Origin of the sequence: Bacillus cereus group sp. N31, from assembly GCF_016483245.1 — a bacterium.
Taxonomy (GTDB): domain Bacteria; phylum Bacillota; class Bacilli; order Bacillales; family Bacillaceae_G; genus Bacillus_A; species Bacillus_A toyonensis.
In genome coordinates this window covers 1-115,343 of record NZ_JAEHCH010000011.1, presented here as the reverse complement: position 1 = coordinate 115,343, position 115,343 = coordinate 1, and the positions used below count along the sequence as shown (strand labels likewise).

Sequence of the window (115,343 nt, the reverse complement as noted above, 5' to 3'; positions counted from 1 at the left end):
TAGTAATTGGATTTGTAGCAGCACAAATGGTGAAGGAAAATAAACGTAATTGGAATGATATACTTCATCACATTAAATTTCATCCACATGAAGATAGTGCACAGTTATATCCGCATCTACAAGGAAGAAGTACTTTAACACTTAGTAAAGCAGTAGAAGTGATGATAGCTTGTCACGACAGTTATATTGCTCACTCGGTTGTAAAGCACTGCGGTGGATGGGATGCTGTGAAAATAAATGTCCAAACGTATTTTTCAAAAATTTATATACAAGAGAATGCTAGAGATGAGAAAAATGTTGGAGAATTAAATCAAGTTCTTTCGCTTTTAGTACATATTTTTCAAGGCTATAAAGTAGAACCAGCAGTATGGGAACCAATTATCAATGGAATGGTAAGACAACAAGGGGACTATGAAAGTATACCGTATTTTCATTTAGCTCATATGACAGGTGGATTGCCCACAGCTACAATAAATATTGGTATAATGGGAATGTTTAACGAATTCCCGTTTCTTTATGTAATTGGGGGAAAAGATTTACCCGAGCGAGTTCATAATATAGAGGTTGATGAAACTATTGCAACAGCTTTGAAATACATTTACAAAGCATATAGTGAAAGCATGCTAGGAGTGAGCGATTGAAACGAAACTTAAAGACTTCAACAATTATTATTTTAATTGTAACGATTATTGCTCTTGAAGTTGGAATCGCACTATATGATCACAATTTGTCATTAGATACCATTTACTTTGCAGCGATTCTTATTTGTATTGTATTGCTATTTGGTACACGTGTTTCTGAAGAGAAAGAACGTACATCGAAACAGAGACGAAGAAAAACGGCTCTAATATTTTGGCCATCTATTTTAATGTTAATTACTAGCTTTGCAGCTATAAGTTATGTACGAACAGGCTATGTCTCTGTACCTGGGATAATTGGTTTTTCATGTTTTGTTACACATGGTGGATTTGTATTCATTAGTATTTTAAAAAGGCGAAATAAAAATTAGATGCAATTTACTAAGTTGAAAGGAAGAAATATATATGAAACACATAGAGAATGGTACTCGTAATGAAGGAGAATACATCAGAAATAAAGTCATTCAATATAATATGTCCATCTTAACAGATGAAGTAAAGCAGCCGATGGAACAAGTAAGCCTTGTAGTGAAAGATGAGGAAGGGAAAATCTTTGGCGGCGTAACAGGAACGATGTATTTTTATCATCTTCATATCGATTTTTTATGGGTTGATGAATCCGTTCGTCATGATGGTTATGGAAGTCAACTGATACATAAAATCGAAGACATTGCGAAGGAAAAAGGATGTAGACTCATATTACTAGATTCATTTAGTTTCCAAGCACCGGAATTTTATAAAAAGCACGGCTACCGAGAATATGGTGTCGTTGAAGATCATCCGAAAGGGTATAGTCAACACTTTTTAGAAAAGAGATTATAATAATATTATGTATACTAGTTGATGGGAGAAAGAATATGTACACGTATAAATTACAACATGAACGACCAATCTGTGCAGAGAAAATAAAGAAGCTTTACGACTCTGTCGGTTGGTGGCCAGAAAGAAAAGAAATCGATATTGAAAAAATGTTAAAGAATAGCATAGCAATTGGGGTATGGAAAGAAAATGAGTTAATTGGGTTTGCTAGAGTCGTTTCAGATGGTGTTTTTCGAGCGTACATAGAAGATGTTGTCGTACATGAAAGTGTAAGAAATAAAGGCATTGGAGAGAATATGCTTACAATGTTACTGGAAGAGATATCTCATATTGATATTGTTAGTCTATTTTGCGGAGAGAAACTCATAAATTTTTATGGGGAACAGCAATTTAAAGCGACGAAGCAAATTGTGATGCATCGTAATCAAATAGTGAAAGAATAAGAGGTGCCATTTAAAATGAATGCAACGAGAGCATATTGTTTATCAAAAAGAAAAGCGACAGAGGATTCTCCAGATGGCTGGAGTGCAACATGTATGAGACTCAATAATAAAATATTTGCGATAGTGAACCATGAAGAAGGTGAAAAAGCTGCAATTACATTAAAATGTGATCCAGAGCTCGCTTTACGAATAAGAGAAGATTATCCAGACACAATAATTCCAGGGTATCATATGAATAAGAAACATTGGAATACAGTGTATATACATAAGGGAGTAGAACAGGAGCAAATTAATAAAATGATCGATTGGTCGTATGAGTTAGTACTACAATCATTTTCAAAGAAAAAGCAGCAAGAGTTAATGGATTAATATGTATTAGGGGTGGATATAATGAAAGACGCAGTCAAAGATACGTATGATAAATTAGCGAGTACATATAAAGAAAATGTAGATTTGGCAAATCCATATAATAGTTATTATGAAAGACCTGCGATGATGGAGATTATTCCAAGGGAACTAGAAGGGAAGAGAATACTAGATGCTGGATGTGCCGCTGGATGGTATACTTCTCAATTCGTAGGAAGAGGTGCTAACGTTACAGCAATTGACATAAGTCCTGAAATGGTAAAAGTCGTAAAAGAAAGTATGGGAGAAAAAGCAACGTTCCTTTGTCACGATTTGCAAGAAACATTGCCATTTGAAAATAATACGTATGATATCATTGTAAGTTCGTTAACTCTTCATTACTTAGAAAATTGGACGCAAGTATTTCAAGAATTTCAGCGCGTATTGAAGCCGGGTGGAGAACTTATATATTCCGTTCATCATCCTTTTATGGATTTCACAAAGTTTACATGTGAAGATTATTTTGAAAAACAATTATTAGTAGATACTTGGGTTAAACCAAATATTACAATAGAAGTTAGTTTTTTTAGGAGGTCGCTCCAAGACATAATCAATGAAACAACAAACTATTTTGTATTAGAAAAAATAGTGGAACCGAAGCCGATTGAAAAAATGAGAGAAGTAGACAGAAAATCATATCATTATTTAAGTACAAATCCACATTTTCTTATTATGAAAGCAAGTAATAAATAGCTAGTAAAATGATTGTATTTTACTAGCTATTTGCAGTTTTACATGATGAATTAGGAGCTTTTGAAATGAATATAAAACGAAATCAATTACTATATGTAATGTTTACTATAGTTGTTATTATGTTAGGTCTTAGTTCTAGAAAGTTTGCTTTTGCGTTACCTCATTTATTAAATGATTACTTAGGTGATGCTTTATGGGCATTAATGATTTTCGTTGGATTCGGATTTTTGTTTCCTAAAATAGAAACGAAGAAATTAGCTTTTATGAGTTTAATATTTTGCTACGGGATTGAAATTAGCCAATTGTACCATGCACCTTGGATTGATAATATTCGTGCAACGACTTTAGGGGGACTCGTTTTAGGTTACGGATTTTTGTGGAGTGATGTAGTTGCTTATGCAATTGGTGTTGGAGTGGGAATGCTTTGTGAATTTATGTTACGGAAGAAATAAGTGAATTTTAAAAGGGGTATTTGTATATGGAGGATATATTAGAAATTGCAAAGTTTTGGTTTGAAGATGAAGATGTCACAACTATTGAAGTTCAACCAAACGTAACGAAGATTTACTGTAATAATAAAGCGTATATTTTAAAGGGAATGAGATCGATAAAACAGTTTCTAGTTGAACTAAATGTATTAGAACAGCTTGATGAAAAAGGAGTTAAAGTACAAAAACTAGTAAAAACGAGAAATGATGAAAGGTACGTATTTTATAAAGAGAAGTATTATTGTTTGTACGAATATATTGGTGGAAGTGTATTAGAAATAAAAGATACAGAAAAACTAAAAGAGCTAGGAAGTACAATTGGAGAGAAGATAGCTAATTTACATCAAGCACTACATTCAGTGAAAAGTGCTAACGAGTTAATAAAAAGAGAATTGTATAAAGTGGTATACGAATGGGCCTTACCAATTTTAGAAAAGAATGCATCTGTCCATCGGAATGTCATTCGAAAAATGGATCAAATACGTACAGTTTTCAAGGAAACGGTTCACCCACTACCGAAACAAATTATTCATCGTGATATGCACTTATCGAATGTAATTTTTCATGACAATGAATTTCAAGGATTTATAGATTTTGAACTTTTAGAAAGCAATGTAAGAGTATTCGATTTATGCTACTGCTGTACAAGTATATTAAGTGAGCTATTTAGTGATGAAACAGGAAGAGGGAAATGGTTACATATTGTCAGCAAAATCTTTGAAGGATATTATAAACAAAGCATTTTAACGAGAGAAGAACTACAATCCATTTGGTATGTCATGCTTTCTATTCAAGTTATCTTTATTACTTATTTTGTTCAGTTACCAAATTTATTAAAGTTGAATGAAGAGATGTTCTTCTGGATTTTTGCAAATAAGGAAGATATTGAAGAATCTATAGTAAGGACCGTATGAATATGAAAAAAATCATATTAATTGGTTCTGGTGGTTCAGGAAAATCTACATTAGCAAAGCAGTTAGGAAATAAACTAAATATTAAGGTGCATCATCTTGATGCATTGTTTTGGAAAGCGAACTGGGAAGGTGTTCCTCGAGAAGAACAAAGAAAAGTTCAAAAAAACTTAATTAAAGAAGAAAAGTGGATTATTGATGGGAATTATGGCGGGACGATGGATTTAAGACTGAATGCAGCGGATACAATTATCTTTCTTGATATTCATAGAACGATTTGTGTTTATCGTGCTTTTAAAAGAATTGTACAATATCGAAATAAAACAAGACCGGATATGGGTGCCGGATGTGAAGAAAGACTTGATTTACAATTCTTTAAATGGATATGGGAGTATCCGAATAAGAAAAAACCTGCCATTTTAAATAGACTAGATCAATTAAGTAAAGGAAAAGAAGTGATTATTTTAAAATCTCCAAATGAAGTGAAACGGTTTTTGAAGAAGTACGATAAGATAAGTAGTTAGATTTTAAAAAGAAGTAATATGGGGGGATACTATTGAATACATTCATTCGCTCGATTGATTCTAATATGATGGAAATTCCAGCAGGAGAGGTAGTATTAAGAGATGATCGAATAAAAAAAGAATGGCAAGTTCAAATAAAACCATTTCTTCTTGCAAAGTATGCTGTAACAATGGAAATATATAATGCCATTACAAATCCTACATTAAATAATGATAAAGATAGTAATAAACCAATTGTAAATATTTCATGGAATGATACAATTGCTTTTTGTAATTTACTTTCTAAACAAGCGGGATTAACAGCGTATTATTCTATTAGTGATGATGGAAAAAAGGTTAGTTGTAATATAGAATCTGACGGCTACCGATTGCCATCTGAGGCAGAGTGGCAATACGCATGTAAAGCAGGTACGACGGGATATACATATGGGGAACTTCAGAAAATAGCGTGGTATAATGAAAATTCAATTGGACAAATTCATGACGTCGGTAAAAAAGAGCCGAATGCATGGGGACTTTATGATATGTTAGGAAACGTTTGGGAATGGTGCTATGACTTGTATGATGAAAAAGTGTACGGATCGTACCGAATTTTTCGTGGTGGTAGTTGGGCTGAAGCAGCTAGAGGTTGCGGCGCGACTTGTCGCCGTCGTAGCCATCCTACATTTCATATAGACGATCTCGGTTTTAGGCTTGCTAGGTCAATTAAGCAGGAAAATGATACATAAAATACCGTAAAGAGTATGGAAAATATCCATACTCTTTACAACATAGAAATTTTAAAATGTAAGGAGTATTTTGAATGGCACGTATTTTATTCATTAACGCTGGATCAGAAGGACATATAAATCCAACATTACAAGTTGTAGAAGAACTGATTTCTCGCGGTGAAGAGGTCGTTTATTTTTCAATAGAGGCTTTCAGGGAGCGTATTGAGAAGACAGGTGCTACTGTACGAACAATAGATGATCAAAAATTTATACAAGCATTTCTTTCCGGTGGTCGAAATTATTTACAGGAAAGAATAAACGGCCTTCTACATACAGCAGATATTGTAATACCTAGTGTTTTAGAGCAAATTGAAGGAGAATATTTTGATTACATGATCCACGATTCTATGTTTGGCTGTGGTCATTTAATTGCCCAAATTCTTAATCTTCCGGCCATAAATTCCTGTACATCTTTTGCGCAGGATGAAAAATCATTTAAACAAATGTTAGACCATCTTTCTAAAAATATCCCAGTGGAAGTGCAGAATAGAATACATAATGATTTTCAAAACTTAACTAGAGAAATTGCAGGGAAATATGGTGTTGAAATAAATTCACCGTATGAAGTTTTCTGTAATCCAGCACCGCTTACTATTGTGTATACGATTAAGGAGTTCCAACCTTTTGGTAATACGTTTAATGAAACATTTAAATTTGTAGGTCCATCTATTTCTGCACAAGGGGAAAATGAAGATTTTGATTATACTTCAATTGAAGAACAAAGCCTGATTTACATTTCACTAGGTACTGTTTTTAATGAAGCAATTAATTTTTATAAACTTTGTATGAAGGCATTCGAAAATAGTAAACATACAATTGTTATGTCTATTGGTAGTAAAACGAAAATAAGTGATTTAGGTGATATTCCTAAAAACTTCATTGTGAAAAACTATGTACCGCAAGCTGAACTACTTACATATACAAAATTATTTATTACTCATGGCGGGATGAACAGTATGCATGAAGGGCTATATAACGGGGTTCCACTCGTTGTAATTCCGCAAAGTGCAGATCAGCCAGTAATCGCAAAGCGAGTGGAGAGTCTCGGAGCAGGAGTTAAATTGCAAATGCAAGGATTAACTGCGAATCAACTTAGTAAAAGTGTAGAAATAGTATTAAGTAATCCATCATATAAAGAAGCTGCTTTGAATTTGAAGGAGTCTCTCCGAAAATCAGGTGGGTATACGCAAGCAGTTGATGAAATTTTTAAATTTACTGGCCGGTATTAAAACTATATATGTGAAAGGGTGTCTATATTAAATGATGTAGACACTTTTATGTTATATGAAGCGAGGAATTAATTATATGGAAAGAATGAAAGTATTAAATGTGAATTTTGAAGATATGATAGCTACACCATTTTTTCAAGTGGAGGCAAAAAATAGAATTAGATTCGATATAGAATTATTTGAGGGGAATTTGAGAAAATTAAGAGGACTACTGACTGAACTTTTTAAAAGCCCCGATACAATTGACGTTTCATTTACTTCCGGTTATATAACATATGGTAAAAGTAAGAGAGTAAATGAGAAAACAAAAATTGGAAGGTTCATGAAGATTAAAAATTGGACAGAAACGCAAGTAGACGTTGATAATCTTGAAAGTACAATCATATTTACTACGATTAAAGGTGTCAATGAAGATGAAGTATATAAATATTGCAAGTATGTCGTTAATGGTGGTCAGCAAGCGTATATTTCTTTTTATAACGATACTTATTTGCTGTATATAAGTACAGACGTAATTGACATTATTTCACCAGATACAAGTTTATTAGAAAAATTAAAAATCCAATACTATGAAGAGTATGACAAGTTTTATGAGACTATTTTGAAACATTAAGGATTATTCGCAATACATAAGTAATTTCACGTATCCAATAGAGATATATATTGAATATGGAAATGGAAGGGTGTTTCAAAAAATTTAATCTCACATTACTATGCATATCAAGTTGATTAAGAAATATTTCGAGAAGACTTGGTGCAATCCGTCCGCTTATACAAAATGCTTTTATCTGGCCTTTTTTTTACAAGATTTATAATTTCTATTGTGCACTTTTACTTTATAATTTTAAGATGTAGTTTTATATGTTAGTAATAATTTCACTGTTTCTGCACAACTTCTGCACGTGTTTAGGTAATTTCTATGTCATGATATATTCAGTAAGTGAAATATATCACATGGAATGAAATATTTCTTTACTACGGTGTATGCATAACTTACGCATACATCACTACAATATTGTCTCGTGTTATTCTTTTACATCAAAGCCCACATTACACTACGAAGTATAACAAGAAGGGGACATGAACATGAATAATCGAATTTTAAAACATCTACAGAACATGAAAATGAACAAAAAAAGTCTAGGAGCTGTTGCATTAACAGCAGGAATTATCGGCACGACACTTATTCCTCAAAATGCTTACGCGCATGGTTTTGTTGAAAAGCCTGGTAGCCGTTCCGCTTTATGTAGTCCAACTTATGGTGCACTAAATGTAAACTGCGGAAGTGTTATGTATGAACCACAAAGCTTAGAAGCACCAAAAGGATTCCCGCAAGCTGGTCCAGTTGATGGACAAATCGCTTCTGCAGGCGGAAAATTTGGTGGTATTTTGGATCAACAAACAGCAGATCGTTGGTTTAAAAATACAATCACTGGCGGAGAAAATACGTTTACTTGGAAGTTTACAGCGCCACATTTAACAAGCAAATGGCACTACTACATTACTAAAATAGGCTGGAATCCAAATAAAGCACTAACAAGAGCAGACTTTGAGCCAATTGGAACTGTACAACATGATGGTTCCGCAGCTTCAAATAATGTAGCACACAAAATCAATGTACCTACGGATCGTAGTGGCTACCATGTGATTTTAGCTGTATGGGATGTAGCTGATACAGCAAATGCGTTCTATAATGTAATTGATGTAAATCTCATCAATAATGTGAAACCAGACACAGAAGCGCCAAGTATTCCAAATGGAATTCAGACACAAAAAGTAACAGCGAATAGTATAGAACTAACATGGAACACTTCTACGGATAATGTAGGAGTAAAAGGGTATCAAATCTTCCGTAACGGAGAGATGATTGACACCGTACCAGGCACTCATTTTATTGATAAGAAATTACAACCAAGTACAGAATACTCTTATACTGTAAAAGCAATTGACGCAGCTGGCAATGTATCGAAAGAAAGTACAGCGCTTACAGTAAAAACAACAGTTGAGGCTCCTGATACAGAAGTACCAACACAACCAAAAGGATTACATAGTATGGGAACGACAGCGTCAAGTGTGGACCTAATGTGGAGTCCATCTGACGATAATGTTGGTGTAGACCATTACGATATTTATAGAGAAATAGAAGGAACAATGAAAAAAATCGCAACATCTAATACGACTTCTTATATGGATAATAATTTACTCGCTAATAAGACTTATAAATATGTAGTAAAAGCTGTTGATGTAGCTGGAAATGAATCCGTACAAAGTGATATATTCACAATTACTACAAAAACTGAAAGCGTTTCATATGGAGAGTGGGATGCAAAGAAAGCGTATAAAAAGGGTGATAGAGTCCTATACGAAGGAAAAGTGTATGAAGCAGTACAAAATCATCAAGGAAATGGGGATCCAAACTGGATTTATGCTTTATCCTTATGGAGAGCAGTGTAAGTTTTATCTCAAAATGAAATAAAAGATCATGGGCTTTGATGCAAAAAAGGAAGCTTGAGAATTCACTATTCTGTTTATAAAAAAGACGACGTATTCAGCGTCGTCTTTTTTATAAATTTTACTTTCCTCCATTAAATGATGATAAATTCCGTAATTAAACAAAAGCAATAAAACAGTTATTTTTTTGATCGTCCGAATGTGATTGTTTTTTATAATATTTTTTAGCATCTTTATAAAAATAATTTGCCATACTTATGTTGCTCTCCTTTCTTTGAGATATCAATATATATTATTAAACAAAAGGAAAGAGTGCTTGTATAAAAGGTTAACATCCGCTATCGTAAATAATTGAAAACGCTATTTGATATGTATACTATTTGAGAATGTTTTAGTTTTTAAGTAAAAATAAAGCACACATTAAAGTGTGCTCCTATGAGAGCTTTAAATTTGTATGACTAGATAGTCACCATACAATAAAATATGCTTATTTAATATAAATGTGTGTCGAATCTATAAAAATATATTTCGGCTCACATTGAGTTTTTATTACCGAATTTGTGCAACCGTTAACGCTGCCGAACGAATGTCTACAGTACCAATTACTTCAACGGGTACAATTTGAATTAAATCACCAGGGTTTAAGTTAATGAGAATGACACCACTGGATACATCAACTTCACCAGTGCCAAAAATATTAGAACGGACTGCGGTTCCAGATCCTGCAATAATATTAGTTGATGAGTTTAGTGTCAAGAAAAATCGTGCTGCTTCCGGTGCTACGGGAACATTATCAAGGCTAATTGTTAGTGTATAACTAATTTGATATATACCAGCTATTTGAATTCTAATACCAGTTCCAATACTAATTGTATCATTTATTACGGGAACGGTAATATTAGGATTTGGCCCTGTACTAGGTAATAGTAGTGGGGTGAATAATGTTGCAAATTGAGGTGAAGTAGCATTGAAAGCAAAACCAAGGGCAGGTAGTGTACTAGGAGCTTGTGCACCACAATTAAAGTGCGTGAATTTACGACTAGATGAGAGCATATTTTCACTCCTTTCTTTCATTTAGATAACGTAAGTAATAATCTCACGTTTTGGACAAGCATAATACAATATATGAAAATTTATAGTACAAAGTGCAGAAGTGTTACTATTACGGATAATTTTTAATTTTATATAGAAAAAAAGCAGCTAGCCGAATTAGCAAACTACTTGGTAGGTTTTTAAAGAGAAAACAGGAGAATATTGACGAGATATAGATCTTTATTCAGAGGGTTCAAATACCATTAAAGAAAAAAATATAGCATACCGCATTCCAAATCATGCAATCTAAATAATTGTAAAGGCTATATATTATAAAATCTGTATAAATAGTCCTCTTGAAAAATTTTGAAATTGGCTAGCAATACAGGGGTAGGTGTAATAGTACCAATTTTAAATTTTATATAGAAGTCACTATTAGGTACATGAATGTATGACTCTCAATACATGGGGATTAAATTTTTTGTACAAGAATTTCATCTTGCGGGGCGTTGTTTTTAATAACTCGAAAGCGGTAGGAACATTATACTGCCAGCAAATTGAAAGTTTATAGATATGATATTAGAATATCTACCAAAAATAATTCAAAACGAATAAGATACAAAAAAGGTTACTATAAGAATACTTCATGTAAATTCATATAGTAACCTTTCTATTATGATAATACTTTCGTCATAAGTATATGTGGGATGCCATCTTCCATAAATACATTGGAAGAAGTTTGATAGTCTAATTTTTTATAAAATCCTTCAGCTTGTGTTTGCCCGTGTAGTTTCACTTTTGTAGCTTTTTTGCTACGGGCAATTTCTTCTAACGTTTGAATAATTACTTTACCTAATCCGTATGTACGATAATCTTTTAAAATACAAATGCGTTCTAGTTTTCCGGCACCATCAACAAATCGTATACGACCTGTACCTACAGGAAGCTCATTATAATAAACTAAAATATGTTTACATTCTTCACCGATTTTATCAAATGTATCGAATTCATCTTCAAGAGGGACACCTTGTTCTTTTACAAATACTTCTTTTCGAATGTGAAAGGCAGTTTCTAAATCTGTAAGTTTTGTTATGAGTCTGGATTGCAAATTGTTCAGTCCTTTCTAGTGTAATCAGTTTTTGTTTTCATAGTATATCATAATAAATAGCTATAAAGAGAAGAAGAAAATAATAAAAAGCCGACTTTAAAAAGTCAGCTTTCATTATAGTTCCTTTATCCCGTTTTTAGTACCGATAATCGCTTTCCTTGTCATATTTATAAACAATCCTGAATCAACTACACCAGTAATCATTTTTAATTGTTCGTGTAAATTAGCAGGATTAGATATATGATTAGGAAATATACAATCGATAATCATGTTATGATTATCAGTAATAAAGGTTTCATTATTTTTTATACGTAACGTTGTTTGACACCCTAAAGATTGAATTTTACTTTCGGTTTGTTTCCATGAAAAAGGGATAATTTCAACAGGCAATGGGAAATTACCTAAACGAGCCACAAGTTTTGATTCATCAGCAATAATAATGAGTTCTTTAGAGGAGGAGGCAACAATTTTCTCACGAAGTAATGCGCCACCGCCGCCTTTTATAAGCTGTAAATCGGAATCAATTTCATCCGCTCCATCAATTGTAAGATCAAGACTTTGTACGTCATTTAAAGAAATTAGCGGGATGTTTAGTTGCTTTGCTAAAGTTTCAGTTTCCTTTGATGTTGGAACAGCTTGAAAGTATAGTCCTTCTTGTACAAGTTGACCTAATTTTTGTATCGTCCAATATATGGTAGATCCTGTGCCTAGTCCAATGTTCATTCCATCTTTTACAAAGTTAGCAGCATATTCGCCAACAAGTTGTTTTAAATTCATCATTTTACTCCGCTGGGCGTGGACCGGCAGCTAATCCTGAATTTTCAACTGTAAGTACCGGACGAACGACTATATCTTTATGTACACGCATTTGACAAGATAATCGTAAATGATCTTCAATCCCTTTTTCTGTCATCGCATTTTTTTCATTCGCACTCGCTTCACAGAAATCACCCGCTATAATTTCTACTCTACAAGTTGTGCAACGTGCATTTCCACCACAACGATGAAGAATGTTTACACCGTTATCTTCAATTGCTAATACTAACTTTGTTCCTTCTTTCACATCAAAAGTGCCAGCACCTTCAATTGTTAATTTTGGCAAATTTGTTCCTCCTCACGTAAAATTGTACATAACATATTTATGACCGCGAATTATTGAACATAAACATTATTTTTTTATAAGTCCCGTAACTTTTTCGTTTCATCAATCGTTTATTAAGTAAGCGCTGAAAAGGAGTGGTTATTTTGTGCACAAAAGTAACGCAATTGTTTAAGAAACATATCGATATGAATCATTCAAATATAAATTTTTTGATTGAAAATTATGCAGAGTTAAAAAGGTATTGTACGTTTTTAACGAAAAACAGATGGGATGGGGAAGATCTCGCCCAAGAAACAGTTTGTAAAGTTCTTCAAAAATATAGTAATAAAGATATTTGCATGACACTTGTATATAAAATAGCTAGAAATCGTTGGTTAGACCAGATAAAGTCAAAATCAGTTCATGAAAAAATAAGGGAACAAGTTACTTTCGAAGAACCACATGAAAAAATTGCAGATTTGCATGAAATGGTAGGGAAAGTATTATCTTCATTAAATGTACAACAATCCACAATTTTATTATTAAAGGATGTTTTTCAATATAGTATCGCTGATATCGCTAAAGTATGTTCTGTATCGGAAGGAGCAGTGAAAGCTTCTTTATTTCGGAGTAGAAATAGGCTGAAAACTGTAAGTGAAGAAGGGCTTGAAATCGTTGAATTCACAGAAGATATTGATATTATTGTAACGTCTATTCGTGAAGAAAGGCCGGAATTGTTAACTAAGCTTCTTCCAACAATAGATTTTACGAAGTTACCAACTAAACAACCTGTCTTATTACTCAGTGCGAAAAACTCTTCTTCCTACAGTTGTATGCTTTGTGCGGCATAACAATTATTGGAGGGATTTAAAATGAATGCAATTCCATATGTAGTAGAGCAAACGAAATTAGGAGAACGTTCCTATGATATATATTCAAGGTTATTAAAAGACCGAATTATTATTATCGGTTCAGAAATTAACGATCAAGTAGCGAGTAGTGTTGTAGCTCAATTATTATTTCTAGAAGCGGAAGATGCAGAGAAAGATATATATTTATACATTAATAGCCCAGGCGGATCAACGACAGCAGGTTTTGCAATATTAGATACAATGAACTTAATTAAACCAGACGTGCAAACACTTTGTATGGGATTTGCAGCATCATTTGGTGCGTTGTTACTCTTATCAGGTGCAAAAGGAAAACGATTTGCATTGCCTAACAGTGAAATTATGATTCATCAACCGCTTGGTGGTGCGCAAGGGCAGGCAACTGAAATCGAAATAACAGCAAAAAGAATTTTAAAGCTAAAGCATGATATTAATAAAATGATTGCAGAAAAAACAGGGCAACCGATTGAAAGGGTAGCACATGATACAGAAAGAGATTATTTTATGACTGCAGAAGAAGCGAAGGAATATGGGATTGTAGATGATGTTGTTACGAAAAAATAAGATAAAACAGGCTAGAGAATATGCGAATTCTCTAGCCTGTTTTATTAATCTTTTATCCATTCATCAACTAACGATTGATTCTTTTCAATCCATTTTCGTGCTGCTTCTTCTGGATCTTTCGTTTTATTTAACATGACCATTAACGTACCAAGTTGCTCATCGTTCATTTTCCATTTATCAAAGTATTTCACAATATCCGGATGATCTTTTTCGAAACCTTTACGAACGGAGTAATAAATGTCATCTTTTTCACCATATACTTTCTTAGGGTCTTTTAAATATTTTAAATCAAATTCTGAAAAACCCCAATGAGGATTCCAAAGCGTAACAGCGATTGGTTTCTTTTTCGTATATGCCTTTTTTAATTCACTCATCATCGCAGCTTCTGAAGATTGGACAAGTTTTAGTTTAATATCATATTCCTTCATCGCCTTATTTGTTAAATTCATTAGGCTGCTGCCAGGTTCGATTCCGACAATTTTGTTATCTAGTTCATCTTTATGTGCATTTAAATCCTCGATACTGTTTATGTTTTTCAAATAAGAAGGAACGACAAGACCAAGCCCTGTACCTTCATACCATTTTGATTTTAAGACAATGTCATTTTTATATCGATCATTTAATGGTTTATCCGTAACAGGCAGCCATACTTCTAAATTTGCATCAACATCACCACGAGCGACACCAGTCCAAATTGCCGCTTTTTCTAAATACATGAGTTCAACTTTGTAGCCTTTTTGTTCTAATAACACTTTCCACATGTTTGCAGTTGCAATATTTTCTTTCCAACTTGTTACACCAAGTTTAATTTTTCCTTTCGAATTTGCATTTGTTGCATTACATGAGGTGAAAATCATAGTAATAAATAATGCAAGGCATATAAGCCATATTTTCTTTCTCATTGAAAACCTCCTAAGAAACGTTTGCCTTTTTAAATAAATGTATAAGTAAGCATTCTTATTATGAACGGAAACGAGAATTTTAAAGAAATCTTATGAATGTCATTTTTATGTAATATTTCTTTGTAAAATCGCAACACTATGTAAATAGATGGGTAGAAAAGGAGTAGTGACATGGATAATACAAAGGTGCGTGTTGAAAACGTAACAAAAGTATTTGGGAAACACCCGCAAAGAGCCCTTTCCTTATTAAAAGAAGGAAAAAGCAAATCCGAAATTTTAAAAGAGACCGGAATGAATGTTGGTGTGAAAAAGGCAACGTTTGAAGTATTCTCTGGAGAAATATTCGTTATTATGGGGTTGTCGGGTAGCGGGAAATCAACGTTAGTACGCATGCTAAATCAATTAATTAAGCCAACCGCAGGTCATATTTACATAGATGGTGAAGACATCGCAACTATGGGGAAAGAGGAATTACGAAGAGTAAGAAGAACGAAAATGAGTATGGTGTTTCAGAAGTTTGCTCTATTTCCGCATCGTACTGTTTTACAAAATGTTGCATACGGATTAGAAATACAAGGAGTTCCAGTAGAGGAACGAGAGAAAAAAGCGTTAGAGTCACTTAAGTTAGTGGGACTCGATCATCATAAAGACAATTATCCAAGTCAACTTAGTGGTGGGATGCAACAGCGAGTTGGTATTGCGAGAGCGCTTACGAATGATCCGGATGTTTTACTTATGGATGAATCATTTAGTGCATTAGATCCGCTTATTCGAAAAGAAATGCAAGATGAATTGTTAGAGCTACAAGATAAAATGGAGAAAACAATAATATTTATTACTCATGATTTAGATGAAGCACTTCGAATTGGAGATCGTATTGCATTAATGAAAGATGGAGAAATTGTTCAAATTGGAACGCCGGAAGAAATTATGATGAGCCCTGCTAATGAATTTGTAGAGAAATTCGTTGCGGATGTGAATTTAGGAAAAGTAATTACGGCGGAGTCTATATTAAAACGACCGGAGACTTTATTAATTGACCGTGGACCTCGTGTGGCACTACAAATTATGAGGAATGCGGGCGTTTCTACAGTATATGTTGTAAACAAAAAGTATGAGTTTTTAGGTATATTAACCGCAGATGATGCAAGTAAAGCAGTACAAAAACAGTGGCCGATTGCTGATTTATTACTTAATGATATTCCGCACGTTTATTTAGATACTTTACTTGAAGAGACGTATGCAAAAATGGCAGAGATGAAATATCCGTTACCCGTTATTGATGAGAAGAAAAGGTTAAGAGGAATTATTAAACGTGAAAGTGTCATTCAAGCTCTTGCAGGTAACATTGAGGAAGAGGTGAAAGACGATGAATAGTATACCGCGTATTCCATTAGGGGAATGGGTCGACTTGTTTGTTGCAAGTTTATATGAGAACTTTGAAGGTTTGTTCCGAGGATTCTCGTATATTATCGGAGGATTCGTTGATTTACTCACTAATTTTTTAACAATAATACCAGCCATATTGATGATTATTATCCTATGTTTCTTCATTTGGTACACAACGAGAAAATTATCTTTAGTTATTTTTACACTCATCGGATTGTTATTTATTTTAAATATTAACTATTGGGCACAAACGATGCAAACATTAGCACTCGTACTTACGTCTGTTATTATTTCGATTATTGTCGGAATTCCAATCGGTATTTTAGCATCTCAAAATGAGCGTTTCTCAAAATTTTTAAAACCAACATTAGATTTTATGCAAACAATGCCCGCATTCGTATATCTCATACCAGCGATTACATTTTTCGGAGTAGGTGTAGTACCTGGCATAATTGCATCAGTAATCTTTGCGATGCCACCAACAATCAGATTTACAGACTTAGGAATTAGACAAGTTCCGGAAGATTTAATTGAAGCAGCGAATGCATTTGGATCCACAGCATCACAAAAACTATTTAAAGTACAATTACCACTCGCAACTGGGACGATCATGGCCGGAGTGAATCAAAGTATTATGCTTTCGTTATCGATGGTTGTAACAGCGTCACTTGTAGGAGCACCAGGACTAGGAGTAGATGTGTACCGTTCTGTAACACAAGTTAATATCGGAATGGGATTTGAAGCGGGACTAGCCATTGTTGTCATCGCGATTATATTAGACCGCATTACACAAGGATTTCATCAAAAAAGAAAATAACAAAAAAACACACTTTATTATACAAAGTGTGTTTTTTTGTTCGAAAAGATTACATACGAACAATAACAGAACCGCCAGCTGGTGCGCAAACTTGATTTTTTTCTTGTTCCATTGATTTTATTAATTGATTATTTTCTTCGATTAATGAGATTAATTTAGCTAACTGACTTTCAAGGCTAGCGATGCGCTGCATCATATATTGAGAATCGTGATGCAGTGTATTTCTTACGGGATGGGGGGAGTAAGCATATTGTTGATTTATATTTGGATTCCAATGAGGATACATTTGAATCGTTCCTCCTTCAATGAATAACTGATCTTTCTTATAGTAAATGCCTATGTAGAGGTAATGGTGACTTGAAAATTCTTTCATATAAAGAGGATTAAATAGGGGGAATGGAAAAGTAATAAAGTACATTTTTTGGAAATTTTCAAGTGGGATAGAAAATATATTAGGAAATAGCAACATTCATGTAAATATTATATTGGGAGAAATGATGAGAGGAGATGCTATTTTGGCTAATAATAAAAAAAGAAATAATGCAATGACAATTGGTGTCGCTATAGGCGTTGTAATCGGCGTAGTACCTGGCTTATTTACTGATAATGTAGTAATTGGAATTGCGATTGGGATTGTAATTGGAATGGGGATTGCGGTTTTGAAGAAGGAATGAGGTGCAAATTATTAAAATGAAATAATGTAAAAATTCCTAATTAAAAAGATTGAATTTTCGGAATAAAAAACCTATTTTTCCTTTTTTTATGATATTATATATAAAAAGGATGGTGATGGATATGTCAATAAACAATCCAGCAGAACAAAACTGCTTCATTTGTGAAAAACATAAAGGAAACATTATAGTTCCAGGTGGCGCTATTTATGAAGACGATCTTATATACGTTGGACATGTCCATTGGGATACAGAAGAGACATATCTCGGTTACGTAATGATTGATATAAAAAGGCATGTACCTGGTCTTGCTGAATTAAATGAAGATGAGGCGAAAGCATTTGGACTTATAACAAGTAGAATAAGTAAAGCGCTAACAGAAAACGAAGGTGCAGAACATATTTACACGTTTGTTTCGGGTAATGGTGTACCGCATTTGCATATGCATATTATTCCCCGTTATCCGGATACACCAAGAGAATTTTGGTCGCCTACTGAAGTAGCAAATTGGACTGGTGCACCATATGGAGGTTCTGAAGAAATTAAAAAACTATGTGAAAGAATACGAAAGTATATGGTAAATGAGTATGCATACAACAAATAATAACCAATATTCATGGGTTGGAAATACGGAAATGTGTTTAGGGGAAATCTCAGTTAAGCAATATGATGACATTGTACTTGGTAAATACGGTGGGAATATAAGTACCGGAGCAAAAAAGAATGAAGACGGTGCGTTAGTTTGGTCAAATGATGATTGGGAATTTGCAGCTATTTTAGACGGGCATAATAGCGCAGAAAGTGTTGATTTAGTTATACATACAATCGAAAAAGAATATGAAAATATAAAAATAATGATGAATGAACGAATTGAAACAGTTTTTCAATCAGTTGCAAATCATATACTTACAATTTTTCAATCCTCCTCATTTAAAGAAAAGTGCAAAAGAGTTAAAGGTGAAACAGCTTTTTTACTATGTGTAAGAAAAGAAAACTATATATGGTGGCTATCTATTGGAGACTGTCTCGTTTATGTATTTCATGATGAATTACATAAATTAGGGCAATACGCACTAAATAAACGTCATTTTTACGAATGGATTGGCAATGTAAATACATTTGAATTACCTGTACCTTGCTATTCATCAGGAATTCGTGAATTACGTACTGGCAACAATCGAATTGTAATGGTGACAGATGGGGTATTAGAATGTGGGGAACGTCGTTATGAAACGCCATTAAATCTGTATAACGATATGAATGAAAATAAGATAGAGCTTAAAGAAAATGTTCACAATGTTTTAGAACACGTGCATCATCAATTGGGGCGAGATAGTGCAACAATTATTAGTTGGGATGTTGAAAATAAAAAGAATGCTACGTATCCGAGTGATCAGCCGGAGAAAAGGTAAAGGAGGAGGCCTTTCTGTTTCTGTTGAAACTAATTGTCTTATTGTTATGGATTATAATTTTAATTTTTTTAGAAAAAATCGTGAGAAAGAAGTTAAATATACCGAGACAAACAGGATGGAATAGTAAATATGTCAGTCAATCACATAAATGGGGACACTGGATTATCATTATTTCTTATGTATTACTTATGATGATATGTTCAATTTTGAATCCAATATACATGACTTATATACCCATTTTCTTTTTTATGACGTTGTACATTTTTCAAGGATATATGCAGTGGAAATATGCTAGGCAAACAAAAGAATATATTATTTCGTTTGGAATTGTTCCGTTATTAATAATTACAGGTATTATTTTGAACGTATTCTATAATGCGTATTGGTGATGAATGGTCATACAAATAAAGGGTGAGAAAATGATAAGACCACGTTTACGGGCAGAAGTAATGATTGTAAATGACGAACATTCAAAAGTACTAGTACAATGTGATGAGAACGAATCATTTTATCGTTTTCCAGGTGGCTCTATTGAATTTAGTGAAACGTCAAAAGTAGCAATAATTCGAGAGTTAATAGAAGAATACGATTTGAAAGTTGATGTTCAAGAGTTAGCAATTGTAAATGAACACATTTTTGAGTGGGACAACGAAAAAGGTCATCATTGTACATTGATACATTGGGGGAGTGCTCAAGAGGTAGTTACGAATGAAATAAGGCATAAAGAACATGAGGATATTATATTAATTTGGAAAAGTCTAGAGGAATTAAAGAAGAAACCAACATATCCTAAAGGAATCGTAAGTTATTTAGAAGACAATAACGGTAATATAGTTCACTTTACTTCAAATAATTTAACGGAGTAATAGGAGGGGGAAAATGGGGACTTCTACTTTTTGGATTATAACTATTGTTTTTTGTATAGCTGTCTATTTCTTTGATAAGTTTTTAAGAAAAAAATTGAATATGCCCAAGATTGGTTTTTTGGGGCATAAGAAACATGTAAATAGTTTACATAAAAAATTGGAAATAGGACTACTTTTTATTTATTTAATAACTAGCTTTATATTTATCTTTAAATTCGAAAGTGTAAATATTGCTTATGTCATTTTTACTTATTTAGGGGGGACGTTAATCTTAAGAGCATTGATGGAATGGAAGTATGATAGAGAATCGAAAGAATATATATTTTCGATAATTGGGATATTCACGTTTATTATTATGACTTCAATACTATTTTACTTCTTTCCATCTGCTGCATAACTAGATAATAATTAATGCAAGAACTATAAGAGGATGGATATGGATTCATGAAAAATGTGCAGAGCAATCACTTATAATAATAGATATTGATGGTACGAATAATGAAATAGTTAACAAGAAACCATTTATTCATAAGTAAATGGTTTCTTATTATGTGTATGAAGTTTGACTATCGAAATTTAATTATTTGTTTTAGCCAATATGGATGTAATGAAATTTGTTTTCTCCTCTGCATATTTATGTTTATCATTAGGATTGGCTTGTGAAAGTTGAATCTTTACCTGTTCATACTGCACACGTGAAGTTGTATTGCTTTTTAAATAATCTCTGAAACTTAATTGTTCCATTAAATATAAATTCCTTTGTTCATACATATGAATTTGATGAGTTCTCGGCTCTCCTTTATTGAAATAATACCTTTCAGGCAATACATCTTTTCTATATTTATAATTTAATTGTTCTATCTTTTCAATACATTCTATACCATTTACAAATTCATTTAATTCGATTGCAATATCAATAATAGGTTTTGCGCTTAAATGTGGAATGGATGTACTTCCAATATGGTGTATTGCCATTATGTATTCGCCAATTTGTTCCTCGATTAATTGCTTCTCTTTTAAAAATTCAAATTCCCATTCTTCGGTCCAAGGAACTCAAAAAACTTTACCATAGGGTAAACCTAGCATTTGATTAACGCCTCCTTCGTAAATACTATTTAAAGAAAGTTACATTCTCCTAAAACTCCTCAAAACAAGAAATTCCCACAATCTCCAAGGAAGAATCTTCTTCGCAAAAATCATAAATTTTACACTTTTTCCAATTGGATATCGTAAATTAGTACGCTTTGCTTCAGCAATTTCAACGATTTTATTAGCAACGTCTATCGGATTACCAAATGTATCACTACCGCTATTAATATGTTTTTGTATTTTATCCATATATTCTTTGTAAGGAGATGTTGTATCAGATTGGTTTCCAGCTAGTTGTTTACCAACCTCCCATATGTTTGTGTTATAAGAACCTGGTTCAAGTAAAGCAACATCAATTCCGAAAGGTTTTACTTCTAAGCGAAGGGATTCACTCCAGCCTTCTAATGCATATTTTGAAGATACATAAGGAGATAAACCAGGGAATCCAACTTGGCCGCTAATGCTGCTTATATTAATGATTTTTCCACTTTTTTGTTCTCTCATATATGGTAAAACAAGCTGAGTGATTGATATAGCGCCAAAAAGATTCGTTTCAAATTGTTTACGATATTCCTCTACTAGAATTTCTTCTACAAATCCTCCATTTGCATATCCTGCATTGTTTATAAGGAGGTCTACTCTATTAATTTCTTTTAAAAACAATTGGAAGTTATGTATAGAGTTTTGATTTGTTACATCTAATTGTTGAATTTTTATGTTTTGTTGTAAGTTTAGTTTAGTAGCTTGAGATAGTAAGTTTACTTGTTTTTCAAGGTTTCGCATTGTAGCAATGACAATATAGTCTTTTTTTGCTAGTTCAAGTGTCGTTAATAGTCCGAATCCACTTGATGCTCCTGTAATAACCGCGATTTTTTTATTCATTGGTCGCTCGCTTTCTTTTTCTTTTATCATAACGAGTTATAGGAATAAAATCTATTAATGATACATGTTGTTTTAATAAGATTATATGATAAAGTGCTTTAGTTTTTTCATTTATATATGTATTGGAATGATTTAAAAAGGGAATTGTGTAGACTCAGCGTATATAGAGAAGTAAGTATTATATAAGCCAATGAAATGAGGGAAGAAAAATGGTCCATGTGAAAGACGTATTAGCAGATCAGTTGTTAGCAAATGCGAATGATCCTAGTTGGTATATGCCATTTTCAGATGCAGTGAAGGATTTATCTGAGAGAGAAGCTTTCTGGAAACCGAATGAAGAGAGTAATAGTATAGCAGAAATTGTACAACATTTACTGTATTGGAACTCAACGTGGCAAACTAGGTATAAAGAATCAAATGTTAATGCGGTACCCGCTATTGGTGACAATAACAAAAGCTTTATGCTATCAGATAATCAAACATTCGAAGAGTTAAGGGAAAAATTATTAGAGAAATTGTTACAATGGCAAAATCTCATTAATGAAGACAAGGTTGAAAGTGATGTAGTTGGATTTCCTGTATCCGCGAAGTGGTGGGAAGTGCTAGGTAATGTAACTACTCATAATGCGTATCATATTGGTCAAATTATTTACATCCGGAAACTACAAAAAAGTTTTGATAGTGAATAAGGGAATGATTCTCTAGTAAGGTGAACAAAAGTGGACAAAACGAGACAGCTGTCTCGCTTTGTCCACTTTTTTATTTTTAAAAAGAAGAGAAAGTCTATTAAATCAAGGTTAGAATTTGGCACGCTTCTTGCAACATAAAAGATGAACAAGAAAATAGGAGGGCTGGACATGTTAAAAACAACTGAAAGTAAAGGGAATGAAATTACGAAAGAACAAGCTCGCTGGATGTATGAAAAAATGTTAGAGATTCGTAAATTTGAAGATAAGGTACATGAATTGTTCACGCAAGGTGTTTTACCAGGTTTCGTTCATTTATATGCTGGAGAAGAAGCGGTAGCAGTTGGTGTATGTGCCCACTTAACGGATAGTGACAGTATTACAAGTACACATAGAGGTCACGGACATTGTATTGCAAAAGGTTGTGATTTAAATGGTATGATGGCTGAACTTTTCGGGAAAGCGACAGGATTATGTAAAGGTAAAGGCGGTTCCATGCATATTGCCGATTTAGATAAAGGAATGCTTGGTGCGAATGGCATTGTAGGCGGGGGTTTCCCACTTGCTTGCGGTTCAGCATTAACAGCTAAATATAAAGGAACGAAAGATGTAAGTGTTTGCTTCTTCGGTGACGGAGCAAATAATGAAGGAACATTCCATGAAGGGGTTAATTTAGCGGCGATTTGGAAGTTACCAGTTATTTTTATCGCTGAAAATAATGGTTACGGTGAAGCAACTACATTTGAATATGCTTCAAGTTGTGATTCTATTGCTGATCGTGCAAAAGCATATAACATTCCGGGAGTTCAAGTAGATGGAAAAGATTTACTAGCGGTATATAAAGCAGCGGAAGAGGCTGTTGAACGTGCACGTAATGGCGGTGGCCCAACTTTAATTGAATGTATGACATATCGTAATTACGGCCATTTCGAAGGAGAAGCACAAACGTATAAAACTTCAGAAGAAAAAGAAGAACATTTAAATGAAAAAGATGCGATTGTGAATTTCCGTAAGCATTTAATTCATGAAGGTTTATTAACGGAATCTGAACTTGTTGATATGGAAAAAGCAGTAGACGAAGCAGTGCAACGATCAATTGATTTTAGTGAAAATAGTCCATATCCAGAGGATGAAGAATTATTAAAAGATGTATACGTTTCTTACAAATAAGAGGAGGGTGAAAAATAATGACTAGAACAGTAAGTATGTCAACTGCTATCAATGAAGCGATGAAAATATCAATGCACCGTGATGAAAATGTAATTTTAATAGGTGAAGACGTTGCGGGTGGTGCACAAATTGATCATTTGCAAGATGATGAAGCGTGGGGCGGTGTTCTTGGCGTTACGAAAGGGCTTGTACAAGAATTTGGCCGAAATCGTATTTTAGATACACCAATTTCTGAAGCTGGTTATATGGGAGCTGCGATGGCAGCGGCGGCAACGGGATTACGTCCGATCGCTGAATTAATGTTTAATGATTTTATCGGTAGTTGTCTTGATCAAGTTTTAAACCAAGGTGCAAAATTCCGTTACATGTTTGGTGGAAAAGCAAAAGTACCAGTTACAATTCGTACGATGCATGGTGCTGGATTTAGCGCAGCAGCTCAGCATTCTCAAAGTTTATACGCGTTATTTACGAGCATTCCAGGTATTAAAGTTATCGTTCCGTCCACCCCGTATGATGCAAAAGGCTTATTATTAGCGGCAATTGAAGATGATGATCCAGTAATCTTCTTTGAAGATAAAACACTTTACAATATGAAAGGTGAAGTGCCAGAAGGATATTATACAATTCCTTTAGGAAAAGCAGATATTAAACGGGAAGGCTCTCATATAACGATTGTCGCAATTGGGAAGCAAGTTCATACTGCGCTTGCGGCTGCGGAGCAATTATCGAAAAAAGGACTTGAGGTAGAAATTATTGATCCACGCTCTTTATCACCGCTTGACGAAGATACAATTTTAGCATCTGTTGAAAAAACAAATCGTCTTATCGTTATTGATGAAGCAAACCCAAGATGTAGTATCGCAACAGACATTGCAGCAATTGTAGCGGATAAAGGGTTCGATTTATTAGATGCACCTATTAAACGAATTACAGCACCACATACACCAGTTCCGTTCTCACCACCACTTGAAAAACTATATTTACCAACGCCAGAGAAAGTAATTGAAACGGTATCAGAAATGATTGGGGACCGTTCTTTATTGAATGTGTAATGAAACGATTAGAAGGGAGAGAGAAATATGGCTGTAGAAGTTGTAATGCCGAAATTAGGAATGGCGATGAAAGAAGGTATTATTACGAGTTGGAATATTAAAGCTGGTGATAATGTAGCAAAAGGAGAATTAATTGCTAGTATTAATTCTGAAAAAATCGAAACAGAAATAGAAGCACCCGCTGATGGGACGGTACTGGATATAGCTGTAAGTGAAGATGAAGGAGTTCCACCTGGTACTGTAATATGTTACATCGGAAAACCAAATGAACAAGTATCGGTAAATGAAACCGTACATGCTACAGAAGAATCAATACCGAAAGTAGAACCTCAAAATGTACAACATCCTGAACCGTACGCGGAAGAAAGATCAAAGAAACAAAGAATAAAAATATCTCCTGTAGCAAAGAAAATGGCAACAGTTGAAAATCTTGAGATTTCCACATTAATAGGAACAGGTCCTGGTGGGAGAATTACAAAGGTAGATGTATTAAAAGTGCTTGAAGAAAAAGTTGCTATCCCAGAAACGTTTGTAAAAGAAGAAAGTAAAGTAATTCCTATTACCGGTATGCGGAAAACAATTGCAAATCGTATGCAAGTAAGCCTCCAAAATAGCGCACAATTGACATTAACGATGAAAGTAGATGTTACGGATTTAGTTGCTTTACATAAAGAAATAGCGGAAGTTGTACAAAAACGGTACGATAACAAACTAACCATCACTGATTTCGTTTCTCGTGCTGTTGTATTAGCGCTTCAGGAGCATAAAGAAATGAACAGCGCTTATATAGATGATGCAATCCATCAATTTGAACATGTTCATTTAGGTATGGCAGTAGCGTTAGAAAACGGCTTAGTCGTTCCGGCTATTCGCTTTGCAAATAATCTATCTTTAGTAGAGTTATCTAAAGAGATTAAAAATGTGGCACAAAAGGCACGAGCAGGTAGTTTAAATAGTGATAATATGCAAGGAACGACATTTACAATTAGTAATTTAGGAAGCTTTGGTATCGAATATTTTACGCCAGTATTAAATACACCTGAAACTGGTATTTTAGGTGTAGGTGCAATTGAACATGTTCCAGTATATAAAGGAAAGAAAATAAAAAAAGGTAGTATGTTACCTTTAAGTTTAACATTCGATCATCGTGTATTAGATGGTGCACCAGCAGCTGCATTTTTACGCACAATTAAACAATACTTAGAAGAACCTGTAACAATTCTTTTATAAAGAGAAGGTGAGAGAATGAATAAATTAGTGGTTATTGGAGGCGGACCTGCTGGATATGTGGCGGCAATTACCGCAGCTCAAACTGGGAAAGCTGTTACTCTTATTGATGAAGCTGATCTTGGTGGAACTTGTTTAAATGTCGGGTGCATGCCTACGAAATCTTTGTTAGAAAGTGCTGAAGTATACAATATTGTTAATCATGCGCAACGTTTTGGTGTACTAGTAGACAAACAAAGTATATCAATTGATTGGAATCAAATACAGACGAGAAAATCACAAATTGTTGTGCAGCTCGTACAAGGAATACAATATTTAATGAAGAAAAATAAAATTAAAGTTATAAAGGGGAAAGGAAAATTTGAAACGGATCATCGTCTACGAGTTACGCAGAGGAATAAGGAAGCGATAGTGGATGGAGAACAATTCATTATAGCGGCAGGTTCAGAACCTACTGAATTACCTTTTGCTCCATTCGACGGGGAATGGATTTTAAATAGTAGTCATGCGATGTCCCTTGAAAACATACCAGCTTCATTACTTATTGTTGGGGGCGGCGTAATAGGTTGCGAATTTGCTAGTATATATAGTCGTCTTGGAACGAAAGTAACGATTGTTGAAATGGCACCGCAATTACTACTTGGTGAAGATGAAGATATCGCAAGCATTTTAAGAGAGAAATTAGAAAATGACGGTGTAGAAATTTTCACAGGAGCAGCTTTAAAGGGATTAAACAATTATAAGAAACAGGCTTCGTTTGAATACGAAGGAAGTATGCACGAAGTAACTCCAGAATTTGTTCTCGTTTCTGTTGGCAGAAAACCTCGTGTACAAGATTTAGGGTTAGAAAAAGCAGGAGTTCAATTTTCAAATAAAGGGATTACTGTAAATGAGCATATGCAAACGAACATAGCACATATTTACGCAGCCGGTGATATTATTGGAGGAATACAGCTTGCTCACGTAGCCTTTCATGAAGGAACGACAGCAGCATTACATGCGAGCGGAGAAGATGTGAAAGTAAATTATCACGCTGTGCCCCGTTGTATATACACAGCTCCAGAAATAGCTAGTGTCGGGTTAAGTGAAAAAGGTGCAAGAGAACAATATGGTGATATTCTTATCGGAGAATTTCCTTTTACAGCGAACGGAAAAGCTCTTATTTTAGGAGAACAAATGGGAAAAGTAAAAGTCATTGTGGAACCTAAATATCAAGAAATTGTAGGGATTTCTATTATCGGTCCTCGTGCAACTGAACTAATTGGTCAAGGCACCGTAATGATTCATACAGAAGTTACCGCTGATATTATGAGAGATTATATTGCAGCACATCCAACTTTATCTGAGGCAATTCATGAAGCTTTATTGCAGGCGGTAGGACTTGCTGTACATGTTTAAATGAAAATATAATAAACCACTATTCTCTAAATGAATGAGAGAATAGTGGTTTGAATTTTTACTATTTAATTTCAATAGCTGAAGTTATATCGTTCCAATCAGCAGCTAAATTAGCAGTTTTACCATACCAATCAGCGTGTTTAAATAAAACACCTTTTCCATATCCTTGTGTAGAAGTATGCTCCCAAAGTGTCGTTGAATAACTTGCAGAAGGTGACGCTGTACTTACAGAAGAAATTCTGTCGTTCCAGCTAGATGGTAAGTTTTTAAAGCCGCTACTCCAGTAAATATATTGGCCACCTTTATCTTTATGTTCATAAAAATCAGTACTACCAGCACCACTACCTAAAGGATTAATTTTATTTTTAAGTACTTTTTTATCCTTTTCAATATAAGCATCCAATGTTTCTCTACTAGTAAAACCATAAGCTAGCCAATCTCCATTTTCATTTTGCTCTGGTAATACCATAGTAATTTGGATGTCTTTCTTATCCTGATCACTTAATTTTGCAAATGAAGTAACATTCTGTTCATCCACTTTTAAATAATCAAATGACTTAATTGTGTTACCTTTTTCTTCAGCACTTGCTACGCCTAGTCCGCCAGTTAATGCAAAACCCGCTACTAATGTTCCTGCTACTAATTTCTTCAACATATAACCATCCCTTTTTGTTTAGATTTTTGTACAGGTGAATCTTGTACAACTAAAATGTATTCTAATTTCTTATTTTTGTAAATATTCTGAAGTTTTAGAAATAATAGGCGGAATATTTACATTTTTACATTTTTTCTTTAGAAAAAATGGTTATTGGAATGATATAATAAGCGGATACATTGCTTTTCTTGGATGATAAAATGTTTTAGGAGAGATGTAATTGAAATATTTCACAAAAGATTGGTATAAAGAAATGCAAATTTCAGGATTTGTGCATTTCATAGAGTCAATAGAAGAATGGAAAGACATAGATCCCGATTATATACAAAGTTTGAAAGACGAAGTAGAAGAAAGGAAAGAAGATTTATTACACTATCTTCCTGAAACACTACATCCATACATTCATAACAACATGTTTGATTCAGTATATCTACCTAATGAATTAAAGAAACTTTTGTTAGAGTGGACAGCAGATTATGAGGCAAGAATGGCACAATTAGATCAATCATACTTAAAACATTTTAATTCCATTAAGAAAAAACTTCCGTCTCATGTCGCTCAGCTACATGAGATGTCACTACATGATAGTGTGATTAAAGTAGTAAAGAGAAAATCAGAAGATACTTTGTCTATCGTATTAGATTGCAGTGGTACTTTTAGTGAATTTGATAAACTTGAAGTGACTTTTATAGGAGTAACCAAGTGTTCTATGCCAGAAAACTTTGAAAGTGCTTGGTGGCTATATCATGAAATAGCTCTTACTGAAGATGGTTTTGAACTAGGTGTTTTATTTGACTGTCCATTTAGAGAAGTGACGATTTGTGCAGCAGATGTATTCCTTGAGAAAAAATGATTAAGTTACATGTATATTAACTAATAATAAAGAGAGTTCCTTTAGATGGTATTTACAAGTTCAACAATAAAAAAACAGTCAATAAAGACTGTTTTTTTTATTTTGATGCTAGATTCTCAAGCTTCCAATATGTATTTGTTAATGGAGCAACTTTACTATCAATATACAAATACATGTTATTTAAGTCTTTAGGAGAAGTTTTCATTTCAAATACAACGTCAGTAGTTAAAGAAAATTTGTGTGGAACATTTTTATAGTGCTCGTCATCTATCGGATGAGCTTCACCTTCATATTTCTGACCAGTTTTTTCATCTTGTATGAAATATTTTATTTTCGAAAGATCAATAGTTTGTCCATCGTCTCGAACATTATTAATCATAACACGAGTAGTAAGGCGCCACTCTTTGTCTATTTTTTCAAATTTTGCATTTTCAACTGTTGCTCTATAGTATTCGTTTTTAACTATTTCTCCATAGTGCATTGCATTCTTTTCGAGAGCGCTCTTTTCTTGTTTTGGTGTAGTATTGCTATTACATCCTGTTAATATTCCTGTAAATAATAATGCTGTACATGTCGTTTTGATTAATGATTTCATAGTAATTCCTTTCTGTATTAAAAAGTAAAACATAGGAATAATTTTATATGAATAAGGAAATAAATAGAAGTCTTTTAGTGGAATATGCAAATGTGCATTTATTTTATGTAAAGTTAACAAAATAGAAAAAGAGAGAAAACCTGCATAAGGACGGAAGAAAAAGGATTGAAAATATTGTGAAACGGAAGAAACGTGCATATAATTAACATAAAGTTCAAATTTCTGAATCTTCAATAACGGTGGTGATAACATGTTTACTGAAGAACGTCGGGAGAAAATTTTAGAACTACTTAGTACAGATGGAAGAGTAATCGCAAAGGATCTTGCGGAAAGATTTGATATGTCTATTGATTCTATAAGAAGAGATTTGTCTATTATGGAAAAGGATGGTTTATTAAAAAGAACGCACGGAGGTGCAATTGAACTTACGCGAGTGAGGAACTTAGCTGCTGTACCAGCTACACGTTATAGTGATAGCTCAATATATGAGGACACAATTGCAAAGGTTGCGGCATTATATATACAAGAAGGTGATTCAATTTTTATTGGTGGGACTTCCATTCATAATGCTATGCTGAAATATTTACCGGAAGTATCATTTACAGTTATTACGAATTCTATAGAAATAGCGGGTCATCTAAGAGAATATAAGAATATTGATACGTATTTAATTGGCGGAAAAGTAAAACCTTCAGGAAATATTACTGATACACTTGCCTCTGAATTGATAAGTAGATTTTCTATTGATCTTTATTTCTCTACAGGTGGAGGCATTTCATTACAAGGTATTAGCACTGCAACACCTGAAGTTGCTTATTTTAGTAAAAGAGTAAGTGAAATTGCTAGAAGAAATATTTGTTTAGCTTCACATAATAAACTTGGAATAGATTGTTTTATAAGAGGAGAGTCTCTAAAAGAAATTGACCTTATTATAACTGACGAAAAGGCTAGTAAAGAAACTGTTCAGGACTTTGAGAAACAAGGTAAACAAGTTGTAATAGCGCCATTATATTCATTTGAAAGGAGTTTGACATGATTGTAAAAGAGCAAAAATTTCATATAAATGGATTAACTTATACAATTCGTTCTGCAGCTGAGAAAGATGCTGACCAGTTATCGAAAATTAGAGTTCAGATTGATGGAGAAACTGAAAATATGGATAGAGATGCTGGAGAGGGATTTATAGATGACCTAGGGTTTCAAAAAATAATAAAAACAGATAGTGAAGAGACGAAGAATCTATTTTTAGTTGCAGAAGTGCAGAATCGAATCGTTGGATTTTCAAGGTGTGAAGGATCAAATTTTAAGAGATTATCTCATAAAGTGGAGTTTGGTGTTTGCATTTTAAAAGAGTTTTGGGGATATAGAATGGGTAAGAGCCTATTACAACAATCTATTAAATGGGCTGACGAAAATGCAGTAAATAAAATATCTTTACAAGTATTAGGGACAAACGAGAAAGCTATTCATCTTTATAAAAAATTAGGTTTTGAAGTAGAAGGCGTTTTGAAAAATGACAAAAGACTATCGGATGGAAAATATTATAATACGGTAGTGATGGGAAGGTTTACTGATACTTTTCATAAAAGAGGTGAAGAAGTATGTTTTACAGAAGGAAGTACTATGTAGTGAAAAATGAATTCATAGAAGTATTTAATGATCATTTCAATAACACGAACTTACCTAATCAGTTACAGCATGGTTCTAGGCTAATAGGACGCTGGATGAAAGATAATAAGAATGGTACGTCTGAAGTATTTGCCATATGGGAATATGATAGTTATGAACAGTATAACGAAATAGAATCGAAAATTAGAAGTGACGAGATGCATGTTAGAAGAATACATGAATGGTATGAAAACTATGGCGGGAAAGAATATGTTTTACAGGAGTACATAGTAGAGATGAAAAATGAAGAGTTAGTATGTACTGTAAAATAATAGGAGTTAAGACTAATGCAGGTCAGAACGAAATTATATATTAGTTTATCAGCCGCTATTTTATTTGCAATAGCCGTGATTGTTTTCTTTATAAATGGTAATCCACAAAAGTGGTTTTGGTTATGTAGTTTCTTTGCGTCCATTATACAAAATATAGTAGCGCTACTAAAAAAAAATAAAGAAGCGCATTAAAATATGCAAATTATTAACATATTTGTGTCGTCTTTCTAGTTATATTGAAAACGCTTTTATTCAGTTTTATAATAAAAGTATGTTTTATAAAGTGAAACTTTAATCAGTGGAGGTGTTATTCATCCCTCACTAATTATTAGTTAAACCAATCAGGCTTTTACGGGCAGCCGGACCCGCACCTAACTTCTTTGCTCTAGCTGAATTTTGAGGTGGGGGTCTTACTGCCCGTTAATGCGGAATAAATCTCCAAAACAATTAAAAGGGAGATGATACAATGTTAGCTTCACCGTTTTACTTACATACATGGAAAAAGTTTATTGATAAAGGAGTCCTTAATTCGAACCGTATAAACGAAAGAATTTCAGAGTCATGGCATCGATGTAAACAAGCAAATGTAAATCCTCATATGAATAAAGGTCAGAAAATTTTGTCTTCTAACATTTTTCAAGAACAAAAGAAAAAGAGTGAAATTTTCCTTGATATAGCATTACCTCAAATACAAAATATGAGAAAAACCATTGATGAACTACAAATGATGGCATTATTAATCGATCCAGATGGTTATGTTCTATCCTTAAGTGGAAATAAACAAACGTTAAAGCGAGCGAAACATATTAATTTTATTGAAGGTGTAAAATGGACGGAAGCAGCTGTGGGGACAAACGCAATAGGAACAGCATTAGAAATTGAAGAAGCTATTATGATAAGTGGTACTGAACATTACTCCGTGGCATCTCATAGTTGGAGTTGTGCGGCTGCTCCCATTCATAACGATGACGGGAAATTAATTGGTGTTCTAGATTTCTCCTGTCCAATTGAATTTTCGCATCCATATATGCTCGGTATGGTAACTTCAATTGCACATGCGATAGAACGTGAATGTAGCATAAGAGTTCATCAAAATGAATTACACTTAATTCATCGTTTTTTAGATGTCATTGATAGTGATGAACAAGTAGTTATTTGTAATCATCGTGATGTTATCGTTTCTGCGAGTAAGAGCGTTCGGAAACGAGTAACTAATTGGTCAAGAATGAAACTTGAAGATTTAATGCGCTATGGATTGGAAACTAAATTAGAGATACCAGTATATAGTAATGAAAGAATGATCGGGAAATGTATGTATTTAAAGGAAAACAAACAAATGAATACATATTCTGCTTTCACATTTATAAAAGGAATTACTTTTTCAGGAGTTACCGGGACAAGCAAAGCATTTCAACACACACTAGAAGAAATTAAGCTTGTTTCACCGACTGATGCTAGTGTGTATGTATGTGGTGAGACAGGAGTAGGAAAGGAATATGTTGCGAGAGCGATTCATGAAAATAGTCCAAGAAAAGACGGGCCCTTTATAGCTGTTAACTGCGGTTCTTTGCCTAAAGAATTAATGGAAAGTGAATTGTTCGGTTATGCTGAAGGTGCGTTTACAGGTGCGCGACGTCAAGGATATAAAGGGAAATTTGAACAAGCGAATGGAGGAACATTGTTTTTAGATGAAATTGGTGAAGTACCATCAGAGATGCAAGTAGCATTATTGCGTGTTTTACAAGAACGCACAATAACTCCAATAGGAAGTTCAAAAGAGGTACCAGTAAATATTCGTATTATTACTGCCACACATAAAGATTTACTACGGTTAGTAGAAGAAGGGAAATTCCGTCAAGATTTATATTATCGTTTGCACGTTTATCCGTTATATGTTCCATCGTTACTAGAAAGAAAAGAGGATATTCCATATTTTATACAACACTTTTGCGAACGGAAGAATTGGAATGTTGTATTTCCGAAGAGTATTTGCAATCAATTTTTACAACATACATGGCCCGGAAATATTCGAGAATTAGTAAATGTATTAGAACGCATTTACATTTTGTCGCAAGGGCGGGAAATATGCGAAAAACGAGTCGCTTTTTTGTTACAAACAATGATGGGAAATCAACAACAACTTGAGTTACAAGTTGAAAATAAAACAGAACATACATTGAATTTTCGCGAAAAAATACAGCGTGATAGCATGATTGAAGCATTACAAAAGACAAACGGAAATGTTTCGTTAGCTGCAAAACTATTAGATGTACCCCGTAGTACATTTTATAAACGAATGCAAAAATTTAATCTATAAAAGTAGATTTTTGTAATCTGCTTTTTCTTTTTGAGCTCATGTTCTGTCGGAATGTGCGCTTCCCGGGGAAATAATAAAATAGTTAGACGGGAAATTCCCTAAAGGAGGTTAGTATGTGAAGTATATTGAAATTGGTATCGGGAATAGATGGTTCGTTCGAACAGAGACCGAAAATACAGACGGTACTGAATTTGAGGAAAAAGGAATTGTGAGACCTATTTATTTTGAATCATTTTATGTCCGTGTTTGGTTTCGGAAAACATGTTTTATTTTTGATACGAAAGAGGGTTTTAAGAAAGTAAGGAAAAGTAGAGCTGAGTATAAGTTTATTATTGGAATTGTGAGTAGGTTAAAACAATAAAATAAAACAGGTTGTATTCTTATGATTATAATAATCACATACATACTCGCAATTATTATAATAGGCTATTCCATTTATAGTTAGAATGATGATTTTAAGAAAAAATAGCACACTTTAAATATGTGAAGTGCGCTATTTATATAATCCCGTTGTATACATCTCCGTTAATGTATACACTATTTCTTCTAGTTTTACTTCTTTGTTATTTTGTACAATAGTCCAAAGAAACATTTCATTCATTGCGAAACAACCGCGTGCCACGAGCTCTTTATTTAATTCAGGATGCGCTAATCCACTTTCTTGAGAGTAAGTAATATCCTGCGAAATACTTTTTATAAAGCGTTCGCGAATCTCACCCCATTTTTGACGTATCTCTTTTGATAATCCGATTGCTTCTTCGACAACTTGCAAAATAGCTCGTTCTTCTTCTGCTAATTGTAGGAATGCTCTAACTTGATTTTGAATCAAGTCACGTGCTGCTGCTTTCGTTTGAGGGAAGAAAGAGCGCCCAGCAATATTATAAAAACGATTCATAACATCTTCCATTAACACGATAAGGAGATCATCTTTGTTTTTAAAGTATACATATGCTGTTCCATAACCAGTTTCTGCATGTTTAATAATTTGCGTGATTGTCGTTTTCTGAAATCCATTAGTAATAAAAATAGTGTAACCCGAATGTAATAGTTTCTTTTTTGTTTCTAAGGAGCGGTGTTTTCTTGTTGAAAGAGTAGTGTTTTTCAAAGAATCACCTCTTTATACTGAAATATCTGAAAATATAATTGTATTGTAAAAGAAGATAGTATGTAAAGTCAACTGACATAATATCATTGACGTTATATCAACTAAGGTGATATATTTCAATTAGTTAGAATAAAAAGAAAATTAAGAGAAGGTGACACCATGTATAAAGAACCATTTCAACCAACTTATGAGTATGCGCTTGAGTGTGATAAACATGATGAACTGAAAGATTTTCAAACTGAATTCTATAAAAAAGAAGGAACTATATATTTAGATGGAAACTCATTAGGACTACTTTCGAAAAGAGCAGAAAAATCGTTACTTACTTTACTAGATTCATGGAAAGAGTATGGCATCGATGGCTGGACAGAAGGCGAACATCCATGGTTTTTCCTTTCGGAGAAATTAGGTGAACTGACGGCACCTCTTATTGGAGCTTTACCAGAAGAAACTATTGTAACCGGTTCCACGACTGCGAATATACACCAAGTTATTGCGACGTTTTATGAGCCGAAAGGAATACGTACAAAAATTCTTGCGGATGAATTAACTTTCCCGTCAGATATTTATGCACTTCAAAGTCAAATTCGTTTAAAAGGCTTAGAGCCAGATGAGCATTTAGTAAGAGTGAAAAGCCAAGATGGTCGAACACTTTCTGAAGAAGATATTATTCAGGCAATGGAAGATGATATCGCTTTAATTTTATTACCTTCAGTTTTATATAGAAGTGGTCAAATTCTTGATATGAAACGTTTAACAGCGGAAGCTCATAAACGCGGCATTCATATCGGATTTGATTTATGTCATTCAATTGGTTCTATTCCACATCATTTTAAAGAGTGGGATGTTGATTTCGCTGTATGGTGCAATTATAAATATTTAAATGCAGGTCCGGGTGGTGTTGCAGGCCTTTATGTAAATAGTAAACATTTTAATAGACTCCCAGGATTGTCTGGATGGTTTAGTTCTAGAAAAGATAAACAGTTTGATATGGAGCATACATTAACAGCTGCTGATCATGCAGGTGCTTATCAAATTGGTACACCTCACGTATTAAGTACAGCACCATTAATTGGTTCTCTTGAAATTTTCAAAGATGCTGGTATGGAACGTTTACGTAAGAAATCTTTACATATTACGAGATACATGCTGGATTTAATTGATCATGAATTAAAAGATTTAGGATTTACAATTGGAAACCCGTTAGAGGATGAAAAACGAGGTGGACATATTTATTTAGAGCATGCGGAAGCAACGCGTATCTGTAAAGCACTAAAGGCAAATGGAGTAATTCCAGATTTCAGAGCACCAAATGGGATAAGACTTGCGCCAGTAGCTTTATACAATACGTATGAAGAAGTATGGAAGTCTGTTCAAATTTTAAAGAAAGTTATGAAAGAGGAAGAGTATAAACAATTTGAAAATAAACGAGAGGTTGTGGCATAAGAATGAAAACATCAAAGTGGATTGATATTTCACAGCCATTAAATAATGATATTGCAACTTGGCCAGGAGATACACCGTTCTCGTATGAAGTTTCATGGTCAAAAGAAGAGAGCGGTTCAGTGAACGTCGGAAAGTTAACGATGAGTATTCATACAGGTACTCATATTGATGCGCCTTTTCATTTTGATAATGACGGAAAGAAAGTAATAGATTTAGATGTTCAAGTTTATGTCGGACCTACGCGAATCATTGACGTTTCTAACCTTGAAAGCATCGGAAAAAAAGAATTAGAAAGTTTTCATTTAGAAGGTGTAGAACGACTATTATTACGTACATCTTCACATGGTAAAGCAGAAGAATTCCCAGATGTGATCCCGCATTTACGTGCTGATATTGCACCGTTTCTTTCTGATAAGGGAATTCGTTTAATCGGAGTGGATGTACCATCAGTTGATCCGTTAGATGATAAAGAACTAGCAGCACATCATCAATTGTTTAAATATGGAATTCACATTTTAGAAAATGTCGTACTAGATCATGTAGCAGACGGCGATTACGAATTAATTGCATTACCACTTGCGTTAACAGATGCAGATGGAAGTCCAGTTCGAGCTGTCATTAGACCAATATAAGTAGAAACATATAAAAGGGGTGTTTGACTAATATGAAAGAAAACGAAAAGGTAATTATGGAAAAAGGGATTCACACGGATTTTAAGGAAAATATGACGTATGGTGAGTATTTACAATTAGATAGTTTACTATCTTCTCAAAAGAGATTATCAGACCATCATGATGAAATGTTATTTATCGTTATTCACCAAGCTAGTGAGCTTTGGATGAAGCTTATTTTACATGAACTAAATGCAGCAATTGAATCGATTAAAAACGATAAATTAGCACCGGCATTTAAAATGTTAGCACGTGTATCAAAAATTCAATCGCAAATTATTCAATCTTGGGATATTCTTGCGACATTAACGCCATCTGAGTATATTGAATTCCGTGATTCACTCGGTCAAGCTTCAGGCTTTCAATCGTATCAATATCGAATGATTGAGTACGCACTTGGTTATAAAACACCACATGCATTAAAGATTTATGAAAAAGATCCAGAATTACACGCTCGTCTTCATAAAGCGCTACACGCACCAAGTTTGTATGATGTTGCGATACAGGCGCTTGTTAAAGAAGGCTTCCCAATTCATAAAGATGTGTTAAATCGTGATATTACGCAGCCTTACGAAGAAGATGCAACTGTAGAAGCGGCTTGGATAGAAGTGTATGCGGACGTGAAGAAATATTGGGATTTATATCAGCTTGCTGAAAAATTAATTGATATCGAAGATTGGCTACAACAATGGCGTTTCCGTCATATGAAAACGGTAGAACGCATTATCGGAAATAAAATGGGAACTGGCGGATCTTCAGGTGTATCTTATTTAAAACGAGTACTTGATCAACAGTTCTTCCCTGAACTTTGGAATGTTCGTACGAAATTATAGGAATAAGCTTGTCAGCTAATTATGGCTGATAAGCTTATTTTTTTATTTGAGCACAATTATGTTTTAATAAAAGGAACAAGATATAATAAATGAAGTAACTATTTTAATGGAGGTAAGATTTTTGGATTTTAAGCAACTACAAAATAAATTTGAAAAAAAAAAAGTGAATACATTTCTTATTTATCAAAAAGGGGAATTAACAACTGAGTATTATAAAACACCCGAATGTGCAAATAACTTATATAAAATAAATTCGATTACAAAAAGTATCGTATCTTTATTAATTGGTATTGCAATTGATAAGGGCTATATAAATGATATACATACACCGATTACAGAGTGGATTGAAAATGTACCTGGGGAAAAACATGATTTAACGCTGTATCACTTATTAACAATGACTACTGGTGAGGATTGGAAAGAGTTTGGGAATGGAGTAGTATTCCCAAATGACTTTGTAGAATCAGAGAACTGGGTACAGTACATATTAGAAAAGCCAATAATTGAAGAACCTGCTACAAAAATGAATTATAATTCAGGTTCTTCACATTTACTTAGCTATATTATTCAAGAAGCTACTGGGATGTCGACAGAGCAGTTTGCGAAAAGATATTTATTTGAGCCATTAGAAATTAGCGAATATGAGTGGCAACAAGATCCGCAAGGTATATATGTCGGCGGCTTCGGTATGAAAATGAAATCTACCGATTTATTAAAATTAGGAAAATTATGTTTGCAAAATGGATATTGGAATGAGAAAGAAATTGTATCAGCGAAATGGTTAGAAGAGTCAAGTAGGGCGCAATTTGAAACATATGAACATGTCGGCGCATATGGATATCACTGGTGGGTATTACATAATGAAAGATTTCACATACCGTATTATATATATTTCGCTATGGGGTACGGCGGACAATACATCGTTATCATTCCTCAGTTAGAAGTAGTAGCTATTATAAGTAGTCATATGCCAAAACGTGGGCTCGTTCCATTAAAATTATTTATTGAGCATGTACAGGGAAATTCCAATTATATATAAGAAAAGGAGGGAATGTATGAGGGATGAAAAAACTTTATCTTTATTTAGACTATGTTTAAGTCTTCTAGCATGTAGTGCCATTATTACGCAATTCATAATCAGGGCACAATTGAAACCGTTCAATCCAGTTAATTTTTTTAGTTTCTTTACGATTGAAAGTAACATTTTAGTTGTATGTATTCTCCTTTTAAGCAGTATCGGAACAGCTACATTTGGTCGCTCAGAGCAATTTAGTATACTTCGAGGTGCGGCAACGGTATACATACTTACGACAGGACTCATTTATTTTTTGCTATTAAGAGGATTAGAAGAGTCACTTCAAACGGCAATACCATGGGTAAATACAGTGCTACATTATATCATGCCGATTGCAATGCTTTTAGATTGGATTTTAAATCCACCTATTAAGAAAATCACTTGGAAACAATCTGCAAGTTGGCTCTTATTCCCGTTTTTTTACGTTGTATATAGCTTAATACGTGGCCCAATCGTGAATTGGTATCCATATCCGTTTTTAGATCCAAGAATAGGTGGGTATGGTAAAGTACTTTTATACAGTATAGGGATAGCGGTTGTAATTGGCGCTATTTGTATATTGGTAAGATTTTTAGGGAATCGAAACTTTAGGAAAGAATTTTAGAAATGCAAGGAGCCCCACTGTTTCCGTTTTTAACAGTGGGGTTTCATTTTATCTACTCGTCTTCTGAAACGACAACTTTATAAATTTCTCTGTCTTCGTTTCAAATTCTACATCAACAAAAACACCATATTCTTTTCCATCTTCACGTAGCCACAATTTAAACTTTTCAACAGTTATTTGAACCGTTTTTGGTTTTCTACCTATATGAAGATAATCAACAATCTCTGCTTTCGGATATTGTTCTTTCGTCTTTTCTACAGCAAGTTTACCCCATTTTGCGTAAGGTGGTTGTGCATGAACAATCGATGACCCGGTATATATATTTAAACATGTTGTTAATAAAAGAATGACGAATGCGATACGCTTTAACAATTGCTTCATAATGAACTCCTTTTCTCCTTTTTGTATATTGTTTACATATTCTTTCAACGATATAAGTTTGGATTTTTTTGTCTTCTTTACATAAAAGCGAGGCTTTTACAAAACATAACCAAGAAATCATTTTTGTAATTAAGGAGGGAAAATTATGCGCCAAAAAGCTATTTTTAAAATAGCAGTTTTACTTGCGTTCATAGGACTGTCTTTAATGGTCAGTAGTATACAACTAAAGAATGTAGAAGCTTTTTCTAATCAAGTCATTCAAAGAGGAGCATCTGGCGAAGATGTCATTGAACTGCAATCTCGTTTGAAATATAACGGGTTTTATACGGGAAAAGTGGATGGTGTTTTCGGATGGGGTACATACTGGGCACTTCGGAATTTTCAAGAGAAATTCGGATTACCCGTTGATGGTTTAGCTGGAGCTAAAACGAAGCAAATGCTCGTGAAGGCAACGAAGTATGACAAGTCAACTGCTAATAAAGGGACGACAACGAATAAAGGAAATAGTGGTGGCTCTGCACAAGAGAATAAACCACCTCAAAATAAAGGGACAAATGTTCCGAACGGTTATTCTCAAAATGATATTCAGCTTATGGCAAATGCAGTATACGGGGAATCACGTGGTGAACCGTATTTAGGACAAGTTGCAGTAGCTGCTGTTATTTTAAATCGTGTTACAAGTGCGTCATTCCCCAATACTGTTTCAGGTGTAATCTTTGAGCCTAGAGCATTTACAGCGGTAGCCGATGGACAAATATATTTAACGCCAAATGAAACAGCAAAAAAAGCGGTTTTAGATGCGATAAACGGATGGGATCCAACAGGAAATGCTTTATATTATTTCAACCCAGATACTGCGACAAGTAAATGGATTTGGACTCGTCCACAAATTAAAAAAATTGGTAAACATATTTTCTGTAAATAGAGCGGAGGTGGGACAATGTTAAGAGGTATTATCATTGTATTATTAACAGTTGGTGTAGTTGGAACAGGATATTGGGGCTATAAAGAGCACCAAGAGAAAAATGCGGTTTTAATTCGAGCGGAAAATAGTTATCAACGAGCATTCCATGATTTAGCATACGAAGTTGATTTATTACACGATAAAATTGGTACAACACTTGCGATGAATTCACGCTCATCTTTATCACCTGCATTAGCAGATGTATGGCGTTTAACATCTGAAGCTCGTTCAGATGTAGGACAACTCCCGTTAACATTAATGCCGTTTAATAAAACGGAAGAGTTTTTAGCAAATATCGGTGATTTTAGTTACCGTGCAGCCATTCGTGATTTAGAAAAAGAGCCGTTAAATGAACAAGAATATAAAACGTTGCAAACCTTATATTCAAATGCGGGAAATATACAAGATGAACTAAGGAAAGTACAACATCTTGTTTTGAAAAATAATTTACGCTGGATGGATGTTGAAATGGCACTTGCATCAAATCGCGATCCAGCAGATAACACAATTATTGATGGATTAAAAACTGTAGAGAAAAACGTAACATCATACTCTTCTACAAACTTCGGACCGACCTTTACAAGTGCACAAAAAAATAAAAAAGGTGGATTTGAAGCAGAAGGAAAGGCAATTTCTAAAGATGAAGCAGCAAAAATCGCAAAATCATTTTTAAATTTAAAAGGAAATGAAAAAGTCGATGTAGAGAAAAGTGGAAAAGGTGCGAAAGAATCATTCTATAGTGTGAAGATTAAAGACTCTGCAACGAATAATGAGTTTTACATGGATATTACCGGAAAAGGCGGATATCCAATTTGGGTAATGAATAATCGAGAAATTAAAGAACAGAAAATTAGTTTAAACGATGCAGGAAGTAAAGGATTGACGTTTTTAAAGGATCATAAGTTTAATAATATGGAGCTTTATGATAGTTCCCAATATGATACTATCGGCGTGTTTACTTATGTAGTAAATGAGAATGGCGTACGGATCTATCCAGAAGCAATCCAAATGAAAATTGCTTTAGACGACGGATCTATCGTTGGATTTTCTGCAAAAGAATATTTAGCATCACATCAAAAACGAACAATTCCGTCTGCCAAGCTAACTGCAGCAGAAGCAAGGAAGAAAATTAACCCTGATGTGAAAGTGATGGAAGAGCGAAAAGCAGTCGTAGTAAATGATTTGCATAATGAAGTACTTTGCTATGAATTTGTTGGAACGTTAGGGAAAGATACGTATCAAATTTTCATCAATGCGAATAGCGGAGCAGAAGAAAAAGTGAAAAAAATGCAAGCTGTTGAAAAAATTTATGATTAAACCTTAATAGTAAAGTGGTGAAAAGAATGAAAATTCTAATATATGTGTTGATGCTTTGCTTTTTTATAACTGGATGCAGTATTGGAAAAAAAGACAATCCAAATGAAAAGCCAGAACAAAAAAATGTCTCAATGAAAAATGTTAATTATACAAACAAATCAAATAAGCCAAATGAAAAAGCAGCGGATCATTTAGCATCTTTAGCGGCAAGTGTGCCAGGTGTGAATGATGCAACAGCAGTAGTTGTTGGAAAATATGCTATTGTAGGTATTGATGTAAAAGCGAAACTAGACCGAACTCGTGTTGAGTCAATTAAGTACTCTGTTGCAGAAAGTTTAAAAAACGATCCGGATGGTGCGAATGCAGTCGTTGTAGCTGATGTTGATACGTATGAACGGCTGAAACAAATTGGAAAGCAAATTAAAAAAGGGAAAACTGGCGAAGGTATACTGGATGAATTAGCAGCAATTGTTGGCCGCGTGATGCCACAAGTTCCGAATGATATGATTGAAAATAGAGAAACGAATCCAATTAAAGATAATGACAAGCAATTACCAAAAGATGAAGAACAAGAACTAAGAAAAGAACAGAATGACCAATCTAATAATCATTTGAATAAGTAAAATGAGCCTCGTACTAAATTGTACGAGGCTTTTTAAATATAATATTAAATATTCAGTTTATTTTTAAGGGAATATATGGTTTAATTATTGTGGGAGGGACAACTGTTATGATGAAAAAAAGTGCATTTATTTTATGTGGTTTCTGCCTAAGTTTCAGTATGACAGCGTGTGAACAAAAGAAAGAAGTGAAAAAGCAAACAGCGACTTCTTCTACTGTGATGGAAAGTCAGAAGAAAGAATTTATCAATATAAATCATTTCTCAAAAATAGATGAAGGAATGACTTATACAGAAGTGAAAGATTTAATCGGTTTTGAAGGGAATTTACTTATAGAAGAAGGGGTAGAACATTCTACACAAATTAAACAAATTTTTGCTTGGAAGGGGAATAATCCAAATTCATTTGTTGAAATTACATTTTTGGATGGAAAAGTGCATTCTAAATCACAGCAAGGTTTAAGTTAATTTGATAAAAATGGGAGAGTATAGCATGAACATACATACTGGGGAAATACAATTAGTTCCGTATAAGGAGACGTATAAAGAAATTATACAATCATTTACTTTACCAAGTGAACAAGTTCAATTCACATCAGATCCAGGCGAATTATTGAAAAAAGCAAAAAGCGATCGCACAAAAAATGTAATTGTTATTTTAGATTATAACGGGGTACCTGTTGGTCTTTTCGCATTACAAACAGGCGAAAGAGTACAAGAGTTCACAGAGAATGAAGATGCTTTACTTTTAACATCATTTTCTATAAATTATAATAAACAAAAAAGAGGATACGCTAAAAAATCATTGGCATTATTACAAGGTTTTGTAAAACGTTATTTTCCAATAAAAAATGAAGTTGTACTTGCTGTAAATGAAAAAAATATGCCAGCACAAAAGTTATATGAAAAAGTTGGCTTCGAAGATAGAGGCTTTAGAAGAATGGGATCGATTGGTCAACAAATAATAATGCATTTACCTATAATAAAATAACGGGATAGAAAACTTACTCTTGAACATTCATGTAGTAAGTTTTTTTTATTTTGTGTTATGTTAGTAAAAACGAAAGTAGGTATCCAAAAAAGATAAAGGTTTCAACATATATAGTTGAAAGGTCAATGAATATGCGAGGAGTAATGATATGACAATTTATATTGCGTTACTAAGGGGAATCAATGTAGGTGGACATAAAATAATCAAAATGGCAGATTTAAAACGATTGTTTGAATCAATAGGATTAAAACAAGTGAAAACATATATTCAAAGCGGTAATATCGTGTTTGAATCTGAGGAAGATATAAACGCTCTAAAAGTAAAAATTGAATTTGAAATTAAAAGGGAATTTAATTTTGATGTTCAAGTCATCCTAAAAACAAATGAAGAATTAATAAACACTATAAAATATTCCCCTTATAAGGCGGATGCTTTGTTAGAAGGAGAAAGTATACACGTTGCCTTTTTGGCTCATCCATTTTCTGAAGATGAGAGGAAGCAGTTACTTATGTACAAAAGTGAACTTGAAGATTGCTATATAGATGAGAAGGTTGTATATTTGTATTTCAAAAATAGCATTCGGAATTCTAAATTAATGAACCAATTTCAGAAGTTACATACACCAGCTACAGTAAGGAATTGGCGAACTGTTAATAAATTAAAAGCAATTGTAGAGGGTATGTAAATATAAAAAGATGAGGTTTTCTATATATAGAAAACCTCATCTTTTATTTATATTGTTTTGCAACTATGAGTTCGACAATAGGATAAATAAAGAATGAAGAACAAAGTGCGATAAACAGTGGTAGGTTTTTAACTCCATCTAAATTGGAACCCATAGAAAAACCTTCCGAGAAGAGTAATAGAAGGAACAATACAACTACAAGTACAAAATACGCAATTTTAAAGCTTTTATATGTAATTTGCTGTCCCATTTCATCCTGACTTTCTTCTGATACACCGTGGGGATCTCCCCATGTAATATGATTGATGAGGTAGCTAAGTATTAAAGCGCTTGTAAAAATTGTTCCACCTAAAATTACACCTCCATTGATGTATTTATAAGCTCCGTGTATAAGTACTCCGACTAATGATAAAACAATTGTTATTAAAATGAATTTTTTACGATTCATATTAGAACAACACCCCCACGATTGTAAAAAATTTTTTACATTTATAGTATAAAATTGGAAAAGGTTCATGTCAAATACTTTTTACAAGCAAGGCAAATGTATATAGTATTTTGTTTTAATGATAAATAAAAAATTACATTACATTTGAATGTAAAAGAATAGGCTCGCATATATTTGGAAGGGATGTCAGATTAATTTAGGGGGTAGTTATGTCTATACTTTTAAAAGCTGGTGCAGATGCAGGAAATAACGGTTTGAAGTTAATGGTGAAAGGGCAAGACCCTATTTTTATTCCGAGTATTTATTCTTTATATATAGGTGAGCCTACAGGATTGTTAGATGAGGGAGATGTGTCATTATCTGAATTAGAAAATCATATCGATGTGACCATTAGTTCTCCATCGCTAATGTTAAATAATGTACGGTACATCGTTGGAGAAAAAGTGATTCAAGATCAATTAAAAGGTACTGAAGTGGAGAAGAAATCGAATAAGTCGACGGATGAGCTAATGGTTATTACAATACTATCGGGTTTAGCAGTAAGTGCTATGCGTCAAAGTCCAACTTCTAGTCATATTAACATTCGATATGATTTATCTGTCGCTCTTCCTATGCAGCTTATTACACAAGAAATAGCTGCCGAAAATGCAAAACGTTATATGGGAAATCACAAGGTTGTTTTCCATTATCCGAACGGTCGTGATGTTACTATTAATGTTTCTATTGAGTTTTGTAAATGCCTGCCTGAGGGCGCTTCTGGGACGTGGGGCATTGTATATGATGAAGAAGGAAATGTTGTGAAACATAAAATAGAATGTGAACAAAATCAAGTTTCAGAAATTGATTTTGTTGATAAAACTTTATTGTCTTTTGATATTGGTGCGGGGACAACAGAAGAAGTTGTTTCGTTAGGGGTAAATTTCCGTCCGCAATTAAGTAAAGGATTATCGTACGGTGTAAAAGAAACGTTACTACAAATTATTACGAGATGGAACCGGAAGTATCCAACAAAAACGATTGATAGTATTACAGAATTCAATCAAATTTATTTAAATGATAAACATCCTAGGAATGCATTATTAGTTGAGGAATCACAACCAGCACTATTAGGTTTAGCTGCGCGCGTCGCAACTGATATTATTAATAAAATTGATGATATGAAAGACGATCCATACGTGTTTATTTATGGTGGGGGCGCAGTTATCATTAAAAATAGCTTGAAAATGATTTTAAAACAAAAAGGGCGTTTAACAAATGTTATCTTTGTAGATAATCCACTATTTACAAATGCAAGAGGATTATTAGTCTACACTTGTTCGCCAAAATATAGAGAGCATAAACAAAAAGAGTTAGGGTTTACAAACTTAACGATAAGTTAGTTGGTGGAAACATGCGATCTAGGCGATATAAACGTGGTGATCGAGTGAAAATCAATATTCATAAATCAGTATCACCTGAAATGCTTGCATGGCTTAATAAACAATCAAACCCAACTAATTTCTTTTTCTTTGCAGCACAGCAATTATTTAAACAAGTAGGAGATATTGATGTGTCAAAAACTTTACCAAGTAGCCATGTTTTCTCATTATATATGGAGCCCTCATCCTTATTAAAAGTCGAAGTAAATCCTTTTAAAAACGTACCACTAGAAGCGAATAAATCCACCGAAAGTGTAAAAAAAAAATCATGGGAATCTGTTGATCAATTAGATTGTCCATTTTTTTAAACATAGAAAAATATATGTAAACCCATCACTATACATATGGATACAGTGATGGGTTTTTGTTAGTGTACCACTAGTCCAATAAATAGAAGGGGCACAATACAAATTTGTGCCCCTTCTATTTATTATTTATCTATATTTTAGATGTATGTTCTGTTACTGCTTGAATAATGTTTTTCCAGTCATCAGGATGATTCTCATGTCCTGCTCCTTCAAGAGTTAAAAGTGCTGAGTTTGGAATTTCATCAATAAGTGCGAGACCATGTTCAAATGGTAGTGCTGTATCGTCAGTTCCGTGAATTACTAATGTGGGTGCTTGTATGGAGCTAAGTACACCTTCATAAGCATCATCACCTTGAAGTAAAGCGTGATTAAACATACTTAATAGATTGTTAGCCCTTTCTATTTCGAGTTTTACTTGTGTATAAACTCTGTTTTCATCAAATGAACGTTTTGAGCCGCACAATAGACGAGAGCCTGTAACTAAATACTCTGTCACAGCGTTTTGATTTGACCAATCTAAATTTGCACCATTTGCGTGATGTATTAAAATTCTTTCATCCATCGGAGGTAAATCGCGAGTGTTGTTATCTGAGCCTATAACACTTGTTGCTAGTAAAGTTAACGTTAAAATTCTTTCAGGATGTTTTACAGCGGCAATTTGAGCAATCATGCCACCTAATGACATACCAAATAAGTGCGCTTTATCAATATGATAGGCATCCAGCACCCCAATTGCATCTTCAGACATAGTTGTTACCGTATAATTGGAAGTTCCAGGTTCGTATGTAACAGAGCGTCCTACATCACGGTTATCAAAGCGAATGACAAATTTCCCTGTGTTAGCTAACTGTTCACAAAATTCTTCATCCCAATAAACCATTGAACACGTAGCTCCCATAATTAATAAAATTGCTGGATTATTAGGATTTCCAAAGCTTTCTGTACAAATATCAGTCCCGTTTGTTTTAATCATCTTTTCGGTCATAGTGTTATCTCCATTTCTTTTGGATTTAATTACAAACATAGAAAATAAAACTCTGTATGATTCTAAGATGTACACAAAATTGAATTTGGAACTCACATTAATTAATAGCGTAGCATAAATACCACCTCTAAACATGTTTATTGTCATTCAAAGCAAAAAATTTTGAAAAATAATTGTAAGTTATTAAAATAAACAGCAAGGAGGAGAGGAAATGAAAGCAATTGTTATTGATCAATATGGTAGTGTTGAAGAACTAAAAGAAAGACAAATTTTAAAACCAGTTGTTACATATAACGAGGTATTAATACGCATTCTCGCAACATCTGTTAATCCAGTTGATTGGAAAACTAGAAAAGGAGACTTACAACAACAATTGCAATTTTCATTTCCAATTACTTTAGGGTTAGATGTAGCTGGAGTTATCGAAGAGGTTGGAGAAGAGGTAGAAGGTTTCAAAATAGGAGATAAAGTGTTTACGAAACCTGAAAATATAGGGAAGGGATCTTATGCTGAATTCATTGCGGTAAAATCAGATTTAGTAACTTATATGCCTACTAACCTAAGTTTTGAAGAGGCAGCTTCTATTCCACTCGCAGGACTTACTGCTTGGCAAAGTCTTGTAGATTACGCAAAAATAAAAGAAAATGACCGAGTATTTATTCACGCTGGAGCTGGTGGTGTCGGAAGTTTGGCAATCCAAATTGCAAAATCATTTGGAGCTTTTGTTGCAACTACTGCAAGTGGTAAAAATGAAGAATTTTTAAAGGATTTAGGAGCGGATCTCGTTATTGATTATAAAAAAGATAAATTTGAAGAGCTACTATCAGATTTTGATATTGTATTAGATACAATCGGTGGCGAAGTACAAGAAAAAAGTTTTCAAATTATTAAACCTGGCGGTGTTCTAGTTTCGATTGTTCATGAACCAAATTATAAAGTGAAAGGGATAAAATCAGGATTTTTATGGCTAAAACCAAGTGGAAAACAATTAGAAGAGTTATCAAATTTAATTGTACATGGAAAAATCAAACCGATCATAAGTAAAGTTGTGTCACTTAATGAAGAAGGGGTTAAAGAAGCTCATATTTTGAGTGAAGGGCAACATGTTAGAGGTAAGATTGTAATTAAAGTGGAATGATGATAGCCGCTGTATATTGACTTGTAGTGAATAAAGATAAATTGGAGTACTCCATAATTTTATAATACCCCAAAGTACTTTTATTTTGGGGTATTAGCTTTTCTTAGTTTGATGGGCTAGTGAACATACTTTTAAAAATTAAAGTTTCGTATTGTATCATGTAATTTCTCTAATCCAATCGCCATATCTTTTTCATTTAACATGGAATAGCTAATTCTTAATTGGTTATTATTTGTATCGTTATTTAATAGACAAGCTGTTCCAGGTAAAAAAGAGACATCTGCTTCATTTGCTTTTTGTAATAAGTTAAAAGGATCAATTGTATTAGGAAGTGTAATCCATAAATTAAAGCCGCCATTTGGTATTTTAAAGTGTATTTCTTTTAGTGGCGATAATATAGCGATTGTTAAATCGCGTCTAATTTGTAAAGCGGTGCGTAATTTTTCTAAATGATTTTTCATACGTTCTGCACGTAAGAAAGGAAGTAGTGCTTTTTGCGTTAATAACGGGCTACCGATATCCATCGAACCCTTCACAGCATATAACCATTCAAAAATAGGCCCATCGGCTATAAGTGCAGCGATACGTAGTCCAGGTGCTAACGTTTTACTAAAACCTTTTAAATATATTACATGACCATTCGTATCAAAACTTTTGATTGGAGGAGGAACTATAGCATCCTCAAAATATATTTCTCCGAAAGAATCATCTTCAATTATAAAAAACTCATATAACTCCGCTAGTTCTATAAGTTCCAATCTCCGTTCTTTACTCATTACTGTACCTGTTGGGTTTTGAAAAGTAGGATTCACATATAACAAAACAGGATTCTTTCTTTGACAAAGGTCATCTATTAAGTCTGAGCGAATGCCGTTTTTATCAAGACTAATAGGTATAATCTGCACTCCTTTGTTGAGAAAAACATCAAGTGCTGCGCCATAACAAGGGCTTTCTACTAATACTATATCTCCAGGTTTTAATAATGTTTGAGCGATCAAATCAATTCCTTGCTGGGCACCACTTGTAATTAATAATTGAGAGGGGTCTGTCACTAATTTCTGATGTTCTTTTAGATAATTAACTATTTCAACTCGAAGTTCATAATCGCCTTGAATAGGTCCATAAGTTGCTAGTAACATCGGATTTTTATCCAGCAATTTGTGCATTTCGTCTGCTAGAAATGGATTTGGTAATAGACGTGGATATAAAATCGCTTGTGAAAACTCATAATATTTTCGGTGTTGATTCATTGCATATTGAGAACGCATAACATTAATAGTTTTCGTTTGTTGCCATTTATAAGGAATAGTTTTGAACTCTTTCTTTACACGTTTATATATATAAGCGCCTTTTCCTTGCTCGATGCGTATATATCCTTTCGTTTCTAGCTGCTTATACGCCTTACGAACAGTCAATAAGCTAATTTGTAAATCTTCGGCCATACAACGTAATGATGGAAGGGAGTCACCATATGAAAGCATGCCACTTTGTACTCTTTCAACAATTTGCATATATATTTGTTGATAATACGGTATGTTGGATTCTTTCCGTATTACAATCTTCATGGCTTCACCTTGTTTCTTTTTTATTTAATTAAAGCGAAAAAAATAAAGAGAATCAACTACAATTTGATGTAACTGTTATAAGCATAGATACACTGTTATACACGAAACCCTCTATACTCATGTTAAGAGTAAAAAGGAGGAAGAAAAATGGTCATTTTCAATTATATTTTAGTATGTATTATTTTCGGCACAACATTTTTAACGATTAAAATCGGAATTGAAGCAGGAGCGCCTCCATTATTTTCAGCAGGAATTCGTTTCTTTTTAGCAGGAGTAATCTTGATGTTTATATTTAAGTTGAAGCGAAAAGAAATTATGCCGCATGTATTTTCAAAACGTATTATGTATGCTGGCTTTTGTTTAACGTTCATGACATTCGCATCTTTGTACTGGGCTGAACAATATATTTCTTCTGGGTTAGCTGCTGTACTTTCTGCAACAGGTCCTATGATGATTTTATTATTACAAGCAAGAAGAAATAAGAAAAAATTGCAAAAGGAGCAATTTTTCGCTTTAATTATTGCGTTAATAGGTGTTGTTTTTGTTTCTTTACCAGGAATGCATCAAGAAGTAAGTTTCATATGGAGTATTGCTTGTATTATTTTAGTAGTAGGGGAGTTATTTTACGGAATAGGTTCTATTCGCTCAAAAGAAATACTTTCGGATTTACGAAGTGTATCACCATTTCTTATTAATGGTATTCAAATGTTTTATGGAGGGATTTTGCTACTAATCGTATCATTCATAGTAGAGCAGCCGAATGTAACTGTATTAACCTCATGGAGCGTACAGTGGCCTATTTTATACCTCATATTTATCGGATCAATTGGTGGGCACGGATTATATTACTGGCTTTTATCAAAAACAAATCCTGTATTCCCATCGACGTGGTTATATGTATCACCATTAATAGCAATTATTGTAGGATATATTGTATTAGGAGAACCATTAAATCCTGCAATGGGTATAGGTGCTTGTTTCATATTGATAGGTGTATTTTTGGCCAATCGTTCAACACTACGGACTTATTTCAAACAAGGACGGTTATTAGAGAAGGAAATGTAGTTGGATAATGTAACGGCCCTGTATATTACCGGGCTAGTAAAATCAAAAACACAGCTGGGAAAATAACCAACTGTGTTTTTATAATTAATTCACTTTTTTAATAAACCCTTTGTAATGACGTTTCACAAGTTGACTTTCTAACGTCTTCATCGTTTCTAGTGCTACACCGACGATAATAAGTAAGCTTGTACCACCAATTTGAGCAGAAGGTGGTAACGTAGCAATTTTCGTAAATACGAGTGGTAATATTGAAATTGCACCTAAGAAAATTGCACCGATAAATGTTAAACGGTATAAAATTTTGGTTACATATTGCTCTGTCGCTTTACCAGGACGAATACCAGGAACATAACCGTTTTGCTTTTTCAAATTCTCAGCCATTTGTTCAGGATTTACTTGAATAAATGCGTAGAAGTATGTGAAAGCAACGATAAGACCGACATAAAGCGTCATTCCAATTGGATGTGCAAAATCAAGATTTGCGACTAACCATTTGGATACGCCTGAATCAGGGAAGAGCTGCGCAATTGTACGCGGCGTCATTAAAAAGGCTGAAGCAAAGATTACTGGAATTACACCAGCACTATTTACTTTTAGAGGTAAATGAGTGTTTTTTGCTCCTTGATATGGATTGTTTCCTGATACAGCTTTTGCGTATTGAATCGGTATTTTACGAACAGCTTGTTGAATGTAAATGACACCAACAACTATCGCTAAAATTACAAGTCCAATTAAAACCATTTTTATTATGTGCATGAATAATTGATCGCCTGCATTTTGAAATTGTTGCAAGTAAATTTGATTAGCAACATTCGGAATTGCCGCAACAAGACCTGCGAAGATAATCATTGAAATCCCATTACCAACACCATTAGCGGTAATTTGTTCACCTAACCAAAGTAAAAATGCAGTACCTGCAGTTAAAACTGTCGCAATAAATAAGTATGTAGTCCAGCTTTGATCTGTTATTAATTGCCCACCTGCTATATTATTAAAACCATAAGACATCCCAATGGATTGTATGAATGCAAGAATGATTGTAAAGTATCGAGTAAATTGAGCTGACTTCTTACGGCCCATTTCACCTTGCTTTGCCCATTCCGAAAATTTAGGTATAACGTCCATTTGTAGTAATTGTACTATGATGGAAGCTGTAATATATGGTGTAATACCTACAGCGAAGATCGAGAAGTGTTGCAATGCTCCTCCACCAAATACGTTTAGCATACCTAAAACGTTGGCTTGATCTTGTACCTTTAATACCTCTGCGTTAGTATGAGGAACTGGAATAAACGTGCCAATTCGAAAAACAATTAGCATCGCTAGTGTAAAAAGAATTTTGTTTCTTATCTCAGCTACTCTCATGAAATTTGAAATCGTACGAAACATTATGTCGCCTCCTATATTTTTATCAGTTCAAAACTGATTATTATATCCCGATGAAGTAACCACAAACCTCCTTCCGCATTAAATTCATTTGACAAATGGAATTTCATACATTTTGCAGTTTTCACGGATATAAAAATATAAGGTGTTACACGAGCGACCTATTATCTTTTCGTAATCATTCAATACCCATAATATATCGAATAAATTAACAAATGTACATACATACGCATGAAAAATGAATAAATAGGGTGATTTTTTACATTTACTTAATGCTAGATTGATAATTAGGAACGTTTTACGTAGTTGTATCGAAAGGATTCAGTGGAAAATATTATGGTGTAGCTGTAGCACATGAAAACCTCAAGGATGTTGAGAAAACGCATATATTTCGTCGTGAATTAGAGAAACTATTAAAGCAAGAAAAGATTTGATTGAAATAGTAGTGAAGGAAAATCTTTTTTCTATAGAGAATATTTCTAACGTAGGAATCTAAGTATGTAGGTTCTAATGAAAGGAGAATTCACATGAATACATTTGTAAATGACAAGTTTGATGAAACGAGAAAGCAATTATTTGAGGAAATTACTTTGTTAAGTGATGCTCAATTTAATAGAAAACCAGATCAGGATAAATGGAGTATAGCACAAGTTTGTCATCACTTAGTTTTATTAGACGAGAGAGTTATAACAGTTATTTCGTCAGGATTAAAAAAGATGGATAGTATCCAAAATGAGCGTAAAGAAATTCACGATATTGTATTAGATAGATCGATAAAATTTATAGCTCCAGAAATGATTGAACCAAGTATAGAAACATTTGAAGTACAGCAAATGATTGATTTGTTAAACAACGCTAGAAAAGAATTGATGCGTTTCCTGCGTACAATAGAAGATGAATCTATATTAGCGAAAAAATCAGTGATGCATCCAGCTCTTGGAGAATTACTTCTAGATCAGTGGATAGAACTGATCTATTTGCATGAACAGCGTCATATAGAACAAATCAAAGAGATAAAATTGCTTTGTGAAGTTGAAAAGTAAAAATCATTATCTTTTTATTGGGCGATTTGGGATAGTATCAAGGGTTCGAGTGATAAAATTCAAATCCTGATTAAAATTATGATGAATGTAGTTGAACGCAACTAATAAGCAGAAGAAAATACGAAACTAGCAGATCTTACTCCCGAAGAGGAAACGAACATTCGAAAAAAACTGAATCCGATTTGCTGTATAAGTGTAACCCCGTCTTAAATGAAGAGCGGGGTTATTATTTTTGGAAGTGATCTCAGTATTTTCATATAGAAGGAAGTAAATTGGCAATGAAATCCGAAAATGAGTTATATGTCCAAAATTTTGAAAATACATATACATCTACCGTTGGTTTAACGCTCTTCACACGTTGGAGGCAGAAGTGTTTTGTTAGAAAACGATAACATACTATTCTGTTAGGGGAAATATACATTTTATTCTCTATATTTTCACAGTAAAACCACCTCCAAAATTATCTTTTGTAGTTGAATTTTTCCGAATAATAAGTTACATTTTAAAGTTCAAGCAACTTTATGCCAGTACAAAAAGGGGAGAAATATTGTTATTATGCAAAAAATGAAATGGAAGAACTATGTATGCTATTTTATTATTCTTATGCTTCTTGTAACAGCAGTAACAGTCAAACCAGCTATTTCTAAGGCTGAGGAATCTGATGTTAACATTACATTGTTAGGTACTGCAGATATTCATGGTAGATTTATGCCTTGGGATTATGCGCTTGATGGAGCAAATATGAGTGGAAGTTTGACGCAGCTTTATACGGTTATAAAGAAGGTCCGTCAAGAAAATCCAAATACCATATTAGTAGATGCCGGGGATACAATTCAAGGAAACTCAGTAGAATTATTCAACGATAAGCCACAATCGCCAATGATGGTAGCGATGAATACAATGGGATATGACGCCTGGGCATTTGGAAATCATGAATTCAACTTTGGATTAGATACATTGAAAAAAGTTAGTGAGCAATATAAAGGAAAGACGTTAGCAGGAAATATTTATAAGGAAAATGGAGAGCGTTTTCTTCCTGCATATACGATTGTTGAAAAAGGTGGAATTAAAGTCGGGATTATTGGTATGAATACACCAATGATTAGTGATTTTGAAAAAGGGACAGATCATTTGGATGGTTTAGTAGTGAAAAATCCAGTAGAAGAGACAAAAAAGGCAATTAAAGAATTAGAAGGTAAAGTAGATGTAATGGTAGGGGTTATGCATATGGGACTAGAAAATGAGAATGGAATCCCAGGTACTGGTGTTCAAGATATTGCGAATGCTTGTCCGGAACTAAGCGCTATCTTTGCGGCTCATATGCATAAACTTGTAAAAAAAGAAGTTGTAAATGGCGTAATTATTACAGAACCAGATAAATATGGAACGCATATTTCACGTATTGACCTTACTTTTACAAAGCAAGATGGAAAGCTTGTTTTAAAAGATAAAACAGCTACCGCTATACCTGTAAAAAATGCTGATGGAACAACAGTATTATCTGATTCTGCACTTGAAGAAACATTAACACCTTTTCATGAGTATGCAAGAGGAGATGCAAATGTTGTAGTTGCTCAATTAAAGGGGAGAAACCTTGTTCCTGAAAATGAAATAAAGGGTATTCCAAGTGTTCAGATTCAAGAAACACCTTTATCAGATTTCTTTCATGAAGTCATGCTCTACTACAGTAAAGCAGATGTAGTAGCCCATCAAATTGATAATGATTCTGCCCGTTTGGATATAGGGTCTATAAAGAAGAAAGATATTGCGTATAATTATCAATATGCTTTGGGAGAAATTACAGTTTACAAGATAACTGGAAAAGATTTAAAAGACTATATGGAATGGGCAGCAGGATATTTTAATTCATCTCGTGCCGGAGATGTAACAGTTAGCTTTGATAAAACCCGCCGTGCATCTAAATACAGTACGAACGATTTCTTTGGAGGGGTAAAATACGAAATTGACTTAACAAAACCATATGGAAGCAGAATTACAAATTTACGCTCTATTCGTACAAACAAACCAATCAAAATGAGCGATGTTATGACGCTAGGAATGAATGCATATAGAATGGAGGCTCTTCAGGCAAAAGGGGGAGCTTTAGAGGGGCGTAAGTTTGAACAAATTTGGTCATCTAAACAAGAGAATGCATTTGGAGAAACAGGTGGAACCATCCGTAACCTTGCTATTACATATTTAAAAGAGGTAAAGAACGGTGTATACACACCAAAAGTTATGCGTAATTGGAAAATTACTGGTGTAGATTTACATTCTTCAGAGCATAAGGCTGTAGTTGATCTTGTGAATAAAGGGATTTTAGAAATTCCAAAAACGGAAGACGGAAAATACACAAATATAGCATCTATAAATACTAAAGACTCAATTTCAAAAGAAGAGATTGTAGCACTCTCGCAAAAAGCAAATATTAATCCAAATGAGTTTAATCATGCAAAGACAAAAGGTGAATTTTATAAAAAACTTAGTAGGATTACTAAAAAAATATAAATTATAAGGTTTCTTATAGTAATTGTTATTTTAATAGCATTAAACCCACTCTTAAAATAGTTAAGAGTGGGTTTTTATGTTGTTATTTAGAGGTAAGTATACTTTTATTAGAATGAATATAGATAATTAATAACTAACCAATTGGATGAGCGCCTATAAGGACTCTCTTTTATTCAAATTAATGTACATATGTGTTCCGTTCATTATTTATAATATTGACCACAATTTATGTAATTTTGCATAATGTTACATGAATTGTGTATTTTCTCTTTTTTCCGACAGAAATAGACAGTATACTTTGTACAAGCTTTCTATTTCAAAAATTATACGAGGTGAAATAATGAAAAACAAAAAGACATTAACTAAGGTAGCATTAACAACAGGATTAGCTTTAACAGCTGTGGCACCATATGGGGTAGGTCATGCAGAGGAAACAGATCAACTACAAGTTCAAATTCAGGAAGAATCGTTCCGTTCGGGTGAACTGACACAACCGTCACAAAAGACACCAGAAAATGTAGTAAAGGATGCACTTAAGGAGAAAACAGAGCAAGCTCTGTCCCAAAAACAAGTCAATGGAGAAGCAGGAGTAGATTATAAAGTCCTTCAAAAACGTGGTTCGTATGATGGAACTACACTTGTACGTATGCAGCAAACATACGAAGGAAAAGAAGTATATGGCCATCAATTAACTGCACACGTAGATAATAATGGTGTTATTAAAAGTGTTTCAGGTGATAGCGCGCAAAATTTAAAACAAGAAGAATTGAAAAAATCTATTAATCTATCAAAAGATGAAGCAAAACAATTTATTTATACGAAGTACGGGAACGATATCAAGTTTATTACTGAGCCAGAAATTAAAGAGGTTATTTTTGTTGATGAAAATAATGGACAAGCTAAAAATGCATACCAAGTTACCTTTGAAGCTGCCACACCAAACTATGTTTCTGGTACTTATTTAGTAAATGCACAAAATGGTGATATGTTAAAAAATATGGTACAAGAATCTAACTTAAAAGCCAGTGACAAACTAGTTGGAGCTTTAAAGAAAAGTAAACAAAGCAGTCTTACATCATTAACCGGAACAGGAAAAGATGATTTAGGTATTAATCGTTCATTTGGTATCTCTAAACAAAGTAATGGCAAATATGCACTTGCTGATTATACAAGAGGGCAAGGAATTGAAACTTATGATGTGAATTACAAAGATATTACTAAAGAAGAAAGCTATTATCCTGGTACATTAGCAACTAGTACTTCAACAACATTTAACGATCCAAAAGCAGTAAGTGCTCATTACTTAGCAACAAAGGTATTTGATTTTTATAAAGATAAATACAAGCGTAATAGTTTTGATAATAAGGGACAAAAGGTAGTTTCAGTTGTACATGCTTGGGATTCTGAAGATACGAACGATCCGAAAAATTGGCAGAATGCATTAAGTGCTAATAATGGAAGTATGCTTGTATATGGCGATCCTATCGTTAAAGCATATGACGTAGCTGGACATGAATTTACACATGCTGTTACTTCTAGCGAATCTAATCTTGAATATTACGGTGAATCTGGTGCGATTAATGAGGCGCTATCTGATATTATGGGAACATCTATTGAGAAATACGTAAATAACGGAACATTTAACTGGACAATGGGAGAACAAACCGGATCTGTTTTCCGTGATATGGAAAACCCAGCTTCTGTGCCATCTTCACTTGGAGTACCTTATCCAGATGATTACAGTGAATTTAACGATTTTAATGGCTGGGATCAAGGCGGCGTTCATTTTAATTCAAGCATTATTAATAAAGTTGCGTATCTCATTGCAAAAGGCGGAACTCATAACGGAGTAACTGTTAAAGGAATTGGTGAAGATAAAATGTTTGATATTTTCTATTATGCAAATACAGATGAGTTAAACATGACTTCTAATTTCAAAGAATTGAGATCAGCATGTATTCGAGTGGCAACTAATAAATATGGTGCGAATACAGCTGAAGTTCAAGCAGTTCAAAAAGCATTTGATGCAGCAAAAATTAAGTAATTTAGAAATATAGTTATCATTCATATATTAATACATTATGAAAAAACAGCTAATATCATTTTAAGGATATTAGCTGTTTTTTTACGTAGCAATGTATTGTTGAAAATAAACTGACTAAGCAATAATTAGGTGCGTTATCTGTAAGAAGTTACGACAAATAAATAAGGTTTAAAGTGTGTAAAAACAGAAAATTAATAATATATTGACCTCTTGATAGAAAGTCTATAAAATGAAAGCGATAACAAACGATTGCTTTAAAATGATTTCCCTGACCTTTTAGCATTTACAAATATATGAGGGCATACACAAATCTATTTTTTTAAGTATTAATGCAAACGCTTTCGTATTAAAAGGTCATTGAAATACATAGGTGAAAATAGACAATATGGAGGTGAATTAAAAGAGATTTCTAGATTAATTTAAGCAGTGTTATTCAGTGTAAGCATAATAAATCGCTAGTAATATTTGAAGAAAGGGTGTATGTGGTGCAAATTACAAAAAGGTTAATTAACAAATCATTCTTATTACTTTCCATAATCGTTATGTTATCATCTGTTTTCTCCTTTCAGAGTGTGAAGGCAATTTCAAATTCGAAAACAACTGAAATTATCATTCATTACAAAGAAAAGCTTGGAAATACAAAAGACTGGAATCTTTGGTTATGGGGAGAAAATGCGAATGGTACATCTTATGAATTTACTGGTGAAGATGAATTTGGAAAATACGCTAAGATAAAAATAGACGGTGACTATAATCGTGTAGGATTTATAGTTCGAACAAATGAATGGGAAAAAGATGGTGGGGATCGTTGGATTGAAAATATAAAGGACGGTCGTGCTGAAGTATGGATTCTTTCGGGTGATGAAAATGTATATAACTCTAAGCCTTCATCGGATCTCTCAATTCAAAAAGCAACTATTGATAGTTTCCATGAAATTACTGTAACGACTAATGTCCCGTTTAATATTAAGGAAAAGAAAATTGAAATTGAAGGCATTAAAATTAAGAATATTACTCCTTATGATATAAACAGTGGAGATATTACTAATAAGGTGAAAATAATTACAGAACAGAAAATTGATTTAAAACAGACATACAAAGTTAAAATAGAAAACTTAGCTTATACGAATACTGAAATCGGTAAAGTCATTCGTAGCGAAGAGTTTGATAAATTATTTTATTATAGTGGTAACGATCTAGGGAATATATATTCCCCGCAACATACAAAATTCCGTGTATGGGCTCCTACTGCGAGTGAAGCAAAGTTAGTTACATATAAAAAATGGAACGATAAAATAGGTACTGAAATAAACATGCAACAAGGTGAAAAGGGAACTTGGAAAGCAGAAATTAAAGGGAACCAAAAAGGTCTCTTTTATACGTATAAGGTGAAAATTGGGGATAAATGGACTGAAGCAGTTGATCCATATGTGCGTGCTGCTTCTGTAAATGGAGATAAAGGTGTAGTCATTGATTTAAACGAAACAAATCCGAAAAAATGGAAAGTAAATAAAAAACCGGAATTTAAAAATCCGGAAGATGCTATTATTTATGAATTGCATGTACGCGATCTTTCCATCCAACCTGAAAGTGGCATTAAACAGAAAGGAAAATATTTAGGGGTAACAGAAAAAGGAACAAAAGGGCCTGAAGGTGTAAAAACAGGACTTGATCATATGAAAGATCTTGGTGTTACGCACGTTCAGTTTTTACCGATATTTGATTATGCATCAGTCAATGAAGAAACTTTAAATGAACCACAATACAACTGGGGATATGACCCGAAAAATTTCAACGTTCCAGAGGGCTCCTATTCTACAAATCCTTATGAGCCGACTGCTCGAATAACTGAATTAAAGCAAATGATTCAAGTGCTACATGATAATAACCTTCGTGTTGTAATGGACGTAGTATATAACCATATGTATAATGCGGCTGAATCTAATTTTCATAAGTTAGTTCCAGGTTATTATTATCGATACAATGAAGATGGAACATTTGCAAATGGAACTGGAGTAGGAAACGATACTGCTTCAGAACAAAAAATGATGAGGAAATTTATGGTTGATTCTGTAACATACTGGGCAAAAGAATACAATTTAGATGGATTCCGTTTTGATTTAATGGGCATTCATGATTATGAAACGATGAATGAAATACGTAAAGCTGTTAATCAAATTGACCCTTCAATTATTCTGCATGGGGAAGGTTGGGATTTAAATACACCTCTTGCAGCTGAGTTGAAAGCAAATCAAAAAAATGCGAAGAAAATGAAAGGGATTGCTCATTTTAACGATAATATACGTGATGGATTGAAAGGTAGTGTATTTGAGGAGAAAGAAAATGGTTTTGTAAATGGAAAAGAAAACATGGAAGATCGTATTAAAAAAGGCATTACAGCAGGTATTGACTATGATACAAAGTCGTCTACCTATCAAGATCCAGAGCAGGTGCTAACTTATGTGGAAGCACATGACAATCATACATTATGGGATAAACTTGAGTTAACTAATCCAGGTGATAGTGAAGAAGTGCGAAAACAAATGCACAAATTGTCTTCTTCGATTTTATTAACATCACAAGGGATTCCATTCTTACATGCAGGGCAAGAGTTTATGCGCACGAAATATGGTGATCATAACAGTTACAAATCTCCTGATTCGATTAACCAGATGGATTGGTTACGCCGTGCAGCATATAATAATGAAGTAGATTATATGAAGGGCTTAATAGATTTACGAAAAAAGTACCCAGCTTTTCGAATGACATCTACTGAGCAAATTAAAAAGCATATATCATTTATAGATGCTCCCAAAAATGTTATAGCTTATTCAATAGATGGAAAGGGCAATGGGAATAAAAATGAAAACTTTATGGTGGCTCACAATGCAAATAGAGAATCCGTTGACATAACTTTGCCATCGAAAGGTCCTTGGAAAGTACTAGTAGATGGTAAGCAGGCAGGTAGTAAAACACTTTATGTTGTCCATAATAATAAAATTAAAGTTCCTGCATTAAGTTCATTCGTTTTAAAAACAGCGAAACCGATTAATTAAAAGCAAGTCATGTGGAAGTATATACTGAATTGAGTACATGTAATAAGGATTGTACATGCAAAAAGCGAAGTGACGATTATGTTCACTTCGCTTTTAAAGTTAAATTAGTATAATTTCACATACTGTAATTATATTACAATTTAATAAAAAAGATAAACAACAAGAGAAGAACTCACCAGTGTTCTTCTCTTTCTTATATGTAATTAGGGTTTCCATAACTGTAGATATGGATGGTGTAAATGAATTTACTCTTAAAATAATAACAGAACAAATAAAGCATTTTATATGTAATATTGCATAAACAGGGTAAACAACAATAATATCTGGTGAATAAGTAGCGCTTTTCCATATGGCGAGTTATTTCATAGTTACATCCTAAATTCTATATCATTTTCCAATCATGCAAGGTTAAGGGAGATGACAATAGAAAGATTTAAAAATGAGCTCAGTATAAAATAAAACATTATAAGTATAAAATCCTGTACTTAGTAATCTCTTACTTTAAAGCATCACATTGGGAAAGTGTGGGGGGTTCAATCGATTCTGAATAAAATTGATAGTATCAGTTGCAATTTTTTTACGTTTAAGAACAATCCCAGCATGCCCACATGTATAAATATATCGAGTAGGTTTTTCCCAAGATGCCCACAAGTAGTCCGTATCCTCACGGTGCACATATAGATCGTGCTTGCCTGAAATTAATAAAATATTTTCTTTTTTCACTTTTGGTAATGCTTGACTCGGTTCAGTGATTTTCCAATAATCTATTAAATCATTATACGTTACACCATGATGTTCCAAATCTTTTCTAATGAATTTACCTGGATTTGTCTTCCAAATTGAATATGAAAGTCGATTCGCGTAGAAAATGGATGCCAATACATCAATGTCTGATTCAACAAGAGCTGTTAGGTTTGTAATAACCCCACCTAAACTGATTCCTATTAAAATCAAGGGACCATTTTTATTTGCTTTAATCCATTTAATCAAAGTTCGTAAATCAGCTACCGCTTGTCTAGTGGCTTGTACAGTTCGTTCAATATTAGCACTTACCATGTACTCTCCACTGAATAGGGATTGGTTGGGTTTTCTTTCAAAATGATAGGGTAGAGTAAAATAATACATATTCCACTTCAAGTTAGTCATATGGTCGTGAAATATTTTTTTTACACGTTCGTTAGAATCCATTCTCCAACCGTGAACGAAGATGACATGAGGTGCATCTTCGTTTTCATGTAAAAATAATTCCCCAGTTACAGAATCGTTGCGTGAATCACCAGATTGAACCGAGCTTTTATATTTGAACTGTCCAACCATGTATTCCTTTTCTTGCTTTGCATGCTTAATGTTAAAATGAATATTAGATGGTTGTACTTTATAAAAAAATTCTATGTCCTTTATATCTAGTGCGGTGTTAGAAAGAGAAGTATATTGAAACTCTCCACTTCTTTTTTTGTGCAAATCATACAAGGCGTATCGATCAATGAGTTTTGAAAAAATCAAATTAACTTCCTCCAAAATACATATTATTTAAAACATGGACAAAATTTATGTTTTATTTATGCTGTATATTAAATTAAAAATATTCTTTTTACCCAATATTACGTGATTGAAGTATAAAACCAGGTGATGAATTTGTATATTATAAAACTAATAATATAATAAAACCATAAATAATTTATACTACAATTTAAAAAACAAGTTAATATTCTCATTCATATGAGAGAACATTAACTTGCTTATTTTCGTATCAAAAGATACACCGTTTGAAGTGATGTAATTTATATGATAAACAATGTGTCAATTTGTATATTTTATACAGTGATAGTTACTATAGTTTTCGAAGCCGATAGTCAATGAACCTTACAATATGCGTCTTTTTGCTATATAAATAACAATATTCATTAAAGAAAAAGTTTTAATCCTTCATGAGAATCTTTAAATCCTAATTTCTTATAAAATTGCAAAGCTTCTTGTCGTTCCTTATCTGTTGTTAACTGTACTAAATGACATCCCCGTAATGTAGCACGTTGAATAGCCCATTTAATAAGTTTAGTTCCTATACCTTTACCACGTTTTGATGAGGCTGTCCGTACACCCTCAATTGTAGCTCTCCAACCCCCTTGACGTGCAATGTAAGGCGTAAATGTAATTTGTTGAAGACCAACAATCTCCGTCCCATCACACGCTACAATCAACTCATTATTTGGATCACAATCAATAGCATGAAATGCTCTTATATAACTATCAGGGAGTGGTGTTTCATAGCGCTCTCTTTTATTTCCTAAAACATCATCAGCAAGCATTTTTACAATATCATCTAAATCATCTGCCGTAGCAATCCTAAATGTTATAATTTCTGTCACTATTAAAAAACCTCCTTAATGTATGCACCTGTTACTTTTATTTTACTTGTTTAAATACAATAGGTTAAATTATAAAATATTATGAGTCTCTATAACTTTTTCTTATAGATAACATAAAAGCCTAACTTATAAAATGATATGTTAGGCTTTTTAACACAATATTATTATTAAAAAATCCGACCAACTCATTAATAGATTTTCATATTTAACAAACACACATATAACCATTCAAATAGGGTGCTTTTAATTTGCTCTATAGAAATTACATAATAAGCATAGATTTTTATGCTCTCATTCAATGAATCTTAACCAATAAGACTACCTCCTTACCAATAGTTCTTGACTAAGTCATTGCATAACTACACATAAACTCCTTATATCTCTAGATAAACTACCGATTAGCTCCATATAGACTCTAGATAATCTATATAAAATATAAGTTATCAAGGAGGTAAGAAAAAATAAACTTTATGAAACGAGCAATTCTCAGTATGAAAAAAAGAGTAGGAACATCATTAATTTTGATGGCAGTCTTCCTAATTGTTACAAATTTAGTGTTGGCAGGATTTACAATCCAAAATGCATCAAAAAAAGCTGCGGATGCAGCAAGAAAAAAACTAGGTGCAGATGTTACTTTAAGTCTTGATTTTGACAAATTAGGTCAACAGGCTCAGAAAACTGGAGAGATGCCTAATCCACCGAAGCTCAACACGAAAGAAGCAGATCAATTAGCGAAGTCAAAGTATGTAAAAGACTATAATTACATAAGCAATACATTCGGAATCTCGGATGGACTTAAACTAGTAGGAGCTTCAGAAGGAGAAGAAGAAGGAAAGGGTAAAGCGGGAATGGCGGCTGTACGAGGCGGTTCAAGCTCCGGTACAGAAATAGATATGAATGCTTCCTTTATGATTGAGGGAGTTCGCAAGACTGCATTACAAGAAAGCTTTAAGAACGGAAAAAGTAAAATCATTGATGGGAAACCAATTACAGAACAGATGAAAGATCAGAATGTAGCTTTAATGGAAAAACGATTTGCGGAATTAAACAATTTGAAAGTAGGAGACAAAGTTAAAGTGCAATCAGGGGATAAGAAGGAAACCCTCGAGGTTGAAATTATCGGTATTTACGAAACGAATGAGCAAGCAATGGGTCAACAGGCCCCTCCTATAATGGATCCAGCTAATAAACTATATATGCCGCATTCAACTATGAAAAAATTTGAAGTAGATCAAGGTATAAGTAGCATTCAAGTCGTTTATTTCTTGAAAGACCCACAAAACATTGAAGCATTTAAAAAAGAAGCAAAAAAATCTAAGATTAATTTTAATTACTATAAATTAGATGCACATGATTCATTGTACAAACAAATGATTGGGCCTATCGAAAATATCTCATCTACTTCTCAAATGATTATTTATATTGTATCAATTGCAGGTGCGATTATATTAGGATTAATCATTATGTTATCGATTAAAGGACGTCGTAAAGAAATGGGGATTCTATTGTCCATTGGAGAAAAAAAGTGGAAGCTGATGGCGCAGTTCGTAGTAGAAGTAGTATGTATCGCTATTTTATCTTTTGGATTATCCATAACAACAGGAGCTAAAGTTTCTCAATATATAGGGGATAATTTACTTTCAAGTGAAGTTGCTACAGCAAGCGAAGAAACAAACACTCCGCAAAATGGGACTGTAATGATGTCTGGACCTGGTGGAAATGTACAAAATCAAAAAGAGGATCCGATTGATAAAATTGATGTAAGTGTAACAGGAGAAGATGTAGGCAAAATGGGAGGGATAGGACTAGCTATTGCTATATTAGCAACGCTTCTTCCAGCATTATCTATTCTACATTTAAACCCTAAACAAATTCTTTTAAAAGATGAATAAGGAGGCTCGATATGGAAACGATTTTACAATTTAAAAATTTGGACTATTATTATGAAAGTAATGGCAAAAATGTAGCGATACTAGATAATGTTAATTTTTCTTTTCAAAAAGGGCATTTCTACACGATTTTAGGACCATCTGGATCTGGTAAAACTACAACTCTGAGTTTAGGTTGTGGACTGGATGTCCCTAAAAATGGTTATGTACTGTATAATGGAAAAGATATTCGGAAAATTGGTTTGGATCGATACCGCAATCAACATGTATCTGTAATTTTCCAATCTTATAATTTGATTACCTATATGACCGCTCTTCAAAATGTCCTAACAGCTATGGAAATTACAGGTGTTAAAGTGAAAAATAAAACTGCAAGGGCATTAGAATTATTAGAGAAGGTAGGACTTACAGAAGTAGAAGCGAAACGTAACGTTTTGCAACTAAGTGGCGGGCAACAACAACGTGTAGCAATTGCTCGAGCATTATCTTGTGATGTTGATTTACTGATTGCGGATGAGCCAACAGGAAACCTCGACGCAGAAACGGCAATGGATATAATAGAACTGTTTCAAGAACTTGCACATAAAGAAAATAAATGTATTATTGTTGTGACGCACTCACAGGAAGTTGCTAAAAAATCAGATCGTGCAGTTTATTTAAGTAAGAAGAAGTTAATAGTAAACGAAATTTAATATAAACACTCTAGTTTTTTAATTCACATAATTTTCGAAAATTGGTTTCTTCAAATATTAATAATTGATATACAATAAAACCAAGCCATAATCAAAATGGTCTCCCTGTATTGAATGTTAAGATAGTTTGTTGTTCCTTTTTTAACAATATTTGAAAAAGAACTTGTAGCATACTCTACAAGTTCTTTTTGTTATGACCGGTTAACTATATCAATGAGGAATTATATATAAAAAACAGGACATTACCTAGATATATGATCTAAATACCGTCCCGTTTAATTGTTTATCTGTATAGTTATTGAAGAATTAAACCTATAATCATAATGAAACTAAATACTATCATCCAACCAAACGCACAATAGCCGAAAATTCTAATCCATTTAGGTAACTGATTCATGTTAACTTTATTTGTGGGTATTCCTTGCATAGAAAACATCATTTTTTGATCTCTATCCCTATTATTTTGTTGTTCATACATAATATCATCACCCTTCTAGAACGATTGTGTTTATAGTATATCAGTCTGGAGATAACTAAGCACAGAATATTCGACAGCTATAGTGAATTAACCTGTTTTCCAGTGCTGCATACTAAATTTCAAAAAACTAAAATCGGATTACTCAAAAGCTATGTATAAAGTATTTACTCATTTAAAACATAGTAACCCTTTTAACAAGAGATGCTTATTATTTGGTATTGAATAATTTAAATATATTCAATGATACTTCTTAGCTTTTAGATACGTAAATGTCTTTCAAACGAAATGTACCGTAAAGTAGGAGCAGCTTACATTCATGACTATTATTATTTATTCGTTACTTTTAAAACATCTAACACTATTTTCGTTGCATCTGCAATAAGCTTATCATCGTACTTCGCATCCTCTTTCGCATGATTAGAAAGTATCGCAAGAATAATTGGCTTCTTATTTGGTGGCCAAATGATTGCGATATCATTCCTTGTTCCATAAGATCCAGAGCCAGTCTTATCGGCTACTTCCCATTCTCCTGGAACTCCAGCACGAATTAAGTTGTCCCCCGTAGTATTTCTTTTCATCAAATCTATTAAAAATTTCCGATTCTCAATTGAAAGTATATCGCCTAGCGCATAAGCTTGAAGACTAGTAGCTAATGCCTTTGGGGTACTAGTGTCACGTATGTCTCCTGGCTGCACTTCGTTTAATTCTGGTTCAAAACGTTCAGGATTTGTGACAGTATCTCCTATTTCTCTCAGTGATTTTTTGAATTCACTTGGCCCACCTAATTGCTTAAGAATAAGATTTTGTGCAGTATTATCGCTATATCGAATGGAAGCATCCGCAAGTTCTTTCAAAGTCATACCTGTATCTATATATTTTTCAGTAATTGGATTGTAATTCACAAAATCTTTGCTAGTATACTTAATTCTTTGATCTAAATCTTCTATTGATTTCTTTTGTAACAGTGCTCCAACAGCAAGTGCTTTGTGGGTAGATGCGTATGCAAAACGTTCATCTGAACGATAAGTAACAGTTTGACTCGTACTTGTGTCCAATGCATAAATACCAAGTTTAGCATCATATTCTTTTTCAAGTTTAACAAAAGAATGATTACTTGTATTTTCTTGTTTTGTTTGTTTCGGTGGTTCGGAATGAATATTGCTATTGGAACAGCCTATAAGCGTTACACATGAAAGTAATACTACAGGTAGCATCTTTTTATAATGCGAAATGTGGAAAAACTTCTTTGAAACTATCATACATTTTCAACCTCTTTCAAGAATTTATGGATTTTGTATTGGTATTTTACATACCGATACAATTAAAAAATGTACAGGATAGGACTCATCTTATATTTCTTGCATTACAAAAGGAGAGACCTACCAAGAACACCTTTTTTATACGTAATAGACAATCTAAGTAACACATTTGTTCCATTTATGAGTACGGTTTTTAATATCTCCATTAATTTTATTTATAAAAATCACAAAATTAACCTTTTTGCACGCTACTTAATCTAAAAGTTATTTTTTTGTAAGTGTGTTCCGATTTGCTTTATCCGTGAATGGATCTGGTCTTGAAACAAACAGGGATGCGTTATGATGATGGAATCGATTACTTTATCTCAGTACATTGAAGAACAAACAAGACAGTCGATAGCAATTGCAAATGAGGTATGTAAAAAATCAGTAGACACGATGGCTTACGACGAAATTGAGCATGAATTGTCCAAACAGTATCCAAGGTTTGCAGAGGATTACGAACATCATCAATAGATTTAACCTTAGCCATTTAAAATAAATCTGTTCCATTACTTGTATATATTGGTGTACTTCTTTTGACCTCAAAATACATTCATTTACAACAACTTAAAGAAAGAATGTCTTAAGATCACATATCAAGAATAAGTAATAGATACCCTATAGGTCATAAACAGGAATACGATGGATTTTGTCGAAATAGTTATATACAAAATATACGGTACTACATGAAAAGGGGGAACATAACAGTGGTTAAATTACGGAACATCTCTTCAAGATAATATTTTTGGGGAGGAAGAATGAATGACAATAACCTTTAATAATAGTAAAGCTATAAAGATAGAACAATTAGAACGATTATATAAAGATGTGCAGTGGTACGCCTATACAGAGGATATCGAAGTCCTATATCAAGCTATTTCACAGTCCTTAGAAGTTATATCTGCTTGGAATGGAGAAGAATTAGTGGGATTAATTCGTATTGTGGGCGATGGATTAACAATCATTTATATACAAGATATTCTTATATTACATGCTTATCAGAATCAAGGAATTGCTTCTCAACTCATACAACAAATTTTATGTAAATATAAAACAGTTCGCCAAAAAGTACTATTAACGGAAGAAGCACCAGATGTAAGACACTTTTATGAAAAAAACGATTTTCTTTCTTGCGATAAGGGTTCTCTAGTCGCATTTGCTAAATTAAGTTAGAGGGTCCGCATTAAATTTGTTTAACTCACTTTGAAAGTCATAAGAAAAAGCACCTAACAACTAGGTGCTTTTTCTTATGACTGTTTTGTGCTCTTATTTTCGTTATTCTTTTCTAAAAAATCTTCTAACTGCATATTCTTACCTCACATTCACTGTCATAATAAAGGTCAAATAGGTAGTAATATCACCAACTCTTCGCTCCAGCATACCATCTGTATTCACGAAGCCTATGACCGCTCGTTATGGCCGGTCTGTTTTCTAAAAACCTGTATATTGGATACTTCGTAGAAAAATAACACTATTTCAAGTGCTATTCTTCTATTAGCATCTTATAGAACAAATATTGAATCATCGGCATATCCCAGTAGGAAACCTTTAATACTGCGACAGTATTTTCTCCTGATGTCTCATTTCGTGTCATACCTATTACTTCACCATATACAGTAAAATCTTGAACATACGCTGAATCTGAAACATGACGAAATGGGGTATCACCTACAAGTTCAATATCTGTCGAGGCTATATTTGGGTACGTGTCTCTCACTCTTTCTTTTAAAATAGCCAAATCATTCTCACTGATCTTTTGAGATGCTCCCGTAGTAGCCTGAGAGTATACGTGTAATTTCACATCACCTTTTTGAATAGCCGACCTACCTATAATTTTATTAGGCGAAATGATTAGGAATATCACACTTAATGCACAAAACATGATGAAGACCTTCGAGTATTTATTTAACTTGTTCATTTATTACACCACAACTATATATTAATTTAATTATAAAACGAGTGAGGATAATTATTCCATGGGTTAATATTACATTGTTTTATAAAAATCTCCCCTCATATCAAAATTTTAATGTTCGGATCACTCTTTACAGCAAACAAAGCTCCAGCGCTAGGGATTTTGTATTGTACCTTTATTTAGGTTATATATGATTACAGCTGGCCTGCCAGGATTCAAGTCCGGGTTGGCGGAGCCTTAATTGTTGTCATAAAACGAATAGCCAGCCTATTAATTCCTAATACGTTTATACTTACTACAAAAACAAATAAACTCGTCCTACTAAGAGGGGAGTTTATTTGTTTTTTGTTTAGATAATGGAATGTTCATACAAAATTGCACACTATGTTCCATGTTTTTTATAGAATACTTTATATCTAGCGTTTCAAGAATTTGTTTCACAATATACAGTCCTAAACCGCTTCCTCCAGTATTTCGATTCCTTGATTTTTCAATTCGATAAAACGGTTTGAAAATTTGTTGTATATCTTCTTCTTTAATATTGACACCTGTATTCATAATTTGTATTTTAATTTGACCTTGTTTAGGATCCTTACTTAACTGTATATAAACTTTTTCATTATGTGGTGAATACATAACCGCATTATGGATAATATTTTTACATGCTTTTTCTAAAAGAACATAATCTGTATAAACGGAAAGATCAGAATCAATTTCTTTTATTATTTGGATGTTTTTTTGTGAAGCGAAAAATTCGAGATCTTTTGTAATTGTATTTATTAACTTTGAAAGATTAACTTTTTCTACTTTTAGTTTAAAGGTGTGTTGTTCTAATTTCGATACGCTTAAAATTTCACGAACTAATTGTTCCATACTTTCAATAATTTGATGATTCTTCTTTAAATATTGATCGCGATTTTGATAAGGGCCAATATTGTATATCATTCCTTCTAAGTATCCTTTCATTACAGTAAGAGGGGACTTTAATTCATGTGCTACAATCGCAAAGAACTCTCTGCGTTTTGTTTCTATTTCTCTTTCTTTTTCAATATCATTTTTTAATTGTTCATTTGCTTTTTTTAAATCAAACATAGCTTGTTGCAAGTTAATAGACATGTCATTCAAACTATTAGATAATTCTCCTAACTCATCTGTAGAGCGAACCTCAATTTTTTCGGAGAAATCTAAATTTGCCATCTTTTGTGCACCTTCATTAATATAAATAAGTGGCTTTGTAATAAACCTGGAATAAAAATAAGCACTCCCTATACCAATAACGAGCACAATGATACTAATATAGGGGAGAAAGCGTACTAAAACCTGTGAAGCTTCATCAATCGGTTGAAATGTAGCAAACACTACAAGCGTTAAACTACCATCTTGAAATTGAATTGGTTTCGTAACGTTATATGAATTGCTAAGGGTACTTGCATTCTCGAATCGTGTTGCTTTAGTAACTACTGTTTTTTGCGTACCACTTTGAATAAAAGAAAATGAAGGAGAGTAAATCATTATTCCCTCTTTATTTTGAAGATAAAGCATCGCATTATTTTTTTTGGCGTATTCATCAAAAAGTGGTATCGCATCTTGAAACGTAAGATTTTTAGATTTATCAATGATTTCATTTATCCCTGTTTGAAGTTGATCTGTTTTATATTGCTCATAAAACGTCGGAAGAAAGAAGTATAAAGTTAAATAAATCAATATTGCAAAGGATAATAAAATGAGAGATGTAGTCATAAAGAGTTTATAAGTAATTTGCTTCATTTTCATGAGTTTCACAATACTATTCATCAATTTTATATCCAATACCCTTTATTGTTTTAATATAAGGGATAGCTAATTTTTTGCGTAGGTTTTTAATATGTGTATCGATTATTCGTGTTTCTCCAAAATAATCGTAACCCCAAACCTTTTCAACGATATTTTCTCTTGTGAGTACTTTTCTCTCATTTTGAAATAGTAGTTGTAGAATTTCAAACTCTTTTGTCGTTAATATAATTTCAACGTCATTTACATATACTCTATATGCATCCACATCAATACACACTTCTTTAAATATCAAATGATTATTTACATTTTTATCATAACTTCTTCTAAGTACAGCTTCGACTCGTCTAATCAAAACATGAAATGAAAAGGGCTTTGTTATATAATCATCGATCCCAAGGTCGAATCCTTTCATTTGATCTTCCTCTTCTTCCAACGCAGTTAGCATAATAATTGGTACGTTTGACTGACTTCGAATCATTTTAGAAACTTCAAACCCATTAAGATTGGGCATCATGACATCTAGAAGAATTAAATCAAATGATTGCTTATTAAATTGTGTCATACCCTCTAGTCCATCTGAAGCGACTACCACTGTATAATGCTGTGTCATTAAAAATTGTTTAATTAATTCCTGAATTTCTTGATCGTCCTCTACCACGAGAATATGATAGTTTTTCATAATATCACCTCTGGTAGTCATTATAGCCGTACTATCTGGAGTTTATGTGGAGATACAATAGGAAATTCATAGGACGTTTAACGTATTAGCTTCATTTTCAAGAATGTGTATTCTCCAAAAAAATATTATTAGCCATATTCCGTTTTATGAAAAAATAATTGTATGCTTGAAAAAACTTATCGTATGAAAAGCTGAACGATTTATATTTCTAAAAAACTAATGTATAATATTGGGAACTACATGTGATTTCTTAAACTGTGTGAACATATACTTTCGCTACTTACTAGAAGGGGAAACGGAAATGAATTTCAATATAAAAAAAGCTAGCGAAATTATAGAGTGTACGTCACAAACTTTAGAGTTTTTTTGCTAATTTAGTAAACGCTTAAGGTGTGAACTAAGGATTATTTAAATCATGCGAGAAAGGTTGTGAAATTATTTGATGGGTTATAAAGCGATGCTGTTTGATTTAGATGATACATTACTTGATAGGGATAAAGCAGTAGAGGCATTATTTTTAATTGTTTTAGAAAAGTGTTATGAAGATGTAGATGGTGCGGCTAAAAGCAACATGTTACAGAAATTCAAAGAATACGATAAAAGAGAATATGGCATAAGTAATAAAACGACAGTTTTAGAATCATTGTTTGATGAATTCACGCCGAGGTATAGATTGCCACGCAATTACATCCAAGATTTTTGGAATAATAATTTCCCTAGATGTTTTTCAATAGACCAAAATACTATTCATTTCTTAAATCAAATAAAGAAGCACTTTAAAGTTGGAATTATAACAAATGGCTCAACTCAGAGGCAAAAAGCTAAAATATTTAACACGAATTTAAATAGGTATTTTGAAACAATCATTATTTCTGAAGAAGTGGGATTTAGTAAACCTGATAAACGTATATTCGAACTATCATTAAAAAAGCTAGATTTACAGCCGGAAAATACTTTATTTGTTGGGGATGACTTAGAAAAGGATATTGCTGGTCCTCAAAATGCAAATATAAAAGGTGTATGGTTTAACCCTCAGAAAATCAAGAATACTACCAAAATACAACCATATGCCGAGATTAACACTTTGGATAGTTTGTTAAGTTATGTTACTCCACAATATTTGTATAACAAGTAAAAGCAATTATATATATATATTCAAAAATATAAAAAAGAGAAACTATCATTAATTTCATTGACCGTATTAGTAATAAAAAATAGAGGCGATTTTAAGAACTGCTTCTAATTTAATCTATGATTAATACGAAGTTTTGTAAAATAATTTTACTCATACTGTGTAAATTATAAAGGGGTGGGACTATGGAAATAAAGAAAGTAGTAATCGATGGAATCAATATTGCGGTCATTAGAAACGATAAGGTATTAATATCGGATGTTCAGTCTGCATTAGATACTATGGCAACAGTTCAATATAAGGTAGATGCGAAACATATTATTATCCATAAATCTTTAATAAGTGAAGATTTCTTTGATCTAAAAACACGGCTTGCGGGCGATATCCTTCAAAAGTTTATAAACTACAAGGTAAAGATTGCTATTGTTGGGGATTTTTCTACGTACACTAGTAAAAGCTTAAAAGAATTCATTTATGAATGTAATAAAGGTAATGATATTTTTTATTTAGCAACTGAACAACAAGCAATTGAAAAATTGAGTACATTGAAATAATCTAGTCAACCTGCATAATCATGTTCCACTAAAATACCCCTCTTTTTCACGTCGTTATTACTATATGTTATCTATACGATATATAAGAACTAACGTTTGTGATAAACTAAAAGATGGATAAAGGGGACGTTTACTTGAACAACTTTAATGATATCATTCAAAATTTAAATAACATAGTATATAAACCTAATAACTTAATAATCACTAATCTAAAAGAAGAAAGACAAAACTCAGAGTATGCTGGGGCGTTATTTCACTTAAATAACAAAACGATACGTTTTAGAGTATCAAAAATTACTCCTAACAAAATTGGTCAATTTGTTTCTTTTTGGGAGAAAAATGAAAACATGCAAAATCAAGCGTTTTCTTATGACGCTGCTCCTGACTTATTAGTTATCACTTGTATTAACGATCATAAACTAGGACAATTTATTTTCCCGAAAGAGATTCTTCTTGAAGAAAAAATATTAAAAACTCAAAGTCAAAAAGGAAAGATGGCTATGAGAGTTTATCCTATATGGGATAAACCTGTTAGTAATCAAGCTAAAAAGAGCCAAATGTGGCAACTTCAATATTTTATTGATTTAAGTAATATTAATAATGTATCCATAGACAAACTATTACATTTATATTCGTAACATCCCAGAGTAAATAAGAGGCATTTTAATGATGCCTCTTATTTTAATTCTTATATTAGGCAATCTTGTGAATTAGAATTTTTGTACCGGTACAGTTAAACGAAATGTACATTGTTACAGTACCTCATCACATATACAATCAGCATATATTATTTAAACTTATAACTTATTAAGGGGTGCTGAATATGACAAAGTTACAAGACCAACTCTTTACAAGATTAAACCTTGAAAAACGTACTGAAATAAAATTTGAAGAATTAAGTACAATACTCTTTGCATTTGCTCACACAATACCGTTTGAGAATTTAGATGTTATAGCAGGTAATATAAATGCAATTTCTATGAAAAACTTACAAGAGAAAATTTTAACTAGTTCCCGCGGTGGGCTTTGTTATGAATTAAATACTCTTTTTTATTATTTTTTAAAAGATAGTGGTTATGATGTACAACTCGCACTAGGTACTGTATATAAAAATGATATAAACGCTTGGGCACTTGAGGACGGACATATAACAATTATTTTAAATAAAGATAACGTACAGTATTTAATTGATGTAGGTATAGCTTCGTTAGTACCCCTCGTTCCTGTACCTTTTACTGGTGAGTCTGTTTCTTCAAAAAACGGTTCGTACCGGGTAAGACGAAAAGATACGAGTAAAGGCAATTATGTTCTAGAAAGAATAGGTGTTGATGGAGAATGGAAAGTTTGTCATGCTTTTTATACTCATATTATTGACGAGACAGTAGTAAACGATGTTCAAAGAAGAGTGGTAGAAGATGAAAAGTCTATTTTCAATAAAGGACCAATTGCAGTAAAGTTGACGAACGCTGGCCATATCTCTTTAACGAATTCTAGTTTAACTGAAATGATGTATGGAGCAAAAACTAAGCGTGAAATTACAGAAGATCAATATAGAGAGCTTTTATATACTTTATTTGCTATTGAGTTGTGATTGTACAAATAGCCTGTTCTTATTCGGAATCGGCTATTTGTATAATTTTTGGTTTAAAAGGTTTTCTTCTAATATTTTTAATGTTTCTGCAGCCTCTTCATATGAATTAAAAACTGGTTCCTTTCCATCATCCTCTTGTAAAACCAGTTCTTCAAATAAAGATTTTTGTTCTTTTGAAACAGAATAATACTATTTAAAGTTTGATTTTCTAAATAGATATAATACACTAGAACAGTATAAAAAAGTATGTACAATGAATTTCGAATGTAAAGGAAGATTATTATGTCAGTTATCGATAAATTGAAACTTAATAAGTATACGAATATGGTTGTTATTAACGAACCAAGTGATTATGACATTTTCACAGGTAAAGAAACTGCATTTTCAAAAGAACACGATGCTATTTTTATTTTTGTTGAAACGCTTGATGAAATGGTGAAACAAACGAATTTTATTATTAGTAATGAAGAATTATTACTTGAAAAAGGTTATGTGTTTTTCGCATATCCGAAAAAAGGTAATGCTCGTTACAGTACGTTTATTCACCGCGATGAGATGTTTCCAGCATTAAGCGTTGGAGAAGATGGCTATGTAGGAGAAAGTGAAATTAAATTTGCTCGAATGGTAAGTATGGATGACGTCTTTACTGTTGTAGGCTTAAAGCGTGAAAAGAAAAAAGCGACGAAAACGCCTGCTATGAGTCAATGTGTTGCCGATTATGCAGGTCGAATTAAAGATGTTGAAGCTTTATTAGCTAATCATCCAAATGAACTTAAGCTTTATCAAAGTTTAACTCCTGGATATCAAAAAGATTGGGCACGTAATTTATTTTCTGTGAAACAAGAAAAAACACGTGAAAAACGCCTTGAGAAAATGATTGAAATCCTTTCACAAGGCTATAAAACAATTGAATTATTCCGTAAGCAGAAGAAATAACGATTAGGAAAGTCACAATGGTGAAACGATTAATTGCGATGAGTACATTGAAAAAAGGATTCCTTCTATTATACTTAAGAATGTTCTTATATTTATATAATTAGCAAAGAGAAAAGGTGTTTGAAATGAAATCGTATATTGTAGTTGGATCTGGAATTTTAGGAGCGTCTACTGCTTATCATCTGGCTAAGGCTGGTGCGAATGTTACTATCGTGGATCGCCAACAATTAGGGCAAGCCACTGATGCAGCAGCAGGTATAGTATGTCCATGGCTTTCACAACGTCGTAATAAAGCGTGGTATAAAATCGTTAAAGGCGGTGCGCGTTACTATTCGTCGTTAATTCAACAATTAGAAGAAGACGGTGAAACGGATACAGGATACAACCGTGTAGGTGCAATTAGTTTACATACTGACGAGAAAAAACTAGATCAAATGGAAGAGCGAGCTTATAAACGACGTGAAGATGCACCAGAGATTGGTGAAATTACGCGTTTATCAGCTGAAGAAACGAAAAAATTATTCCCGGCATTATCAGAAGAATATAGTTCTGTTCATATTAGTGGTGCTGCAAGAGTAAACGGAAGATTATTACGCAACGCATTAATAAGCGCTGCGAAAAAACATGGTGCAACTTTCATAAAAGGAGATGCAGTATTAGTCCGTGAAGGGAATCATATTACTGGAGTTAAAGTAAATGACGAGACAATTTTAGCAGAAAAGGTTATTGTAACTGCTGGCGCATGGGCGAACGAAATATTAAACCCATTAGGAATTGATTTCTTAGTTACGTTCCAAAAAGGACAAATTGTTCACCTGCAAATGGAAAATACTGCAACAGAAAATATGCCAGTTGTTATGCCGCCAAACGATCAATACATTTTAACATTTGATAATGGTCATGTCGTAATTGGTGCGACACATGAAAACGACACTGGTTTTGATCATCGTGTAACAGCAGGTGGTTTACATGAAGTATTCCATAAAGCATTAGCAGTTGCACCTGGTTTAGAAAATGCTACAATGCTTGAAACGAGAGTTGGATTCAGACCATTCACGCCTGGATTCTTACCTGTTATTGGCCCACTACCTAACTTTGAAGGTATTCTCGTTGCGAATGGATTAGGAGCTTCAGGTTTAACGGCTGGTCCATATTTAGGATCTGAATTAGCTAAACTAGCGCTAGGACAACCAATTGAATTAGATTTAAATGATTATGACGTTGCTGGTGCAATTGAATAATAAAAAAGATTAGGAGCGAATCCTAATCTTTTTTATTTATAAATATTTTTTGTAATTATATCACTATCAATTCCAAAACGGGATATTTTGAATAAATGAAACCGTCAAAATAATTGTTGATGCGGAACCGGCCGTTAATAAAGTTACTATTTTTCGTCCATTCTGTTCTTTTGAAGGTTTTATAAGTTCTGTAATCAACACAATCCATATTATTATAGAAACTATAGAAATAATATTTATAGACATATGTAACACACTCCTTCTTGTTTTTACATGGACATTTCTTCTTTTGTAAAATAAAAGCAATAGGATAAGAAAATATGTACAGCGTTACAAATTAGTATTTTCCTGTCAGACCTCCTTTTTTAAATAGAAATACGACTGATAAAATGATAACAACAGCTTTCAAACTGCCCCAATATGGATAAACAGCATGATCTGTTAAACTAGCATATTGAAAAATATTCTCTAAACCGAAAATCCCAATTATGACCGCTAAAAGGAATGAAGCTGATCCAAACTTCTCATTACGATAGAGGATAAATAAATACACTGCGAAAATTAGTGGTAAGATGATTTGTAGTACGATTGTCATCGCTGGTCCCCCTAGATTGTATATACTTATATTATATACAAAATTGTAATAAAAAGGAATATCGTTTATTTAATACTAATAGAACTACTCTTATCATATTCTTCTATAAAAAGAAGCAAAAGGGGTGTAAAGTTAATTGACAAAAATTCAAGTTAGTTTACGGCCCATTGTTCATAATATAAATTTACCGACTGTGATGAAAACCACTATACTTCCGGGTGATTCAACTGAAAGACTATTTGTCGCAACTCAATTAGGAGAGATTTTTTACATAGGAGACGGAGCGATAAAGACATTTTTAAATATTCGTAATCGGATTATTAAATTAGGCACATCTGAAGAAGGCGTTTCTAGTAGTGGCTATGATGAGCGAGGGTTACTAGGACTAGCGTTTCATCCACAATTTAATCATAACGGTTTATTTTACCTTCATTATTCAGTAGCTGGAACTCAAGGGGCTGGTGCGCTTTCAGAACAATTTAAACCGAATCCTTGTGACCCTAAATCTTTAAACTTAAAGTGGGTAAATAGAGATGCTCAATATGACCATATTGATGCAATTGAGGAATGGATTTTACAATCAAACGGTCAACCTGAAAAACGAAGAACATTACTTAATATAAGAAGGCCATTTTTCAATCATAACGGCGTTAATAGTTTAAATTTTTCACCGGAGACTGGAAAACTTGTTTTTACAAATGGAGATGGTGGATCAGGTTATGACCCATTTAATTTAAGCCAAGATGATTTAGAAATAGCAGGTAAAATCATTGAAATCGATGTAAGTAAAAATACAATCATACATAATCCTTCAGTAGTAACGCGCTTTAATGAACTTCCTTTATCTATACAAGAAACCCTTACAGTAATTGCGAAAGGTGTTCGAAATATAACCGGTATTACATTCCAAAGGTTTTATAATCAATATATCAAATACGCTGGAAATGTCGGACAGGATATCGTAGAGTCGATTTTCTCGTTTGTTCATTATAAATCAATTCCGGTTACAGAACTTGTTCAAACGTATTTAATGAGTTCTACTCCTAATCAAGAAGGATTTCTTAATTTTGGTTGGCGAGGATGGGAAGGAGATTTACCAACCTCTTTTATAAGACACTGTTCTGAGAATCCTACTTTGGATGAGAGGATAATGGCTTATTATGATGAAACAATCCAAACATCAGTGAAGCGTATTCAGCCTCTTATTAGTTATTTCCATAAAGACTCTAGACCGGATAAATTTGGAGGAACTTCACTTACAGGAGTTCAGCCATATATGGGGACTGCAATTCCAAATTTAACAGGTAGTGTCGTATTTACTGACCTCGCTAAGAAAGAAGATTCTCGTCCTCCAGTTAAAGGTGTTTTAGCATATACTAGAGCCGGTACAGACGGTAAACATAATGACTTTCATGTTATTGAAACTAATTATGATTTCGGTACGCAAGCAGCTTATTATATGAGTTTAGGAACAAATTTGGATCAAACTAAATTATATTTAGGTGTTTACGGTTCTATGAAAGTATCTGATTTTAACAAAGGTACTATTTATGAGATTGTTCCTTGATATGATATAAACTCTCAGTCTACATTCTTCAAAATGCACGACCTGTCGTCTCCCTAAAAATACTACTATGAATAAATGACTCCTGGATAGTGAGTCATAACCAGGCAGAAAGTAACACATAAACAAAAAGTGTATGAATAATATAGAAAGTGATGAATGAGGTATCTTTAGGGGGTATTTTGATGAATCGGTTTGTACGTTATTGGTATCAACTGATGATAGAGCATGACGCGAGCTTTGTTCATAAAAGAAAGTTGTCCCTTGTAAATAAGTTAGCAATGACAGCTTTAATGAGCGCATTGGCCACCATGTTTCAAGTAGCTGGGAACTTAATTCCTGGTATAGGATTACTCATTAGTCCATTTGCGACGTTACCTATTTTCTTTGCTATTTGTTATTCTATTCGTGAGGGAATACTTTCTTATGTTCTAACTATTTTTCTATTATTTATTATTCAACCAAGCGAACTATTTGTTTTCCCTTTTACTACTGGCTTATTAGGTATAGCGTTAGGAGTATCCTTTTCAAAATTAAGGAGGAGAATATGGGTTGTTTCCTTTTCTGCGATATGTCTACTTATAGGTATTATGATCATTCTCGATATTTTCCGTTTTCCAGTACTTGGCCCTACTGTTCATACAACTCTAGACATAAAAATTATTTTATCAATCTTTGTACTGAGCTTTCTTTACTGCTGGATCTATGCAGGTTTTTGTAGAATAATATTGAATAGAGTATATAAAGTATTGTATTAATCATGTCATATAATAGTTTTAGACGAATATATGTTGTGATGATATATAAATTCAAAAAGAAGCAATTCACATGATAAAGTTATTGTTTAACACCAAAATACATTTACAATATAAGCTGTTCTCGTATATTTTCATAGATTGGAGAATTCATTCATGACTAACGTTGCGATTAGAAGGCCGAATTTGGATGATTTAGAGGAACTTCACTTGTTTTTCCGTATAGTTATTACGGATACATATAAAAATGAAGGATTATCACAATTATTGGATGACATAGAAAATGAAATTAACTCGAAAAAGCAATATTTAAAAGATGATTTTGATAGTAATGGAGAAAATCGTTACTTTTTATTAGCGATAGATACAAATAACGATAAAATGATTGGAACAATTGAAATTGGTCCAGCAAGTACATTGATTACTAGTTGTACAGGCGGTGTACTTAAGGATTTGTATGAAATAGGAACTGTATTTATACTTCCTGAGTATCAAAGAAAGGGTATAGGGAGTTTACTATTACATGCAATGTATCTTACATTACTTAGCAGAGGAATAACAGAATACTGTTTAGATAGTGGATACAAAAAAGCACAAAGTATATGGACGAAGAAGTTTGGAGAACCTAGTTATGTACTGAAGGATTATTGGGGAAAATCAAGTGATCACATGATTTGGAAGAAGAGTTTACATGATACACCTATAATATTTGAATTATAAAATGAAATATGCCTCTGGACATAGCTTTTCTTACGTATGTATGCTATTATTTATCTTTATAATAAAAGAGGACGTGAATGAACTTGATTAAAATTAATATTCCTGAAGCTGATGTTTCAATTACTGAACGTAAACAAGTTATTAAAGGAGACGAGGCAATCATTACTCCAATTAATGGTTTTATCGATTTCCACTTGTTCCCTAGAGATAAAGGCGGCATTTTTATGTTTTACAATATTAATGACGAACTGCTTTTCGTAGGTAAAGCTCGTAAAATTAGACAACGTATTAAAAAACACTTTGAAGACAATGTTTCACCAATTAAAAATCATCGTGACGAAGTATACCGTATTGATGCATGTATCGTAGAAGATCCAACAGAAAGAGAAATTTACGAAACATATATCATTAATGAATACAAAGCAAAATATAACGTTGATAAAGTATTCTATAAATAAGCAACATAAACGAAAAACAATCCTAGCATTTATACTGGGATTGTTTTTTTATTTAGCTTTATTTTTCATTTCTTTCTCCTTTTTTAAAATAATTAGCAGCAATTAAACAGAAAACCCCTATAAATAAAATTATTATTCCGAGCGTTTTATGTTTTCCTTCAAAGAAAGGAATGTCTGAAATAACATTAGTCATACATAATCCTAAAAACACAAGGATAGGACCCTCCCAAAGTAATACATTGCCGAATTTTGTATGCCTCCACATATTAACCCACCTCGACTCTCTTTACATATATATCCATAATTTAAAAGTAAATTCATAGAGAAATATAGTTTTTTTCATATCGAAAATTTAACCTTCATATATTGGTACAAGCAAACGAGAAAGGAGACCATCATGAATTGGTTAGAAGCATTTATTTTAGGTATAATTCAAGGATTAACAGAGTTTTTACCGATTAGTAGTACAGGGCACCTTTATTTAGGACGGCATTTGTTTCAATTAGATGAAGCGGGATTGTTTTTAGATACGATGCTGCATATTGGGACTTTGCTTGCGGTGTTTATTTATTACAAAAAAGAATTTATATATTTAATGAAAAATCCATTTTCAAAGCTTATGTTATTACTTATCGTTGGGACGATACCTGCGGTTGTAATCGGTTTATTATTTAAAGACTTCTTTGAAGATATTTCAAAAACAGGCATTACCATCGGTTGGGAGTTTTTAGTGACAGGTTTCTTTCTATATATGGCCGATAAACAAAAGGATGGTCGTAAAAAAATGGACGACATTACATATAAAGATGCATTTATCATTGGTTCATTTCAAGCGGCTGCTATTTTCCCGGCAATTTCTCGCTCTGGAATGACGATTGTCGCTGCTTTATGGAGAAAACTAGACCGTGAAACAGCAGCATACTTTTCTTTTTTATTATCTACGCCAGCAATAGTCGGGGCAATCATCTTGCAATTTATAGATGTTTTTCAAGGGAAAGCAGAATCTATTTCTAGTACATCATTAATTGTCGGAACGTTATCAGCAGCTTTCTTTGGTTACATAGCAGTTTCATGGATGATTCAATATTTAAAACGTCATTCCTTAAAAGTATTCGCGTATTACGTATGGGGATTAGGTATTTTAATTTTAACGTTGCAATTTACTCATGTATTTTAATTATAATGATAAAGAAGCAATGTAATTAAGGTCCTGTTTCATTTATACACGACAGGATCTCTTTTTATTAAGGGGGAGAATATGTTTAATAAGGCTATTGTTATTGGTGGAAGTATGGCAGGAAAGTTTGCAGCAAAGGCATTATCAACTTCTTTTAAAGAAGTAATCATTTTAGAAGTCGGTGACAAATGGGATGGAAAAGCTTCAAGAAAAAGAGTTCCACAAAGCGATCATCCTCACGTGTTATTAAAAGGTGGAGAAAAAGCAATTGAAGAATTGTTTCCTACTATTACGAATGAATTAATAAAAGCGGGCAGTATTATAAATAACTTTACGCGTGATTTGAAATGGCATCAATTTGGTCTATGGAAACAACCATTCATAGGGGAAGTTCATATGATTCAACAAAGTCGTCCTTTATTAGAATGGCATATTCAAAAACGAATTGATCAAATTTCAAATATTACTATTACATATAAAACATTGGTTAATGGGTTATTAGTAGATGGGAAGCTTAACAAAGTGTGTGGAGTAAAAGTTAAATATTTAGAGACAGGCATGCAAGAAGAAGTTCATGCAGATATTGTAATTGATGCAAGTGGATTTGGCTCAAAAAGTATGGAGTGGCTACGAGAATACGAAATTGAAGTACAAGAAGAGAAAGTTCGTATCGATTTATTTTACGCAACAAAAATGTTCCAACTTAAAGAAAATGAGGAGTTAGACTGTTGTAATATGCTAATGTCTCCGAGTTTCCCTGAAAACCCTTATGGCGTTCTTATTCAAACGATTGAAGATAATCGTTATTTTGTTACTTTCAGTGGATACGCAAATGAGAAAGCACCACAAACAGATGATGAGTTTTATGATTTTGCTGAAAACCTATCAATTTCTAATGTTACAGACTTCCTAAACAAGGCTGAGGGAATTACTGATATAAAGACATACAAAATTCCCTATCAAGTACGCCGACGATTTGATTTAGTTAACAATGTACCAGAAGGGTTGTTAGTAGTTGGAGATGCACAATGTCGTTTTGATCCTGTTTTCGGTCAAGGTGTTTCAGTTGCTGCTATGGAAGCTCACCAATTGCAATTACTTCTGCAAAGTAGAAAACAGCTCGATAAAACATTTACACAACAATTTTATAAAAAGACAGCTGACATAATAGAAATCCCTTGGGATATGACAACAACGGAAATATCACGTCACCCGCAGCTAAAGAGAGAATTAACTACGAAACAAAAATTTCAGCTATGGTATACGAAACAAATATATCGACTTTCCGCAAGTGATTCTGATGTTTATATTCGGTTAGTACGAGTGATGAATTTGATTCGTAGTCCATTTCACCTTTTTCATCCGAAAGTGCTACTAGCTGTATTACTTAATCGAAAGAAATAGCAGGAATATAATTGATTAAAAAAGAATGTATAACAGTTAGTAAATCAAGAAGGAGAATACGGGATGGAAATATACATAGAGCAACTAAAAAAACAAGATGCTGCGGATTTATTTACATTTGAACTTACGAATAAATCTTTTTTTGAAACGATGGTACCAAATCGTGGTTCGCAATATTTCGATTTTGAATATTTTCAAAAACTATTAGACGATTTATTAATAGAACAGGCAGATGGAAGTTCTTATTTTTATTTAATTCGTAATGAAGAAAAAGAAATTGTAGGACGAATTAACTTAGTAAATATAGATACCGAAACTCGAATCAGTTCGTTAGGTTATCGAGTCGGAGAAAAATTCACTAAAAAAGGAGTTGCAACAGCAGCTGTAAAATTAATTTTAGATGTAGCGAAAAATAATGAAATTAATGAGGTTCATGCTAAAACAACGACTAATAATCTTGCATCACAAATTGTACTAGAAAAAAGCGGATTTTCTCTTAAAAATGAAGCAGATACAACTTCTGTAGACTTAAACGGAGAACGTGTAAATTTTGTACATTATATTTGCAGAACTACTTCGTGTTCAAAATAATAGGGGGGACTTATTCATGAATGATTTACGATATCCAATTGGCCAATTTACATACAAGCGTCCTATTACTGAGGAAATGATTGATAAATGGATTCAAGAAATTGAGGATGTACCTACTGATTTAGCAAAGGCAATTAAAGATTTAGATCAGAAGCAGTTAGACACACCGTATCGCGTTGGTGGATGGACAGTTCGTCAAGTTGTTCATCACGTTGTTGATAGCCATATGAATAGTTACATACGCTTTAAATTAGCACTAACAGAAAAGAATCCAACTATTAAACCGTATAAAGAAGAAAAATGGGCAGAATTACCAGATTCGAAACTACCTGTAGATGTTTCACTAGTAATGCTAGATTCATTACATAAAAGATGGGTTAACCTTTTATATTCATTAGAACCTACTGATTTAGAAAAGACATTTAATCATCCTGAATCTGGTGAAACAAAACTGGCTGTTGCAATTGGACTATACGCATGGCACGGTCGTCATCATACAGCTCATATTACTTCATTAAGAAAGCGTCTAGATTGGTAAGATGAATATTATACTAAAACGAGCAAATGAGAAAGATGCACTGGACATATTTACAATGCAAATTACAACATTTTATCCGTTATTAGAGAAGTATCAAGACTATGAGACGAGTCCAGCAAATGAGACGATTCAACGAACGATGACAAGAATAAAATACCCAAATGGTGGATTTTATAAAATTATAGTAGATGGTCAGTTTGTTGGGGCAATATGTATATATCATAAAGAAAAAACAAATCAATTTTGGATAAGTCCTATGTTCATACATCCAGAGTTTCAAGGAAACGGAATTGCTCAAAAAGTATTATTATTAATTGAGGAGATGTTTCCTGAAGCGATGAGTTGGGAACTTGCTACTATTTTAGAAGAAGAGAGAAATTGTTTTTTATATGAAAAGATAGGTTATAAAAGAACAGAAGTTATAAAGAAATTAAATGATAAAGCTACACTTATTTATTACAAAAAAGAAAGGTAAAGCATTAGAAGTACGCTTTACCTTTTTATGTCAATAGAGATTAAATATACAAAAATATTGTATATACTTCCAAAATATTCGGGTTAGTAATTTCATAAATGAATAAAAATACAAAATAACTATTTTGTCGTATATGTTACTAACGCTTTTTGAATGCTTAAAATACTATCGTCACCTTTAAATTCTTTTGCAATTGGATCATCCATACTAGACACCCAAATTTTAAGCTCTGCATCTAAATCAAAATGCCCAGCTGTTTCAATGCTAAATTGTGTAATACTTTTATAAGGAATAGAATGATACTCTGTTTTTTTACCTGATATTCCTTGTTTATCTACTAAAATAAGACGACGATTTGTAAATACGATTAAATCGCGAATTAATTTATAAGCATGCTCAACTTTCTCATCGTCTAGCATAATCTTCTCTAAATCACGTTCTACACTTTCTGTACTCGCATTCGATGCATTTCCTAAAATACCGCTAAATAAGCCCATATGAAATTCCTCCTTTAATATGTGTGGGATGTGTTACTTATATTGTACCATGCTACTTACTAAGAAATTATGACATTACTTTAGTAGTTTCTGGTTATTGTTGCAATTCGATTATATAACCTCATCTTAAAATCTTGTGCTAATATGTAAGTAAGAAAAAAGGATTAGAGGGATATAGCATGAAGAATATTGGTTTAGTATTAGAGGGCGGAGGAATGAAAGGTTTATATACTGCAGGAGTACTCGAATATTTCATGGAACAAAACTTATTCTTTCCGTATGTAGTCGGTGTATCTGCTGGAGCGTGTATGGGAGCAACTTATTTATCACGTCAAAAAGGAAGGAATAAGAAAGTAAATACAGAGCTAGTAGCAGATCACAGATATATATCTTATCGAAATTTGATTCGAAACCGTGAATTATTCGGAATGGATTTTTTATTTGATGAAGTACCTAATAAAATTGTACCATTTGATTTTCAAACTTTCTTAAACTCAAATGAACAGTTTGTTATAGGAACGACTGACTGCGAATCAGGACAAGCTATTTATTATAATAAAGCAGAACACGGAAATGATATTTTAAAAATCATTCGTGCATCTAGCTCAGTGCCTTTTATAGCACCTGCTGTAGAATATGATAATCGAAAATTGCTAGATGGAGGAATTATAGATCCTATACCGGTTTTAAAAGCTCAAACTGATGGTTATGAAAAGAACGTTGTAATTATGACAAAACCAGAAGGATATGAGAAGCAGCGAAATAAATTTTCTGGCCTGGCTAAAATTTTATATAGAAAATATCCGGAAATCGCAGAGACTTTAGTAGAGCATTATCGTTTTTATAATGAGACGATATCTTATATGAATCAAAAAGAACAAAAAGATAATTTTTATGTTATTCAGCCTAGCGTACAACTTCCTATAAGCGGAATAGAAAGAAATAAGGAAAAGCTTGTTAATCTATATAATCTTGGGTATATCGATGCTCAATATCACTATGAAAACTTATTGAATTGGATGGAGAAATAAAGGGGTGAGTATTTGAAGTTAGGAAAACAAGTTATGTTTAATGAATTGCAAAAAATGCATAGTCCTCTATATAAACCATTTCTGAATTGTGACATTCAAAAAATACGGAAAGATTATAAAAATATGTTCACAGAAGATGATTGTATAAGCGCTGATTTAAATTATTATTGGATGCATACAGCAGGGACTTTGAGTTACGTACTTAATGAAAACGAAAAGGAGATTTCGTTTGAGCAAATAAAGTGGCTGAGAAAATCATTTTTCGAATGGTTTCCGCAATATCGTTCTATAGAAACAGAAATTGTGAAGTATCCCGTTTTGTATAGAGATTTCATGAATTATGAGAAAGCGCGAAAACTATTACTATATTATCTTACTGAATAAAAATTAAAACGTACAAGTTATGCTGCTAGTGCGTTTTTTTTTCATAAAAAATACAATTTTAATACCTTGTTTATATAGGGATTCTAATACGAAGAAAGAAGTACATATAGAATGATGTAAGGGAGGGAGAGGCGCTTAGATACCGTTTTCCTTTAATCCATTATCCACCTCGAATATAGTTAGTAATATTTCGAGTGAAATTAAGTACTTATTATATCCAGTATTAAATAAGTTAAGCCAGGAGGAACAACAGTAAAATGGAAAACGTATCAAATCTAGATAAATCGGAATCAATAAAATCTTTACAATCGACAATTCGTAAACTTGAAAATGCACTGTCACAAATGACTCAAAAAGATGCAAATACTACATTAGTGAAAAAACGACTTAATGCTGTTTGTGTAGGGTTAGCAGTGCTAGAAAACGTGTGGAATCAAGAAAGCCACCAGTATAGTCAAGAAGAGTTAGCAGAAGCTCGTAATGTCCTTGCTGGTTTGCTTCCATCAATAGAGAGGGCTTATGATAAGTCTAAAGTAGGTAGTCCACAAAGAACTCTTTTAACAAGAAGAATAAAAGCGTTGGAACTTTCTGTTCAGGCAATTGATAAACTTTCCTAATAAAAAGAAAGAACTACAACGAAGGAGGAAGTGGGGGTGACTTCAATAATTAGTCCTAAGTTAGAGGAACTGAATAATCAATTAAAAAATGGAAACGAGAAAGCTTTTTATACTTATTTTCATGAAATAAAGTCAAATAATACGCCACTAATAGAACAATGTCCTGTAGATAATCAATATAAGCTTATAACGTATATATGGTTAGGAGACCAAAAAACTGAAAATGTTTATGTATTCGGAAGTTTTCCTGGTTGGGATCTGTCTGTAAATCAATTAAAAAGGTTGTTACAGACAGATATATGGTATCAAACGTTTAGGACGGATAAGAGTTTTATTTCAACTTATTATTTTTCAGTAAACGATTTTTTCGAAAATGATTGGATAAAGCGTAGTGAACAGTACCAACTAGACCGATTTAATGGAAATACATTTGGAGAAGGTGCTAATAAAGCATCAGTGTTAAGGATAGGGATGGAAGTGCGGTATAGCAGTCGTTTTCCTTCAAAACATTATCCATCCGGAAAAATTGAAACATATTCTTTTCATAGTACGATTTTAAATAACACACGTAAAATTCATATTTATACGCCTCATGATTATTCTCACACTTCACATCTTCAAGAACTTCTCATTGTATTTGATGGGAATTCATTCATTAATAACCTTTCAATCGCAAGAACACTCAATTATTTAATTCACACAAAAGAAATCCCATCTTGTATTGCTGTTGCTATAGAACCAGTTGATCGGCTAGAAGAGCTAACTTATAACGATAAAATGAATATATTTTTAACAGAGGAATTACTACCGTGGATTCATGCTACGTATCGTGTGCATAAAGACGCGAAACATACAACAATTGCCGGTTTCAGTCTTGGTGGCTTAGCAGCTTTTTATGCAGCGCTTCAAAATCCACATGTTTTCGGAAACGTGTTGTCAATGTCTGGATCCGTGCATTGGAAAAAGGATGGTTATGAAAATCAAATTCCTTGGACTGAAAATCAAATTTCATCTATAGATTTCAATACGAGTCAACCTCATTTTTACATAGCAGCAGGAGAACTTGAAAACAAACCTCTTTTAACGGCTAATAGACGCCTGTATAAAACTTTAAAAGAAAAAGGATACCCAAATTACTTATGAAGAGTTTCAAGGCGGTCATGACGGTGTTTGGTGGGGAGAAAAGTTATTTGATGGATTGAAAGCATTAAAACCTACAAAAACGCTACTATAAAATATAAAGGGGAGAGATTTTATGAATCAAGAAGAACTAGATAAAAAACTAAAAAAGCAAGAGATTTTAGTAAAAGATGAGAAAGTTTGGTCCTATACGTATGAGGATCATATTACTTCTATCGTTAAAGAAGCAGAAAAGAAAGGGTCTTTTGATAATTTTCCAGGTAAAGGGAAACCTCTAAATCTAGATAAAGATCTTTCGTATAATCCTGAAAAACAACTGTATAGAACTTTGAAAAATAATCATGTTTTACCTAGGTGGATTGAGCTTTCAAAGGAAATTGATGATTTAAAAGAAAGGCTAAAAGAAACTACAAATACTGCAGAAGCAGCGGATTTAATTCGAACTATTAATAAAAAGGTTTTAGAACATAATCTACTTTGTCCACCAAGTGCGCAAAAAACGAGGATGAAAACGGACTTTTAACAATTTTCAATGAAGCTATCTCTTACTATATAATTAAGTAAGGCATTTTCAATTCATTATTAAAGGGAGGCAAATGTGATGAAGAATACGTATCAACTTCAAATTCCGAAAGAACTAGAACAGTATCGTAGTATTTTAGAAGAAAGTGTGAAACCGTATGTTAAAGTTTCTGGAACATTAGCAGAGACAACTCTTTTTGAGAGTAAGTTTGGTGGTCATCCGTATTTACCTATAGATCAAGAGCATCCTAAAGACTCAAATGGGCAACCGATGATGCTACTTGCTCAATTAAACTTTGAAGAAATGCCTCATATTGAATATATGCCTCAAAATGGTATGTTACAGTTTTTCGTAAGTGCTGATGATGAGCTTTTTGGAGCAGATTTTGATCATCCAACTGACCAAAAAGACTTTCGAATTATGTATCATTCTACAATTACAGAAGATTTAACTAAGGTTATTACTGATTTCAGTTATTTAAACACTTTAGATTCAGAGGATTTTATCATACCTGAAGCAGCAAAACTAAAGTTTGAATTGAATTATCAACCAGTAACATCTAGAGATTATCGATTTGAAATGATTTTTAACGATAACATTGATTGGGAACAAATCGTTGATGAAGAAAATAATACAGAATTAGGCGAACTGTATGATGATTTATGCGAAGAACAAGGACATAAAATCGGCGGTTATCCATTTTTTACACAGACAGATCCAAGAGAATGGGAAGAGAAATACCAGCAACATGATATATTATTGCTGCAAATCGATACAGACGACTCATTACATATTATGTGGGGAGATTCTGGTGTTGCTAATTTCTTTATAAAGAAAGATGATTTGTTAAATCTAGATTTTTCCAATGTTATTTACAATTGGGATTGCTACTAAAAAGATATATATAATCTAATAGCAAGTTAAAAAATCTTCCTGAAGGTGAGGAAGATTTTTTTATGTTACAAATAAACGTTATGTTAACTAGCGTATAGAACAATAAGCGCATTAAAAGTCAAGCGTAAATGATAGAAATAACAACAAATAAAGTAAAGCTGTAAAACGTGTGTAAATAGCAATAAATTGAATAAGTAAAACATAAAATAAAATTATTAATTTATATTTTGTATAGAAATAATTTTTATGCAGAAAAATTTCTTGTCGATTAAAAATGATTTGGATTCGTTAAATCTTAAGCAATTATTGATTAGGATTTGCTGTGATGGATTTATAGCAACATAAACAATAAAAACTGCAAAAATGCGTTTAGATACGATTTTATGTGAATCTCACTGAAAATCTCTGTTTCGTCTCATTAAGTATAGTTTACTTGGTTTTTGATACCTGATATCACTTTGTTTCTATAACTGCCTATAATATATATTATGTTAACTAATTAAAAGTAATAAATTTATTATATGTTAGTATTAGTCGTTATGCTTCCCCTTTCTCTTTGAATTAATACTGTGTGACGGATTGTGTGGTAATTATATTTATGACAATAAAAAATACAATTCGTTTGAAATAAACACATTAAACGAATTGTATTGATATTAATTCCGAATAAGCTTTTAAATTTAGTTTGCTACAGCAATTGCTTCAATTTCAATTAATAAGTTCTCGTTAATTAATTTTCTAACTTCCACAGCAGAACTTGCTGGTGGATTCTTAGTATCAATGTATTGATCTCGAATATCTCTAACAATGGCCATTTGAGAAATATCTGTTAAGAAAAATGTTAATTTTACTACATCATTAAAGTTTAAATTTGAAGTTTTTAATGCACATTTAATATTTTCGAAAACTTGTCGTGTTTGTGTAGCTAAATCACCAATGCCGACTATTTGACCATCAGTGTTAATCGCTACTTGTCCAGATATGTAAATTGTTCGTTTAACGTTAGTAACTTCGACTACATGTGAGTATCCAAAAGTTGGTGGCATCGTTTCTGGATTGATAAATTTCTTTTGCATGGCTCTTCTCCCCTTTGAATATCTTATTTTCTTTATATTAGATTTTAATTTCAGATTATCCCCTATTTACTAATAATTATTTATCCATTCAGCTGCTACATATGTAAAAGTATATTAGTACTTTAATTTAAAGTTATTAATGGATCATGTACGTTTGATTTTCTTGTGCGCTTGTTATAATTACACCTTGTTTTATTAATTCTTCAGTTACTTTTGTATAGAAAAAGTGATACCACCAGATAAAAAACTCTTCATAAGTTATTTCATTTGAGTATCTGCTGCTGGCAAAGTATTGTTTTAAAGGTTTATCGTATTCTTTAAATAATGAGACTAAATCTTCACTGATTGTGTTTGCAATTTCGTTAAGCGTAGATAAGTCTTTTCTTTTAAACACCGGGATAATAGGTTGTGAATTTTGATATAAGCCTAATTTTTCATGAACTACATTTAAATTTAAATTTATTTGTCTATCTGCTGCTACGAAACCTTTTACAAATTGCTTTTTCTTATAATTAATATCAGTATTAGTGTTTTGAAAATATTCTTCAAATATTTCGTTATTTGCTGTTATTAAATTTAATGTTGAATATCGAGAATTTCCATAAAGACCAATTTGAACTTCTCCTAAATCTAAATACGCATTACTATACATCCCGAAAGCCTCTATATCTGCTAGTTCTTGTTCTTGAATAGCATAATAATATCTTTTCTTATTTCTTAAAGGTCGTTTCTTTTTTTAATAGTTTTCTTCAATGTAATTTATTTGTCCAAAATCTAATAACACACCACTATACAGTAAAAGACTATACGATTCTTTAGATAAATGATTAAACGTGTCGATTCTTTTTGAAATAAATTCAATTTGATTTGAATGATTTTCAATGATCTTAAGTGTTGGTTTAATTAGAGGTTCAAAAAGATTATAAAGTTTTTTTCCTTCACAAGTTGTTATCACCATACACGTTGGATAGTACCTCCCTCCTGTTTGTTTCAATAGCCCCTCTACTTCTAATGAATTAACGCGCTTTTCAAATTCATCATTTGTCCAATTTAGCATCATTTTTATAGCATATGACTCAAAACCAAGATGAAATCATTTTAGTTTCATAAGATGTATGTAATATATTCTCCGGACTATTATTAGTGGGCATTTCATATTCCCTCCCTTACTAGTAAATTCATTGTAAAATCTATGTATTTATTAAGTTCTATAAACGAAAATAAGTATCCTCTAATAATCTCAAATTAAAAACCTTAGCATAGATATACTAAGGTTATTTGTATTTTTATAGTGAATGAATTCTTTCATAGTCTTTTTTAAATTGATTATCATTTTTTAACCAACGCTTAAAAGTTGATTCGCTTATTTTTAAATTAGAGCAAGCTGTAGCATTACATTTATTTTTCATATATTCATTAAGGAAATTTTGTTTTCTTTGTTTAACGGCAGTTTGAGTTTGTTTTAGTTTTCGATCTTGTAATTGATCTAGACTTAGACTTTCTTTTCGAAATTTTTCATATTTTCTATGCAAATAAATATCTTTGTCTTTATAAATCCAATTTGAAAATAGTTGTATTGATTTTCTCCCGGTTAATATGACACGATAATGTTTATTTTGATTTAGTAAATCGGCTAGTAAATTGTGATTTTGTAGTACCTGATTTAAAGAATTCATAAAGCTATATGATCCACCTACAAAGCTAACTGTATAAGTTTCATAATTGACGTAACCATCTCCATCAAAATACCCACGAACAAAATGATGTAAAAATTCTTCTGGTACGAAAGGAAATTCAATGTTAAATGATTTACATGGCATAATTCCGTGTATGTTCATAATGTCGTCTTTTATTTTTTTGCTATTAATATTTAGCATGTATACACCTGTTTTTTTATTTTGGTATAGCAGCTGATTTGTGTGTAGTTCTTTTTTATATCTTCTAAAATGTAACTTTCTTTTTGTGATATGCTGACACATTGATTTTCTTTTTGTATAACGCTGTCAGCTACTATAAACCCTAAAATATAAGCCATATTATTTGAACAAGTTTTAAAATAATCTTCTTTTATGTCATACTTTCTCTTCCAGCTCCCTATAGCGCGCCTTGGAACGTTGTTGTCTGTTAGAACCATACGAATATACCTTGCAGACACATTAGCAAGCATAGCAATTTCTTAGGTACTCTTCCCTTCTGCATACAGCTGGATGATTTCAGATTTTGATAGTTTACATTTTGACTTCTTTTTTCTCTCTATTTGCATCTACATCCTCTCCTTCCTATTGTTCATTAGAGACATATTCTCTTCTATAACATACAACGGAACATATGTTCTAGGATTCTTATAAGAGGAATTTTACTAAATTAAAATAATTTACATTTACTTCATATTAGTTTTATCTGCTGCTGAATAAATTCTATTTTATATATACGAATAATAAATTTGACGAATTTATGAAATGTACTGCATGTAAGATGAAAGGTAAAATGATATAGTTTAAAATACAAATAGCTACAATAACAACATACGTATATTGTTAAACGTAAAAAGGAGAACCAATGAATAAGAAATATACAAATCAAATTCATACTGATATGAGTTTTAAACCGAAAGATATTATAGGTTTAATGACGGATTATTTTAAAATGAAATCAAAGCTGCGTCCTATAAAGGATTTACCTATCGTTTTATCAAATAAAGACGATGAATCTTTAGAGAGTGTTACATGGTTTGGCCATTCTGCGTCTCTTTTAAAAGTAGAAGGTAAAAAGCTGTTATTAGATCCTATGCTTGGTGATGCATCTTCCCCATTTCCTATTTTTAATAGTAAGCGGTATAGTGGTGTGTTTTCTTTAGAACGTGAAGACCTTCAAGAAATTGATGCGATTATCATTTCACATAATCACTATGACCACTTAAATTATAAAAGTATTATGGAGTTAAAAGATCGTACGAAGCATTTTTACGTTCCGACGGGAGTTGCACAATATCTTATTAAATGGGGTGTTTCACCTAGTAAGATTAGTGAGCATAAATGGTGGGATGAAATTACGTTTGATACTATTAAGTTAGTATGCGCTCCTGCAAGACATTTCTCTGGACGAAGTATGACAGATAGAGATCGTTCGTTATGGTGTTCATGGCTTATTCTTGGTCAAGAAACTAAAGTCTTCTTTAGTGGTGATAGCGGATATGCTCCTCACTTTAAAGAAATTGGTGATAAATACGGTCCATTTGATCTTACTTTAATGGAATGCGGGCAATATGATACACGTTGGTCTGCTATTCATATGTTGCCTGAAGAGACGGTACAAGCTCATATTGACGTTAAAGGAGAATTACTACTTCCGATTCATTGGGGTGCTTTTACATTAGCGTTGCATGAATGGAGCGATCCAATTGAACGCGTTACGAAAGAAGCAAAACGTTTAGGAGTTACAGTTGCAACGCCACAAATTGGTGAATCAATTACATTAAAATCTACAAACTATCTTTCATCAGCTTGGTGGCGCGAAGTTTAATTGTATATGTAAAAAAGAGCGAACCTTTTTATAAGGGATTCGCTCTTTTTGTAATTAGGATACTTTTTTAGGTGTATCATATGTAACTTCATTTTGTAGTTCTACCACATAAACATACATACCACCAGAGTATGAAGAGTCTTCCCACTTAACAATTCCTTTAAATTGAATTTGATTTTGCTTAACATCTATATCAGTCTCTTCTTTTATTTCACGAATTGCACTTGCTAAAGGTGTTTCTCCCGGTTCTATCTTCCCTCCTACCCCGTTCCATAATCCTTTTACAGGGTCATATTCTCTATTTAGCATCAGTATTTCTTCATTTCTTTTTATAAAGCATAAAGTGTGCTTGTGCATAATGTAAGTCCTTCCTTTGTTCCTAATAAGCTCTTACTGGCGATATAAGATGTACTGCGGCAGATTGCTCTCCTGCTTCGATTAATATCGGTCTCATTGAACCACCAAAACTTAAAGTAACCATTTCTTCTGTTATTGCCCTTAAAGCATCTACCATAAATCGTCCGTCGAAAGATATATTTAATTGTTTTTCACCTTGAATCGCATCTACTTGTTGTGTTTCAGCTATTTTACCAATCTGAGAAGCGTTAGAAGAAATTTTAATTGTGGATTCATTGATGATTTCTAAGTTGACGTTGTTATTTGCCCATTCACTTGCTAATAAGCTCGATCGATCTACACCTTGTAAAATCTTTTTTCTTTCTACGTTAATAACCGTTTGAAATTCATTTGGAATGAGATTAGATATATTAGGATATTTCCCTTCAATGAGTCTTGAATATAACGTAGTTGTTCCGAATGTAAAAATAACGTGACTGTCTGAAAGGTATATGTATACGAATTCCGTATGACTGTTCATTAATTTTAGAAGTTCACTAATGGTTGCGCTTGGTACGATACAATTTGCTTTCGCATCTGAAGAAATTAGCGTTTCACGTATAGCTAGTCTATGCGAGTCAGTAGCAGCGCAAACTAACTTATTATGATCTAACTCTATATGTACCCCGGTGAGAACAGGTCTGGATTCGTTTTTAGCTACTGCAAAGACAGTTTGTTTAAACACTTCAATCAATTGTTCTGTTTCTACTTGTATTTCTGCATGATCCTCTATAAGTGGTACATTCGGAAACTCATTTGCTGGAAGTCCATTTAAGTTTAATGTGATTTCTTCTGATTGTATCGTAATGATTTGTTCATTCTTACTTTTTATTACTATATCACTTGGCATTTTCTTTATTATTTCAATGAAATATTTTGCAGGTACAACAATAGTTCCTGCTTGTAATATAGTTGCAATTTGTTCGTCTTCGATTGAATTAGGTATAAATTTTTTAATAAAAACATTCGAGTTACTTGCGATTAAAGTAATTCCAGATTGATCGGCTGTTATTTTGATACCAGATAATATAGGAATTAAAACTTTTGTAGATATAGCTTTACTTACTTCTGAAAGTGCTTGAGTGATATGTTTGTGATTAACGATAAACTCCATTTTTTCCCCGCCTTAAATGAAATAATTTATTTATAAAGATTGATGAACGATTGTTCCGTTAAAAAAGTAAGGTACTGTTTCTTTCCTTTGTAAAAAATCTAGTAACTGTTCAGGTATACGTAAATACGGTGCTGCTATATGTAATTCCATCCAAGTAATCTCTTCGATTTCTTTTGGACGGGATATATATGTCTCTCCGCCGATTATTTCACCTAAAAAATTAAAGAAAATGGCATGATGGCCTCTCTCCTCGAAAAAGGCTTCGCTTATGGAACAAATCCCCTTTACAGTTATATGTAGCCCTGTTTCTTCTTTTACTTCCCGAATAACTGCCTCTTCTAACGTTTCCCCAAATTTAACTGCGCCACCTGGTAATGTGTAATAAGATCCATTTTTCCCTTTGTTTTTTACCATTAAGATTTTTTCGTTCGTTTTATCGTACAAAAGCGCGTATGTAACATTAACCTTTTTCATATTTACCCCTTTATTAATAAGAATTTTCTGTCTCTATTTCATTTTACCAGATACATACAAATTAAAAAGAACGTATTTTGATATAGATGATTCAAAATACGTTCTTTTCAATTCATTAAATTTTATATATTGAGATTAATTAATTCCATACACTTTATAACCTTTTCTCTAAATAATAATGATTATGTCCTTTTGGATGATCTTCACTCACTCCAATTACTTTAAATCCATGTTTTTTATAAAAATCCGGAGCTTGAAAGCTAAACGTATCTAAGTTGATTAGCCTACATCCTTTTTCAATTGCAAATTCTTCGATAAGTTTTATTAATTTACTTCCGTATCCTTCGTGTCTGCATTCTTCAGAAACCCATAGGAAATCAACATGTACATGGTGCCAAAATGTTATAGCTGTTATCCCTCCTACTATTTCCTCTTTTTCATTTTTCACTATAAAACTAACCTTTTCTGAAGGAGCTTTCTCTTCATTTGAAAGATGCTTTTGATTATATTCAATTACTTTTTCTCGTATGTAATTACTATCTTCTTGAACCCATTGTTTTATTATCTTCATTTTACATATCACGCTCCTTTTATTTTATCTATTCCATTTCATAATTGTATTGTCCTGTCTTTACTAAACAATGAAAGGAGCATAGTTAACGTTGTAATGAAAAAGAGCCCTACCATAAGGACTCTTTTTAAAACTAAGCTATTTTTCGATGTAACTGCTTGATTTCTTTTTTCTTCTCTATATTTGGTGGACGAATTAATATAGAAATAATGAAAGAAATCGCACATAAAACACCTATTGTAATAAAGGTTGGTTGAAATCCACCAAGTAATGCTCCAATGAATGAACCTGCAAGTGCACCAAATCCGAAACCTTGATATACAATCCCGTAATTTGTACTATGATTTTTTAAACCGAAGAAATCTCCGACAATAGCTGGGAATATTGTAATATTACCGCCGAAGCAAAAGGCGACACTTGCTACACAAGCAAAATAAATCCCGTAATTTAATGGAATGAAACTAAGAGTAAAGACGGACACTCCAATAATAATAAATGTTGCAGAGACAATTTTCATTCTACCAATTTTATCTGATAACGTTCCAAGAATGATTCTACCTACTGTATTAAAGACTGCAATCATTGCGACGGCGTTAGCGGCGGTTGCTGCACTAAGTCCAACGAGTTGTACGCCGATATCTTTTACCATACCAATTAAGTACAGACCACCCATACACGATGTGAATAACATGAAAAACAACAGATATACTTGTTTCGTTCTCATCATTTCACGTGGCGTATAGTCATTGTGTAATGTTTCTGTTACCGTATTACTTACAATCGCTTCACGTAAGAAGAACGATCCGATTAATACTAAAAGTAAGACGATAATGCCCCAATATAAAAATGCTTGTGATACACCAAGGCTATCGATAAGATTTCCGTTTATATATCTAAAAATTAAACTGCCCATTCCATATGCTGAAACAGATATTCCAGAAATAAGTCCTTTTCGATTTGGAAACCATTTAATTAAATTAGATAGTGACGTAATATAAGCTGTTCCATCCGCATATCCAACAACAACACCAGCTAATAAATATAGTAATGGTAAGGAAGAAACTTGTGAACTAAGTATTAAACCGAGTCCTAGAACAATTCCTGCAGTAGCGATAAGTTTACGAAGTCCTAATTTCCGCTGCAACTTTGCTGCAAACAAGGTTGAAAATGATAAAGAAAAGCTTGTTATGGAGAAAGTTATCGCAACTGAATTGAGATTCCATCCGAACTTACTTACAAGGGGTTGATTAAATAAACTCCATGTATAAATTGTTCCAAGGCCAATTTGAACAATGATTGTACCTAGAACAATTAATAGCGGATTTATAGAAGTTTGTTTCATACTAACTGTCCCCTTCTTTTATCTTGACATGAATTTTCACAGTTAGTATATCCATTGAAAAATACAAGATACTGTACGGAAAATGGAAATTAAGTTTATGTACACAAAAAGACACTTCATTATGAAGTGTCTTTTCGCAGGTTATATCAGATACATTTAAAGAAAGCTTTGTTAAGATAAGCCATTTTCAAGTGCTTATGTATATATGTTATCAAATATTTTCTTACATGTGATGGGACTTAAGACGTATTTTTTATTCGTCATATAGTCGGATGAGAAATTAATATTCGATTTCATCAAAATCTTTCGGCTGCGGTACAGTTTGCATGTTAGCTGCATCTTTTGGATCGCTAAAAATTGCATTTTGCTCTGTATTTACATCTTTTATATTTTGCTTTTTATCTATGCTCACTTTATCTTTCAAATTCTTTCACTCCTTTTTGTTATAGGAGTAATTATGCCCTATTACAGCTAGTAAATGTATCGGCGACTAAATTGCTAAACTCACGTAAATAATATAAGTAATTATCACCGCCGTAGTTATATCTTTTATTGTACATTTTCGCAACAACTACATTATACTGAGGAATTACTAAAATGGTTGGTCCAGTAATTCCTAATATTTGATACGAACCTTTTGGAACACGTTCACCAAGTTCACTTAATTGTTTTGGTTCATTTTGAACGAACCAAAACAACCCGTTTTGTGGTAGTTCATTATTTTTATAAGCTGGACTCTGCAAGCTAGTAGCAATTTTTATAACTTCTTTTGGAACAACTTGTTTACCATTTATCATGCCTTGATTTAAATGAAGGTTGCCCCAATAAGCAAAGTCTCTAGCTGAGACAAACAGATTTTTTTCGGTACCGTTATCTACTGTACCGACCTCACTGATCGCGTCTTCATTTGGATTATTAACAACGTTAACTAAATTTTCATTTTGCTGTATTCTCCACCCTGTTTCTTGGAAATTAGCAGGGGTAAATACACGCTCCTTTAACAATTCAGGAAAACTTTTGTTATAAAGCTGATAAATGAGATGCGTCATCATTCTTACATTAATATCTCTATACGCCCAAGCTTGTCCAGCTTCAAATTCACGGAAAATTGTCCCGTCATCCGTTTCTCCTAGACCGTGTGAATGAGTTACTAAATGTCTAATCGTTGTTTTATCAAGTAATGTAGGATCGAAGTCTTTAAAATACTTTATTGCTTCATCATCAATAGAGTTTATTTTCCCATCATAAAGCGCATACGCTACCATGAATCCTAAATAACTTTTTCTCGCAGAAGCGACGTTGAACTGTGAAGATGCTGTTACTTTTTTACTAGTAGATGTATTTGAATGATAGCCACTATAATGCTCTAGTACAATTTTGTTATCCTTTATAATACATAGTGCTGTAGCAGAACTATGATTTTTTTCTTTTATATTCTCTACCCAAGAAATCAACTTTTCGTATGTATACAAATAAATCCTCCTTAATCCTAATACAAAATTACAGCATGAAAGAAAAGTATAAACAGTATTTACACCTTTCTTTCATATAAAATATTAATGATGTACTATATTTAAATAATCCACCAGTTCCAGCAATTAAAGCAACCAAAACATCCGGCACAACCTACGCAACCACCACATCTGCCACCGCCGCAACCGCCACAGCGTCCACCACAACCTCCACATCCACCGCAACGACGTGCATCGCCTTGGATGTAATAATATGGATATTGACTTTGTTGTTGATCCCAATACACAACATTACCAGTTTGATAATCATTAAGGTTTAATGTTTGTAATTCATGTTGAAACTGATTCATTACGAACCCCTCCATTTATAAATATAAATTTCGCCCAAACGTTAAAGTTTATATATTTTTGTAAACAAAATAGAAACAAGACTATAGACTAAATGCGTACATCAACAAAATATGAACTTACACTAGGTGATGTACCTTGTTTTTTAGCCTATTTTCTTTATATCCTTTCGATGGACGTATTTACTATAAATAGAGTGATTTAAAAATTACTTATCCAACAATTTAGTAGTTCATCACTTAATTTTCTTTCTAGTAATTCTTTAACGGAGGGCATTGGCATGATTTTATAAGTTTTTAAAGATTCTTTACTATAATCTATCCAATGAAATGCTAAATGGGATTCTCTAGACTTTGGTGGTAAATCAATATACAACTCTTTTGAAGATACTTCAAAAATGTGGTTGATTTCATGATGAAGCATTTCTTTATCTTGCCATCGGTTTTCTATAACTCCTAAAAATTGTTTTATACTGCAGTTTACTCCAAGTTCTTCTCGTAGCTCTCTTATTAATGCATGCTCTGCTGATTCCCCGATTTCAACATGGCCACCTGGTAAAAAATAATGATGCCCAATATATTCAGCAACCAATAATTTCTCATCTTTTATCACGACTGCTCGTACAATATGATGGAATTTACTTTTCAATTGATATTCCTCCTAGTCATTCAATCTATACTAGTTCAAATTTCACGCCTTTACTTCATAATAGTTAAACAAATAGACGATATACTTGCTCTCCATCATATTCATGTCCTAATGATATGAAACCATATCGTTCATATAATTTCTTTGCAGAGAGATTATCTTTATGTACGGTTAATCTTATTTCTTTACACGCCTTAAACGTATTTTTTATTAAATAAATACTTTCTTGTAATGCCGCTTTTCCATAACCATTACCTTGCTGCGATTGGTCAATAATAAATCCGTTAATCCAATACATATCCGATGTCTCTATTACAACAGCATGCATAACAAAACCAACCATAAGGTCACCATCGTATATAGCAAATGGTATGTATTCTACATTGTCACCATCTGGTTTTATATATACTTTAGCAAGCGAAACTGCTACGGATGGAACAAATTTCAACTGATTTTCTTTAACTTGTAACCTTAATGCATCTTCCCAATTCTCTCTCGTAACAACCTTTAACTGGACATTCAATATTGTAAGCTCCTTTATAAAGAGGATATATTTTTATATTCAACGTAGTGAAATAATTCCCTTTTTCGACAACAGCTTATAACATGATTTTTATAAAATCTTGAATGAATTTTTCTGCATCTATTTCTAAAGCTATACGGGCTCCTTCAGATTTAGAGTTAGGGCGAAAATCAGCAAATGTTTGTCCTTTCGTATCTCCGTATGTATCTACATTCACTGTACGATGCGCAAATTCAAAAAAACTTTGGTTAACTAATCCACTTATAGCAACCACATCATGTAGCAAAGGCCCTTCGATAGATGGATTAAGTTTTTGGTATGCAGATAAATAGTAATCATACATCGGTTTCATTATCGTATGAAATGGATTCTTTGAATTAGCTTGGATATAATTAAATACATTTGGAGTTAACACAGCTTTATTTGTTACATTTAAAGGGAATATGAATAAATTCTTTGCTTGCTGAAAAACAATTTTACTTGCTATAGGATCTCCATACACATTTGCCTCTGCTAATGGAGTAACGTTTCCTACTTCTAAAAAGACACCACCCATGAAATATATTCCTTTTACATTTAGTATTAAGTCATTCCATAAATTAAAAGCAATCGCTAATGAAGTAGATCTTCCTACATCAACAATTGTTAAATCTTTTCCATACTTTACAAGAATTGCAGCAATACTACCAAAATTATATATCGGAATAGATAATACGCTTTCTGGAACATGTATGGGCCCTAATCCTTCTAATCCATGAATTTCAGGATAGTACGTTGAAATTTCTTCAGTAAGTGGTTTTGTTGCGCCGCTAATGACAGGAATGTCTTGCCTATTTGCTAACTGTAAAATATACGCCGCATTATGTGCAGCATGTATATGCTCAACATTTCCATATCCAGTTACAATACCGACGATTTCAATTTCGGGATGCAGTAAACCATACATAATGGCAAATGAGTCATCAATTCCTGGATCTCCAAAAAATAATACTTTTTCCAAGAAATACTCTCCTTCCATAAAAAAATAAAGCAAACAATAGTTATGTATATGAAAAATGCAAGTATATCTATGCAAATTTTAGAATGGATAATGTGTTACGGGATATTAAAAAGGAACTAGCGCATGCTAATTCCTTCTCCCAGCTAACCATTATCAAATTCTATTATTTATCATATCCTTCATACATTTCATCATTTATTAGATTTTGTGTTTCTTTATCATCAGGTACAGGCTTCCACCAATTTCCCGTAATAAATAGCATCGTTAATAAATTATAACTATCACTAAAATAGCTTTCTCGCTTATTCTTCATCCAATCCCAACCACTATTTACCCACTTTTGATTATTATTACTCGTTATACTTGCAGCAATAAATGGTGAAACGAATACAGCAGTTGAATAACTACCAATATTTGATCCGTTTAATTGATAGCCATCCACAATTTTAGAAGGATTTCCATTCGTCTTATTTTGAATCCATGAAGAGACTTTATCAGAGATGACTTTACTTCTTTTCTCGCCGTACATCGCATAATCCATTACAATTCTTAATGGTACCCGACTAGCATTGTAATAATATGAATTTGTATATTTTGACTCATCTAAGAAATCTTTAGGTGCGGGTTGTGGTGGATTTTTTACAACAAAATCTGAAATAAGCCCTGTATTTGGAGAGTACTTATTATTAAATTGCGTATATACATCGTACAAATTATTAATAACAGTAAGCCAAGTTTTATCACCTGTAAATTCATAAAATGCTCTAAGGTGTGACATCATCCAATCAGATGGCCTTGTATCAAGTGAACTTTTAGAATCCCAATCTCCTAAATTTAGTCGGTTATTATTCGTAACATTACTAGCTTTAATACCTTTTGTAATCATGTTTTGTGCTTCTTTCAAATAATTAACTGATCCATTTGATCCCCACTGCTTATGAGCAAGGAGAAGTGAATATGCAATATCTAAATCTCCATCAGTAGCAGAATCAAAATGTCCTTGTGCTTTTTTACTATCTGCGACAACCCACCCCATTAAATTAGGATTTTGAGAGCTTTTAAAAGTTCTTGCTGTTTTAAATAAACCGTCATAGATTTTTTGGGCATTCGAATCATAACCAGCCATTAATACTGTAATTACCATCCCATACCCTTGTCCCTCTGAAGTTCCAAGTGGCTTAAACCCATCGGCATCACCTGTAATCTCTCCTTTTACATAATAACCACCAGGTAAAGAAGATAAGTCATTTTTTAAATATTTCTTTTTCCAATTATCGTAGTAACTTATTACTGAAGCATTTAAACTTTCCTGTGTAACATGATTCGGTTTTATAACACCTGCATAATTAACTTGCTGAGGAAATGGTTTCATTTCTTTTGCAACAGCTACTTGTTGATTCATGACAGGGATAGAATGTTGTACTGAACTATCCGTTACATTTGCTGCAAAACTAGAATTAGAAACACTAGCTAATCCGATACCTATAATAGAAAGGCATGTAAAAATATTTCTTTTTCTATTCATTATGTTGTCATCTCCTTTTAAAATGTTTACTACATAAAATGTAACATACAATATTTAACTGAAATACAAAATATTATATTTATCAACATAAGAAAGAAACTATATCAAAAAGTATCATAAAATCATTATCTAATTAAGTTATATCGATTTATTGTTTACTAGATTCCTATGTTTTTCTTTTCTTACTACTCGTATATGAGCAATCAATATCCCAAGTATAGTAATCCCACCTCCAATTACAGAAATAAAAGTCGGTACTTCACCTAACCATACCCAAGCTATAAAGCACGCAGTGACTGGCGTTAAATATAGAGAACTTGTTGCCTCGGAAGCACCAGCACGAGATATAATATACGCTAAGGCAAGATACGGGAGTACTGTTGGAAATAAACCTAAATATATAACACTCACATTCACTTCAAGAGGAGCTGCTAGTATTTCTGTATAAATTCCCGGTAAGAAAATAAGCATACATACAGTGCTAGATAAAATTGTATATATGGTAAATGGCAAAAAGCCGTACTTTTTCAAGTAAGAAGTTTGGAAAACGAAAAATAGGCTTTCTGAAACGGCTGCTAATAATATAAATAATCCTCCACTATTAAATTGAATAGAACCTCCTTGACTAAATGATATGAGAGCAATTCCAATAAAACTAATTACACCACCGATCCAACCATTTAATTTCATTTTTTCATTCAAAAAAACAGAAGCAAGAATTGCCGTTACAATAGGAGTAACTGAAACAATTAAACTTGCCGATCCAGCATTTACAGTTTTTTCACCGTAGTTTAATGCAATGTGATAAATAGTAAACCCTAAAGCACCGAATATAAAAATCGCTGGAATGTCTTTCAAATCAGGTAATCGTAGTTTGTATATAAAGGAAAACACAAGAAGTATGAATGAAGCGATTAACAAGCGTAGTAAAGTAAGATGTTCAGGTGTGTATGATTCAAGCCCCATACGAATTGCCGGAAATGCAGTTCCCCATATTAGAATCGTAAAAGCGTGAGCACATATGATTTGGAAATCCCATTTTTTATTAAGCATGTTTTCTCTTCCTCTCCAATAAACCAACCATTTTCAAATTGCCAATTATTTCTTTTCATCATATTTAATAGTTGATACAATGTCTTCAACCAGTTATTTATCGAAAAAACCAACCACTTTTCATTTTTAAATAAACGAGGGAGTTTTTTATATGACAATCGATAAAAAAGTGCCCAAATATCGGCAAATAATAGACTATATGAAAGAAAAAATTGAAAACGGAGAATGGCCAATCGGAAGTAAGATTCCTAGCCAGCGGCAGTTAGCAAAGTTATTTCATGTAAATCGGAGTACTGTAATAACTGCGCTAGAAGAGCTTATGGCTGATGGCTTAATTCAAGGGCAAATCGGGGCAGGAACAATTGTTATGAATAATACGTGGTCCTTATTAGCAACGAATCCCCCGCCTAATTGGAGTGAATATGTAAAGGCTGGTATTCATAAACCAAGTAAGGTAATGGTACGTGAAATAAATGAAGCAGAATCAAATAAAACACTTATCCATCTTAGTAAAGGCGAACTTGCCCCGCATCTTTTCCCACTAGAAACGATGCAATCCATTATGAAAAACGTTAGTGAGGAATTAGATTATTTCGGATATGAGGAACAAAAAGGTTTTTTTCCGTTACGTGAAGCAATAAGTAATTACGTAAAATCGTTTGGAATACACGTATCGCCTAACTCTATATTAATCGTCTCCGGTGCATTACAAGCATTACAATTAATATCAATTGGTCTTTTACATAGAAAATCAACCGTTTTACTCGAACAACCTTCTTACTTATATTCACTTCATGTTTTTCAATCAGCAAATATACACCTATCTGGTATAGCGATGGATCATTACGGGATTTTACCTAGCGATTTATTAACACGTATTAAATATAGTCAAAAGAAAAATATTTTATATTCTATTCCTTGTTTTCAAAATCCAACAGGGATATTAATGTCTGAAAAGCGCCGGAAAGAAATATTAAAAGTATGTGAAAAGGAACAGTTACCTATCATCGAAGACGATATTTACCGTGAGTTATGGATTGATGAACCTCCTCCAGCTCCTTTAAAATCGATAGATAAACATGGACATGTATTATATGTTGGTAGCCTCTCTAAAACACTAACTCCAGGATTTAGAATTGGATGGATTATCGGACCAGAACCTGTTATTGATAGATTATCAGATATAAAAATGCAAACAGACTATGGGTCTAGTTCTTTATCTCAAAGAGTTGCTGCTGAATGGATAAATAAAGGTTTTTATGAAGACCATGTAGCGAACGTAAGAACGCATTTAAAAGAACGAAGAAAAATGATGGTACAAGCTTTACATATGTATTGTGCAGACATAGCAACTTGGGATATTCCTAGTGGTGGATTTTTTATATGGCTCAAGGTTGTACCTAACATTCCGATGAAGAGACTATTTTCAGAGGCATTATCAAAAGGGATTCTTTTAAACCCAGGACGTATTTATGAAGAAGAATCAGATCAATGTATACGTTTATCGTATGGATATGCTTCTCCAGAACAAATAATTACCGGGATAAAATTGTTAAGTGGATTAATCCGTAAGTTAATGACATAACAAAAAATCCTCTTTTATTTATAAGAGGATTTTTTTGTGTACCTTATTTACCACAAACGCATTTCCTGTCCCAATAAAATAAGTTCTTCATAAGGATCTCCGTCAATCTTTAATACTTGAGCAAAAGCTAGTTCTGTTTTTATCCCTTGTTCTTTTAAGTGAATAATTTCTTCCCTTATATGTGGATTCTGCATTAATATCATGTGCTCAACAATCATATGTTTATATGCATTTTGGCTACGCACTGGCTTAGGTTGGGCAAATAATTCAAATTCAAAACCTTCAAATTTAAAATTCACCTTTATTGATTCAGTATTTTTAATTTTTTTCTTTTTTATTTTGAATCCTTCATAAGAACCATATAAAGATCTCATTTCCTGTTCAAAAACATCAAAGTTATGTACTTCCATTACAATATCTAAGTCAGATTGAAGAGTATCAATTCTTATAGGTATTGTCCCACAAAGAACGGGACTATACAAAGTTAAATCCTCCATTATGTTTAATGTATTCAAAACATCATATACTTTTTGTTGCTTGTCATTCCCTGATTGTAAATATGTAATAGATGTAAACATGGAAGTCTCTCCTTCATTTCACGTAATACGAGACTCACTATATTCAAGAAAATTTGTCCGTTTAAATTTGTTCTAAGAGTACCTTTATTTCAATATATTAAGACGAATAAACAATATGTTTCAACTTTTCTCCTATACTGCAATACTATAAAAATAAAAAAGGAGGAATTATTATGAGCATTTTCAACATTCTTTTATCCATACACATTTTATTTGGAACAATATGCTTAATTACCGGTATTGTAGCGATGGTTGCTCAAAAGAAGAAAGGCAAACATACAGAATGGGGCGAAATATATCATGCATCTTATGTTGTTATCACCCTTACTGCAATCATATTGTCCATAATAAATTGGGATAAAATCGCATATTTATTTTATGTAGCAATTTTCTCTTATTCATTTGCGATTTATGGTTACCTTGCAAGAAAAAAGCGTTGGAAAAATTGGCTTCACCACCATATTAGAGGTATGTTAGGCTCTTATATTGGTGCCGTCACCGCACTTTTAGTAAATATAGGCATCCATATTCCTATTATAAATTTACTTCCGCCAATTTGGTTTTGGTTTTTACCTACTTTAATCGGCATTCCTCTCGTAGTCAGTGTATCAAAAAAATATAAAAAGCGTAGTTAAAATTAGTTACATTTTGATTACTTTCTAGTTCATTTTTATTCCATGTTTCCTATGATATAATGGGTTGTATTGTTTTTTACCATCTACATTAAATATAGGAGGATTTTGATGATACTATCACAAGATAAAAACATTAAACTAGCGATACATGGAATTACTTTATTATCTTTCTTGGCCTTTTTCCTCTTTGGTAATACACTTTTCTTTATACCGCTCATACTTTATTTCGTTTTCAAATCACAAAGTATAAAAGAAATGAATCTAGAATCAGCCCTTTTTCAATTTGGAGTATGGCTCGCTGTATTTCTTTGGAACTTCGTAGTAGTCCGTACGCTCATGTTTTCCTTATTACACATTGACTTGAGTACAAATTCCTTGTTTGTTATTTTTGGAACAATTCCACTATATATAATACTTTTAGCTGCTGTAATTTTAGGACCAATTAAAGGGATTTTATATGAATTACAAAATAAAGAGTTTCATTATCCTATTGTTTCACGATGGGTGCATAGAACTAAATAAAAAGAATCCAATAAAGTTATTGGATTCTTTTTATTTTCTCTTTTGCATAGTTATTTAAACTTCGGCTCAATGTATTCAATGATATTACCATCATGAAAATAGCCGTATATCTTTTCCTATCGGGTAATTCTTTTTATTTATGATTTTTTAAATCCAATATTGAATGTAAACGATCCGGATAATTAGTAAACATCCCGTCGACTCCCCATGAAAGTAACTTTTTCATATCTTTTTCATTATCTACTGTAAATGGATGAACTTCTAATCCGTGTTTCTTTATTTTCTTTACATAAGCTGAATCAATATATTTGTAATTCATACCAAGACCTATGCAGTATGTTTTATACTTTTCTATCTCTAATTCATTTAATTGAACTGACTTTTGATATGATAATAATTGTACTAGTGGGATATTAGCATGTAAACTATGAATCTTTTGCAGACTTTCTTCACTAAAGGATTGAATAATAACTTTATCACTTATTTGGTAGTACTTTATTATTTCTAATAGTTTTTCTTCCATACCCGGATATTCATCTGGTGACTTTGTTTCTATATAATAATTAGCATTATGCCCAAACATTTCTATAATTTCTTTTAACGTTGGAACTTTAGCATTTTCAAATTCTTTCTTTGCTAAATTCGGATATTTTTCATTGAAAAAAGAGCCTACATTTAGTTGCTTCATTTCTTCTAATGTATGTTCTTTTACTAACCCTTTACCGTTTGTTGTACGGTTTACGGTTTCATCATGCATAGCTAGTAAATGTCCGTCTTTTGTCATTTGGAGATCAATTTCTATGTAATCCCCCTTCAATTGTTGGCCTAATTTATATGCTGCTATTGTATGTTCTGGTGCATACGCAGAAGCGCCTCTATGTGCGATATTCTTTATATGATTTGATTGATTAATAGCTTTAGTGTATTTATGTTCGTTTATTTGCCGAAAAACAAAGATACTTATTACTATGAAAAAACAAATGATTGTAATTAGAGATATTTTTTTCATAACGCTATGTTAACTCCTATATTTAAAACAATTTGACTTGTATGATTTACTCAAATAAATGTCGATTTTCAAAAACAGTCATTCGTCCAACAGGTTGAAAGCCCGACTTTTTATAAATATTGATTCCATCAGGTGAAGCTTGTAAAACGCAATAAGTATTTTTTAATTTCTTTGCTTCTTGCAGCAAGAAGTTAAACATAGTAGAACCGAATCCTCGTCCTCTCATCTCTTCTTGAGTTGCTATGTCATAAATACCAATACTATCTTTTGTACAGACCAACGAACCAACAGTTACAACTTCATCTTTATACATACCTAAGTATAGCTTCATATTTTCACTATTCCATAAATCGAAAGAAGAAATTTGATTATAGAATGATTGTACATGTATACCTTCCTCTGATGTACCGAATAGATCAGCTAGCGTTTCTCCAAATCTTTGTATTTGTCCGAGCGAAGATGCTTGTTGAATTGTAAAGCCTACTGGCGTGTCTATTGTTGGAGAAATTGTTTTTAAGTCTGCAACCATCGCAATACTATGTTCTGCTTCTTTTAAACCAAGTTTTAATAACTCGCTCTTAATAGTCTGCTCTTGTTCTTCATCCCAAAGCCAAACACACATTGGGAACTTCTTTTGATTATAGTATTCTACCTCCTTATTTAATTGCTTAGCTCTATCTGTTACATTATTGTTAAGTAAAGTAATGATATTAAATGTATCTGCAGGTAAACCACAGTCGACAGCAATGTAATCCTTCGTTTCTTTTACATTCATTCCTTGCACAAGTCTAGCAATATATGAGATTTTAAATGTAAAATTATCTAATAGTAACTGTTTATAATTCATAAATTGTGCTCCTTTCATAAAAATTAGTATCCGAACTCTTTAATTTTAAATATAACACATAAGTTATTTACCTTTTTCTATAAAAATATCTCTTTAATTTATGCGGGATAGCTTAAAAGAATTAAAAATGATATAACGTTGTCGGAATGAAAAAAGTGGTATATAATAAACATTAACATTACTAGTAATTATTTTAGGTATTCCTAGAATAAAGGAGCGATACATATGAAAATTACTATTTATTTCGGAAGTCATGAAGATCAAGATGTACGTACTATGGACTGTCATTTAGATGTAGAAGATACAGAAGAGATTGTTTCTGTATCATAATATAAATAAACGGGATAAACCCTATTCCCTACAGCGTTTAAGACACCTTTTACAGGTGTCTTTTTTGTTGTTTTTTTCATCAAAAACCCTTTACTTTAGAGTGTTTTAATAGTAAAATATACATATACGAACAAACGTTCTTTTACTTTAATTGTACATGAAGGGATGATTTTTACAATGGCTCAAGCAAAGCGCAGAGGAAGAAAAAAGCAAACACCTATTATTTCAAATACAGGCTTTATCGGCTCTGTCTTTATTGATACATTGGAGTTACAAAAGAAATCCTATTATTTCGCTCGTAAAAAACTTCAAATTGTTCATCATGTACTTGATGGTCTATCTGGAGCAATGAGCGCATTATTTAAAGAACATAATATCACTGCATATATGTCATGTGTGTATTTACATAACCAAAAGAAAATCGGCTTTGTTCTTTCAACAAAACCTTTTGAACAAAGTGATGGTGTGTCTTATTTTATAAATTATTTGATCGAAAAGAATTTTTATGGTAACGAAGATGTAGAATACCAAGAAGTATTTAATACAGGTTTTATCGGTGTAGTATTCGCCGATTTATCTAGTATAGATCGCTTTAATTTTGAGTTTGAAATGGGTATGTTAACAAAGTTAATGAAAGATATGATTATTCCCGTTAAAGAACTCTTTTTACGCCATAATGTACCGGCTTATATCTCCACTTCTCATTTAGATGAGCAAAACAAATTAGGTTTCGTACTTTCTGTAAAACCATATGATGAACGTGCAGAAGCAGATTTATACTTTGAAATGTATTTAAAAGAGCGTGGATTATTTATTGGTGATGAAGAAGATGATATTGATAAGATTGTTATTAGAAAGACAGCTGAATTACGATAAAAAAGCGTAGGGGCATCATCCTGCGCTTTTTTATATGTAACAATATCAAATAGTTACGTTAAACACTATAATCTTTGGAATGAATTTCTAAATTCAATTTATATGAATATACTTTATTTAAAATAAGAAATACTATCCCTCCTGCAATTGGAAGCGTGTAGGCCGGAATATAATTTAATAATAGACCTGATAATGTCAGTGCTATCGGTTGCATCATTTTACCTATACTTAATCCAATACTGAGCACTCTTCCCCTATATTCATCAGGAACTTCTTTTTGCATGAAATAAATTAAAGGAATATCAATTAACGCTATTATTAGCCCGAAAGAGAACATAACAACACAATACGTAATAACGCATACAAAATCATTTGCTTCAAAACTTTTGAATAAAACTGGAATTCCTGAAATAATCATAAAAACTGCCAACATTGAACTTAGCTTTTTCAAAAGATAAGAGTAAGAAAAACGATTAGTTATCTTTTTCACTAAAATTGCACCAATTATCATCCCTACTGGAAAAGTTCCTTGAATGATACCAAATTGCTTCGAACTAAGATTGAGAACTGTGTTAATAATGTATGGTAATGGAACAGTTACAGCAAATCCTAAGAAGAAATTAAGCGAAATTAAAATATGAAACGTATTCTTTAAGCTTTCCCTCTCCATTAAGTAAAAGTATCCCTCTTTTATATCTTTAATAAAATTAATTTCTCTTATTGAACATTCCTCCTTTATATCGTGCCCGAACAATTTAAAGTGAATAAACAGTATGGATATGCCAGAAAGGATAAATGAAATACCGTTTATCATTATAAAAAGTTTTATGTCTACAACAGCAAAAATGATACCACCTAACATAGGACCGAGAATTAAAGATACAGAATCGATAATTTTACTTATAGAATTAATACTCATTAACCTCTCTTTAGAGACGATATTCGGTTTTGCGGATTCTAATCCTATTCCAAAAAACGTTGTAAATACTGTTAAAAGAAAAGTAGTAGTATAAATGATGAATAAGTTTAAACCATAATTACTGCTCAATATATAAACAGTAATTAATAAGCCTCCACTTAGTAAATCCATACAAACGACCAGTTTCTTTTTATCAACTTTATCTGCGATTACACCTGCAAATGAATTCATAACAATCATTGGAATCGTTCCTAAAATAAGCGTAATTGCGAAATTCCATGCTGATCCGGTTATTTGTAACACATATAATCCTAATGCGAAACTATAAATAGAGCTACCAAATATTGATACTGTTTTCCCAAATGAATAGAGATAAATATTTCTTAGTTCTTGAGTACTTTGCTCATTTTGTGAATGTATTCGTAAACGTCCCATAACTCTTTCCTCCCGTTTAACTTTGTATTACATACAGTGTAAGTTCTCGGGTCAACCCAATATCAATATGCTATTATTAAAAAGTTTTAAAAGAAAAATAATAGAAGATGGGGTTAACCCCATCTTCTTCCGAAAAATGAATATGTATAAATTTCTTCTCCTTGAACGAAGAAATTTTCGTATTTCCCGCCTCTTTCCAAATAATTAGAAGTTCTTTCATCAATGGAATGAAACTGTAGTTTTTGAATTTCTCCCTTAACTTTTGAAGAGGTAAAATTCTCTCGTAATCTAATTGGTATATGACTATGTATGCTGAAATTTTTAAATAAAATATATGAGCTTAGCATATAACACTCTGGTTTAAAAAGTCGATTTAATTCATGCAACAAAAAGTTTTCATGCTCAAAACTATAATTACTTGTACCTGACTGATCAATGACAATATCAGCAGAATAATTCTGAATAGGTATGTTTAAAAAGTCGGCACAGATAAATAGAATGTTTCTTTTCGGGTTTCTTCTTTCAATTACATCTTTTAAAAATAAAAGTTTATTCAAATCTCGATCAACAGCAATATATAGGCAATTTTCTGGTAGTTCCTCATAGATATTTCGTAAAAAGAACCCAATGCCAGACCCTAAATCCAGTAGTATTTTTTCATTTAAATCTAGTTGCATTAGTTTCTTTTTCGCCCATTCTCCTCCTCTTTGAACATTTTCCAAAAAAGCAGTATCAGTTTCATGGATATAATCCGAAATAGAATCTTCAAGTGATGTTTTTTCATACAATTTACATGAGTTTCCAGCTGTTAAAACCCCTGAAATAATCGCGTATTCTTCACCACAATTACAAATTAACTTTCCCTCAACAATTTGATTCTTATTGATAATGCCATCTTCAAGAATCAAATTTCCGTTACACTTAAAACACTTAAATACATTAAGTATTTTTAAATCTATCCCTAAAATTGAATTCAAAATTTTAGTTTCTATAGATAAATTATTTAACGCT

General features: G+C 32.8%; 127 protein-coding genes and 6 pseudogenes (1 of these 133 running past the window's edge). 84 read left to right on the top strand and 49 right to left on the bottom strand.

The window, feature by feature from the left end; all coding sequences use genetic code 11:
• The 13 genes from JDS81_RS15675 to JDS81_RS15615 all read left to right on the top strand — a co-directional run.
• Positions 1-641, top strand: partial view of a serine hydrolase gene (locus JDS81_RS15675; protein WP_097952483.1) — the 3' portion only. Its footprint begins 136 nt before the window's first position; only the last 641 of its 777 coding nucleotides appear in the window; its start codon lies off the left edge, out of view; it ends in the stop codon at positions 639-641.
• Positions 638-1,009: a hypothetical protein gene (locus tag JDS81_RS15670; protein WP_097952485.1), complete on the top strand. Its 372-nt coding sequence runs from the start codon at positions 638-640 to the stop codon at positions 1,007-1,009. Before JDS81_RS15675 ends, JDS81_RS15670 begins: the two co-directional genes overlap by 4 nt.
• A 34-nt stretch (positions 1,010-1,043) precedes the next feature.
• Positions 1,044-1,460 (top strand): GNAT family N-acetyltransferase, encoded by a 417-nt coding sequence (locus tag JDS81_RS15665; RefSeq protein ID WP_000680421.1) that lies wholly within the window; start codon positions 1,044-1,046, stop codon positions 1,458-1,460.
• A gap of 35 nt (positions 1,461-1,495) precedes the next feature.
• The gene (locus JDS81_RS15660) at positions 1,496-1,900 is read left to right on the top strand and encodes a GNAT family N-acetyltransferase (protein ID WP_097952488.1); all 405 of its coding nucleotides are present in this window, start codon (positions 1,496-1,498) and stop codon (positions 1,898-1,900) included.
• A 15-nt stretch (positions 1,901-1,915) separates the two neighbouring features.
• The gene (locus JDS81_RS15655) at positions 1,916-2,269 is read left to right on the top strand and encodes an MmcQ/YjbR family DNA-binding protein (protein ID WP_000994617.1); all 354 of its coding nucleotides are present in this window, start codon (positions 1,916-1,918) and stop codon (positions 2,267-2,269) included.
• Positions 2,270-2,290: 21 nt separating this feature from the next.
• Positions 2,291-2,998: a class I SAM-dependent methyltransferase gene (locus JDS81_RS15650; RefSeq protein ID WP_097952490.1), complete on the top strand. Its 708-nt coding sequence runs from the start codon at positions 2,291-2,293 to the stop codon at positions 2,996-2,998.
• Positions 2,999-3,063: 65 nt separating this feature from the next.
• Positions 3,064-3,450, top strand: coding sequence for a ribosomal maturation YjgA family protein (locus tag JDS81_RS15645; RefSeq protein WP_097952492.1), 387 nt, complete (start codon positions 3,064-3,066; stop codon positions 3,448-3,450).
• Positions 3,451-3,476: 26 nt separating this feature from the next.
• Positions 3,477-4,400, top strand: coding sequence for a phosphotransferase enzyme family protein (locus JDS81_RS15640; protein WP_097952494.1), 924 nt, complete (start codon positions 3,477-3,479; stop codon positions 4,398-4,400).
• Between the two features lie 2 nt (positions 4,401-4,402).
• Positions 4,403-4,921, top strand: coding sequence for a DNA topology modulation protein (locus JDS81_RS15635; protein WP_097952845.1), 519 nt, complete (start codon positions 4,403-4,405; stop codon positions 4,919-4,921).
• A 32-nt stretch (positions 4,922-4,953) separates the two neighbouring features.
• Positions 4,954-5,649: a formylglycine-generating enzyme family protein gene (locus JDS81_RS15630; protein ID WP_106080550.1), complete on the top strand. Its 696-nt coding sequence runs from the start codon at positions 4,954-4,956 to the stop codon at positions 5,647-5,649.
• Between the two features lie 74 nt (positions 5,650-5,723).
• A complete protein-coding gene (locus tag JDS81_RS15625) occupies positions 5,724-6,920 on the top strand; it encodes a macrolide family glycosyltransferase (protein WP_097952496.1) in 1,197 nt (398 codons plus the stop codon).
• Positions 6,921-6,996: 76 nt separating this feature from the next.
• A complete protein-coding gene (locus JDS81_RS15620; protein WP_097952498.1) occupies positions 6,997-7,533 on the top strand; it encodes a phosphatase in 537 nt (178 codons plus the stop codon).
• 473 nt (positions 7,534-8,006) lie between these two features.
• Positions 8,007-9,374, top strand: a complete 1,368-nt coding sequence (locus tag JDS81_RS15615) for a lytic polysaccharide monooxygenase (RefSeq protein WP_097952500.1) — start codon at positions 8,007-8,009, stop codon at positions 9,372-9,374.
• A gap of 166 nt (positions 9,375-9,540) precedes the next feature.
• On the opposite strand, the pseudogene JDS81_RS15610 reads toward JDS81_RS15615, so the two are convergent.
• The 5 genes and pseudogenes from JDS81_RS15610 to JDS81_RS15590 all read right to left on the bottom strand — a co-directional run.
• Positions 9,541-9,624: pseudogene (locus JDS81_RS15610) on the bottom strand (exosporium protein D); the annotation flags it as partial.
• A gap of 296 nt (positions 9,625-9,920) precedes the next feature.
• Positions 9,921-10,424 carry an exosporium protein ExsF gene (exsF, locus tag JDS81_RS15605; protein WP_000953228.1) on the bottom strand — a complete coding sequence of 168 codons (504 nt, stop codon included), beginning with the start codon at positions 10,422-10,424 and terminating at the stop codon, positions 9,921-9,923.
• Positions 10,425-11,076: 652 nt separating this feature from the next.
• On the bottom strand, positions 11,077-11,511 hold the full coding sequence (locus tag JDS81_RS15600) for a GNAT family N-acetyltransferase (protein WP_097952502.1): 435 nt from the start codon (positions 11,509-11,511) through the stop codon (positions 11,077-11,079).
• Between the two features lie 114 nt (positions 11,512-11,625).
• Positions 11,626-12,288: a ribose-5-phosphate isomerase RpiA gene (gene rpiA, locus JDS81_RS15595; protein WP_097952504.1), complete on the bottom strand. Its 663-nt coding sequence runs from the start codon at positions 12,286-12,288 to the stop codon at positions 11,626-11,628.
• Positions 12,289-12,292: 4 nt separating this feature from the next.
• The gene (locus tag JDS81_RS15590) at positions 12,293-12,613 is read right to left on the bottom strand and encodes a 2Fe-2S iron-sulfur cluster-binding protein (RefSeq protein ID WP_001125383.1); all 321 of its coding nucleotides are present in this window, start codon (positions 12,611-12,613) and stop codon (positions 12,293-12,295) included.
• A 143-nt stretch (positions 12,614-12,756) separates the two neighbouring features.
• Here JDS81_RS15590 and JDS81_RS15585 point away from each other — a divergent pair, with 143 nt between their 5' ends.
• Together JDS81_RS15585 and clpP are read left to right on the top strand one after the other, a co-directional pair.
• On the top strand, positions 12,757-13,443 hold the full coding sequence (locus JDS81_RS15585) for an RNA polymerase subunit sigma-70 (RefSeq protein ID WP_097952505.1): 687 nt from the start codon (positions 12,757-12,759) through the stop codon (positions 13,441-13,443).
• A 21-nt stretch (positions 13,444-13,464) separates the two neighbouring features.
• Positions 13,465-14,046, top strand: a complete 582-nt coding sequence (gene clpP / locus JDS81_RS15580; protein WP_000991620.1) for an ATP-dependent Clp endopeptidase proteolytic subunit ClpP — start codon at positions 13,465-13,467, stop codon at positions 14,044-14,046.
• A 44-nt stretch (positions 14,047-14,090) separates the two neighbouring features.
• Here the strand turns inward: clpP and JDS81_RS15575 are convergent, their stop codons facing one another.
• A complete protein-coding gene (locus JDS81_RS15575; protein ID WP_001227651.1) occupies positions 14,091-14,948 on the bottom strand; it encodes a glycine betaine ABC transporter substrate-binding protein in 858 nt (285 codons plus the stop codon).
• A 171-nt stretch (positions 14,949-15,119) separates the two neighbouring features.
• Here JDS81_RS15575 and JDS81_RS15570 point away from each other — a divergent pair, with 171 nt between their 5' ends.
• Together JDS81_RS15570 and JDS81_RS15565 are read left to right on the top strand one after the other, a co-directional pair.
• The gene (locus tag JDS81_RS15570) at positions 15,120-16,325 is read left to right on the top strand and encodes a quaternary amine ABC transporter ATP-binding protein (RefSeq protein WP_000370604.1); all 1,206 of its coding nucleotides are present in this window, start codon (positions 15,120-15,122) and stop codon (positions 16,323-16,325) included.
• The gene (locus tag JDS81_RS15565; RefSeq protein WP_097952507.1) at positions 16,318-17,154 is read left to right on the top strand and encodes an ABC transporter permease; all 837 of its coding nucleotides are present in this window, start codon (positions 16,318-16,320) and stop codon (positions 17,152-17,154) included. The genes JDS81_RS15570 and JDS81_RS15565 overlap by 8 nt, the downstream gene beginning before the upstream one ends.
• A gap of 49 nt (positions 17,155-17,203) precedes the next feature.
• Here JDS81_RS15565 and JDS81_RS15560 read toward each other — a convergent pair whose 3' ends face one another.
• On the bottom strand, positions 17,204-17,440 hold the full coding sequence (locus JDS81_RS15560; RefSeq protein WP_000283217.1) for a hypothetical protein: 237 nt from the start codon (positions 17,438-17,440) through the stop codon (positions 17,204-17,206).
• A gap of 211 nt (positions 17,441-17,651) precedes the next feature.
• On the opposite strand from JDS81_RS15560, the gene JDS81_RS15555 reads away from it, so the two are divergent.
• From JDS81_RS15555 to JDS81_RS15530, 6 genes are all read left to right on the top strand, one after another.
• Positions 17,652-17,828, top strand: coding sequence for a glycine zipper domain-containing protein (locus JDS81_RS15555; protein ID WP_001213777.1), 177 nt, complete (start codon positions 17,652-17,654; stop codon positions 17,826-17,828).
• 115 nt (positions 17,829-17,943) lie between these two features.
• Positions 17,944-18,429, top strand: coding sequence for an HIT family protein (locus JDS81_RS15550; protein ID WP_098144842.1), 486 nt, complete (start codon positions 17,944-17,946; stop codon positions 18,427-18,429).
• Complete coding sequence (locus JDS81_RS15545) at positions 18,407-19,237, top strand: PP2C family serine/threonine-protein phosphatase (protein WP_097952509.1); 831 nt, start codon at positions 18,407-18,409, stop codon at positions 19,235-19,237. The genes JDS81_RS15550 and JDS81_RS15545 overlap by 23 nt, the downstream gene beginning before the upstream one ends.
• Before the next feature lie 23 nt (positions 19,238-19,260).
• The gene (locus JDS81_RS15540) at positions 19,261-19,626 is read left to right on the top strand and encodes a DUF4181 domain-containing protein (protein WP_097952511.1); all 366 of its coding nucleotides are present in this window, start codon (positions 19,261-19,263) and stop codon (positions 19,624-19,626) included.
• A 30-nt stretch (positions 19,627-19,656) separates the two neighbouring features.
• Complete coding sequence (locus tag JDS81_RS15535; RefSeq protein WP_097952514.1) at positions 19,657-20,103, top strand: NUDIX domain-containing protein; 447 nt, start codon at positions 19,657-19,659, stop codon at positions 20,101-20,103.
• Between the two features lie 13 nt (positions 20,104-20,116).
• The gene (locus tag JDS81_RS15530; protein WP_097952516.1) at positions 20,117-20,500 is read left to right on the top strand and encodes a DUF4181 domain-containing protein; all 384 of its coding nucleotides are present in this window, start codon (positions 20,117-20,119) and stop codon (positions 20,498-20,500) included.
• A gap of 179 nt (positions 20,501-20,679) precedes the next feature.
• Here JDS81_RS15530 and JDS81_RS15525 read toward each other — a convergent pair.
• Both JDS81_RS15525 and JDS81_RS15520 read right to left on the bottom strand, forming a co-directional pair.
• A pseudogene (locus JDS81_RS15525) lies at positions 20,680-21,189 on the bottom strand (GrpB family protein).
• 39 nt (positions 21,190-21,228) lie between these two features.
• Positions 21,229-22,074 carry an oxidoreductase gene (locus JDS81_RS15520; protein WP_001034820.1) on the bottom strand — a complete coding sequence of 282 codons (846 nt, stop codon included), beginning with the start codon at positions 22,072-22,074 and terminating at the stop codon, positions 21,229-21,231.
• 209 nt (positions 22,075-22,283) lie between these two features.
• On the opposite strand from JDS81_RS15520, the gene JDS81_RS15515 reads away from it, so the two are divergent.
• The 5 genes from JDS81_RS15515 (at position 22,284) to lpdA (ending at position 27,607) form a co-directional block, all read left to right on the top strand.
• A complete protein-coding gene (locus JDS81_RS15515) occupies positions 22,284-22,763 on the top strand; it encodes a DinB family protein (RefSeq protein WP_000233795.1) in 480 nt (159 codons plus the stop codon).
• Positions 22,764-22,931: 168 nt separating this feature from the next.
• A complete protein-coding gene (gene acoA / locus JDS81_RS15510) occupies positions 22,932-23,930 on the top strand; it encodes an acetoin:2,6-dichlorophenolindophenol oxidoreductase subunit alpha (protein ID WP_097952518.1) in 999 nt (332 codons plus the stop codon).
• Between the two features lie 17 nt (positions 23,931-23,947).
• Entirely contained in the window at positions 23,948-24,982 is a 1,035-nt protein-coding gene (gene acoB, locus JDS81_RS15505) for an acetoin:2,6-dichlorophenolindophenol oxidoreductase subunit beta (RefSeq protein WP_097952520.1), read from the top strand.
• Positions 24,983-25,009: 27 nt separating this feature from the next.
• Positions 25,010-26,212, top strand: coding sequence for a dihydrolipoamide acetyltransferase family protein (locus JDS81_RS15500; protein WP_097952522.1), 1,203 nt, complete (start codon positions 25,010-25,012; stop codon positions 26,210-26,212).
• Positions 26,213-26,227: 15 nt separating this feature from the next.
• Complete coding sequence (lpdA, locus tag JDS81_RS15495) at positions 26,228-27,607, top strand: dihydrolipoyl dehydrogenase (RefSeq protein ID WP_097952524.1); 1,380 nt, start codon at positions 26,228-26,230, stop codon at positions 27,605-27,607.
• A gap of 61 nt (positions 27,608-27,668) precedes the next feature.
• Here the strand turns inward: lpdA and JDS81_RS15490 are convergent, their stop codons facing one another.
• The gene (locus JDS81_RS15490; RefSeq protein WP_000914451.1) at positions 27,669-28,262 is read right to left on the bottom strand and encodes a hypothetical protein; all 594 of its coding nucleotides are present in this window, start codon (positions 28,260-28,262) and stop codon (positions 27,669-27,671) included.
• A gap of 220 nt (positions 28,263-28,482) precedes the next feature.
• Between JDS81_RS15490 and JDS81_RS15485 the strand changes: the two genes are divergently transcribed.
• Entirely contained in the window at positions 28,483-29,115 is a 633-nt protein-coding gene (locus JDS81_RS15485; protein WP_097952526.1) for a DUF4085 family protein, read from the top strand.
• Positions 29,116-29,212: 97 nt separating this feature from the next.
• Here the strand turns inward: JDS81_RS15485 and JDS81_RS15480 are convergent, their stop codons facing one another.
• Positions 29,213-29,710, bottom strand: coding sequence for a hypothetical protein (locus tag JDS81_RS15480; protein WP_097952849.1), 498 nt, complete (start codon positions 29,708-29,710; stop codon positions 29,213-29,215).
• A 250-nt stretch (positions 29,711-29,960) separates the two neighbouring features.
• Between JDS81_RS15480 and JDS81_RS15475 the strand changes: the two genes are divergently transcribed.
• The 6 genes from JDS81_RS15475 (at position 29,961) to JDS81_RS15450 (ending at position 34,328) form a co-directional block, all read left to right on the top strand.
• Positions 29,961-30,746: a DeoR/GlpR family DNA-binding transcription regulator gene (locus JDS81_RS15475; RefSeq protein WP_097952528.1), complete on the top strand. Its 786-nt coding sequence runs from the start codon at positions 29,961-29,963 to the stop codon at positions 30,744-30,746.
• Positions 30,743-31,339, top strand: coding sequence for a GNAT family N-acetyltransferase (locus tag JDS81_RS15470; RefSeq protein ID WP_097952530.1), 597 nt, complete (start codon positions 30,743-30,745; stop codon positions 31,337-31,339). The genes JDS81_RS15475 and JDS81_RS15470 overlap by 4 nt, the downstream gene beginning before the upstream one ends.
• Complete coding sequence (locus JDS81_RS15465) at positions 31,312-31,650, top strand: NIPSNAP family protein (RefSeq protein ID WP_097952532.1); 339 nt, start codon at positions 31,312-31,314, stop codon at positions 31,648-31,650. Before JDS81_RS15470 ends, JDS81_RS15465 begins: the two co-directional genes overlap by 28 nt.
• A gap of 15 nt (positions 31,651-31,665) precedes the next feature.
• The gene (locus JDS81_RS15460) at positions 31,666-31,842 is read left to right on the top strand and encodes a hypothetical protein (RefSeq protein ID WP_179864495.1); all 177 of its coding nucleotides are present in this window, start codon (positions 31,666-31,668) and stop codon (positions 31,840-31,842) included.
• 274 nt (positions 31,843-32,116) lie between these two features.
• Complete coding sequence (locus JDS81_RS15455; RefSeq protein ID WP_097952534.1) at positions 32,117-33,967, top strand: sigma-54-dependent Fis family transcriptional regulator; 1,851 nt, start codon at positions 32,117-32,119, stop codon at positions 33,965-33,967.
• 115 nt (positions 33,968-34,082) lie between these two features.
• The gene (locus tag JDS81_RS15450) at positions 34,083-34,328 is read left to right on the top strand and encodes a DUF3977 family protein (protein ID WP_000873854.1); all 246 of its coding nucleotides are present in this window, start codon (positions 34,083-34,085) and stop codon (positions 34,326-34,328) included.
• 132 nt (positions 34,329-34,460) lie between these two features.
• Here JDS81_RS15450 and JDS81_RS15445 read toward each other — a convergent pair whose 3' ends face one another.
• Complete coding sequence (locus JDS81_RS15445) at positions 34,461-35,072, bottom strand: TetR/AcrR family transcriptional regulator (protein WP_097952536.1); 612 nt, start codon at positions 35,070-35,072, stop codon at positions 34,461-34,463.
• Between the two features lie 159 nt (positions 35,073-35,231).
• Between JDS81_RS15445 and kynU the strand changes: the two genes are divergently transcribed.
• The 5 genes from kynU to JDS81_RS15420 all read left to right on the top strand — a co-directional run bounded on the left by kynU (position 35,232) and on the right by JDS81_RS15420 (position 39,701).
• Positions 35,232-36,518, top strand: coding sequence for a kynureninase (gene kynU, locus JDS81_RS15440; RefSeq protein WP_097952538.1), 1,287 nt, complete (start codon positions 35,232-35,234; stop codon positions 36,516-36,518).
• Between the two features lie 2 nt (positions 36,519-36,520).
• Complete coding sequence (kynB, locus tag JDS81_RS15435) at positions 36,521-37,150, top strand: arylformamidase (RefSeq protein WP_000858202.1); 630 nt, start codon at positions 36,521-36,523, stop codon at positions 37,148-37,150.
• 32 nt (positions 37,151-37,182) lie between these two features.
• Positions 37,183-38,022: a tryptophan 2,3-dioxygenase gene (gene kynA / locus JDS81_RS15430; RefSeq protein ID WP_000661947.1), complete on the top strand. Its 840-nt coding sequence runs from the start codon at positions 37,183-37,185 to the stop codon at positions 38,020-38,022.
• Positions 38,023-38,143: 121 nt separating this feature from the next.
• On the top strand, positions 38,144-39,061 hold the full coding sequence (locus JDS81_RS15425) for a serine hydrolase domain-containing protein (protein WP_097952540.1): 918 nt from the start codon (positions 38,144-38,146) through the stop codon (positions 39,059-39,061).
• 16 nt (positions 39,062-39,077) lie between these two features.
• The gene (locus JDS81_RS15420; RefSeq protein WP_001204117.1) at positions 39,078-39,701 is read left to right on the top strand and encodes a Pr6Pr family membrane protein; all 624 of its coding nucleotides are present in this window, start codon (positions 39,078-39,080) and stop codon (positions 39,699-39,701) included.
• 48 nt (positions 39,702-39,749) lie between these two features.
• Here JDS81_RS15420 and JDS81_RS15415 read toward each other — a convergent pair whose 3' ends face one another.
• Positions 39,750-40,082: a YqzG/YhdC family protein gene (locus JDS81_RS15415; RefSeq protein WP_000811610.1), complete on the bottom strand. Its 333-nt coding sequence runs from the start codon at positions 40,080-40,082 to the stop codon at positions 39,750-39,752.
• 145 nt (positions 40,083-40,227) lie between these two features.
• Between JDS81_RS15415 and sleB the strand changes: the two genes are divergently transcribed.
• From sleB to JDS81_RS15385, 6 genes are all read left to right on the top strand, one after another.
• Positions 40,228-41,007 (top strand): spore cortex-lytic enzyme, encoded by a 780-nt coding sequence (sleB, locus tag JDS81_RS15410; RefSeq protein ID WP_001249050.1) that lies wholly within the window; start codon positions 40,228-40,230, stop codon positions 41,005-41,007.
• Positions 41,008-41,022: 15 nt separating this feature from the next.
• Positions 41,023-42,363, top strand: coding sequence for a germination protein YpeB (gene ypeB / locus JDS81_RS15405; RefSeq protein ID WP_000943731.1), 1,341 nt, complete (start codon positions 41,023-41,025; stop codon positions 42,361-42,363).
• A gap of 26 nt (positions 42,364-42,389) precedes the next feature.
• Positions 42,390-42,986 (top strand): YhcN/YlaJ family sporulation lipoprotein, encoded by a 597-nt coding sequence (locus JDS81_RS15400; RefSeq protein ID WP_000698005.1) that lies wholly within the window; start codon positions 42,390-42,392, stop codon positions 42,984-42,986.
• 107 nt (positions 42,987-43,093) lie between these two features.
• Positions 43,094-43,450, top strand: a complete 357-nt coding sequence (locus tag JDS81_RS15395) for a hypothetical protein (protein ID WP_000976449.1) — start codon at positions 43,094-43,096, stop codon at positions 43,448-43,450.
• Between the two features lie 25 nt (positions 43,451-43,475).
• Entirely contained in the window at positions 43,476-43,973 is a 498-nt protein-coding gene (locus JDS81_RS15390; protein ID WP_097952542.1) for a GNAT family N-acetyltransferase, read from the top strand.
• 148 nt (positions 43,974-44,121) lie between these two features.
• Positions 44,122-44,658, top strand: coding sequence for a DUF1697 domain-containing protein (locus tag JDS81_RS15385; RefSeq protein ID WP_097952544.1), 537 nt, complete (start codon positions 44,122-44,124; stop codon positions 44,656-44,658).
• A gap of 43 nt (positions 44,659-44,701) precedes the next feature.
• Here JDS81_RS15385 and JDS81_RS15380 read toward each other — a convergent pair whose 3' ends face one another.
• Positions 44,702-45,106, bottom strand: coding sequence for a DUF2178 domain-containing protein (locus tag JDS81_RS15380; RefSeq protein WP_001080326.1), 405 nt, complete (start codon positions 45,104-45,106; stop codon positions 44,702-44,704).
• 209 nt (positions 45,107-45,315) lie between these two features.
• Here JDS81_RS15380 and JDS81_RS15375 point away from each other — a divergent pair, with 209 nt between their 5' ends.
• Both JDS81_RS15375 and JDS81_RS15370 read left to right on the top strand, forming a co-directional pair.
• The gene (locus JDS81_RS15375; protein WP_000025613.1) at positions 45,316-46,485 is read left to right on the top strand and encodes a ParM/StbA family protein; all 1,170 of its coding nucleotides are present in this window, start codon (positions 45,316-45,318) and stop codon (positions 46,483-46,485) included.
• Positions 46,486-46,496: 11 nt separating this feature from the next.
• Positions 46,497-46,832 (top strand): hypothetical protein, encoded by a 336-nt coding sequence (locus JDS81_RS15370; protein WP_001257766.1) that lies wholly within the window; start codon positions 46,497-46,499, stop codon positions 46,830-46,832.
• Positions 46,833-46,962: 130 nt separating this feature from the next.
• On the opposite strand, the gene mle is transcribed toward JDS81_RS15370, so the two are convergent.
• On the bottom strand, positions 46,963-47,817 hold the full coding sequence (gene mle, locus JDS81_RS15365) for a BCA family alpha/beta fold macrolide esterase (RefSeq protein ID WP_097952546.1): 855 nt from the start codon (positions 47,815-47,817) through the stop codon (positions 46,963-46,965).
• A 211-nt stretch (positions 47,818-48,028) separates the two neighbouring features.
• Between mle and JDS81_RS15360 the strand changes: the two genes are divergently transcribed.
• Positions 48,029-48,955, top strand: coding sequence for an NADP-dependent oxidoreductase (locus JDS81_RS15360; RefSeq protein ID WP_097952548.1), 927 nt, complete (start codon positions 48,029-48,031; stop codon positions 48,953-48,955).
• 131 nt (positions 48,956-49,086) lie between these two features.
• Here JDS81_RS15360 and pdxR (JDS81_RS15355) read toward each other — a convergent pair whose 3' ends face one another.
• Positions 49,087-50,520 (bottom strand): MocR-like pyridoxine biosynthesis transcription factor PdxR, encoded by a 1,434-nt coding sequence (gene pdxR, locus JDS81_RS15355; RefSeq protein WP_097952550.1) that lies wholly within the window; start codon positions 50,518-50,520, stop codon positions 49,087-49,089.
• A 147-nt stretch (positions 50,521-50,667) separates the two neighbouring features.
• Here pdxR (JDS81_RS15355) and JDS81_RS15350 point away from each other — a divergent pair, with 147 nt between their 5' ends.
• Positions 50,668-51,585, top strand: coding sequence for a DMT family transporter (locus JDS81_RS15350; protein WP_000234344.1), 918 nt, complete (start codon positions 50,668-50,670; stop codon positions 51,583-51,585).
• 84 nt (positions 51,586-51,669) lie between these two features.
• Here the strand turns inward: JDS81_RS15350 and secY are convergent, their stop codons facing one another.
• Positions 51,670-52,974 carry a preprotein translocase subunit SecY gene (gene secY / locus JDS81_RS15345; RefSeq protein WP_000490108.1) on the bottom strand — a complete coding sequence of 435 codons (1,305 nt, stop codon included), beginning with the start codon at positions 52,972-52,974 and terminating at the stop codon, positions 51,670-51,672.
• Positions 52,975-53,498: 524 nt separating this feature from the next.
• Here secY and JDS81_RS15340 point away from each other — a divergent pair.
• From JDS81_RS15340 to pulA, 4 genes are all read left to right on the top strand, one after another.
• The gene (locus JDS81_RS15340) at positions 53,499-54,014 is read left to right on the top strand and encodes a DinB family protein (RefSeq protein WP_097952552.1); all 516 of its coding nucleotides are present in this window, start codon (positions 53,499-53,501) and stop codon (positions 54,012-54,014) included.
• 555 nt (positions 54,015-54,569) lie between these two features.
• On the top strand, positions 54,570-56,522 hold the full coding sequence (locus tag JDS81_RS15335; RefSeq protein WP_097952554.1) for a bifunctional metallophosphatase/5'-nucleotidase: 1,953 nt from the start codon (positions 54,570-54,572) through the stop codon (positions 56,520-56,522).
• 340 nt (positions 56,523-56,862) lie between these two features.
• The gene (locus tag JDS81_RS15330; RefSeq protein WP_097952556.1) at positions 56,863-58,566 is read left to right on the top strand and encodes a M4 family metallopeptidase; all 1,704 of its coding nucleotides are present in this window, start codon (positions 56,863-56,865) and stop codon (positions 58,564-58,566) included.
• A gap of 485 nt (positions 58,567-59,051) precedes the next feature.
• A complete protein-coding gene (gene pulA, locus JDS81_RS15325; RefSeq protein WP_097952558.1) occupies positions 59,052-61,622 on the top strand; it encodes a type I pullulanase in 2,571 nt (856 codons plus the stop codon).
• A 501-nt stretch (positions 61,623-62,123) separates the two neighbouring features.
• Here pulA and JDS81_RS15320 read toward each other — a convergent pair.
• Both JDS81_RS15320 and JDS81_RS15315 read right to left on the bottom strand, forming a co-directional pair.
• Positions 62,124-63,125: an alpha/beta hydrolase gene (locus tag JDS81_RS15320; protein WP_097952560.1), complete on the bottom strand. Its 1,002-nt coding sequence runs from the start codon at positions 63,123-63,125 to the stop codon at positions 62,124-62,126.
• Between the two features lie 401 nt (positions 63,126-63,526).
• Complete coding sequence (locus JDS81_RS15315; RefSeq protein ID WP_097952562.1) at positions 63,527-63,988, bottom strand: GNAT family N-acetyltransferase; 462 nt, start codon at positions 63,986-63,988, stop codon at positions 63,527-63,529.
• A 461-nt stretch (positions 63,989-64,449) separates the two neighbouring features.
• Between JDS81_RS15315 and JDS81_RS15310 the strand changes: the two genes are divergently transcribed.
• Positions 64,450-65,880, top strand: a complete 1,431-nt coding sequence (locus JDS81_RS15310; protein WP_097952564.1) for an ABC transporter permease — start codon at positions 64,450-64,452, stop codon at positions 65,878-65,880.
• Positions 65,881-65,891: 11 nt separating this feature from the next.
• Entirely contained in the window at positions 65,892-66,569 is a 678-nt protein-coding gene (locus JDS81_RS15305; RefSeq protein ID WP_097952566.1) for an ABC transporter ATP-binding protein, read from the top strand.
• Positions 66,570-66,864: 295 nt separating this feature from the next.
• Here JDS81_RS15305 and JDS81_RS15300 read toward each other — a convergent pair whose 3' ends face one another.
• Positions 66,865-67,047 (bottom strand): hypothetical protein, encoded by a 183-nt coding sequence (locus JDS81_RS15300; RefSeq protein ID WP_000273227.1) that lies wholly within the window; start codon positions 67,045-67,047, stop codon positions 66,865-66,867.
• A gap of 326 nt (positions 67,048-67,373) precedes the next feature.
• On the bottom strand, positions 67,374-68,306 hold the full coding sequence (gene bla / locus JDS81_RS15295; RefSeq protein ID WP_097952568.1) for a class A beta-lactamase: 933 nt from the start codon (positions 68,304-68,306) through the stop codon (positions 67,374-67,376).
• Positions 68,307-68,648: 342 nt separating this feature from the next.
• Here bla and JDS81_RS15290 point away from each other — a divergent pair, with 342 nt between their 5' ends.
• Positions 68,649-68,822 (top strand): hypothetical protein, encoded by a 174-nt coding sequence (locus tag JDS81_RS15290; protein ID WP_176521118.1) that lies wholly within the window; start codon positions 68,649-68,651, stop codon positions 68,820-68,822.
• A 288-nt stretch (positions 68,823-69,110) separates the two neighbouring features.
• Positions 69,111-69,521, top strand: a complete 411-nt coding sequence (locus JDS81_RS15285) for a GNAT family N-acetyltransferase (protein ID WP_097952570.1) — start codon at positions 69,111-69,113, stop codon at positions 69,519-69,521.
• A gap of 310 nt (positions 69,522-69,831) precedes the next feature.
• Here the strand turns inward: JDS81_RS15285 and JDS81_RS15280 are convergent, their stop codons facing one another.
• From JDS81_RS15280 to JDS81_RS15270, 3 genes are all read right to left on the bottom strand, one after another.
• Positions 69,832-70,230 carry a transposase gene (locus JDS81_RS15280; protein ID WP_242481362.1) on the bottom strand — a complete coding sequence of 133 codons (399 nt, stop codon included), beginning with the start codon at positions 70,228-70,230 and terminating at the stop codon, positions 69,832-69,834.
• A gap of 354 nt (positions 70,231-70,584) precedes the next feature.
• On the bottom strand, positions 70,585-72,057 hold the full coding sequence (locus JDS81_RS15275; protein WP_097952574.1) for a sensor histidine kinase: 1,473 nt from the start codon (positions 72,055-72,057) through the stop codon (positions 70,585-70,587).
• Entirely contained in the window at positions 72,050-72,715 is a 666-nt protein-coding gene (locus tag JDS81_RS15270) for a response regulator transcription factor (protein WP_097952576.1), read from the bottom strand. Before JDS81_RS15270 ends, JDS81_RS15275 begins: the two co-directional genes overlap by 8 nt.
• Positions 72,716-73,157: 442 nt before the next feature.
• On the opposite strand from JDS81_RS15270, the gene JDS81_RS15265 reads away from it, so the two are divergent.
• The 6 genes from JDS81_RS15265 (at position 73,158) to JDS81_RS15240 (ending at position 78,169) form a co-directional block, all read left to right on the top strand.
• Complete coding sequence (locus tag JDS81_RS15265; protein ID WP_141499468.1) at positions 73,158-73,850, top strand: HAD family hydrolase; 693 nt, start codon at positions 73,158-73,160, stop codon at positions 73,848-73,850.
• 182 nt (positions 73,851-74,032) lie between these two features.
• Positions 74,033-74,401 carry a DUF4180 domain-containing protein gene (locus tag JDS81_RS15260; RefSeq protein WP_097952580.1) on the top strand — a complete coding sequence of 123 codons (369 nt, stop codon included), beginning with the start codon at positions 74,033-74,035 and terminating at the stop codon, positions 74,399-74,401.
• Between the two features lie 134 nt (positions 74,402-74,535).
• Positions 74,536-75,039, top strand: a complete 504-nt coding sequence (locus tag JDS81_RS15255) for a MepB family protein (RefSeq protein WP_001058759.1) — start codon at positions 74,536-74,538, stop codon at positions 75,037-75,039.
• A gap of 185 nt (positions 75,040-75,224) precedes the next feature.
• Positions 75,225-75,992 (top strand): arylamine N-acetyltransferase family protein, encoded by a 768-nt coding sequence (locus tag JDS81_RS15250; RefSeq protein ID WP_097952584.1) that lies wholly within the window; start codon positions 75,225-75,227, stop codon positions 75,990-75,992.
• 282 nt (positions 75,993-76,274) lie between these two features.
• Positions 76,275-76,928: a YdeI/OmpD-associated family protein gene (locus tag JDS81_RS15245; RefSeq protein WP_097952586.1), complete on the top strand. Its 654-nt coding sequence runs from the start codon at positions 76,275-76,277 to the stop codon at positions 76,926-76,928.
• 125 nt (positions 76,929-77,053) lie between these two features.
• Positions 77,054-78,169 carry an NAD(P)/FAD-dependent oxidoreductase gene (locus JDS81_RS15240; RefSeq protein WP_070173297.1) on the top strand — a complete coding sequence of 372 codons (1,116 nt, stop codon included), beginning with the start codon at positions 77,054-77,056 and terminating at the stop codon, positions 78,167-78,169.
• A gap of 66 nt (positions 78,170-78,235) precedes the next feature.
• On the opposite strand, the gene JDS81_RS15235 is transcribed toward JDS81_RS15240, so the two are convergent.
• A complete protein-coding gene (locus tag JDS81_RS15235) occupies positions 78,236-78,415 on the bottom strand; it encodes a hypothetical protein (RefSeq protein WP_140158463.1) in 180 nt (59 codons plus the stop codon).
• A gap of 91 nt (positions 78,416-78,506) precedes the next feature.
• A complete protein-coding gene (locus tag JDS81_RS15230) occupies positions 78,507-78,764 on the bottom strand; it encodes a hypothetical protein (protein WP_000158007.1) in 258 nt (85 codons plus the stop codon).
• 136 nt (positions 78,765-78,900) lie between these two features.
• Between JDS81_RS15230 and JDS81_RS15225 the strand changes: the two genes are divergently transcribed.
• The 4 genes from JDS81_RS15225 (at position 78,901) to JDS81_RS15210 (ending at position 82,261) form a co-directional block, all read left to right on the top strand.
• Positions 78,901-80,331 (top strand): PQQ-dependent sugar dehydrogenase, encoded by a 1,431-nt coding sequence (locus JDS81_RS15225; RefSeq protein ID WP_097952590.1) that lies wholly within the window; start codon positions 78,901-78,903, stop codon positions 80,329-80,331.
• Positions 80,332-80,513: 182 nt separating this feature from the next.
• On the top strand, positions 80,514-81,086 hold the full coding sequence (locus tag JDS81_RS15220; protein WP_097952592.1) for a YybS family protein: 573 nt from the start codon (positions 80,514-80,516) through the stop codon (positions 81,084-81,086).
• A 153-nt stretch (positions 81,087-81,239) separates the two neighbouring features.
• A complete protein-coding gene (locus JDS81_RS15215; RefSeq protein ID WP_000185951.1) occupies positions 81,240-81,803 on the top strand; it encodes a GNAT family N-acetyltransferase in 564 nt (187 codons plus the stop codon).
• Between the two features lie 77 nt (positions 81,804-81,880).
• A complete protein-coding gene (locus tag JDS81_RS15210; RefSeq protein WP_001048938.1) occupies positions 81,881-82,261 on the top strand; it encodes a nucleotide excision repair endonuclease in 381 nt (126 codons plus the stop codon).
• A 58-nt stretch (positions 82,262-82,319) separates the two neighbouring features.
• Here JDS81_RS15210 and JDS81_RS15205 read toward each other — a convergent pair whose 3' ends face one another.
• Entirely contained in the window at positions 82,320-82,526 is a 207-nt protein-coding gene (locus JDS81_RS15205) for a hypothetical protein (protein ID WP_097952594.1), read from the bottom strand.
• Between the two features lie 132 nt (positions 82,527-82,658).
• On the opposite strand from JDS81_RS15205, the gene JDS81_RS15200 reads away from it, so the two are divergent.
• From JDS81_RS15200 to JDS81_RS15180, 5 genes are all read left to right on the top strand, one after another.
• The gene (locus tag JDS81_RS15200) at positions 82,659-83,438 is read left to right on the top strand and encodes an undecaprenyl-diphosphate phosphatase (RefSeq protein ID WP_070173295.1); all 780 of its coding nucleotides are present in this window, start codon (positions 82,659-82,661) and stop codon (positions 83,436-83,438) included.
• 81 nt (positions 83,439-83,519) lie between these two features.
• Positions 83,520-84,842 (top strand): NAD(P)/FAD-dependent oxidoreductase, encoded by a 1,323-nt coding sequence (locus JDS81_RS15195; RefSeq protein WP_000482067.1) that lies wholly within the window; start codon positions 83,520-83,522, stop codon positions 84,840-84,842.
• A gap of 63 nt (positions 84,843-84,905) precedes the next feature.
• Entirely contained in the window at positions 84,906-85,433 is a 528-nt protein-coding gene (locus JDS81_RS15190) for a GNAT family N-acetyltransferase (protein ID WP_097952596.1), read from the top strand.
• 16 nt (positions 85,434-85,449) lie between these two features.
• On the top strand, positions 85,450-85,971 hold the full coding sequence (locus tag JDS81_RS15185) for a YfiT family bacillithiol transferase (protein WP_000999060.1): 522 nt from the start codon (positions 85,450-85,452) through the stop codon (positions 85,969-85,971).
• Between the two features lies 1 nt (position 85,972).
• The gene (locus tag JDS81_RS15180; RefSeq protein ID WP_097952598.1) at positions 85,973-86,446 is read left to right on the top strand and encodes a GNAT family N-acetyltransferase; all 474 of its coding nucleotides are present in this window, start codon (positions 85,973-85,975) and stop codon (positions 86,444-86,446) included.
• 119 nt (positions 86,447-86,565) lie between these two features.
• Here the strand turns inward: JDS81_RS15180 and JDS81_RS15175 are convergent, their stop codons facing one another.
• Entirely contained in the window at positions 86,566-86,943 is a 378-nt protein-coding gene (locus JDS81_RS15175; protein ID WP_000522467.1) for a PH domain-containing protein, read from the bottom strand.
• A gap of 179 nt (positions 86,944-87,122) precedes the next feature.
• Between JDS81_RS15175 and JDS81_RS15170 the strand changes: the two genes are divergently transcribed.
• The 6 genes and pseudogenes from JDS81_RS15170 to JDS81_RS15145 all read left to right on the top strand — a co-directional run bounded on the left by JDS81_RS15170 (position 87,123) and on the right by JDS81_RS15145 (position 91,532).
• Positions 87,123-87,974: a patatin-like phospholipase family protein gene (locus tag JDS81_RS15170; RefSeq protein ID WP_097952600.1), complete on the top strand. Its 852-nt coding sequence runs from the start codon at positions 87,123-87,125 to the stop codon at positions 87,972-87,974.
• 12 nt (positions 87,975-87,986) lie between these two features.
• A complete protein-coding gene (locus tag JDS81_RS15165) occupies positions 87,987-88,358 on the top strand; it encodes a YxiJ-like family protein (RefSeq protein WP_097952602.1) in 372 nt (123 codons plus the stop codon).
• Positions 88,359-88,615: 257 nt separating this feature from the next.
• Positions 88,616-88,975 carry a hypothetical protein gene (locus JDS81_RS15160; protein WP_000432670.1) on the top strand — a complete coding sequence of 120 codons (360 nt, stop codon included), beginning with the start codon at positions 88,616-88,618 and terminating at the stop codon, positions 88,973-88,975.
• Positions 88,976-89,011: 36 nt separating this feature from the next.
• Positions 89,012-90,209: pseudogene (locus JDS81_RS15155) on the top strand (alpha/beta hydrolase).
• Positions 90,210-90,230: 21 nt separating this feature from the next.
• On the top strand, positions 90,231-90,638 hold the full coding sequence (locus tag JDS81_RS15150) for a DnaJ family domain-containing protein (protein WP_097952606.1): 408 nt from the start codon (positions 90,231-90,233) through the stop codon (positions 90,636-90,638).
• Between the two features lie 78 nt (positions 90,639-90,716).
• Positions 90,717-91,532: a YwqG family protein gene (locus JDS81_RS15145; protein WP_097952608.1), complete on the top strand. Its 816-nt coding sequence runs from the start codon at positions 90,717-90,719 to the stop codon at positions 91,530-91,532.
• A 680-nt stretch (positions 91,533-92,212) separates the two neighbouring features.
• Here the strand turns inward: JDS81_RS15145 and JDS81_RS15140 are convergent.
• From JDS81_RS15140 to JDS81_RS15130, 3 genes and pseudogenes are all read right to left on the bottom strand, one after another.
• The gene (locus tag JDS81_RS15140) at positions 92,213-92,608 is read right to left on the bottom strand and encodes a RidA family protein (protein ID WP_097952610.1); all 396 of its coding nucleotides are present in this window, start codon (positions 92,606-92,608) and stop codon (positions 92,213-92,215) included.
• Positions 92,609-92,744: 136 nt separating this feature from the next.
• Positions 92,745-93,759 (bottom strand): annotated as a pseudogene (locus JDS81_RS15135) (hypothetical protein).
• 135 nt (positions 93,760-93,894) lie between these two features.
• A pseudogene (locus JDS81_RS15130) lies at positions 93,895-94,781 on the bottom strand (LAGLIDADG family homing endonuclease).
• 386 nt (positions 94,782-95,167) lie between these two features.
• On the opposite strand from JDS81_RS15130, the gene JDS81_RS15125 reads away from it, so the two are divergent.
• Positions 95,168-96,130: an MBL fold metallo-hydrolase gene (locus JDS81_RS15125; RefSeq protein WP_097952612.1), complete on the top strand. Its 963-nt coding sequence runs from the start codon at positions 95,168-95,170 to the stop codon at positions 96,128-96,130.
• Positions 96,131-96,187: 57 nt separating this feature from the next.
• On the opposite strand, the pseudogene JDS81_RS15120 reads toward JDS81_RS15125, so the two are convergent.
• The 13 genes and pseudogenes from JDS81_RS15120 to JDS81_RS15060 all read right to left on the bottom strand — a co-directional run.
• Positions 96,188-96,487: pseudogene (locus JDS81_RS15120) on the bottom strand (NUDIX hydrolase); the annotation flags it as partial.
• A 22-nt stretch (positions 96,488-96,509) separates the two neighbouring features.
• Positions 96,510-97,640, bottom strand: coding sequence for a DNA polymerase III subunit beta (dnaN, locus tag JDS81_RS15115; RefSeq protein ID WP_000394464.1), 1,131 nt, complete (start codon positions 97,638-97,640; stop codon positions 96,510-96,512).
• A gap of 30 nt (positions 97,641-97,670) precedes the next feature.
• Positions 97,671-98,114 (bottom strand): NUDIX hydrolase, encoded by a 444-nt coding sequence (locus tag JDS81_RS15110; RefSeq protein WP_000757632.1) that lies wholly within the window; start codon positions 98,112-98,114, stop codon positions 97,671-97,673.
• A 154-nt stretch (positions 98,115-98,268) separates the two neighbouring features.
• The gene (locus JDS81_RS15105) at positions 98,269-98,685 is read right to left on the bottom strand and encodes a GNAT family N-acetyltransferase (protein WP_097952614.1); all 417 of its coding nucleotides are present in this window, start codon (positions 98,683-98,685) and stop codon (positions 98,269-98,271) included.
• Between the two features lie 133 nt (positions 98,686-98,818).
• On the bottom strand, positions 98,819-100,027 hold the full coding sequence (locus tag JDS81_RS15100; RefSeq protein WP_097952616.1) for an L-lactate MFS transporter: 1,209 nt from the start codon (positions 100,025-100,027) through the stop codon (positions 98,819-98,821).
• A 280-nt stretch (positions 100,028-100,307) separates the two neighbouring features.
• Positions 100,308-100,451, bottom strand: coding sequence for a hypothetical protein (locus JDS81_RS15095; protein WP_097952618.1), 144 nt, complete (start codon positions 100,449-100,451; stop codon positions 100,308-100,310).
• 31 nt (positions 100,452-100,482) lie between these two features.
• Complete coding sequence (locus JDS81_RS15090) at positions 100,483-101,499, bottom strand: serine hydrolase domain-containing protein (RefSeq protein ID WP_097952620.1); 1,017 nt, start codon at positions 101,497-101,499, stop codon at positions 100,483-100,485.
• A gap of 101 nt (positions 101,500-101,600) precedes the next feature.
• Positions 101,601-101,849 (bottom strand): heterocycloanthracin/sonorensin family bacteriocin, encoded by a 249-nt coding sequence (locus JDS81_RS15085; protein WP_001071345.1) that lies wholly within the window; start codon positions 101,847-101,849, stop codon positions 101,601-101,603.
• A 199-nt stretch (positions 101,850-102,048) separates the two neighbouring features.
• Positions 102,049-102,495, bottom strand: coding sequence for an NUDIX domain-containing protein (locus JDS81_RS15080; RefSeq protein ID WP_097952622.1), 447 nt, complete (start codon positions 102,493-102,495; stop codon positions 102,049-102,051).
• Between the two features lie 64 nt (positions 102,496-102,559).
• Entirely contained in the window at positions 102,560-103,018 is a 459-nt protein-coding gene (locus JDS81_RS15075) for a GNAT family N-acetyltransferase (RefSeq protein ID WP_097952624.1), read from the bottom strand.
• Between the two features lie 76 nt (positions 103,019-103,094).
• Positions 103,095-104,018, bottom strand: a complete 924-nt coding sequence (locus JDS81_RS15070; RefSeq protein WP_097952626.1) for a nucleoside hydrolase — start codon at positions 104,016-104,018, stop codon at positions 103,095-103,097.
• 163 nt (positions 104,019-104,181) lie between these two features.
• Positions 104,182-105,543, bottom strand: coding sequence for a family 8 glycosyl hydrolase (locus JDS81_RS15065; RefSeq protein ID WP_097952628.1), 1,362 nt, complete (start codon positions 105,541-105,543; stop codon positions 104,182-104,184).
• Between the two features lie 138 nt (positions 105,544-105,681).
• The gene (locus tag JDS81_RS15060) at positions 105,682-106,596 is read right to left on the bottom strand and encodes a DMT family transporter (protein WP_097952630.1); all 915 of its coding nucleotides are present in this window, start codon (positions 106,594-106,596) and stop codon (positions 105,682-105,684) included.
• A 151-nt stretch (positions 106,597-106,747) separates the two neighbouring features.
• On the opposite strand from JDS81_RS15060, the gene pdxR (JDS81_RS15055) reads away from it, so the two are divergent.
• Entirely contained in the window at positions 106,748-108,181 is a 1,434-nt protein-coding gene (gene pdxR / locus JDS81_RS15055; protein WP_097952634.1) for a MocR-like pyridoxine biosynthesis transcription factor PdxR, read from the top strand.
• A gap of 47 nt (positions 108,182-108,228) precedes the next feature.
• Here the strand turns inward: pdxR (JDS81_RS15055) and JDS81_RS15050 are convergent, their stop codons facing one another.
• On the bottom strand, positions 108,229-108,759 hold the full coding sequence (locus tag JDS81_RS15050) for a DUF4269 domain-containing protein (protein ID WP_097952636.1): 531 nt from the start codon (positions 108,757-108,759) through the stop codon (positions 108,229-108,231).
• A 173-nt stretch (positions 108,760-108,932) separates the two neighbouring features.
• On the opposite strand from JDS81_RS15050, the gene JDS81_RS15045 reads away from it, so the two are divergent.
• Both JDS81_RS15045 and JDS81_RS15040 read left to right on the top strand, forming a co-directional pair.
• The gene (locus JDS81_RS15045) at positions 108,933-109,394 is read left to right on the top strand and encodes a DUF2306 domain-containing protein (protein ID WP_000021723.1); all 462 of its coding nucleotides are present in this window, start codon (positions 108,933-108,935) and stop codon (positions 109,392-109,394) included.
• Positions 109,395-109,502: 108 nt separating this feature from the next.
• Positions 109,503-109,916, top strand: a complete 414-nt coding sequence (locus JDS81_RS15040; protein WP_000603895.1) for a magnetosome magnetite crystal formation protein family — start codon at positions 109,503-109,505, stop codon at positions 109,914-109,916.
• Between the two features lie 133 nt (positions 109,917-110,049).
• On the opposite strand, the gene JDS81_RS15035 is transcribed toward JDS81_RS15040, so the two are convergent.
• Positions 110,050-110,925 carry a glycerophosphodiester phosphodiesterase gene (locus JDS81_RS15035; protein WP_097952638.1) on the bottom strand — a complete coding sequence of 292 codons (876 nt, stop codon included), beginning with the start codon at positions 110,923-110,925 and terminating at the stop codon, positions 110,050-110,052.
• A gap of 46 nt (positions 110,926-110,971) precedes the next feature.
• The gene (locus JDS81_RS15030; RefSeq protein ID WP_097952640.1) at positions 110,972-111,772 is read right to left on the bottom strand and encodes a GNAT family N-acetyltransferase; all 801 of its coding nucleotides are present in this window, start codon (positions 111,770-111,772) and stop codon (positions 110,972-110,974) included.
• A gap of 495 nt (positions 111,773-112,267) precedes the next feature.
• Between JDS81_RS15030 and JDS81_RS15025 the strand changes: the two genes are divergently transcribed.
• On the top strand, positions 112,268-112,978 hold the full coding sequence (locus JDS81_RS15025; RefSeq protein ID WP_002038924.1) for a hypothetical protein: 711 nt from the start codon (positions 112,268-112,270) through the stop codon (positions 112,976-112,978).
• 58 nt (positions 112,979-113,036) lie between these two features.
• On the opposite strand, the gene JDS81_RS15020 is transcribed toward JDS81_RS15025, so the two are convergent.
• A complete protein-coding gene (locus JDS81_RS15020; protein ID WP_097952642.1) occupies positions 113,037-114,332 on the bottom strand; it encodes an MFS transporter in 1,296 nt (431 codons plus the stop codon).
• 113 nt (positions 114,333-114,445) lie between these two features.
• On the bottom strand, positions 114,446-115,343 hold an 898-nt coding region (locus tag JDS81_RS15015), incomplete at its 5' end, for a class I SAM-dependent methyltransferase (protein ID WP_199688519.1).

Coding starts and splice junctions, on each gene's coding strand:
- JDS81_RS15665 (WP_000680421.1), top strand. CDS start 1,044: ATGAAACACATAGAGAATGGTACTCGTAATGAAGGAGAATACATCAGA.
- JDS81_RS15660 (WP_097952488.1), top strand. CDS start 1,496: ATGTACACGTATAAATTACAACATGAACGACCAATCTGTGCAGAGAAA.
- JDS81_RS15655 (WP_000994617.1), top strand. CDS start 1,916: ATGAATGCAACGAGAGCATATTGTTTATCAAAAAGAAAAGCGACAGAG.
- JDS81_RS15650 (WP_097952490.1), top strand. CDS start 2,291: ATGAAAGACGCAGTCAAAGATACGTATGATAAATTAGCGAGTACATAT.
- JDS81_RS15645 (WP_097952492.1), top strand. CDS start 3,064: ATGAATATAAAACGAAATCAATTACTATATGTAATGTTTACTATAGTT.
- JDS81_RS15640 (WP_097952494.1), top strand. CDS start 3,477: ATGGAGGATATATTAGAAATTGCAAAGTTTTGGTTTGAAGATGAAGAT.
- JDS81_RS15635 (WP_097952845.1), top strand. CDS start 4,403: ATGAAAAAAATCATATTAATTGGTTCTGGTGGTTCAGGAAAATCTACA.
- JDS81_RS15625 (WP_097952496.1), top strand. CDS start 5,724: ATGGCACGTATTTTATTCATTAACGCTGGATCAGAAGGACATATAAAT.
- JDS81_RS15620 (WP_097952498.1), top strand. CDS start 6,997: ATGGAAAGAATGAAAGTATTAAATGTGAATTTTGAAGATATGATAGCT.
- JDS81_RS15615 (WP_097952500.1), top strand. CDS start 8,007: ATGAATAATCGAATTTTAAAACATCTACAGAACATGAAAATGAACAAA.
- exsF (WP_000953228.1), bottom strand. CDS start 10,424: ATGCTCTCATCTAGTCGTAAATTCACGCACTTTAATTGTGGTGCACAA.
- rpiA (WP_097952504.1), bottom strand. CDS start 12,288: ATGAATTTAAAACAACTTGTTGGCGAATATGCTGCTAACTTTGTAAAA.
- clpP (WP_000991620.1), top strand. CDS start 13,465: ATGAATGCAATTCCATATGTAGTAGAGCAAACGAAATTAGGAGAACGT.
- JDS81_RS15575 (WP_001227651.1), bottom strand. CDS start 14,948: ATGAGAAAGAAAATATGGCTTATATGCCTTGCATTATTTATTACTATG.
- JDS81_RS15570 (WP_000370604.1), top strand. CDS start 15,120: ATGGATAATACAAAGGTGCGTGTTGAAAACGTAACAAAAGTATTTGGG.
- JDS81_RS15565 (WP_097952507.1), top strand. CDS start 16,318: ATGAATAGTATACCGCGTATTCCATTAGGGGAATGGGTCGACTTGTTT.
- JDS81_RS15560 (WP_000283217.1), bottom strand. CDS start 17,440: ATGTATCCTCATTGGAATCCAAATATAAATCAACAATATGCTTACTCC.
- JDS81_RS15555 (WP_001213777.1), top strand. CDS start 17,652: ATGAGAGGAGATGCTATTTTGGCTAATAATAAAAAAAGAAATAATGCA.
- JDS81_RS15550 (WP_098144842.1), top strand. CDS start 17,944: ATGGATATGTCAATAAACAATCCAGCAGAACAAAACTGCTTCATTTGT.
- JDS81_RS15545 (WP_097952509.1), top strand. CDS start 18,407: ATGAGTATGCATACAACAAATAATAACCAATATTCATGGGTTGGAAAT.
- JDS81_RS15535 (WP_097952514.1), top strand. CDS start 19,657: ATGATAAGACCACGTTTACGGGCAGAAGTAATGATTGTAAATGACGAA.
- JDS81_RS15530 (WP_097952516.1), top strand. CDS start 20,117: ATGGGGACTTCTACTTTTTGGATTATAACTATTGTTTTTTGTATAGCT.
- JDS81_RS15520 (WP_001034820.1), bottom strand. CDS start 22,074: ATGAATAAAAAAATCGCGGTTATTACAGGAGCATCAAGTGGATTCGGA.
- JDS81_RS15515 (WP_000233795.1), top strand. CDS start 22,284: ATGGTCCATGTGAAAGACGTATTAGCAGATCAGTTGTTAGCAAATGCG.
- acoA (WP_097952518.1), top strand. CDS start 22,932: ATGTTAAAAACAACTGAAAGTAAAGGGAATGAAATTACGAAAGAACAA.
- acoB (WP_097952520.1), top strand. CDS start 23,948: ATGACTAGAACAGTAAGTATGTCAACTGCTATCAATGAAGCGATGAAA.
- JDS81_RS15500 (WP_097952522.1), top strand. CDS start 25,010: ATGGCTGTAGAAGTTGTAATGCCGAAATTAGGAATGGCGATGAAAGAA.
- lpdA (WP_097952524.1), top strand. CDS start 26,228: ATGAATAAATTAGTGGTTATTGGAGGCGGACCTGCTGGATATGTGGCG.
- JDS81_RS15490 (WP_000914451.1), bottom strand. CDS start 28,262: ATGTTGAAGAAATTAGTAGCAGGAACATTAGTAGCGGGTTTTGCATTA.
- JDS81_RS15480 (WP_097952849.1), bottom strand. CDS start 29,710: ATGAAATCATTAATCAAAACGACATGTACAGCATTATTATTTACAGGA.
- JDS81_RS15475 (WP_097952528.1), top strand. CDS start 29,961: ATGTTTACTGAAGAACGTCGGGAGAAAATTTTAGAACTACTTAGTACA.
- JDS81_RS15470 (WP_097952530.1), top strand. CDS start 30,743: ATGATTGTAAAAGAGCAAAAATTTCATATAAATGGATTAACTTATACA.
- JDS81_RS15465 (WP_097952532.1), top strand. CDS start 31,312: ATGTTTTACAGAAGGAAGTACTATGTAGTGAAAAATGAATTCATAGAA.
- JDS81_RS15460 (WP_179864495.1), top strand. CDS start 31,666: ATGCAGGTCAGAACGAAATTATATATTAGTTTATCAGCCGCTATTTTA.
- JDS81_RS15455 (WP_097952534.1), top strand. CDS start 32,117: ATGTTAGCTTCACCGTTTTACTTACATACATGGAAAAAGTTTATTGAT.
- kynU (WP_097952538.1), top strand. CDS start 35,232: ATGTATAAAGAACCATTTCAACCAACTTATGAGTATGCGCTTGAGTGT.
- kynB (WP_000858202.1), top strand. CDS start 36,521: ATGAAAACATCAAAGTGGATTGATATTTCACAGCCATTAAATAATGAT.
- kynA (WP_000661947.1), top strand. CDS start 37,183: ATGAAAGAAAACGAAAAGGTAATTATGGAAAAAGGGATTCACACGGAT.
- JDS81_RS15420 (WP_001204117.1), top strand. CDS start 39,078: ATGAGGGATGAAAAAACTTTATCTTTATTTAGACTATGTTTAAGTCTT.
- JDS81_RS15415 (WP_000811610.1), bottom strand. CDS start 40,082: ATGAAGCAATTGTTAAAGCGTATCGCATTCGTCATTCTTTTATTAACA.
- sleB (WP_001249050.1), top strand. CDS start 40,228: ATGCGCCAAAAAGCTATTTTTAAAATAGCAGTTTTACTTGCGTTCATA.
- ypeB (WP_000943731.1), top strand. CDS start 41,023: ATGTTAAGAGGTATTATCATTGTATTATTAACAGTTGGTGTAGTTGGA.
- JDS81_RS15400 (WP_000698005.1), top strand. CDS start 42,390: ATGAAAATTCTAATATATGTGTTGATGCTTTGCTTTTTTATAACTGGA.
- JDS81_RS15395 (WP_000976449.1), top strand. CDS start 43,094: ATGATGAAAAAAAGTGCATTTATTTTATGTGGTTTCTGCCTAAGTTTC.
- JDS81_RS15390 (WP_097952542.1), top strand. CDS start 43,476: ATGAACATACATACTGGGGAAATACAATTAGTTCCGTATAAGGAGACG.
- JDS81_RS15385 (WP_097952544.1), top strand. CDS start 44,122: ATGACAATTTATATTGCGTTACTAAGGGGAATCAATGTAGGTGGACAT.
- JDS81_RS15380 (WP_001080326.1), bottom strand. CDS start 45,106: ATGAATCGTAAAAAATTCATTTTAATAACAATTGTTTTATCATTAGTC.
- JDS81_RS15375 (WP_000025613.1), top strand. CDS start 45,316: ATGTCTATACTTTTAAAAGCTGGTGCAGATGCAGGAAATAACGGTTTG.
- JDS81_RS15370 (WP_001257766.1), top strand. CDS start 46,497: ATGCGATCTAGGCGATATAAACGTGGTGATCGAGTGAAAATCAATATT.
- mle (WP_097952546.1), bottom strand. CDS start 47,817: ATGACCGAAAAGATGATTAAAACAAACGGGACTGATATTTGTACAGAA.
- JDS81_RS15360 (WP_097952548.1), top strand. CDS start 48,029: ATGAAAGCAATTGTTATTGATCAATATGGTAGTGTTGAAGAACTAAAA.
- pdxR (WP_097952550.1), bottom strand. CDS start 50,520: ATGAAGATTGTAATACGGAAAGAATCCAACATACCGTATTATCAACAA.
- JDS81_RS15350 (WP_000234344.1), top strand. CDS start 50,668: ATGGTCATTTTCAATTATATTTTAGTATGTATTATTTTCGGCACAACA.
- secY (WP_000490108.1), bottom strand. CDS start 52,974: ATGTTTCGTACGATTTCAAATTTCATGAGAGTAGCTGAGATAAGAAAC.
- JDS81_RS15340 (WP_097952552.1), top strand. CDS start 53,499: ATGAATACATTTGTAAATGACAAGTTTGATGAAACGAGAAAGCAATTA.
- JDS81_RS15335 (WP_097952554.1), top strand. CDS start 54,570: ATGCAAAAAATGAAATGGAAGAACTATGTATGCTATTTTATTATTCTT.
- JDS81_RS15330 (WP_097952556.1), top strand. CDS start 56,863: ATGAAAAACAAAAAGACATTAACTAAGGTAGCATTAACAACAGGATTA.
- JDS81_RS15305 (WP_097952566.1), top strand. CDS start 65,892: ATGGAAACGATTTTACAATTTAAAAATTTGGACTATTATTATGAAAGT.
- JDS81_RS15300 (WP_000273227.1), bottom strand. CDS start 67,047: ATGTATGAACAACAAAATAATAGGGATAGAGATCAAAAAATGATGTTT.
- bla (WP_097952568.1), bottom strand. CDS start 68,306: ATGATAGTTTCAAAGAAGTTTTTCCACATTTCGCATTATAAAAAGATG.
- JDS81_RS15290 (WP_176521118.1), top strand. CDS start 68,649: ATGATGGAATCGATTACTTTATCTCAGTACATTGAAGAACAAACAAGA.
- JDS81_RS15285 (WP_097952570.1), top strand. CDS start 69,111: ATGACAATAACCTTTAATAATAGTAAAGCTATAAAGATAGAACAATTA.
- JDS81_RS15280 (WP_242481362.1), bottom strand. CDS start 70,230: ATGTTTTGTGCATTAAGTGTGATATTCCTAATCATTTCGCCTAATAAA.
- JDS81_RS15275 (WP_097952574.1), bottom strand. CDS start 72,057: ATGAATAGTATTGTGAAACTCATGAAAATGAAGCAAATTACTTATAAA.
- JDS81_RS15270 (WP_097952576.1), bottom strand. CDS start 72,715: ATGAAAAACTATCATATTCTCGTGGTAGAGGACGATCAAGAAATTCAG.
- JDS81_RS15265 (WP_141499468.1), top strand. CDS start 73,158: ATGGGTTATAAAGCGATGCTGTTTGATTTAGATGATACATTACTTGAT.
- JDS81_RS15260 (WP_097952580.1), top strand. CDS start 74,033: ATGGAAATAAAGAAAGTAGTAATCGATGGAATCAATATTGCGGTCATT.
- JDS81_RS15250 (WP_097952584.1), top strand. CDS start 75,225: ATGACAAAGTTACAAGACCAACTCTTTACAAGATTAAACCTTGAAAAA.
- JDS81_RS15245 (WP_097952586.1), top strand. CDS start 76,275: ATGTCAGTTATCGATAAATTGAAACTTAATAAGTATACGAATATGGTT.
- JDS81_RS15240 (WP_070173297.1), top strand. CDS start 77,054: ATGAAATCGTATATTGTAGTTGGATCTGGAATTTTAGGAGCGTCTACT.
- JDS81_RS15235 (WP_140158463.1), bottom strand. CDS start 78,415: ATGTCTATAAATATTATTTCTATAGTTTCTATAATAATATGGATTGTG.
- JDS81_RS15230 (WP_000158007.1), bottom strand. CDS start 78,764: ATGACAATCGTACTACAAATCATCTTACCACTAATTTTCGCAGTGTAT.
- JDS81_RS15220 (WP_097952592.1), top strand. CDS start 80,514: ATGAATCGGTTTGTACGTTATTGGTATCAACTGATGATAGAGCATGAC.
- JDS81_RS15215 (WP_000185951.1), top strand. CDS start 81,240: ATGACTAACGTTGCGATTAGAAGGCCGAATTTGGATGATTTAGAGGAA.
- JDS81_RS15210 (WP_001048938.1), top strand. CDS start 81,881: ATGAACTTGATTAAAATTAATATTCCTGAAGCTGATGTTTCAATTACT.
- JDS81_RS15205 (WP_097952594.1), bottom strand. CDS start 82,526: ATGTGGAGGCATACAAAATTCGGCAATGTATTACTTTGGGAGGGTCCT.
- JDS81_RS15200 (WP_070173295.1), top strand. CDS start 82,659: ATGAATTGGTTAGAAGCATTTATTTTAGGTATAATTCAAGGATTAACA.
- JDS81_RS15195 (WP_000482067.1), top strand. CDS start 83,520: ATGTTTAATAAGGCTATTGTTATTGGTGGAAGTATGGCAGGAAAGTTT.
- JDS81_RS15190 (WP_097952596.1), top strand. CDS start 84,906: ATGGAAATATACATAGAGCAACTAAAAAAACAAGATGCTGCGGATTTA.
- JDS81_RS15185 (WP_000999060.1), top strand. CDS start 85,450: ATGAATGATTTACGATATCCAATTGGCCAATTTACATACAAGCGTCCT.
- JDS81_RS15180 (WP_097952598.1), top strand. CDS start 85,973: ATGAATATTATACTAAAACGAGCAAATGAGAAAGATGCACTGGACATA.
- JDS81_RS15175 (WP_000522467.1), bottom strand. CDS start 86,943: ATGGGCTTATTTAGCGGTATTTTAGGAAATGCATCGAATGCGAGTACA.
- JDS81_RS15170 (WP_097952600.1), top strand. CDS start 87,123: ATGAAGAATATTGGTTTAGTATTAGAGGGCGGAGGAATGAAAGGTTTA.
- JDS81_RS15160 (WP_000432670.1), top strand. CDS start 88,616: ATGGAAAACGTATCAAATCTAGATAAATCGGAATCAATAAAATCTTTA.
- JDS81_RS15150 (WP_097952606.1), top strand. CDS start 90,231: ATGAATCAAGAAGAACTAGATAAAAAACTAAAAAAGCAAGAGATTTTA.
- JDS81_RS15145 (WP_097952608.1), top strand. CDS start 90,717: ATGAAGAATACGTATCAACTTCAAATTCCGAAAGAACTAGAACAGTAT.
- JDS81_RS15140 (WP_097952610.1), bottom strand. CDS start 92,608: ATGCAAAAGAAATTTATCAATCCAGAAACGATGCCACCAACTTTTGGA.
- JDS81_RS15125 (WP_097952612.1), top strand. CDS start 95,168: ATGAATAAGAAATATACAAATCAAATTCATACTGATATGAGTTTTAAA.
- dnaN (WP_000394464.1), bottom strand. CDS start 97,640: ATGGAGTTTATCGTTAATCACAAACATATCACTCAAGCACTTTCAGAA.
- JDS81_RS15110 (WP_000757632.1), bottom strand. CDS start 98,114: ATGAAAAAGGTTAATGTTACATACGCGCTTTTGTACGATAAAACGAAC.
- JDS81_RS15105 (WP_097952614.1), bottom strand. CDS start 98,685: ATGAAGATAATAAAACAATGGGTTCAAGAAGATAGTAATTACATACGA.
- JDS81_RS15100 (WP_097952616.1), bottom strand. CDS start 100,027: ATGAAACAAACTTCTATAAATCCGCTATTAATTGTTCTAGGTACAATC.
- JDS81_RS15085 (WP_001071345.1), bottom strand. CDS start 101,849: ATGAATCAGTTTCAACATGAATTACAAACATTAAACCTTAATGATTAT.
- JDS81_RS15065 (WP_097952628.1), bottom strand. CDS start 105,543: ATGAATAGAAAAAGAAATATTTTTACATGCCTTTCTATTATAGGTATC.
- JDS81_RS15060 (WP_097952630.1), bottom strand. CDS start 106,596: ATGCTTAATAAAAAATGGGATTTCCAAATCATATGTGCTCACGCTTTT.
- pdxR (WP_097952634.1), top strand. CDS start 106,748: ATGACAATCGATAAAAAAGTGCCCAAATATCGGCAAATAATAGACTAT.
- JDS81_RS15050 (WP_097952636.1), bottom strand. CDS start 108,759: ATGTTTACATCTATTACATATTTACAATCAGGGAATGACAAGCAACAA.
- JDS81_RS15045 (WP_000021723.1), top strand. CDS start 108,933: ATGAGCATTTTCAACATTCTTTTATCCATACACATTTTATTTGGAACA.
- JDS81_RS15040 (WP_000603895.1), top strand. CDS start 109,503: ATGATACTATCACAAGATAAAAACATTAAACTAGCGATACATGGAATT.
- JDS81_RS15035 (WP_097952638.1), bottom strand. CDS start 110,925: ATGAAAAAAATATCTCTAATTACAATCATTTGTTTTTTCATAGTAATA.
- JDS81_RS15030 (WP_097952640.1), bottom strand. CDS start 111,772: ATGAATTATAAACAGTTACTATTAGATAATTTTACATTTAAAATCTCA.
- JDS81_RS15025 (WP_002038924.1), top strand. CDS start 112,268: ATGATTTTTACAATGGCTCAAGCAAAGCGCAGAGGAAGAAAAAAGCAA.
- JDS81_RS15020 (WP_097952642.1), bottom strand. CDS start 114,332: ATGGGACGTTTACGAATACATTCACAAAATGAGCAAAGTACTCAAGAA.